General features: G+C 67.9%; 95 protein-coding genes and 3 pseudogenes (1 of these 98 only partly in view). 65 read left to right on the top strand and 33 right to left on the bottom strand.

The genetic code is table 11. The features are described 5' to 3' along the window. The first annotated feature begins 67 nt into the window (after nucleotides 1–67). The 7 genes and pseudogenes from AORI_RS83695 to AORI_RS64230 all read left to right on the top strand — a co-directional run bounded on the left by AORI_RS83695 (nucleotide 68) and on the right by AORI_RS64230 (nucleotide 4,038). Nucleotides 68–1,726 (top strand): nSTAND1 domain-containing NTPase, encoded by a 1,659-nt coding sequence (locus tag AORI_RS83695; RefSeq protein ID WP_016334987.1) that lies wholly within the window; start codon nucleotides 68–70, stop codon nucleotides 1,724–1,726. A 133-nt stretch (nucleotides 1,727–1,859) separates the two neighbouring features. Further along, nucleotides 1,860–2,432 carry a hypothetical protein gene (locus AORI_RS64250; RefSeq protein ID WP_016334986.1) on the top strand — a complete coding sequence of 191 codons (573 nt, stop codon included), beginning with the start codon at nucleotides 1,860–1,862 and terminating at the stop codon, nucleotides 2,430–2,432. A gap of 47 nt (nucleotides 2,433–2,479) precedes the next feature. Further along, a pseudogene (locus AORI_RS84390) lies at nucleotides 2,480–2,593 on the top strand (epoxide hydrolase); the annotation flags it as partial. A 109-nt stretch (nucleotides 2,594–2,702) separates the two neighbouring features. After that, nucleotides 2,703–2,903 (top strand): hypothetical protein, encoded by a 201-nt coding sequence (locus AORI_RS64245; protein WP_016334985.1) that lies wholly within the window; start codon nucleotides 2,703–2,705, stop codon nucleotides 2,901–2,903. Next, complete coding sequence (locus AORI_RS64240; RefSeq protein WP_123799000.1) at nucleotides 2,900–3,253, top strand: DUF3253 domain-containing protein; 354 nt, start codon at nucleotides 2,900–2,902, stop codon at nucleotides 3,251–3,253. The genes AORI_RS64245 and AORI_RS64240 overlap by 4 nt, the downstream gene beginning before the upstream one ends. Continuing rightward, nucleotides 3,246–3,545, top strand: a complete 300-nt coding sequence (locus tag AORI_RS64235; protein WP_016334983.1) for a hypothetical protein — start codon at nucleotides 3,246–3,248, stop codon at nucleotides 3,543–3,545. Before AORI_RS64240 ends, AORI_RS64235 begins: the two co-directional genes overlap by 8 nt. A 166-nt stretch (nucleotides 3,546–3,711) precedes the next feature. Then, nucleotides 3,712–4,038: a hypothetical protein gene (locus AORI_RS64230; RefSeq protein WP_016334982.1), complete on the top strand. Its 327-nt coding sequence runs from the start codon at nucleotides 3,712–3,714 to the stop codon at nucleotides 4,036–4,038. Between the two features lie 154 nt (nucleotides 4,039–4,192). Here AORI_RS64230 and AORI_RS64225 read toward each other — a convergent pair whose 3' ends face one another. After that, nucleotides 4,193–4,702 (bottom strand): hypothetical protein, encoded by a 510-nt coding sequence (locus tag AORI_RS64225; RefSeq protein ID WP_016334981.1) that lies wholly within the window; start codon nucleotides 4,700–4,702, stop codon nucleotides 4,193–4,195. Nucleotides 4,703–4,880: 178 nt separating this feature from the next. On the opposite strand from AORI_RS64225, the gene AORI_RS64220 reads away from it, so the two are divergent. Both AORI_RS64220 and AORI_RS64215 read left to right on the top strand, forming a co-directional pair. After that, nucleotides 4,881–7,751 carry an AfsR/SARP family transcriptional regulator gene (locus AORI_RS64220; RefSeq protein WP_016334980.1) on the top strand — a complete coding sequence of 957 codons (2,871 nt, stop codon included), beginning with the start codon at nucleotides 4,881–4,883 and terminating at the stop codon, nucleotides 7,749–7,751. A 426-nt stretch (nucleotides 7,752–8,177) separates the two neighbouring features. Next, complete coding sequence (locus AORI_RS64215) at nucleotides 8,178–9,212, top strand: hypothetical protein (protein ID WP_043848184.1); 1,035 nt, start codon at nucleotides 8,178–8,180, stop codon at nucleotides 9,210–9,212. Here the strand turns inward: AORI_RS64215 and AORI_RS64210 are convergent. After that, a complete protein-coding gene (locus AORI_RS64210) occupies nucleotides 9,149–10,489 on the bottom strand; it encodes an NsdA family TPR-like regulatory protein (RefSeq protein WP_016334979.1) in 1,341 nt (446 codons plus the stop codon). The genes AORI_RS64215 and AORI_RS64210 overlap by 64 nt on opposite strands. A 277-nt stretch (nucleotides 10,490–10,766) precedes the next feature. Between AORI_RS64210 and AORI_RS64205 the strand changes: the two genes are divergently transcribed. The 4 genes from AORI_RS64205 (at nucleotide 10,767) to AORI_RS64190 (ending at nucleotide 19,577) form a co-directional block, all read left to right on the top strand. After that, nucleotides 10,767–10,967 (top strand): DUF5988 family protein, encoded by a 201-nt coding sequence (locus AORI_RS64205; protein ID WP_016334978.1) that lies wholly within the window; start codon nucleotides 10,767–10,769, stop codon nucleotides 10,965–10,967. Nucleotides 10,968–10,997: 30 nt separating this feature from the next. Further along, nucleotides 10,998–17,963: a type I polyketide synthase gene (locus AORI_RS64200; RefSeq protein ID WP_016334977.1), complete on the top strand. Its 6,966-nt coding sequence runs from the start codon at nucleotides 10,998–11,000 to the stop codon at nucleotides 17,961–17,963. Between the two features lie 31 nt (nucleotides 17,964–17,994). After that, nucleotides 17,995–18,438, top strand: coding sequence for a lipocalin-like domain-containing protein (locus AORI_RS64195; protein ID WP_228688164.1), 444 nt, complete (start codon nucleotides 17,995–17,997; stop codon nucleotides 18,436–18,438). Between the two features lie 662 nt (nucleotides 18,439–19,100). Beyond that, nucleotides 19,101–19,577: a DUF6292 family protein gene (locus tag AORI_RS64190; RefSeq protein WP_046199818.1), complete on the top strand. Its 477-nt coding sequence runs from the start codon at nucleotides 19,101–19,103 to the stop codon at nucleotides 19,575–19,577. Here the strand turns inward: AORI_RS64190 and AORI_RS64185 are convergent. Then, entirely contained in the window at nucleotides 19,555–20,205 is a 651-nt protein-coding gene (locus AORI_RS64185) for a LiaF transmembrane domain-containing protein (RefSeq protein ID WP_016334974.1), read from the bottom strand. The two genes, AORI_RS64190 and AORI_RS64185, sit on opposite strands and share 23 nt — an antisense overlap. Then, nucleotides 20,202–20,495, bottom strand: coding sequence for a DUF4342 domain-containing protein (locus AORI_RS64180; RefSeq protein WP_016334973.1), 294 nt, complete (start codon nucleotides 20,493–20,495; stop codon nucleotides 20,202–20,204). Before AORI_RS64180 ends, AORI_RS64185 begins: the two co-directional genes overlap by 4 nt. A gap of 133 nt (nucleotides 20,496–20,628) precedes the next feature. Between AORI_RS64180 and AORI_RS64175 the strand changes: the two genes are divergently transcribed. After that, nucleotides 20,629–21,630, top strand: a complete 1,002-nt coding sequence (locus AORI_RS64175) for a zinc-binding alcohol dehydrogenase family protein (protein ID WP_043848927.1) — start codon at nucleotides 20,629–20,631, stop codon at nucleotides 21,628–21,630. Between the two features lie 12 nt (nucleotides 21,631–21,642). Here AORI_RS64175 and AORI_RS64170 read toward each other — a convergent pair whose 3' ends face one another. Together AORI_RS64170 and gap are read right to left on the bottom strand one after the other, a co-directional pair. Then, complete coding sequence (locus AORI_RS64170; RefSeq protein WP_016334971.1) at nucleotides 21,643–22,593, bottom strand: DUF3048 domain-containing protein; 951 nt, start codon at nucleotides 22,591–22,593, stop codon at nucleotides 21,643–21,645. A gap of 62 nt (nucleotides 22,594–22,655) precedes the next feature. After that, nucleotides 22,656–23,675: a type I glyceraldehyde-3-phosphate dehydrogenase gene (gene gap / locus AORI_RS64165; RefSeq protein WP_016334970.1), complete on the bottom strand. Its 1,020-nt coding sequence runs from the start codon at nucleotides 23,673–23,675 to the stop codon at nucleotides 22,656–22,658. A gap of 224 nt (nucleotides 23,676–23,899) precedes the next feature. On the opposite strand from gap, the gene AORI_RS64160 reads away from it, so the two are divergent. The 7 genes from AORI_RS64160 (at nucleotide 23,900) to AORI_RS64130 (ending at nucleotide 30,806) form a co-directional block, all read left to right on the top strand. Further along, nucleotides 23,900–24,436, top strand: a complete 537-nt coding sequence (locus AORI_RS64160; protein ID WP_016334969.1) for a flavodoxin domain-containing protein — start codon at nucleotides 23,900–23,902, stop codon at nucleotides 24,434–24,436. Next, nucleotides 24,420–25,322 carry a universal stress protein gene (locus tag AORI_RS64155; RefSeq protein ID WP_016334968.1) on the top strand — a complete coding sequence of 301 codons (903 nt, stop codon included), beginning with the start codon at nucleotides 24,420–24,422 and terminating at the stop codon, nucleotides 25,320–25,322. The genes AORI_RS64160 and AORI_RS64155 overlap by 17 nt, the downstream gene beginning before the upstream one ends. Before the next feature lie 5 nt (nucleotides 25,323–25,327). Further along, complete coding sequence (locus AORI_RS64150; RefSeq protein ID WP_016334967.1) at nucleotides 25,328–25,933, top strand: CBS domain-containing protein; 606 nt, start codon at nucleotides 25,328–25,330, stop codon at nucleotides 25,931–25,933. After that, nucleotides 25,930–26,829: a universal stress protein gene (locus AORI_RS64145; protein WP_016334966.1), complete on the top strand. Its 900-nt coding sequence runs from the start codon at nucleotides 25,930–25,932 to the stop codon at nucleotides 26,827–26,829. Before AORI_RS64150 ends, AORI_RS64145 begins: the two co-directional genes overlap by 4 nt. After that, complete coding sequence (locus tag AORI_RS64140; protein ID WP_016334965.1) at nucleotides 26,826–29,213, top strand: phosphoketolase family protein; 2,388 nt, start codon at nucleotides 26,826–26,828, stop codon at nucleotides 29,211–29,213. The genes AORI_RS64145 and AORI_RS64140 overlap by 4 nt, the downstream gene beginning before the upstream one ends. 29 nt (nucleotides 29,214–29,242) lie before the next feature. Continuing rightward, complete coding sequence (locus AORI_RS64135) at nucleotides 29,243–29,650, top strand: Hsp20/alpha crystallin family protein (RefSeq protein WP_016334964.1); 408 nt, start codon at nucleotides 29,243–29,245, stop codon at nucleotides 29,648–29,650. Nucleotides 29,651–29,723: 73 nt separating this feature from the next. Beyond that, nucleotides 29,724–30,806: an acetate/propionate family kinase gene (locus tag AORI_RS64130; RefSeq protein ID WP_016334963.1), complete on the top strand. Its 1,083-nt coding sequence runs from the start codon at nucleotides 29,724–29,726 to the stop codon at nucleotides 30,804–30,806. Between the two features lie 82 nt (nucleotides 30,807–30,888). On the opposite strand, the gene AORI_RS64125 is transcribed toward AORI_RS64130, so the two are convergent. The 3 genes from AORI_RS64125 to AORI_RS64115 form a co-directional block, all read right to left on the bottom strand. After that, the gene (locus AORI_RS64125) at nucleotides 30,889–32,637 is read right to left on the bottom strand and encodes an SdrD B-like domain-containing protein (RefSeq protein ID WP_081809699.1); all 1,749 of its coding nucleotides are present in this window, start codon (nucleotides 32,635–32,637) and stop codon (nucleotides 30,889–30,891) included. Between the two features lie 71 nt (nucleotides 32,638–32,708). Beyond that, the gene (locus AORI_RS64120; RefSeq protein ID WP_016334961.1) at nucleotides 32,709–33,185 is read right to left on the bottom strand and encodes a universal stress protein; all 477 of its coding nucleotides are present in this window, start codon (nucleotides 33,183–33,185) and stop codon (nucleotides 32,709–32,711) included. Beyond that, nucleotides 33,182–33,595: a CBS domain-containing protein gene (locus tag AORI_RS64115; RefSeq protein ID WP_228688163.1), complete on the bottom strand. Its 414-nt coding sequence runs from the start codon at nucleotides 33,593–33,595 to the stop codon at nucleotides 33,182–33,184. Before AORI_RS64115 ends, AORI_RS64120 begins: the two co-directional genes overlap by 4 nt. 145 nt (nucleotides 33,596–33,740) lie before the next feature. Here AORI_RS64115 and AORI_RS64110 point away from each other — a divergent pair, with 145 nt between their 5' ends. From AORI_RS64110 to AORI_RS64075, 8 genes are all read left to right on the top strand, one after another. Then, complete coding sequence (locus AORI_RS64110) at nucleotides 33,741–34,325, top strand: Rv1733c family protein (protein ID WP_016334959.1); 585 nt, start codon at nucleotides 33,741–33,743, stop codon at nucleotides 34,323–34,325. 396 nt (nucleotides 34,326–34,721) lie between these two features. Next, the gene (locus AORI_RS64105) at nucleotides 34,722–35,690 is read left to right on the top strand and encodes an Acg family FMN-binding oxidoreductase (protein ID WP_016334958.1); all 969 of its coding nucleotides are present in this window, start codon (nucleotides 34,722–34,724) and stop codon (nucleotides 35,688–35,690) included. Then, entirely contained in the window at nucleotides 35,687–36,481 is a 795-nt protein-coding gene (locus AORI_RS64100; protein ID WP_016334957.1) for a nitroreductase family protein, read from the top strand. Before AORI_RS64105 ends, AORI_RS64100 begins: the two co-directional genes overlap by 4 nt. Beyond that, nucleotides 36,478–36,984 carry a universal stress protein gene (locus AORI_RS64095; protein ID WP_016334956.1) on the top strand — a complete coding sequence of 169 codons (507 nt, stop codon included), beginning with the start codon at nucleotides 36,478–36,480 and terminating at the stop codon, nucleotides 36,982–36,984. The genes AORI_RS64100 and AORI_RS64095 overlap by 4 nt, the downstream gene beginning before the upstream one ends. A 25-nt stretch (nucleotides 36,985–37,009) precedes the next feature. Further along, nucleotides 37,010–37,591, top strand: a complete 582-nt coding sequence (locus AORI_RS64090) for an Rv1733c family protein (protein WP_016334955.1) — start codon at nucleotides 37,010–37,012, stop codon at nucleotides 37,589–37,591. Continuing rightward, nucleotides 37,588–37,965: a hypothetical protein gene (locus AORI_RS64085; protein ID WP_016334954.1), complete on the top strand. Its 378-nt coding sequence runs from the start codon at nucleotides 37,588–37,590 to the stop codon at nucleotides 37,963–37,965. Before AORI_RS64090 ends, AORI_RS64085 begins: the two co-directional genes overlap by 4 nt. Before the next feature lie 26 nt (nucleotides 37,966–37,991). After that, nucleotides 37,992–38,567 (top strand): CBS domain-containing protein, encoded by a 576-nt coding sequence (locus AORI_RS64080; protein WP_043848925.1) that lies wholly within the window; start codon nucleotides 37,992–37,994, stop codon nucleotides 38,565–38,567. Beyond that, a complete protein-coding gene (locus tag AORI_RS64075) occupies nucleotides 38,564–40,969 on the top strand; it encodes a bifunctional acetate--CoA ligase family protein/GNAT family N-acetyltransferase (RefSeq protein WP_016334952.1) in 2,406 nt (801 codons plus the stop codon). The genes AORI_RS64080 and AORI_RS64075 overlap by 4 nt, the downstream gene beginning before the upstream one ends. A gap of 55 nt (nucleotides 40,970–41,024) precedes the next feature. Here the strand turns inward: AORI_RS64075 and AORI_RS64070 are convergent, their stop codons facing one another. From AORI_RS64070 to AORI_RS64055, 4 genes are all read right to left on the bottom strand, one after another. Beyond that, a complete protein-coding gene (locus AORI_RS64070; RefSeq protein WP_016334951.1) occupies nucleotides 41,025–41,609 on the bottom strand; it encodes a DoxX family membrane protein in 585 nt (194 codons plus the stop codon). Nucleotides 41,610–41,652: 43 nt separating this feature from the next. Beyond that, entirely contained in the window at nucleotides 41,653–42,075 is a 423-nt protein-coding gene (locus AORI_RS64065; protein WP_046199816.1) for a hypothetical protein, read from the bottom strand. A 150-nt stretch (nucleotides 42,076–42,225) separates the two neighbouring features. Continuing rightward, nucleotides 42,226–42,891: a CBS domain-containing protein gene (locus AORI_RS64060; protein WP_016334949.1), complete on the bottom strand. Its 666-nt coding sequence runs from the start codon at nucleotides 42,889–42,891 to the stop codon at nucleotides 42,226–42,228. A gap of 17 nt (nucleotides 42,892–42,908) precedes the next feature. Next, nucleotides 42,909–43,808, bottom strand: a complete 900-nt coding sequence (locus AORI_RS64055) for a universal stress protein (protein ID WP_228688162.1) — start codon at nucleotides 43,806–43,808, stop codon at nucleotides 42,909–42,911. Between the two features lie 152 nt (nucleotides 43,809–43,960). On the opposite strand from AORI_RS64055, the pseudogene AORI_RS82980 reads away from it, so the two are divergent. The 4 genes and pseudogenes from AORI_RS82980 to AORI_RS64040 all read left to right on the top strand — a co-directional run. Further along, nucleotides 43,961–44,386, top strand: a pseudogene (locus AORI_RS82980) (lycopene cyclase family protein); the annotation flags it as partial. 67 nt (nucleotides 44,387–44,453) lie between these two features. Continuing rightward, the gene (locus AORI_RS82240; RefSeq protein ID WP_016334947.1) at nucleotides 44,454–45,188 is read left to right on the top strand and encodes a SulP family inorganic anion transporter; all 735 of its coding nucleotides are present in this window, start codon (nucleotides 44,454–44,456) and stop codon (nucleotides 45,186–45,188) included. After that, nucleotides 45,172–46,107, top strand: a complete 936-nt coding sequence (locus AORI_RS64045) for an Acg family FMN-binding oxidoreductase (protein WP_046199815.1) — start codon at nucleotides 45,172–45,174, stop codon at nucleotides 46,105–46,107. Before AORI_RS82240 ends, AORI_RS64045 begins: the two co-directional genes overlap by 17 nt. Before the next feature lie 95 nt (nucleotides 46,108–46,202). Beyond that, nucleotides 46,203–47,924, top strand: coding sequence for a sensor histidine kinase (locus AORI_RS64040; RefSeq protein ID WP_016334945.1), 1,722 nt, complete (start codon nucleotides 46,203–46,205; stop codon nucleotides 47,922–47,924). On the opposite strand, the gene AORI_RS64035 is transcribed toward AORI_RS64040, so the two are convergent. Beyond that, a complete protein-coding gene (locus AORI_RS64035) occupies nucleotides 47,921–48,583 on the bottom strand; it encodes a response regulator transcription factor (RefSeq protein ID WP_016334944.1) in 663 nt (220 codons plus the stop codon). The genes AORI_RS64040 and AORI_RS64035 overlap by 4 nt on opposite strands. Nucleotides 48,584–48,801: 218 nt before the next feature. Between AORI_RS64035 and AORI_RS64030 the strand changes: the two genes are divergently transcribed. Beyond that, a complete protein-coding gene (locus tag AORI_RS64030) occupies nucleotides 48,802–49,782 on the top strand; it encodes an Acg family FMN-binding oxidoreductase (RefSeq protein ID WP_016334943.1) in 981 nt (326 codons plus the stop codon). Nucleotides 49,783–49,805: 23 nt separating this feature from the next. Further along, nucleotides 49,806–51,179 (top strand): MBL fold metallo-hydrolase RNA specificity domain-containing protein, encoded by a 1,374-nt coding sequence (locus tag AORI_RS64025; protein WP_016334942.1) that lies wholly within the window; start codon nucleotides 49,806–49,808, stop codon nucleotides 51,177–51,179. 217 nt (nucleotides 51,180–51,396) lie between these two features. On the opposite strand, the gene AORI_RS64020 is transcribed toward AORI_RS64025, so the two are convergent. Beyond that, a complete protein-coding gene (locus tag AORI_RS64020; RefSeq protein ID WP_016334941.1) occupies nucleotides 51,397–52,551 on the bottom strand; it encodes an IS481 family transposase in 1,155 nt (384 codons plus the stop codon). 417 nt (nucleotides 52,552–52,968) lie between these two features. Between AORI_RS64020 and AORI_RS64015 the strand changes: the two genes are divergently transcribed. The 3 genes from AORI_RS64015 (at nucleotide 52,969) to AORI_RS64005 (ending at nucleotide 57,028) form a co-directional block, all read left to right on the top strand. After that, complete coding sequence (locus tag AORI_RS64015; protein WP_016334940.1) at nucleotides 52,969–53,487, top strand: GNAT family N-acetyltransferase; 519 nt, start codon at nucleotides 52,969–52,971, stop codon at nucleotides 53,485–53,487. Nucleotides 53,488–53,588: 101 nt separating this feature from the next. Further along, nucleotides 53,589–54,491 (top strand): universal stress protein, encoded by a 903-nt coding sequence (locus AORI_RS64010; protein ID WP_016334939.1) that lies wholly within the window; start codon nucleotides 53,589–53,591, stop codon nucleotides 54,489–54,491. Beyond that, complete coding sequence (locus AORI_RS64005) at nucleotides 54,488–57,028, top strand: cation-translocating P-type ATPase (RefSeq protein ID WP_081809698.1); 2,541 nt, start codon at nucleotides 54,488–54,490, stop codon at nucleotides 57,026–57,028. The genes AORI_RS64010 and AORI_RS64005 overlap by 4 nt, the downstream gene beginning before the upstream one ends. On the opposite strand, the gene AORI_RS84385 is transcribed toward AORI_RS64005, so the two are convergent. The 3 genes from AORI_RS84385 to AORI_RS63990 all read right to left on the bottom strand — a co-directional run bounded on the left by AORI_RS84385 (nucleotide 56,918) and on the right by AORI_RS63990 (nucleotide 58,913). Next, complete coding sequence (locus AORI_RS84385) at nucleotides 56,918–57,580, bottom strand: ATP-dependent metallopeptidase FtsH/Yme1/Tma family protein (protein WP_338024062.1); 663 nt, start codon at nucleotides 57,578–57,580, stop codon at nucleotides 56,918–56,920. The two genes, AORI_RS64005 and AORI_RS84385, sit on opposite strands and share 111 nt — an antisense overlap. Before the next feature lie 66 nt (nucleotides 57,581–57,646). After that, nucleotides 57,647–57,877, bottom strand: a complete 231-nt coding sequence (locus tag AORI_RS63995; RefSeq protein ID WP_016334936.1) for an SHOCT domain-containing protein — start codon at nucleotides 57,875–57,877, stop codon at nucleotides 57,647–57,649. A 16-nt stretch (nucleotides 57,878–57,893) separates the two neighbouring features. Continuing rightward, nucleotides 57,894–58,913, bottom strand: a complete 1,020-nt coding sequence (locus AORI_RS63990) for an Acg family FMN-binding oxidoreductase (RefSeq protein ID WP_016334935.1) — start codon at nucleotides 58,911–58,913, stop codon at nucleotides 57,894–57,896. A gap of 169 nt (nucleotides 58,914–59,082) precedes the next feature. On the opposite strand from AORI_RS63990, the gene AORI_RS63985 reads away from it, so the two are divergent. The 6 genes from AORI_RS63985 to AORI_RS84375 are packed head-to-tail and all read left to right on the top strand — an operon-like array spanning nucleotide 59,083 to nucleotide 64,762. After that, on the top strand, nucleotides 59,083–60,474 hold the full coding sequence (locus AORI_RS63985; protein WP_016334934.1) for a DUF4389 domain-containing protein: 1,392 nt from the start codon (nucleotides 59,083–59,085) through the stop codon (nucleotides 60,472–60,474). Next, nucleotides 60,474–60,923, top strand: a complete 450-nt coding sequence (locus AORI_RS63980; RefSeq protein ID WP_016334933.1) for a flavodoxin family protein — start codon at nucleotides 60,474–60,476, stop codon at nucleotides 60,921–60,923. The genes AORI_RS63985 and AORI_RS63980 overlap by 1 nt, the downstream gene beginning before the upstream one ends. A 46-nt stretch (nucleotides 60,924–60,969) precedes the next feature. Then, the gene (locus AORI_RS63975) at nucleotides 60,970–61,797 is read left to right on the top strand and encodes a CBS domain-containing protein (RefSeq protein WP_016334932.1); all 828 of its coding nucleotides are present in this window, start codon (nucleotides 60,970–60,972) and stop codon (nucleotides 61,795–61,797) included. Nucleotides 61,798–61,836: 39 nt separating this feature from the next. Next, entirely contained in the window at nucleotides 61,837–64,077 is a 2,241-nt protein-coding gene (ppsA, locus tag AORI_RS63970; protein ID WP_016334931.1) for a phosphoenolpyruvate synthase, read from the top strand. Beyond that, nucleotides 64,074–64,325: a CBS domain-containing protein gene (locus AORI_RS84380; RefSeq protein WP_016334930.1), complete on the top strand. Its 252-nt coding sequence runs from the start codon at nucleotides 64,074–64,076 to the stop codon at nucleotides 64,323–64,325. The genes ppsA and AORI_RS84380 overlap by 4 nt, the downstream gene beginning before the upstream one ends. Continuing rightward, nucleotides 64,325–64,762: a CBS domain-containing protein gene (locus AORI_RS84375; protein ID WP_016334929.1), complete on the top strand. Its 438-nt coding sequence runs from the start codon at nucleotides 64,325–64,327 to the stop codon at nucleotides 64,760–64,762. The genes AORI_RS84380 and AORI_RS84375 overlap by 1 nt, the downstream gene beginning before the upstream one ends. A gap of 51 nt (nucleotides 64,763–64,813) precedes the next feature. On the opposite strand, the gene AORI_RS63960 is transcribed toward AORI_RS84375, so the two are convergent. Then, a complete protein-coding gene (locus tag AORI_RS63960; RefSeq protein WP_016334928.1) occupies nucleotides 64,814–65,854 on the bottom strand; it encodes a zinc-dependent alcohol dehydrogenase family protein in 1,041 nt (346 codons plus the stop codon). 38 nt (nucleotides 65,855–65,892) lie between these two features. Here AORI_RS63960 and AORI_RS84725 point away from each other — a divergent pair, with 38 nt between their 5' ends. Beyond that, complete coding sequence (locus AORI_RS84725; protein WP_081809697.1) at nucleotides 65,893–66,183, top strand: hypothetical protein; 291 nt, start codon at nucleotides 65,893–65,895, stop codon at nucleotides 66,181–66,183. A gap of 22 nt (nucleotides 66,184–66,205) precedes the next feature. Here the strand turns inward: AORI_RS84725 and AORI_RS63955 are convergent, their stop codons facing one another. Continuing rightward, nucleotides 66,206–68,842: a cation-translocating P-type ATPase gene (locus AORI_RS63955; RefSeq protein WP_043848182.1), complete on the bottom strand. Its 2,637-nt coding sequence runs from the start codon at nucleotides 68,840–68,842 to the stop codon at nucleotides 66,206–66,208. A gap of 35 nt (nucleotides 68,843–68,877) precedes the next feature. Beyond that, a complete protein-coding gene (locus AORI_RS63950; RefSeq protein WP_043848181.1) occupies nucleotides 68,878–69,762 on the bottom strand; it encodes a universal stress protein in 885 nt (294 codons plus the stop codon). Nucleotides 69,763–70,015: 253 nt separating this feature from the next. On the opposite strand from AORI_RS63950, the gene AORI_RS63945 reads away from it, so the two are divergent. From AORI_RS63945 to AORI_RS63925, 3 genes are all read left to right on the top strand, one after another. Next, nucleotides 70,016–71,206, top strand: a complete 1,191-nt coding sequence (locus AORI_RS63945) for a globin domain-containing protein (protein WP_043848180.1) — start codon at nucleotides 70,016–70,018, stop codon at nucleotides 71,204–71,206. Between the two features lie 1,874 nt (nucleotides 71,207–73,080). After that, a complete protein-coding gene (locus AORI_RS82225; protein WP_016334922.1) occupies nucleotides 73,081–73,614 on the top strand; it encodes a hypothetical protein in 534 nt (177 codons plus the stop codon). A gap of 133 nt (nucleotides 73,615–73,747) precedes the next feature. Continuing rightward, nucleotides 73,748–75,910, top strand: coding sequence for a DUF6461 domain-containing protein (locus AORI_RS63925; RefSeq protein ID WP_016334921.1), 2,163 nt, complete (start codon nucleotides 73,748–73,750; stop codon nucleotides 75,908–75,910). Nucleotides 75,911–76,252: 342 nt separating this feature from the next. Here AORI_RS63925 and AORI_RS63920 read toward each other — a convergent pair whose 3' ends face one another. Next, nucleotides 76,253–76,867, bottom strand: coding sequence for an SMI1/KNR4 family protein (locus tag AORI_RS63920; RefSeq protein ID WP_016334920.1), 615 nt, complete (start codon nucleotides 76,865–76,867; stop codon nucleotides 76,253–76,255). Nucleotides 76,868–76,972: 105 nt separating this feature from the next. Continuing rightward, nucleotides 76,973–78,328: a hypothetical protein gene (locus tag AORI_RS82480; protein WP_016334919.1), complete on the bottom strand. Its 1,356-nt coding sequence runs from the start codon at nucleotides 78,326–78,328 to the stop codon at nucleotides 76,973–76,975. A gap of 1,417 nt (nucleotides 78,329–79,745) precedes the next feature. On the opposite strand from AORI_RS82480, the gene AORI_RS63905 reads away from it, so the two are divergent. The 3 genes from AORI_RS63905 to AORI_RS63895 are packed head-to-tail and all read left to right on the top strand — an operon-like array spanning nucleotide 79,746 to nucleotide 81,793. Beyond that, nucleotides 79,746–81,209, top strand: a complete 1,464-nt coding sequence (locus AORI_RS63905; RefSeq protein WP_016334917.1) for an alpha/beta hydrolase — start codon at nucleotides 79,746–79,748, stop codon at nucleotides 81,207–81,209. Then, the gene (locus AORI_RS84370) at nucleotides 81,206–81,400 is read left to right on the top strand and encodes a hypothetical protein (protein WP_043848178.1); all 195 of its coding nucleotides are present in this window, start codon (nucleotides 81,206–81,208) and stop codon (nucleotides 81,398–81,400) included. Before AORI_RS63905 ends, AORI_RS84370 begins: the two co-directional genes overlap by 4 nt. 27 nt (nucleotides 81,401–81,427) lie before the next feature. After that, a complete protein-coding gene (locus AORI_RS63895) occupies nucleotides 81,428–81,793 on the top strand; it encodes a VOC family protein (protein ID WP_016334916.1) in 366 nt (121 codons plus the stop codon). A gap of 25 nt (nucleotides 81,794–81,818) precedes the next feature. Here the strand turns inward: AORI_RS63895 and AORI_RS63890 are convergent, their stop codons facing one another. Then, the gene (locus AORI_RS63890) at nucleotides 81,819–82,415 is read right to left on the bottom strand and encodes a TetR family transcriptional regulator (RefSeq protein WP_016334915.1); all 597 of its coding nucleotides are present in this window, start codon (nucleotides 82,413–82,415) and stop codon (nucleotides 81,819–81,821) included. A 92-nt stretch (nucleotides 82,416–82,507) separates the two neighbouring features. Here AORI_RS63890 and AORI_RS63885 point away from each other — a divergent pair, with 92 nt between their 5' ends. Then, entirely contained in the window at nucleotides 82,508–83,443 is a 936-nt protein-coding gene (locus tag AORI_RS63885; RefSeq protein WP_016334914.1) for a zinc-binding dehydrogenase, read from the top strand. A 609-nt stretch (nucleotides 83,444–84,052) separates the two neighbouring features. After that, a complete protein-coding gene (locus AORI_RS84040; protein WP_200870927.1) occupies nucleotides 84,053–84,496 on the top strand; it encodes a hypothetical protein in 444 nt (147 codons plus the stop codon). A gap of 121 nt (nucleotides 84,497–84,617) precedes the next feature. On the opposite strand, the gene AORI_RS63875 is transcribed toward AORI_RS84040, so the two are convergent. Beyond that, nucleotides 84,618–85,205, bottom strand: coding sequence for a 3'-5' exonuclease (locus AORI_RS63875; protein ID WP_046199988.1), 588 nt, complete (start codon nucleotides 85,203–85,205; stop codon nucleotides 84,618–84,620). Nucleotides 85,206–85,377: 172 nt separating this feature from the next. Between AORI_RS63875 and AORI_RS63870 the strand changes: the two genes are divergently transcribed. From AORI_RS63870 to AORI_RS83690, 4 genes are all read left to right on the top strand, one after another. After that, on the top strand, nucleotides 85,378–85,857 hold the full coding sequence (locus AORI_RS63870; RefSeq protein ID WP_016334911.1) for a hypothetical protein: 480 nt from the start codon (nucleotides 85,378–85,380) through the stop codon (nucleotides 85,855–85,857). 189 nt (nucleotides 85,858–86,046) lie between these two features. Beyond that, complete coding sequence (locus AORI_RS63865) at nucleotides 86,047–88,815, top strand: CHAT domain-containing protein (RefSeq protein WP_016334910.1); 2,769 nt, start codon at nucleotides 86,047–86,049, stop codon at nucleotides 88,813–88,815. Between the two features lie 19 nt (nucleotides 88,816–88,834). After that, entirely contained in the window at nucleotides 88,835–89,461 is a 627-nt protein-coding gene (locus AORI_RS63860; RefSeq protein ID WP_016334909.1) for a DUF6338 family protein, read from the top strand. Then, nucleotides 89,461–89,634 (top strand): hypothetical protein, encoded by a 174-nt coding sequence (locus AORI_RS83690; RefSeq protein WP_158509136.1) that lies wholly within the window; start codon nucleotides 89,461–89,463, stop codon nucleotides 89,632–89,634. Before AORI_RS63860 ends, AORI_RS83690 begins: the two co-directional genes overlap by 1 nt. A gap of 189 nt (nucleotides 89,635–89,823) precedes the next feature. Here the strand turns inward: AORI_RS83690 and AORI_RS82475 are convergent, their stop codons facing one another. Beyond that, nucleotides 89,824–90,204 (bottom strand): hypothetical protein, encoded by a 381-nt coding sequence (locus AORI_RS82475; RefSeq protein ID WP_016334908.1) that lies wholly within the window; start codon nucleotides 90,202–90,204, stop codon nucleotides 89,824–89,826. A 155-nt stretch (nucleotides 90,205–90,359) separates the two neighbouring features. Here AORI_RS82475 and AORI_RS82470 point away from each other — a divergent pair, with 155 nt between their 5' ends. Beyond that, the gene (locus AORI_RS82470; RefSeq protein ID WP_081809695.1) at nucleotides 90,360–91,760 is read left to right on the top strand and encodes an AfsR/SARP family transcriptional regulator; all 1,401 of its coding nucleotides are present in this window, start codon (nucleotides 90,360–90,362) and stop codon (nucleotides 91,758–91,760) included. A 302-nt stretch (nucleotides 91,761–92,062) separates the two neighbouring features. On the opposite strand, the gene AORI_RS63845 is transcribed toward AORI_RS82470, so the two are convergent. From AORI_RS63845 to AORI_RS83445, 3 genes are all read right to left on the bottom strand, one after another. Then, the gene (locus AORI_RS63845; RefSeq protein ID WP_016334906.1) at nucleotides 92,063–93,907 is read right to left on the bottom strand and encodes a serine/threonine-protein kinase; all 1,845 of its coding nucleotides are present in this window, start codon (nucleotides 93,905–93,907) and stop codon (nucleotides 92,063–92,065) included. 9 nt (nucleotides 93,908–93,916) lie between these two features. Beyond that, a complete protein-coding gene (locus AORI_RS63840; protein ID WP_043848913.1) occupies nucleotides 93,917–95,773 on the bottom strand; it encodes a serine/threonine-protein kinase in 1,857 nt (618 codons plus the stop codon). 467 nt (nucleotides 95,774–96,240) lie between these two features. Then, nucleotides 96,241–96,972, bottom strand: a complete 732-nt coding sequence (locus AORI_RS83445) for a hypothetical protein (protein WP_123798493.1) — start codon at nucleotides 96,970–96,972, stop codon at nucleotides 96,241–96,243. Nucleotides 96,973–97,520: 548 nt separating this feature from the next. On the opposite strand from AORI_RS83445, the gene AORI_RS63825 reads away from it, so the two are divergent. Together AORI_RS63825 and AORI_RS63820 are read left to right on the top strand one after the other, a co-directional pair. Then, nucleotides 97,521–98,300, top strand: coding sequence for a hypothetical protein (locus tag AORI_RS63825; protein WP_228688161.1), 780 nt, complete (start codon nucleotides 97,521–97,523; stop codon nucleotides 98,298–98,300). Nucleotides 98,301–98,428: 128 nt separating this feature from the next. After that, nucleotides 98,429–98,881 (top strand): DUF488 domain-containing protein, encoded by a 453-nt coding sequence (locus tag AORI_RS63820; RefSeq protein ID WP_123798491.1) that lies wholly within the window; start codon nucleotides 98,429–98,431, stop codon nucleotides 98,879–98,881. Here AORI_RS63820 and AORI_RS63815 read toward each other — a convergent pair. Next, nucleotides 98,867–99,721, bottom strand: a complete 855-nt coding sequence (locus AORI_RS63815) for a hypothetical protein (protein WP_043848177.1) — start codon at nucleotides 99,719–99,721, stop codon at nucleotides 98,867–98,869. The two genes, AORI_RS63820 and AORI_RS63815, sit on opposite strands and share 15 nt — an antisense overlap. Nucleotides 99,722–100,250: 529 nt before the next feature. On the opposite strand from AORI_RS63815, the gene AORI_RS83435 reads away from it, so the two are divergent. Genes AORI_RS83435 through AORI_RS63795 form a run of 4 tightly spaced genes read left to right on the top strand, consistent with a single transcriptional unit; the run spans nucleotide 100,251 to nucleotide 109,085 of the window. Further along, on the top strand, nucleotides 100,251–101,438 hold the full coding sequence (locus AORI_RS83435) for a hypothetical protein (RefSeq protein WP_123798489.1): 1,188 nt from the start codon (nucleotides 100,251–100,253) through the stop codon (nucleotides 101,436–101,438). Next, nucleotides 101,435–103,384 carry a VMAP-C domain-containing protein gene (locus AORI_RS82455; RefSeq protein WP_016334898.1) on the top strand — a complete coding sequence of 650 codons (1,950 nt, stop codon included), beginning with the start codon at nucleotides 101,435–101,437 and terminating at the stop codon, nucleotides 103,382–103,384. Before AORI_RS83435 ends, AORI_RS82455 begins: the two co-directional genes overlap by 4 nt. 2 nt (nucleotides 103,385–103,386) lie before the next feature. Next, nucleotides 103,387–104,382: an AAA family ATPase gene (locus tag AORI_RS63800; RefSeq protein ID WP_200871007.1), complete on the top strand. Its 996-nt coding sequence runs from the start codon at nucleotides 103,387–103,389 to the stop codon at nucleotides 104,380–104,382. Continuing rightward, the gene (locus tag AORI_RS63795; RefSeq protein WP_016334896.1) at nucleotides 104,379–109,085 is read left to right on the top strand and encodes a caspase, EACC1-associated type; all 4,707 of its coding nucleotides are present in this window, start codon (nucleotides 104,379–104,381) and stop codon (nucleotides 109,083–109,085) included. The genes AORI_RS63800 and AORI_RS63795 overlap by 4 nt, the downstream gene beginning before the upstream one ends. Before the next feature lie 1,282 nt (nucleotides 109,086–110,367). Here AORI_RS63795 and AORI_RS63790 read toward each other — a convergent pair. Both AORI_RS63790 and AORI_RS63785 read right to left on the bottom strand, forming a co-directional pair. After that, nucleotides 110,368–111,390: pseudogene (locus tag AORI_RS63790) on the bottom strand (IS256 family transposase); the annotation flags it as partial. A 228-nt stretch (nucleotides 111,391–111,618) separates the two neighbouring features. Next, nucleotides 111,619–111,858 (bottom strand): RNA-binding protein, encoded by a 240-nt coding sequence (locus tag AORI_RS63785; RefSeq protein WP_123798487.1) that lies wholly within the window; start codon nucleotides 111,856–111,858, stop codon nucleotides 111,619–111,621. Between the two features lie 409 nt (nucleotides 111,859–112,267). On the opposite strand from AORI_RS63785, the gene AORI_RS63780 reads away from it, so the two are divergent. Next, nucleotides 112,268–113,065, top strand: a complete 798-nt coding sequence (locus tag AORI_RS63780; RefSeq protein WP_200870926.1) for a leucine-rich repeat domain-containing protein — start codon at nucleotides 112,268–112,270, stop codon at nucleotides 113,063–113,065. Nucleotides 113,066–113,271: 206 nt separating this feature from the next. Here the strand turns inward: AORI_RS63780 and AORI_RS82450 are convergent, their stop codons facing one another. Continuing rightward, a protein-coding gene (locus AORI_RS82450) for a S8 family serine peptidase (RefSeq protein ID WP_158509135.1) crosses the window boundary here: on the bottom strand, nucleotides 113,272–115,343 show its 3' portion. 262 nt of this gene lie beyond the right edge of the window; only the last 2,072 of its 2,334 coding nucleotides appear in the window; its start codon lies beyond the right edge, outside the window; its stop codon occupies nucleotides 113,272–113,274.

The following is a 115,343-nucleotide window of genomic DNA, read 5'->3' as shown; positions in this document are numbered from 1 at the left end:
AAAGCAGACACCTGGGGGGTGGCTGATGCCACGGTATGAACGTCCATTTGTTACGGACGAAGATTCGTTGTCACAGTTCGCGGGGGATCTACGACGTTTACGCGAGAACGCCGGAAGCCCGCCGTATCGCGAATTGAGCAAGCGGGCCCACTACGCGGCGAGCACCTTGTCCGACGCGGCGGGCGGCCGGAAACTGCCGACTCTGGCAGTGACCTTGGCCTATGTCCGGGCCTGTGAAGGCGACCTCGCCGAGTGGGAGGAGCGCTGGTACGCGATCACCGCGATGAACTGTGCCCCGGAGCCCGAGGAAATCGACGAAGAGATCCCCTATCCGGGTCTCGCCGCATTCGGGGCGCATCAGGCAGGCTATTTCTTCGGCCGCGAGCACCTCGTCGAAGAATTGTCGCGCCAAGTCACCGAACGGCGACTCCTCGCGGTTTCCGGCGCATCGGGATCCGGCAAGTCCTCCTTGCTGGAGGCCGGGCTGATCGCGGCTGTCCGGAGATCCGGCCGGGATCGGACGATCGTGCGGCTCACTCCCGGACCGCATCCGCTCCGGGAAAGCGCGATCCAGCTGGCCGCGGTGAGCGGCGGATCGGCGGTCCGGCTGCACGGGGAGCTGACGGCGGATCCGGCGGGACTGCATCTGCGTGTCCGTCAGCTCCTGGCGAGGCGGCACGCGGACGCGGAACTGCTGCTCGTCGTCGATCAGTTCGAAGAGGTCTTCACCCGCTGCCGGACTGTGGAGGAGCGTGACGCCTTCGTCGCGGTGCTCCTGCACGCCGTCCAGGAACCGGACAGCCGGACCCGGCTCGTGGTGGGTGTGCGTTCGGACTTCATCGGACACTGCGACAGGCACCCGGCGCTCGCCGCGGCGCTGCGCCCCGAGAACCGGGTCGACACCGGGCCGATGACCGCAGAGCAGCTGCGCTCGGCGATCATGCGCCCGGCGATCGCCACCGGACACCAGCTGGAAGGCGCGCTGGTCGCCACGATCATGGCCGAGGCGGCGGGCGGGCACGGTGTTCTCCCGCTCGTCTCCCAGGCGATGCGCCGGACCTGGCGACGCCCTCACGGCGCCACGCTCACCCTCCCGGCGTACCAGGCGTCCGGCGGGATAACGCGTGCCCTGGCCGACACGGCCGAGAAGGTCTTCGGCGAGTTCGACCAAATCGGGCAGCGGCAAGCACGGGACGTGTTCCTCCGGCTCACCACGCTGGGATTCGATGGTCACGACACCCGGCGGCGCGTCCCCGCGCACGAACTCGACCCGGCCGCCGCCCCGGTGGTCGCCCGGCTGGTCGATGCCCGGCTCGTGACCGCCGACGCCGACGGGCTGGAGTTCGCGCACGACGCGCTCATCCGCGAGTGGCCGCGGCTGCGGAACTGGCTGTCCACCGGTCGCGGCCGCCTGTACCTGCACCGGCGGCTGACCGAGGCCGCAGGCGTGTGGGAACGCGCGAACCGCGACCCGGCGCCGCTCTACCGGGGCAGCCAGCTCGACGAAGCGATCACGTTGGCCGGGTCGACGAGACTGACCCTCCGGGAACACCAGTTCCTCAACGCGAGCATCCAGGCCCGCGAAGAAGAGACGGCCCAGGCGGACCGATCCGCGTGGCGGGTCCGACGGCTGGCGGCCGCGACGGTGGTCATGAGCGGGCTGGCCGCGGCCTCGGTCGCGCTGGCCGTCCGGGAACGGAGGCAGACACTGGCGCTTTGCTGGTGATCGCGTGCCACCTGTGGTCAGCGTGGGAGCCGCGGCCGACCTGAAAGCATGCGGCACCCAGGAGCGAATCGGCACTGCGCCGCTCCGCTTGAGATCCGCCGATCAAGCGCTCGGTCTCCGGCATACTCGCGGGATGGCGGAACAGCTTTCGCTCACCGACTATCAACGGGGCCTGCGGGCAAGGATTCTGGCCGCGCCGACGGTGGCGGCGCCCCCGCCGTGGCGCCCGGCCGGCCGCCACGTGGCCGCTGTCGGCGGGTTACTCGGTGTCGGGTTCGCCGCTGATCCCGGCACTGGTCGCGACCTGCTGCTGGTGGAATCTGCGAACGGGCTCGGGCTGTTCGACACCGTCACCGGTGAGCGGCTGGCCCGCGACCCCGACCCGGATCAGCCGGAGGGCAACGACTTGACGTGCCATGGGATCGGGCCGATCGCGGGGCGTCGCGTGCCGATGGCCGGGCTGGACGGCGGCGGCCTGCACACCGGCACCACGGGGTGGTCGGTATATGTCGCCTGCCCGGACTGGCCGCACGAACGGGTGCTGTTGGCCAAGGGGAATCCGTACACCGGTGGGGCGCACGGCGAGACCTGGTGGCACATCTTCCATTCGCGTCACTCCGAACTGCGTGCGGCCGGGTTCTCCCCGTCCGGGGCGACGCTGGTCGTGGCGACCAGCAGCGACGTCAACCTCTGGACCAGGGCTTGACCCCAGGCCGGTTCTCAGGGGCGCGATCGAAAGCGTTCGGGCCCTGTTCCCCAGCGGGGCAGGCCGCCTGGATCGCCGAGAAGTTCTGGGCCTGGAGGGATCACGACGGCGACTTCGAGGACGCGGTGTCGCGGCCGAAGCTCCTCGACGAGATCTCGGTCTCGGGCGAACGGCTCAACATCAACCGCCCACGAAGACAGTTGCGTTTGGACAGCGCCGGGCAGGGGCACCAGGGTCTCACCGTAATTCGTTCTACGCGAGGAGCTCCGGGTGGCGTCGTTCAAGGTGAAACCCTCCAAACCTGTCGCCGTGTTCGGAGCGGCCGGTGGGATGGCGGTGCTGGTGTTCGTTCTGGCCAGCGGAATCGGTCGCGGGAACGGCTTCGTCTGGCTGTGGGCGGCGTTCGGCAGACGAGGCGCCACCGAAGTCGTCGAACGCGGCGCCCCGGACGGTGCGATCCTGGCGGTATGACAAGCAGGTCAGGGCCTCGACGAGAACTGGAGCGGATCCTGGAGAACGCCGGGCCGGGTGCGGTTCATGCCCGGACGGCGCTGGGTACCGGACCGGTGCCCGATCGGTTGCGGGCGGCGATCCTCGCCTTGGTCTTCGCGCGAGGCGAAGGCGGCAGCTGCTGCCCTTCCGACGCGGCGCGGGCGCTCGCGGACGAGTGGCGTCCGTTGCTGCCGCGGGCTCGGGAACTGGCGCGCGAGCTCGCGCGGGCGGGTGAGGTGCGGTTGACCCAGGGCAACCGGTCGCTCGACCCGGACGGGGAGTGGGCGGGACCCATCAGGATCCGGCCGGCCGGGGACGCGCATGGCTGAGCCGGACCGCACGCCCGACGGGCGTTTCGTCGTGATCGGCGGCCGGCGCTGGCGCGCGACCGATCCGGACATACCGGAGGAGACGGCGGCCCGGTTACGCGGCCTGCTGATGCGGGCTCGCCGGGACGTCGGCGCGGCTCGGCGAGCTGAGGATCCCGAAGCCGAGCGGGAGGCCCGGGCGCGGGTGCACATCGCCAAGGTCGCCCTGGGGGAGCGCGGAACGCCGTGGTGGGAACAGGATCGCGCGGAGCGCCGGCAGCGGTGGCAGCGCGGCCTCGACCTCTTGAGCTGAAGCGGTGGAAGCCCGTCGTCCACCTGCTCGAGAAAGACCAGGACGGCGGCCGTTCAGCCCATGGCGTGCCCGGTAGGCCGTCTCCGGTCCCCGCGGAGGTACTTCGAACCGGTCAGCCGGTTCAACAGGCCGATCCGTCCTCGGTCGGATGCCCGGCGAGACCCCAATGCCCGAGAAAGGTGTCGGCCGCGGCCCCACCCGGTGGGGCCGCACGATCGTCTACGTGCGCATCGCCCGAGGCGGTGACATGCTGGTCGCTCCGATCGCCCTTCTCGAAGCCTGGCTTCGGCTCGCGGAGCGCGGTTTCGACTTCGAGCAGATCTTCCCGCTTCCCCATTTCGAGGCGCTGGTGGACCTGATCGACGTCTCCGCCGTCTGCTCGTCCAGACCGGATCTCCGGACACGGGTGCGGAATCTGCTCGACCGGCCGGGATTCACGGAGCATTTCCTCCTGCGCAGCCCGACGTCGTCGCGGCGAACCCGGGGTGGGTGAAGTCGGCCTCGCCGCTGCCGCCGGCCGTCGGTGTGGATCCGGAACAGTAGTCGTGACCGCGGGGTACGGCGGTGGCCGCCCCGCGTCTGTTCGACGGCGAGGCGGCCACTTCTCCCTCCCTCGGTGGGCCTGAAGGCCGTCTGCGGGCCCGGGGTCAGCCGATGATGCTGCCGGGAGAGACGAACCCTCCCGAGATCGGCGGATAGTTGTCCGTCCACGTCACTCTGGCCACCATCGCGCTGTCGACCTGCCCTGTGAACCCGTCGTAGGGCACACGGTGGGAGCACGTCGCGTACGCGCCGGGCGTCACACAGGCGGCGCTGATCGGGAGGATGACTTTGCCGCCCTTGCGGATGCCGATGGTCATCGTGATGTCCCTGGCCAGCGGGGTCAGCTGGCCGGTGGCGGTGTCCCGGCAGGCAATGGCCCAGGTCACGTTGAGGTAGCCGCCGTAGATGGTGACGTCGTTGCCGTAGCCGACTTCGCAGAGGATCGCGGCCGCGGTCACCTTCCCGTTGGCGGTGGACAGTTCGACACTCGTAGCGCTGAACGCGGCACGTGCGGCGGCAGGCGCCGCGGTGGCGGTGGACGTGGTGCCGACCATGACGGCACTCACTGTCAGTGCGAACAGGAAGTAGACGATTTTCCTGAGCCTGCTGGGCATGCGTATCTCCTCGCGTTCGTCTGGAGGCCAGGACGCAGGCCAGGATGGACGCCCGTTTTCGTCCGGCGACACAACGTTCTGCGAATCGGCTGTTCAGTGGTGCCGAGCGGGGTGCCGTGGGCACTAGGCAGGAGTTCGCCACAGCGTCGTGCGGTGACCGGGCAGGGAGGGTTGTGCGGTGAGGGTTGAGCTGCGGGTGCTGGGGGAAGTGGAGGTCCTCGTCGACGGGACGTGGGTGGATCTCGGGCACGCCCGGCAGCGGTATGTGCTGGCGGTGCTCGTGCTCGAGGCCAATCAGGTGGTCTCGACCGACCAGCTGGTGGACCGGATCTGGGGAGAGCGTCCGCCCCGGCGGGCCCGGCAGCTGGTGAGCAACTACCTTTCGCGACTACGCCAGCTGCTGTCCACCAGCGGCATCGCGGGCGAAGTGGTGATCGAGCGGCGCGGTGGCGGCTACGTCCTGCTGGTCGCACCCGATTGCGTGGATGTGCACCGGTTCCGGCGCCTGGTGACCGATGCCCGTGCCACTGACGACGAGGCGCAGGCGTTGGAACTGCTGGAGCGGGCCGCGAAGGTGTGGCGGGGCGAGGCAGTGTCCGGTTTGGACACACCGTGGATCGCCACGGTGCGGCACGGGCTGGAGCGGGAACGGTTCGCCGCCGACACCGACCGCATCGACTCGGCGTTGCGGCACGGCCGGCACGCCACGCTCCTGCCCGAGTTGACCGCGCGCGCCCAAGCGCATCCGCTGGACGAACACGTGGCCGCTCAGCTCGTACTCGCTCTGTACCGCAGCGGGCGTCAAGCCGACGCCCTCGACCATTGTCAACGGCTGCGCACCCGGCTGGCCGAGGAGCTGGGCGCCGACCCCGGAGTGGCACTGGAAGGACTCCACCGGCGGATGCTGGCAGCCGATCCCGGCCTCGCCGAGCCCGGCTCCGCGGACCGGCCGACGACGGTACCGCGCCAATTGCCCGCCGCTCCCGCGTTGTTCACCGGCCGCGTCCCCGAACTGGCCGAACTGGACCGCGCCCTGGCCACCACCCGAGCCGGCGCGGCGTCGCGCCCACAACCGGACCAGGCGGCGACACGGACGATGATGATCTCGAGCATCGGCGGGGTGGGCGGGATCGGGAAGACGTGGCTGGCCCTCGCGTGGGCGCACCGCAACCTGCACCGCTTCCCGGACGGGCAGCTGTTCGTCGACCTGAGGGGGTTCAGCCCCACCGGACGCCCGGCCGACCCGGCCGACGCGGTGCGCGGATTCCTCACCGCTCTCGGCGTCCACCCCGGTGGACTCCCGGCGGACCTGGACGCGCTCGCCGCGCTGTACCGGGGCCTTGTCGCGGGGAAGCGGATGCTGGTCGTGCTCGACAACGCCGCCACCGCCGACCAGGTCGTCCCGCTGCTGCCCGGCGGGACGTCGTGCACCGTGCTGGTCACGGGCCGCACCAGGCTCTCCTCGTTGATCGACCGGTACGGTGTCCGCCACCTGACCCTGGACATCCTCACCCGGGGTGAGGCCCGCGCGCTGCTGGCCACGCGGCTGCGCGAGCAACGGGCCGACGCCACGCCCGAGGTGACCGACGAGCTGACCGACCTGTGCGGACGTCATCCGCTGGCTTTGGCGATCGCCGCCCGGCACACCGCCGCCCGGCCGCGGATCCCCCTGCTCGAGTTCGTCGCCGAACTTCGCGACCTGGGCCTGGAGATGTTCGACCACGACATCGACCCCGCCGCCAGCCTGCCCGCGGTGCTGTCCTGGTCACTGCGCTGGCTCACCGACCGGCAGCGGACGGTGTTCGCGCTGCTCGGCCCCGCTCCCGGCCCGGACATCGACCTGCCCGCCGCCGCTTGCCTGTTCGGTCTGTCGCCGACCGAGACCCGCAAGACCTTGCGAGTCCTGGAGGATCACTCGTTGCTCGACCGGCGCGCCGGCGGCCGGTATGTCATGCACGACCTGGTCCGTGCCTACGCCACCAGTCTCGCCAACGACCTGGCCGAGCCGGTACGGCGGGCCGCGCTGGACCGTGTGGTCGACTTCTACCTGCACACCGCCTGCACCGCAGACGGGCTCCTGGACCCTTATCGTCCGCCGATCCGGCTCGATCCACCTGTCGACGGCGCCCGGTTCCAGCCGCTGCCCGACCGGCAGGCCGCGTGGGCGTGGCTGGACACCCATCACCCGCACCTGCTTGCCGCCCAGCACACCGCGGTCGCTCTCCGCCACCACCACACCGTGTGGCGGATCGCCTGGGCCGTGTGCATTTTTCACCGTCGGCGGGGCCGCCATCACGACGATCTGGCCATGTGGGAGGTCGCCGCCGAGGCCGCCGACCACCTGTCCGACCCCACCGCCCGGATCCTCACCCACCGGCTCCTCGGCCACGCACATGCGGAACTGGGCCACCATGAACAGGCCTTCCTTCATCTGTACGAAGCCCTCGGACTGGCCGAACAGCACCACGAGCCGACCCAGCAGGCCCATACCCACCACGCCCTCGGATGGGCGTGGGAGCAGCGAGGGGACGACCGGAGAGCGCTGGAACACGCCGGCCACGCCCTGCGCCTCTTCCGTACCGTCGACTCACCGGTCTGGGAAGCCGTCGCGCTCAACGCGGTGGGCTGGACCACCGCCCGGCTCGGCGAGTACGACACCGCCCGCGAACACTGCCAGGCAGCCCTCGCCCTGCACCGGCTCTACCAGGATCCCGACGGCGAGGCGGACGCCCTGGACAGCCTGGGCTTCATCGACCACCGCACCGGACACCACCGGCGGGCCATCGGCTACTACCGGCAGGCGCTCGCCTTGTACCGCAGCGTCGGCAACACCACCGAAGCGGCCGACACCCTCGACAACCTCGGTCACCCCTACGCCGCTCTCGGCAACCACTCCCTTGCCCGCGCCGCCTGGCAGCGAACTCTGGAGCTGTACCGGGAACAAGGCCGCGACGCCGACGCCAAGCGGGTGCTCCGGCAACTCGACGTCCTCGCCAGAACGCCGGTCGGATCCGCGGCCACGGCCGAACGGAACAGCGAAGGCGAGTGACGAACCGGTCAGGTGAGTGAAATGTCGTCACCCGACCAGGGCTGCGGGTACGCGGGCGCGGTGTTCGCCGAAGACGCACTATTCGTCCCTGCCATCGACGGCAGACCGGCGCTGTCGCGCCACGGTCGCGGATTCGAAGGAACAACGCGGATTTTTTCGCGGTTTCGGACTGTTCATTCCGGTGATATAGCGCGCTGGGCACGATTTCATTCGTGCATTTGCGTGTGCAGGTGCACATCGGAAGAGTGGTGTTCCGGTGCGTTCGTTGTGCGCATGTCGAGCGCTTGTCATAGTCGTCTCGTTTGATGATCACCGAGGTCGCGCAAAAGGTGCGGTCCATTCATAATTTCCGGAGTCCTGATGGTTGGCAGATCCTTGGAAAGAACGTCCTTTCGTGCCGCTGGTGTCGCGACCGGTGAAGTCGTCGTGGCCGATCGGTTCGAGCATCCCGACCGGGGTGTGGTGAGTTGTCCGGCGGCGTCGCTGATCGCCGAGCTCGCCGGGGAACTCGATTTTCGAGTACGCATCGCGGACCTGCGGGCCTCGGTGGGGGAGGAATCCGTCGCGCACACGATGTCTTATCTGGACCACGACGGCAGACCGGTCGGATTGGCGCTGGCGACCGGAATCGCCGACGAGTCCGGGCGGGCGATGGCGCGGGAACTGATCGAGCGGTGGTCGTCGGTGGTCCGCACCCGGCGCGTTCTCGTCGCGGCGTCCGAACTCGACGCCGACAGCGGGGAAGCGGTGGCGTCGGTGACAGCGGGTGTGCTGGATTTCGTCCAACGAGGTGACACCGTGCTGGTGATCGGTTCACCGACGCCGGCGGAGGCGGTCGCTGCCTGTGCCGGACAGGCCGCGGTGCGGGTGGTGACACCGGGGCGGGCTTTCCCTTTGGAGGGCATCGATCCTGACCGGGTCTCGTACGTGGTGGCGCCGGAGACGCCGGTCGAGGACGCCGCCGAGGTGGTGAAAGTATTGCGGCAGTGCTTCCCCCGGTTGCGGGGGCCGCATCCGCGCGAGTTCGGCTACGCGGCTTCGGACCGGCGTGAGGCGTTGTGGTCGGTGGCCGCGGCCGCCGACGTGCTGCTGATCTGCGGTCCGAAGGGCGAGCGTGCAGGTGAGGAACTGCTCGAATGGGCACGTGCGCGAGCTTGCCCGTCATATCCGGTGGGCAGGCTCGCGGACGTGCGTGCCGACCGGCTGGCGGGCGCGGCGACCGTGGGGGTGGCCGTGGCGAGCCCCTCCGGGACGGCGATCGCGGAGGAGGTGGTGACGGCCTTGTCCGGCCTCGGGCCGCTGGCGGTCATGCACCGCCGGGTCGTCACCGAGCCATTTCGGACGTTACGGACGAGGCGGCACCAGACCGGCACGATCGCTTTTCAGGACAGGACATTTCACGCCGCCCTGGCGCGGGAGACCTCGGCGGCCTTGTGCGTCACCGAGCGCGCGGGGGGATAGGCGGCGTGTGGCCGCAGGCGGGCCCGCAGCGTGACCAGCGCGGTGTCGGCACGCTGGGAACGCAAGTGGGGATAGTCGTCGAGAAATTGGTCCCACGCCTGACAGGCGCGGTCCACCTCGCCGGCGTCGAGGTGTAGTTCGGCCAGCCGGGCCAGGGTGATCGCGCGGGCCCGGCGCTCGGACGCGGGCCGGTGGCGCAACGAGCGGGTCAGCGCGGAGACCGCGGCGGGGCGTTCGCCCAGGCAGGCGCGGACGGCCGCGTGGTGGTGTGACAGGGCGGCGGGATGGTAGGTGCCCACCGGAGACGAGGTATCGCGGGCCTGATCGAGATAGGTTTCGGCGGCCCGCAGATGGGTCACCGCGTTGCGCTGGTCGTCCGCGGCGGCTTCGGCGGCGGCGACCTGGCCGACCAGGAACGCGCGGGTGAGCGCGGGCGCGTCCCCGGGAAGCGCCCGGGCCGCCGTGGTGGCCAGGTCGACCGCCGCCGCCCGGTGTCCGAGCATCCGGGCCTGCACACTCAAGGCCCGCAACGAGATGGCGTAGTGCAGGGCGTCCCCGGCGGCGTGCGACAGGCGGCCCGCGACAAGGTAATACCGTTGCGCGGCCCCGTGCAGCTCGTCGTCGAAGCACAGGAAACCGCAGAGGTAACACAGCTGCGCCGCCGTGATGAACATGTCGGTCCGCACGGCCGGTGCCGCCTCCATGCGCAGCCACGGCGCGATCGTGGTCCGCAGATAGCGGGCGAGCGCGGGGCGGACATGCCCACCGCCGAAGGTCAGGTCCGCGGTGGAGAACAGTTCCAGCATCGCCTTGGCGGCGTCGAGTTCGGCACGTTCGACCTTGCCCGCGTTTTCGGCCGGGCGTACCGCGCCCGCGACGCTCGCCAGCTCGGCCCAGCCGGGAACGGACAAGGCCGCCAGGCTGTAGACGCATCCTGAGAGTGTGCGACGGGAGGCGGCGCCGTCGCGGCACAGGTTCGTCAGTTCGGCGGCGACGTCGGTCCGCCACCACGGCGGGGCCGTGGCGCCGCCGCCCCGCACCAGGCCCGTGGCCGCCGCCGTCACCCGGCGGCCCAGCCGGCGGGTGAACGCTTCGGCGACCAATTCCGGCACCGGCGGGCGTGGGCGGGTGCCGGACAACCAGTGCGCGACGCCGGTGCGGTCGTAACGCAGTCGCAATCCCGCTTCGGCACCCAGCCTGTTGGTGTGGTCCGCAAGCTTCTGGCCGGTCCAGCCGGACTCGGCGAGCAGGTTCCGCAGCAAGTGGTTCGGCGCCACTTGGATCTCCTTCTTCGGCGGCGTTTCGTCAAGGAACTACCCCCTCGCGCAGCGGTTGAATTGCGCCAACCGGGTGCCTGTCGTCGAACCGGGATCAGCTGCCGGGCAAGAGGATCGCGACGTTCAACAACTCCATGGGCTGCAACAACCCGGACGTCACACACACCTTGGCCGTCGAGACCGGCGCGGGCTTACTGGAAGAGGCACGGCTCGCCGTCCGTCCGAGGTCGGCACCCGAAAGTCGTTGCCGCACAACGCAGAGCAGTGAGGAGTTCTCATGACGACGATCCTGTTGGCCGGGGGACCGGCTTCGCTCGACCCGATCCGTGAACTGCCCGAGGAACACCTCCCGGAGCGGTTGTCCGTGGACCACGGCAGATGGCACGAGCATTTCGAACGCACCGACGTGCGTGATGTCGCCAAGGGCGGCATGGTCCGCGTGTTCCGCTGGATCTACCGCACCGCGATCGCCGAATAGTTTCACCGACACAAGGAGGAGTGAGCAGCTGTGGCGAATCAACCACGGCAGGACCCGATCGCCGTCGTCGGGATGGACTGCCGATTCCCCGGAGGAGTCGAATCCGTCGAGGACTATTGGACGCTCTTGGACTCCGGAAGTCATTTTTCCGCACCCCTGCCCGTGAATCGCGGCTGGGATCTGGAATGGCTGCGTGACCCCGAATCCTCGGCCACCGGTGATTTTCCGATAGCCCGAGGTGGATTTTTCGATGATGTGAGTGGTTTCGACGCCGGATTCTTCGGAATGGGCCCCCGCGAAGCGACGATGATGGATCCTCAGCAACGTCTGCTCCTGGAATCCGCTTGGCGGGCGGTCGAATCCGCGCGCATTCCGCCGCGATCGCTGCGCGGGACACCGACCGGTGTCTACGTGGGGATCAGCGACTCCAACTATCACGCGATGGGGGAACCGGAGCACCGGCCCGGCGGGGCGAACGCGGACCTGGCGACCGGGAGTTCGATCAGTGTGGCCTCCGGTCGCATCTCATACCTCCTCGATCTTCGAGGACCCGCCCTGTCGGTGGACACGGCGTGCTCGTCGAGCCTCGTGGCCGTCCACATGGCGGTCCGGGCGCTGCGCTCGGGCGAATGCGACCTCGCGATCACGTCCGGCGTCTGCGTGCTGGCGACACCTGACCTGCTGATGCGGTACGGCCGCGCGGGCGCGCTGACCGGGGACGGGCGGTGCAAGGCGTTCGCCGCGGAAGCGGACGGATTCGCGCCGTCGGAGGGGGTCGTCTCGGTCGTGCTGACCCCGCTGCGGCGGGCACTGGCGACCGGACGTCCGGTTCTGGCGGTGCTGCGCGGGAGCGCGGTCAACCACGACGGCACCGGAGAGGGACTGACCGTCCCGTCCGGCCCCGCCCAGCGATCCCTGATCGCCGAAGCGCTCGACGACGCGGCGCTGAGCCCCGGCCAGGTCGACCTTGTGGAGGCGCACGGCACGGGTACGAAGGTGGGCGATCCGATCGAGGCCCGCTCGATCCAGCTGGCCTACGGCGGTTCCCGTGACCCTGATCTGCCGGTGTGGATCGGTTCGGGCAAGTCCAACATCGGGCACACCCAGCAGGCCGCCGGGCTGGCGGGGCTGGTCAAGGTCATCCTCTCGATGACGAAGCAGCGGATGCCCGCCACGCTCCACGTCGGCAACCCGACGCCGGAAGTGGACTGGTCCGCGGGGAACGTCCGGCTACTGCGGGACGCACGGGACTGGCCGCGTGGCGACCGGGTGCGTCGCGCAGGGGTGCTGTCGTACGGCATCGGCGGAACGAACGCGCATCTGATCGTGGAGGAGCCGCCGGAACCGGCCCCGCGCCGCCTCCCCGTTTTCGAACGACCGGCGACGCCACCGCAGCTGTGGCCCCTGTCCGCGGCCTCGGAAGACGCGTTGCGCGAACAGGCCGCCATTCTCGCCCGTTGGGTCCGTGACCGCCCTGCCATCGATCCCGCCGACGTCGGGCGTTCGCTGGCGACGACCCGCACCGCGCTGCGGGAGCGGGCCGTCGTACGCGGCGAGCGCACCACCACCCTGCTGGCCGGGCTGGACGCCGTCGCCGCCTCCGGGACCGTGCCCGAATCGGCCGGCGCGCGAGCCCGCGCGAGTGACGACGACTCGCCGGTGTTCGTGTTCCCCGGCCAGGGCGCGCACTGGCCCGGCATGGGGGCCCGGCTGTGGGAGGACTCGCCGGTGTTCGCCGAGGCATTGCGGAGGTGTGCGAAGGCGCTGAGCCCCTGGATCGACTTCGATGTGGTGGACGTGCTGCGCGGAGTCGGCGGCACGTCGCTGGAAAGCTCCGAGGTGGTCCAGCCGGCGTTGTTCGCGATGTACGTGTCCCTGGCCGAGATGTGGAAGTCGCAAGGGGTTCGGCCGGTCGCCGTGATCGGGCACAGCCAGGGTGAGATCGCGGCCGCGTATGTCGCGGGTGCCTTGTCCCTCCCGGATGCGGCGCGAGTGGTCGCCGTGCGCAGCCGGGCACTCCGGACGATCACCACGCCCGGTGCCATGGCTTCGCTCGCTTTGCCCGCGCAGAGGGCCGAAACGCTGCTCGCGCGATGGGGTGGCGGAGTGGAAGTGGCGGCGGTCAACGGCCCGACCGCCACCACCGTGGGCGGCGACGCCGACGCCGTGGACGAACTGCTCCGGCACTGCGACGAGGAAGGTGTCCGGGCGCGGCGGGTGGCCGTCGACTACGCCTCGCACTGCTTCCACATGGAAGCGGTCCGCGAAGAGCTGCCCGCGAGGCTCACCGGGCTCCGGCCGCGTCCGGCCGAGGTGCCGGTGTTCTCCTCGGTGACAGGGGAGGAGATGAACGGCGACCTTATGGACCCGGACTACTGGTACCGGGGTCTCCGGCAGACCGTGCGATTCGATCAGGCCGTCCGACGCGCGATGCAGTGCGGGCACCGGCAGTTCGTGGAGGTTTCCCCGCATCCGATCCTGGTGAGCTCACTTCGGGACATCGCCACGGACGCGGGGGTCGACGCGGGCGCGGTCGCGACGTTGCGCCGCGAGGCGGGCGGCGCCGAGGACTTCGCCGACGCGGTCGCGGAGGCCTGGGTGAAGGGCGTCCGGGTGGACTGGACCCAGCGTTATCCCGACTCCGTCGAGGTCGATCTGCCGTCCTATCCGTTCCAGCGGAGCAGCTACTGGCTTCCGGAGAAGTCCCACGAGACAGACCTGGCCTCGGCCGGTTTGAGCGATGGCGGGCACCCCTGGCTGGCGGTCTCGACCGACCTGCCCGACGGGTCGACGGTGCGCTCGGGACGGCTGTCCACGGCCACCGATCCGTGGCTGGCCGACCACGCCGTGTTCGGGGGAACCCTGGTCCCCGCGACCGCCATGGTGGAACTGCTGCTGCACGGCGCCTTCGAGTCCGGCTGCGGCAGGCTGGAAGACGTCGTGTTGCACGCTCCGCTCCCGTTGACCGAGGACGGAACGGACCTCCAGGTGCACACCGGTGCGCCGGACGAACACGGACGGCGGCCGGTCAGCCTGCACTCACGCGCCCGCCATCCCGCGGCGCCGTGGGTCCGCAACGCCGTCGCCGTCGCCGCAGAGGGTGATGACACCGCGGTCGCCGACAGGGCGCACACCGACGCGGTCGTGTGGCCTCCCGAAGACGTCGAACCCGTCGACGTGGCGGAGCACTATCGCGCACTGGCACGGAAGGGGTACCAGTACGGACCGGCCTTCCGGGCGATGACGGCGGCATGGCGCACCGGAAAGCGGATTTCCCACACCGAGGCCACCCTTTCCGGGAAACAGGTGAACGACAGGGGCTTCACCCTCTACCCGCCCCTCCTGGACGCCGCTCTGCACGGCCTGGCGCTCGGCGGGACCGGCTCCGGGATCCTGCTTCCCCACACGATGGACTCGATCACGGTACGCGTGCGGGGTGCCACCACGTTGCGGACCACTCTCACCGCCGCCTCCGGCCACGTCGACGCGCACGCGACGGACTGTTCCGGCCGGACCGTGGTCGACATCGAGGGCCTGCGACTGCGCCCCAGCACCGCGCGGATGCTGCGGGCCGCTCACACCGACGGTGCCGCGCTCGCCTTCGACGTCGCCTGGCGTGCGGTCGAACCAGCCGGCGGCGATGTTCCGGAAGCGGGTCACTGGAGCGCTGTCGGCACCCGTGACGACCTGCCGGTGGCCGAGGTCCATGCCGGCATGGAGGACCTGATCGCGGCCCTTCCCCGCGGCGGACCGGCGCCCGAAGTGATCTGGCTCGACTGCCGTGGGCAGGACAGCCTCGCCGGGGAAGACCCGGACCCCGTACCGGTCCGGGAGCGGTTACGCCGCACGCTGGCCGACACCCAGGCGTTCCTGGCCGATGCCAGGCTGGCGCGATCGCTGCTGGTGCTGCTCACCCGCCGGGCCCACAGCACGTCGTTCGGCGAGCCGGTCGACGACCTCGCGGCGGCGGCCTGCGCGGGCCTGTTCCGCTCGGTCCAGAAGGAGAATCCCGGCTCGGTGCGGTTGGTCGACGTCGAGGACGGAACTCCGGACCCCGCGGTCCTCGCGGCCGCCGTGGCGACGGGCGAGCCACAGCTCGCGGTGCGCGGCGAGCACTTCCTCGTACCGCGTCTGATCCCCTCGGACCAGGAGGCGCTGGAACTGCCCGCCGGCGACACGCCGTGGCGGCTGGAAGCCTCCTCCTCGCACACGTTCGACGATCTCAAGGCCGTCAGCGCGCCGACGTTGAGCGCCGCCGCCGGAGAGGGAGCGGTCCGGGTTCGTGTCGAGGCGGCCGGGGTGAATTTCCGAGACACACTCGTCTGCCTCGGACTCCTCGACGCCGACCACATCGGCTGGGAGATCGCGGGAACGGTCGAGGAGACCGGCCCCGGCGTCACCGAACCGCGGGTGGGCGACCAGGTCATGGCTTTCACCGGCGACAGCGGCGCCTACGCCTCGATCGTCGAGGTCGACCACCGGTACGTTTTCCCGATCCCGCACGGGACGTCCCTGGCCAAGGCCGCGGGCATCACCGTCCCGTTCGTCACCGCCTATCACGCGCTGCACGATCTCGCCGGAGTGCGCGCAGGCGAAAAAGTCCTCGTCCACGCGGCCGCCGGGGGAGTGGGCACCGCGGCCGTCCAGTTGCTCCGCGCTCGTGGCGCGGACGTGTACGCCACGGCCGGCGTGGCCAAACAGGCCTTGGTCGCGGCGATGGGTGTCCTGCCCGATCACATCGCCGACTCACGGTCGGCCGAGTTCGAACCGCGGCTGAGGGATGCGACCGGTGGCACGGGTTTCGACGTCGTGGTGGGCAGTCTCGCCGGAGAGTTCGTCGACGCCTCCCTGCGCCTGCTGCGGCCGGGCGGCCGGTATGTGGAACTGGGGACGCGGGACGTCCGCGATCCCGAGGAGATCGCCGCCCGGTATCCCGGTGTCACGTACCGTGCTTTCCGTTTGATCGACCATCCGCCTCAGGTGTTCGGCCGCGCGTTCGACGCGCTCCTCCCGATGTTCGAGGACGGGACTCTCGAGCCACTGCCCACGCGACGCTGGGGCATCCGCTACGCGCGGCAGGCATTGCGACGTCTCAGCCAGGGCCGGACCACCGGCAAGGCGATCCTGACGCCGCCGGGCGAACTCGGCGCCGACGGAACCGTCCTCGTCACCGGTGGCACCGGTTCGCTCGGCGGCCTGCTGGCGGTCCACCTCGCCACCGCCCACCGTGTCCGTCATCTGCTGCTGGTCAGCCGTCGCGGTGCCGAGGCGCCCGGGACCGAGGAACTCCGGCAACGCCTGGAGGCGGCCGGTGCCTCGGTCACGTTCGCCGCCTGCGACGCGGCCGACCGCGCAGGCCTCGCTGCCGTCCTCGACCGGATTCCCGCCGAGCGTCCGCTGACCGCGGTCGTGCACACCGCCGGGATGCTGGACGACGGTCTGTTCACGGACATGACCCCGGAACGGCTGGACACCGTCCTGCGGTCCAAAGTGGACGCGGCCGTCAACCTGCACGACCTCACCCGCGACCGGGATCTGCGAGCATTCGTGCTCTACTCCAGCGTCGTCGGGGTGGCGGGAGCGGCGGGCCAGTCGACCTACGCGGCGGGGAACGCCTTCCTCGACGCATTGGCCCACCACCGGCGCCGGCTCGGGCTGCCCGCCGTCTCCATCGCCTGGGGTTACTGGCGTGAGGAGACCTCGCTGACCGCCCGTCTGGACGCCACCGACTGGGCTCGCGTGGCCCGCCAGGGGTTCGCTCCCATGGCGACCGCACAGGCCCTGCGAGGTTTCGACGCCTCGCTCGACCTCGACCAGCCCGCCGTCGTGATCACGGCACTGCGCGAACTCGACAAGGAGACGCCCGCCCTGCTGGCCGACCTGCCCCGCCGGAACCCGCGCGGTGCCACCCGCCCTGACCCCGCCGACGATCACGTCGATCTCTCCGCCAAACCGGCCGGAGAACGGCTCGACGCGATCACCGCTTTGGTGCGTACGCACGCCGCCGCGATCCTCGGTCATTCCGGCCCGGACGACGTGCGGTCCGACCAGCCCTTCCAGCAGGCCGGTTTCGACTCCTTGGCGTCTGTCGAACTTCGCACCAGGCTCAGCAACGCCCTCGGCGTCCGGCTGGCGGCCACCGCCCTGCTCGACCACCCGACGCCCGTGACGCTGGCCCGGTATGTCGACTCCGTCCTGGCAGGCGCCGGGGAATCGCGGCCCGATGACGGAACAGCGGCACGGAGCCCGTCCTTCGTCACCGATGTCCTGACGGCCTGGCGTGACGGCGACGCGGACCGGGCGCGCAGTCTCCTCGAACCGGCTGCGCGGCAACGACAGAGCGGCGGGCTCCCCGTGCCCGACTGGCGATCGCTCACCTCGGCTCCGGCTCCCCATACCGTGGTGTGCGTACCGCCCATCATCACCTCGGACGTCGCGTCACCCTACGACCGGCTGGCCGCCGGCCTCGAAGGTGTCTGTGAGGTGCGGACCGCCCGGCTGCCGGGATTCGTCGAAGGCGAACCCGTGCCCGGCAGTCTCGACGATCTGTGCGAAACCTGGGCGCGGGCACTGCCGGACGACCCGGTGTACTTGCTCGGGCATTCGTCGGGCGGCTTGCTCGCCCACCGGCTGACGGAGGTCCTGCGGCAGCGGGGGACGACAGTGCGGGGACTGGTCCTGCTCGATTCCGTCAGCCCGGCCGCGGCACCGGCCGCGGTCGTGAAGGAGGCCCACGACCGGCTGGCCCGTGCCGCTGCCGCCCTGAGCCCGGACGCGCTGACCGCCTTTCACCGCTATGAACGGCTGCTCAGCGCCTGGACCCCCGCGGCGTCGGAGGTGCCGACGCTCTTCGTCCATCCGCGCGACAGCCGGTTGCCCGAACTCTGGCCGGGCAGGCACGACACCAGCGCCGTGGACGGTACGCACCTGTCCATGATCGAGGACCACGCGCCGGAAACCGCTCGAAGCATCCGCCAATGGCTCGCCGGCCGATGACCCGGCCGCGCGACCGGAAAGAGGAGTACTCGTGAAAACCGTCGATCTCACCCAAAACCATCGCGGTCCCTCCGTGACATCAGAAGACCTCGTAGGGGCGTGGCTGCTGGACGAAGTGCGCCTCTCGCGCGGAGATCGAAGCGCGCGACCTCGCTGCCGGGGAACACTGCTCTATACGCCGAGCGGACACTTCTCGGCCACTGTCCACGTGTCCTCCCGTCGGATGCCCCGGCTCGGCAAATCGCTGGGCTACACCGGTTCGTACACGGTGGAGCGAGGAGTGATCACCCACCACACGCTGGTCGCGACCTGGCCGTTCGGCGCGGGAAGCAGGCAAACGCGGTGGGCCACGCTGATCCCTGGCGACGATTCGGCCGATGTGCTGCGGCTCAGCGGCGATCCCGGCGGTCCGGTGCAGTTCCTGCTGACCTGGCACAGAACCGCACACGCATTCGGCAAGGGGAACATCCGATAGCCACCGCCGAACAGCCTCTCGGCGAACGGGATGTCCGAAATCCGCCGGCATGCTCGCGTCCGGTCGGGCGAGGATCCGCTGATGATCGCTGAAGCGCGGGGAATCCGCATCCGTCACCGCGGGAAGAAACCCCAGGTCCATCCCACCGCCTACGTCGCCCCGACGGCCACGCTCGTCGGTGATGTCCGCGTGGGGCCGAGAGCGCGCGTGATGTACGGCGCGGTGCTCGACGCCGAGGGGGCTCGGATCGAAGTCGGGGAGGCGGCGGTGATCTGCGAGAACGCGGTGGTGCGCGGGTCCGTGGTCGCCGGCGAGCAGCAGGTGCTCGTCGGCGACCACGTTTTCGTGGGGCCGCCTTCTCGGCGAATTTCAAGACGCGATCGTCGCCCGCGAGCTCTTGGGTTCCTTGGAGGTCACGGACGGCACCCTGGCGGCGGTGCGGGCACGGGAGACGGCCAACGCCGAGCGACATGCGGCCGCGCTGCCTGCCGCTTGGCGTGACCTCCGCCGCGCCCTTCGTCCGTTATGGACCTAGGGAGTCACGAGGGACGAAAGTCCTTCATCCAAGGGCCCTATGACGCCATCGGGCGGATGCGGCGAACTCGTACGGTCGGGCTAACGGCCGGTCCGAAGTGGTCGGTGACGCGCAGACCCGACGGAGGGTGGTTTCCCTGCTGACCGGAATCGAACTCGATCATGACCTCCGGTGCGGGCTGGCCGGCTACCTGGGCGCGGTAAGCGCCGTGATGGGAGTGGGGCAAGAGTCCTGCTCGATGGATCTCGATCACCCCGCGTCAGCCTACATCGCCCTGGACCAGCGGTTACCCCGCCGGCCGGAGCGGGACACAGCCCTCCTGTGGGACGAGCGCCACGGCTGGGCCTTCGCCATGGAGACCCATTCCGGAGAGGACCTGCTGGTGCTCGCCTACCTCGGAGGCGAACTCGTGCCCTCACCGGACACGGTCGGCCGATTCGTGACCGCGATCCAATCGGCCGGTGGCGCGTCCACCACCCCTGCCCCGCCGGAGCCGAGAGCCGATCGCGACCACGTGAAGGCTCGGCTGCTGCGGTACCGGCGCGACATCTGGGCCGCGACGGCACCGCGCAGTCACTGCGTCATTTCTCCGGGGTGTTGGTGACTTCGACGCCGCCGAAGATCGCGGTCCCGTTCACGGCGAGTACCGGGGCGTCCGCCGGGAGGTCACCGGTGCTGTCGGTCTTGTCCTCGAGACCGCCCATGAACGGCAGGCCGCCGAGTGAGATCCGCCAGCCCCGCGGTACCAGGACTTTGACGCCGCCGAACAAGGCGAAGGCGTCCACGGTCGCGCCCTCGTCGATCCTGGCTTGACGAAGGTCGAGCGTCGAACCGCCGAAGATCGCCGAGACGTCGGTGTGCCGCAGGTGGCGGGACTGCTCCCTGGTGGTCGCTCCACCGAACATCACGAGCGGTGTCCTGGTGCTGTGCTCCCGGCGCAGTCCGGCGAGCACGGCGAATCCCGCCACCGCCAGCAGGGCCGGCCACCACAGGCCACCTTCCGCCAGGTCCAGGGTGCCCGCGAGGAGGATGAGCCCGATCACGGTCACGGCGGCCGGTCCGATCGACATCCGCCGCTGGGACAGCATCGCGACGATGCCGAGGCCGACCAAGGAGGCCGGCCACCACCCGCTGAGCAGGCCGCCGGTCTCGAGGGCGCCGGTCGCGTCGAGGATCCCCAACACGCCCAGGGCGACCAAGACCAGCCCGACCCAGAAGCGAACGGGTTTCACGACGGCTTCTCTTCCGACGCCGGGTCGCCGCGGCGTTCGACCGCGATGGACCAGGGGCCCGCGAGCGCGGTGATCGCGCCGGCCGCGGTCACGACCGGTGCGAAAACCGCGGCGACCAGGCCGGCGTTCACCGGGACATCGAGGATCACCCGCTCCTGGGTGTCCTTGACGACGATGCGCCGGACGTTGCCCTCGCGAACGAGCCGTTGCACCTTTTCGGTGAACACTTCGCTCGGCTTCTTCGGCGCCGCGGATTCGGGCACTTGCCGGTCTTCCTTCTGCACGGTCATGGTTTCTCTCCCTTCCGCTTCCACAGTGAGGCTTCGGCTCGCCGGGCGGCAGTGACCTTCGGTCCTTCCCCGTGGCCGAAAGGCGCACGATGCTGAACGGAGGACTTTCCGACGGAGGAGGCCGTTCGTGAAGATGCGCGCATGGCGGGTCACCCGGCCTGGGCCGATGGCTTCGGGCCCGCTTGCGTGGGCGGAGGTCCCGGTTTCGCGACCGGCCGCCGACGAGGTGCTGGTCAGGGTGCTGGTGTGCGGGGTCTGCCGCACCGATCTGCACGTCGCCGAGGGTGACCTGCCCGTCCATCGGGCGGGGGTGATTCCGGGTCACGAGGTGGTCGGCGAGGTGGTCGCCGTGGGGGACGGCGTCTCCGGCTTCGGTACGGGCGACCGGGTCGGAATCGCCTGGCTACGTCAAACCTGCGGCCGGTGCCGATACTGCCTTCGCGGCCGGGAGAACCTGTGTCCGGAGTCGCGCTACACCGGTTGGGACGAAGACGGAGGCTACGCCGAATTCGCGGTCGTGCCGGCCGCTTATGCTCTTCTTCTGCCCGAGGGGTACACCGACGAGGAGCTCGCGCCTTTGTTGTGCGCCGGGCTGATCGGTTACCACGCGCTGGAGCGGGCGCAAGTGCCCGAGGGCGGCCGGCTGGGGATCTACGGGTTCGGCGGAAGTGCCCACCTGACCGCGCAGGTGGCGATCGCCCGTGGCGCCACCGTGCACGTGATGACCCGCAGCGAGGAAGCCAGGAAGCTGGCTTTGGCTCTCGGAGCGGCCTCGGCTGTCGCGGCCGCCGAGCCGCCGCCCGAGCCACTGGACTCGGCGATCCTGTTCGCGCCTGTCGGAGAACTGGTCCCACCCGCCCTCGAGGCTCTCGATCGCGGCGGGACACTGGCGCTCGCCGGTATCCATCTCTCCGACATCCCGTCACTGAACTATCAGCGGCATCTCTTCCAGGAACGTCAGGTGCGCAGCGTCACGGCGAACACGCGCGCCGAGGCGCGGGAGTTCCTGGCGTTCGCGGGTACCCATCGCCTCGAGGTGAGCACGGTGCCGTACCCGCTGGACGGGGCGGATCGGGCACTCACGGATCTGGCGGCGGACCGGGTCAACGGCGCGGCCGTGCTGCGGGTCGGCTGACCGACGCGCCGGTCACGCTGCAACGAGCAAGATCCACAAAGGACCATCCGACACCGGAAGTGGCTGCCCGGACGCGGTCGTGAACCGGGTCGGCGCCGTTGCCGTCGCACGGCTCCAGGTGCCCGCGAACCGCTGCCCGTCCCGCCACATCGTCGCCTGCCCGGTGCCGACCGTCTGGGCGATGGGCGAGTTGGGCACCGTACCGGTCTCCCCGCGTTCGCCGAGCCGGACGGCGACCCGTTGCTCGACGATCGTCGCCGCGCCGGCCTTGCCGCCGTCCACCGAGGTGAGTGGCGAGCCGTCCAGACCGATCAGGTATCGGCCGATGTCCGGGGACCAGGTGAAGGTGAAAGCGGCCGCCGGGTAGCGGATCGCCGCGGTGGCGGCCGCCGTGCCGGATCCGGGTGCGGCGCCTGCGGCGGGAAACGCGCCTTGCGGCGCGACCTCGCCGTCGGGGACCTGTTGCGGGCGAAGGTAGAGATTGTGCGGTGACGGCCGCGAGTCGTCGCGGAAGTAGGCGTTCGGGATTTCCGTGGGCGAGGCGCTCGTCAGCGATGCCGAACGCAGCGCCGGCAGCAGTTCCGGCGCGGCGCCGGAATAGGCGAGCGAGGGGCGCCCGAATTGGGCCAGCAGGCCGAGGTCGGTGGCTCGCGCGCTCCGCACCGGTCCGATCACTCCCGGCGGGCGGCCCCGGTAGAGCGCGAGCAGCCGGGTCAGGCCACCCTCGACAGGTTCCACGTACACAAGGTCCGCGGCGCTCAGACCGGTCTGAGGGCGGGCGGCGGCCACGTTGTCGATCTTGACCGCCAGTACCGATCGGCGATCAGGCGCAACGGCTTCGCTGGACGACGGAGCCGGGTCGGTCCCGTTCGTCGGACCGGACAGTTCTCGCACGACCAGGACCACTGCCACGACGAGCACCGCTGCCCCCGCCGTCGACGCGATCCACCAGGACTTCTTCACGAGGATCGGCCCCTTTCCTTCAGCGTTCCCAGGTGGGAGCCGTATGACCTCATCGAGAACCGTCATCGCGGCGGCAGGCTGCGTGCGATGAGCTCGACCAGTTCCACCGTGCGGGTGGCGTAGCCCCATTCGTTGTCGTACCAGCCGAAGACCTTCGCCAGATGCGAGTCGGCCTTGGTCAACTGGGCGTCGAATACGCACGAAGCGGGGTCGCCGATGATGTCGCGCGACACCACGGGTGCTTCCGTGTAACGCAGGATCCCCTTGAGGGAACCGTCCGAGGCCTCGGCGAACGCGTGATTGACCTGCTCCGCGGTCACCGGGCGCTCGAGTTCGACGGTGAGGTCGGTCAGCGAGCCGTCCTCGACCGGCACGCGCACGGCGACCCCGTCGAGTTTGCCCGCCAGTTCCGGGATCACCAGTCCGATGGCCTTGGCCGCGCCGGTGCTGGTGGGCACCACGTTGACCGCCGCCGAGCGGGCACGGCGCGGGTCCTTGTGCGGACGGTCCAGCAAAGCTTGATCGCCGGTGTAGCTGTGGATGGTGGTGAGCAGGCCGCGCTGGATGCCGAAAGCGGAGTGCAGCACCTTCACCATCGGCGCGACACAGTTGGTCGTGCACGACGCATTGGAAACGATGTGGTGGTTTTCGGCGTCGTAGTCGTCTTCGTTGACGCCCAGCACGATGGTCGCGTCGACGTCCTTGCCCGGCGCGGAGATCACGACCTTCCTGGCGCCCGCCGCCAGGTGCGTGCCCGCGGCTTCACGAGTCCGGAACTTGCCGGTGGACTCGACGACCACGTCGACGCCGTACTCGCCCCACGGCAGCCGGGCGGGATCGGCCTCCGCCGTGACCTGGACGAAGTGGTCGCCGACGCGGAGAGCTTTCCCGTCCACGATCTCGACAGGTGTGCGGAGTTTGCCGTAGGTGGAGTCGTGGACCAGGAGATGCGCCAGCATCTCGGGCGAGGTGATGTCGTTGACCGCCACCACTTCGATCGGGCTTTCCGGCGACTCCAGCACGCAGCGCAGGATGTCCCGCCCGATCCTGCCGAAGCCGTTGATCCCGAGCCGTACCGTCATGATCGTCTCCCTTGTCGTCCCGCGGTGCACCGATGATCCGCTCGGCATCCGAGGGAGCCGTAGAGACGAAGGTCCTTTGCCGGCCGGGCCAATGACCGCCGTACTGACGTCGGGCCGCTTCGGCGATCGAGCCGGGACCGTGGGCCCGGCTCGCCGGGACTTCCGTCTCTCCTCCTGAACTCCTCACTGGTCGAAGCTGGGAAGTGACCAGACGGGAGAGCGAAATGAAGATCCTCGTAGCGGCGGCCAGCCGCCACGGTGGGACCTGGGAGATCGCGGAGGAGATCGGCCGCGCCCTCGCTTCGGAGATGCGCGGGCACGCCACTGTGCGTGTGTCGCGCGCCGAGGACGTCACGACGGTCGACGAGTTCGACGTCGTCCTGGTGGGCAGCGGCGTCTATCTGGGGCAGTGGATCGAGGCGGCCAGAGACGTCGTCGGCGAGCACGCCGATGCGCTCAGGACCAAGAACGTGTGGTTGTTCTCCAGCGGCCCGGTAGGGACGCCGCCGAAACCCGCGGAGGATCCGGTGGACGTCGCTCGGCTGATGACGCTCTCCGGCGCTCGCGGGCACGTCGTGTTCCCGGGCCGGATCGACCGGAGCCTGCTGCGGTTCGCCGAACGAGCGGTCGTGACGGCGCTCCGGGTCAAGGACGGTGACCACCGGGATTGGCCGGCGGTGCGGGCCTGGGCGGGCGAAGTCGCCGCCGCCCTGAAGCCTGCTCGGACGAGAGAGGTGAGTGGCCATGTCGAGCGTGGCTGAAGGCGCGGTGGCCGTCGGGATCGACGGTTCGGGGTCCGCCCGGCGGGCCGCGGTGTGGGCGGCTGGCGAGGCTGCCAAGAGGGGAAAGCGGCTCCGGCTGGTCCATGTGTACGTGGTTCCTCCGGTGCGGATGCCCGGTGTGATGCCGTCGGACGAGGTGGTCCGGTCGGCGTTCGAGGCGCAGGGGGCGCGATGGCTCGCGGAGGCCTGTGACGCGGTGGCCGAGCGCTATCCGGACCTGGTCGTCGAGACCGCTGCGCGTGAGTGGGCTCCGGTCGCGGCGCTGATCCAGGAGTCGCGGGCGGCGACCATGATCGTGCTGGGTTCTCGCGGGCTGGGTGGGTTCACCGGTCTGCTGGTCGGATCGACGGCGGTGGCGTTGGCGCAGCATGGTCATTGCCCGATCGTCGTCGCGAGAGGGAAACGCCCGGAAGACGCTCCACCGGAAGCGGGCCCCGTCGTCGTGGGCACGGACGGTTCCGAGTCGAGTGACGCCGCGTTGGCCTTCGCCTTCGACGAAGCGTCGCTCCGTGGCACGGAGCTGATCGTCGTCAGGGTGTGGAACGAGGTCACCGAGCACGAATCGGCCCTGACAGTGAATCCGGAGGCGATCGAGGCCTCGGAGCGGCGAGTGGTCGACGAACAGCTGGCGCCGTGGCTGGCCAAGTTCCCGGACCTGCACGTGGAGACGGTGATCGCCCGGGGCCGGCCGGTCCGTGCCCTGCTCGGTTTCGGCGAGCGTGCCCAGCTGCTCGTCGTCGGATCGCGGGGCCGCGGCGGGTTCCAGGGGATGTTGCTCGGCTCGACGAGCCAGGCCCTCGTCGCGCACTCGGAGTGCCCGGTGGCCGTCGTCCGGCCGGCTCTGACCGGCCGAGAAAGCGAGTGAGGGGTATGCGAGCACGGGATCTGATGTCCGCCCCGGTCGTCACGGTGACGCCCGGCACCACGGCCAAGCACGCGGCCGAGCTACTGGCGGAGAAGGGATTCACCGCCTTGCCGGTGATCGACGATGACGATCGGCTGATCGGCATCGTGACCGAGGCCGACCTCATCAGGAACCGGTTCCCGCACGACGTCCGCTCGGGCCCGGACCACGAGGCACGGCCGAGGCCGGGCCTGACCGTCGCCCAGGTGATGACGACGCCCGCCACGGGGATGAGCACCGGCGCGGACGCCGCCGATGTCGGCAGGGCCCTGCTCGACGGACGTATCCGCGCGATGCCCATTGTGGACGGTGCCAAGGTGGTCGGAATCCTCACGCGAGGCGACTTCGTGCGTGCCTTCGCCCGGTCCGACGAGGCGATCGCGGCGGACGTCCGCCATCACCTGGCGATCTACGGCGGGCCGGGCCGGTGGACGGTCGAAGCGCGCGACGGTGTCGTGCGGATCGGCGACGCCTACGACAACGACACCGATCGTCATGTGGCCAAACTGCTGGCCGAGGCGGTTCCGGGCGTCGTGGAAGCGAAAGTGACCTACCAGGAGGAAGAAGAATGAACACGACGGACCGGAAGATCGTCGTCGGGGTGGACGGGACGGAGCCGGGAAGGGCGGCCGTACGATGGGCCGCCGCCGTCGCCGAAGAACGACTGCTGAAGATGCTCATCGTGCACGCTCTGCGCGTCGACAAGCTGGCGTACGGAGCCGGGTTGGCGGGCCCCACGCCGTGGTACGACGTCCTCGCCGACGAGGGCAAGCGGGTTCTGGAGGAGGCCGTCGCGGAAGCGCACGCGGTGGCGCCCGGCGTCGAGGTGGACACGCGGATGCCGGCGGACTCGCCGGTGCCCACCCTGATCGACGCGTCGAAGTCGGCGGCGATGGTGGTCGTCGGCGGTACCGGGAAGGGCTTCTTCGGGGAGATGACGATCGGTTCGACCGCGTCGGCGGTCGTCGCTCACGCTCACTGCCCCGTGGTGGTCATGCGGGGCCGGAAGAACACCACCGCGTATCCGGCCGAGGGGCCGATCGTGGTGGGGCTCGACGGCAGCCCGTTGAGCGAGCGTGCCCTGGAGATCGGCTTCGAAGAGGCGGCGTGGCGGAAGGCAGGCCTGGTCGTGGTCCACGCGTGGCGGGACGTCACCTACGACGACGCCTACGGGATGGCGAGGCTGGTCGTGCAGTGGGAGTCGATCGAGGACGAGGAACGACGGCTGCTGGCGCAGCGTCTCGCGGGCTGGCAGGAGAAGTATCCGGACGTCAAGGTCGAGCGGGTCCTCGTGGAGGACCGGCCGCGGCACGCGCTGCTGGAGTGGAGTGCCAAGGCGCAGCTGGTGGTCGTGGGAAGCCGGGGGCGGGGCGGATTCACCGGGCAGTTGCTCGGTTCGACCAGCCAGGCGCTCGCGCATCACGCCGAGTGCCCGGTGATGGTGGTCCGGCCGGAGAAGTCGCGGTGACCGTTCTCGGCGCACCCGCCGCACCAGCGGTGCTGACTTCGGCCGAGTTGTCCCAAGTGGACGCTCAGTGGCGGGCGGCGAACTATCTCGCCGCCTGCCAGATATACCTGATGGACAATCCGCTGCTGGAAACGCCGCTGGAACCCGAGCACGTGAAGCCGCGCCTGCTCGGTCACTGGGGTACGTCCCCGGGGCTGAACTTCGTGTACGCCCACCTCAACCGGGCCATCGTGCGGCGGAGTCTGAACGCCATGTTCGTGACCGGACCCGGCCACGGCGGTCCGGCCCTGTACGCGAACACGTGGCTCGAAGGCAGCTACTCGGAGGCGTGGCCGGAGGTCTCCTACGACAAGAGCGGCCTGCGAACACTGTTCCGGCAATTCTCCTTCCCCGGTGGGGTGCCCAGTCACGTCGCGCCGCAGGTGCCGGGGTCGATTCACGAGGGTGGCGAACTCGGCTACTCCCTGGCGCACGCCTACGGGGCCGCGTTCGACAACCCGCACCTCGTCGTCGGTTGTGTCGTCGGGGACGGCGAGGCGGAAACCGGCCCGCTGGCCACCAGCTGGCATTCGGGAAAGTTCCTCAATCCCGCTCACGACGGTGCGGTGCTGCCGATCCTGCATCTGAACGGGCACAAGATCGCCAACCCGACGGTGCTCTCGCGGATCAGCGGCACCGAGCTCGACGAACTGCTGCGCGGTTACGGGTATGCCCCGCGGTACGTCGAAGGCGACGATCCTGCGGTCATGCACCAGGCGATGGCCGCGGCATTGGACGGCGCGCTGGACGAGATCGACGGGATCCAGGTGCGGGCCCGCGCCGCGACCGGGCCGGCGGGACCGGCGACCTGGCCGATGATCGTGCTGCGCAGCCCCAAAGGCTGGACCGGTCCGTCCCTTGTGGACGGTAAGCGGGTCGAGGGCAGCTGGCGCTCGCATCAGGTGCCGATCCCCGACGCACGCGGAAACCCCGAGCACAGGCGGCAACTGGAGGAATGGTTGCGCTCCTACCGGCCCGAACTGCTCTTCGACGAGGAAGGCAGGCCGACGTCCGAAGTCACCGCGCTGATCCCGCGGGGCGATCTCCGGATGGGTTCGTCGCCGCACGCCAACGGCGGCCTCGTCTTGCGGCCGCTAAGGTTGCCGGAGGTGTCGGCGCACGCCATCCCGCTCGTCAGCCCGGGCGGCGCGGTCGCCGAACCGACCCGGGTGCTCGGCCGTTGGCTGCGGGACGTGTTCGCGCTGAACCGCAAGGCGGCGAACTTCCGGTTGTTCGGCCCGGACGAGACCGCTTCCAACCGCCTCGACGCGGTGTTCGACGTGACGGGAAAGACCTGGCTGTGCGAGATCGAACCCGTCGACGAACATCTCGCCGCGGACGGCCGGGTCATGGAGATCCTTTCGGAAAACCTTTGCCAGGGCTGGCTCGAAGGCTATCTGCTGTCCGGCAGGCACGGCCTCTTCTCCTGTTACGAGGCGTTCGTGCACATCGTCGACTCGATGCTCAACCAGCACGTCAAATGGCTCAAGGTGCACCGCGGGATTCCGTGGCGGCGGCCGGTCGCGTCGCTGACCTATCTGCTGACCTCGCACGTCTGGCGGCAGGACCACAACGGCTTCTCCCACCAGGATCCGGGATTCGTCGACCATGTCGCCAACAAGAGCCCGGAAGTCGTCCGGGTCTATCTGCCGCCGGACGCGAACACCCTGCTCTGGGTCGCCGAGCACTGCCTGCGCAGCCGTGACTACGTCAACGTGATCGTGGCGGGGAAGAACGACAGCCCCATCTGGCTCGACGGTGAAGAGGCGGCCGTGCACTGTGCGCGCGGCGCCGGGATCTGGGAGTGGGCGGGCACCCATCCGGACTCCGAACCCGACGTGGTGCTCGCGTGTGCAGGCGACGCGCCGACGGTCGAGGTGCTCGCGGCGGCCAAGATCCTCCGGGAGTACCTGCCCGAACTCGCGGTCCGGGTGGTGAACGTGGTCGACCTCATGCGTCTGCAGCCCGCCGCGGAACACCCCCACGGGATGACCGATCGCGAATTCGACGCCCTGTTCACCACCGACCGGCCGGTGATCTTCGCCTATCACGGCTATCCCTGGCTGATCCACCGGCTGGCCTACCGGCGGGCGAATCATGACGACATGCACGTGCGCGGGTACATCGAGCACGGAACCACGACCACCCCGTTCGACATGCTGGTGCGCAACGACATGGACCGCTTCCAGCTCGTGACCGACGTGATCGACCGGGTGCCTGGCCTTGTCGCCCGGGCCGGCGCCGTACGGCAACGGATGACGGACGCGCGTGAAAGGCACCACAGGTGGATCGTCGAACACGGTGATGATCTTCCCGAAGTCCGTGACTGGGCTTGGGAGTCCTGACCGCACCCGACAGGAAAGGAAGTACGGATATGACAACTCTCGTACCCGGTTCGCGCCTCACCCTGCCCAGTATCGCGGCCTGGCTGGAGAATCCGTGGCCGTTCGCCGAACACAATCCGGTGCGGATCGAAGAGTCCGTCGAGGACGGCAAGTACCTCGTCCGGGCCGAGCTTCCCGGATTCGACCCGGAGAAGAACATCTCGGTCACCGCGCACGAGGGTCTGCTGACGATCACCGCCGAACGCGAGGCGAGGACCGCGGAGCACGGTCGCAGCGAGTTCTACTACGGCAAATTCAGCCGGACCGTCTCCCTGCCCTCCGGTGCGCAGACGGCAAAGGTCACCGCGACCTACAAGGACGGGATCCTCGAAGTCTCCATGCCGGTCGACGACAAGCCGGACGAGAAGCACGTCAAGATCAAGGTCGGCAAGGGCTGACCATCCCCGGCCGGGCGGGTGCGCGACCCCCAGGGCGCGCCCGCCCGGCCAACTCGTGCCCGAAGGAGTCTTCATGCGTGTGCTGACGTTGAATCCCGGCTCTTCGAGCCTGAAATCGTCCTTGGTCGTCGACGGCACTCCGGTCGGGTGGGCCGCCACGAGCTTGGACGACGCCCATGACGCCGCGCGACAGGCTCTCGACCGCTGGTCCACAGTGGACACCGTGGCCATCAGGTTCGTGCACGGAGGTTCCAGGACCGGCCCGGTCCGGCTCACCCCGGACGTCGTCGACGCGCTCGAAAAGCTCAGCCCGTTCGCGCCGCTTCACCAGCCACAGGCCGTCCGCCTCGCGCGCCAGGTGTTCCGATCGCGTCCCGGCCTGCCGGTGATCGCGTCGTTCGACACGGCCTTCCACTCCCAACTCCCCGAAGAAGCGTCGAGGTACGCGCTCCCAAGGGAGTGGACCACTCAAGGGCGCTTGCGGCGCTACGGTTTCCACGGCCTTTCGTGTCGTCACGCGGCTCGCCGGGTGACGACACTCCTCGGCGTCGAGGAGCCGCGGCTCCTGTGCTGCCACCTCGGCGCCGGTGTCTCGGTGACCGCGATCCGCGGTGACCGGAGCATCGACACGAGTATGGGTTTCACCCCGTTGGAAGGGCCGGCGATGGCGACACGGTCCGGCTCGGTGGATCCCGGGCTGGTGCTGCACGTCATGCGAACGGCGCCGATGTCGGTGGAAGCGATGGAAGACGTGCTGTATCACCGGTCCGGTCTCGCCGGGATGAGCGGAACGGATGGGGACCTTCGCGCCGTCCTGGCCCGTGAAGCGGCCGGGGACCCCGACGCGATGTCGGCTGTCGCCGTTTACCTGCACCGGATCCGCCGAGAGATCGGCGCGATGATGGCGAGCCTCGACCGGATCGACGCCGTGGTGTTCACGGGCGGGGTCACCGAACATCAGCCGGAGCTGATCGCGCGATTGTCCGCGAGGCTGGGTGTCTTCGGGATCGCTGTCGATCCCGCTCGGTGTCTCGGGGATGGTGACCGGGTGATCAGCCCGGACGGAACGCCGGTGACCGTCTTCGCCGTGGCAACAGGCGAGGACGCCGAACTGGCGCGGGACGCCGAGGCGCTTCTCTCGGTGGAGCACGTATAGGTGTGCGCCTCGAATGCGTCGGTGGCGTCGCACGGTTCGGTGCGACGCCACCGACCACACCCGAACTGGGCGGGCCCGTCCCTTACCGGAATCGCCTGCGGTGCGAGCCGAGCACGAGCGCCACGCCCGCCATCGTCGTGATCATGCCGCCCAGCGCGAGCCAGGTGACCTCCACGCCCGTCTCGGCCAAGCCGGGCTGGTGCGGGGCCGGGGGCCTGGTCGCCACCGGTACCGGACCGGGTCGGAGGACCTCACGGCCCTTGGGCGCCGGCACGGGATCCGGATCAGGCTGGGCTGGGCCGGGAACGACGAAGTAGAAGTGGCGATAGGGATTGTCACCGGGCCCGTTCTCCCCGTCGCGGACGACGAATTCCGGGTCGGAGTACACCATCTTCCACGGTCCCACGATCCCGAAGTCGTACAGATCGGCCGGCACGTTCCGGAAGGTGAAGCCGCCGTTGCCGCCGGTCACCGCTCGAGCGACGACTGCTCCGGTGACCTGGTTCCGCAGGTAGACCTTCACCCCGGGGAGCGGATCGCTGTAGGGCAGCCCGAGCTGCGGCTTCCACAGGAAGCGCCCCAGATAGCCGTCGACCCGCGGAGCCATGCCACCGGGAGTCCTCGCCGTCGCACTCACGGACGGTGGCCCGTTGACGAACGGCGGCGCGCCGATGGCACAAGTGACACGCAGGTGGCCCACGGCGGCGGCCTCGCCGGTGATCCGGACCGTCATGACGTGGACCCGCGTCGCCCCGGCCGGGACGGTCACGCCCGGCCCGTCAGGGGACAGATCGCCGGTCTTGAGCTCGCCTGACCCGGTGGCCCAGCAATTCGCGGTCGTGTTCTTGAGCACCGCCACGCCATTGTTGGCAAGCGTCACCCTTAGCTGCGCGACGTCGTTCTTCCGGTACGTCTTCCGCGTGAACGCCATCGACACGGACAGCCATTTGGCCGCCGAAGCCGTGCCTCGGATCACGACGTCGGGATCGGCGACGCCGTCCACCTCGACGTTCGGCCCCACGAAATACCACTCGGCGCTCTCGAGAATCGTCCAGTAGCGGCCCGCCGGCAGGTCCTGGAAGGCGAAACGTCCTCGGGTGTCGGTGGTCGTGGTCCGGCCGACATTCGGGGTGCCACCCGAGGTGTACACCTTGACCCCGGCCAGCGCCTCACCGGGATCCATCGTCCCGTCTCCGTCGCGGTCGCCGTAGACCGTTCCGCGGTAGCCGCCGCTGAGGTGTGTGACCGGAACGGAAGCGGTGACAGTGTTGTCCGCAGGGTTGGCGTCCACTTCGTCGCCGAGTAAGGCGGCTGTGACCGTGAGGGTGACTGGGCCGGATGTGGTGGTCACGTAGCCATCGGCGGTGCCGACCACGGTCTGTCCCGGTTCGATCGGCACACCGGGCGGAGAGAGCGGAGTCCACCAGGTGGTCGAAAGGTTGCCGGCGGAATTCACGATCACCCGGCTCGCCACCGCGGTTCCCTTGTTGGTGACCCTGGCGTGCACGGTGATCAGCTGAGTGGAGAGGTACGAGGGCTCGTCGAACCACACCGTCACACGCAAGTCGGGGAGATCAGGCGCGGCGGGCTGAGTTGACGTCGCCCGGGCGCTGGACCGGGGGCTTGACGGTGCGGCGGCCGGTTTCGCCGTGGACGGCCGGGGCGCGGTCGACGTGGTTTCCGACGGAACCGGCGCGGGAGCGGCGGCGCTCCCGGAAGCGACCGACGTGGCCGGGACCGTTTCGCCCGCGAACGCGGGCCCCGCCGATGCGGCGAGACATAGCGTGATCGACGACAGCAGGGCTGCGGTGGACCGGGATCTTCGTGACATGTCCGGATGCCTCGATTCGTCTCGGAGTCGTTTCGCCGATGCGGCCGGAGGTCGCGGGCCGCACGGATGAATCAGGAAGCGGTCGGGCTGAACCGGTGAACCGCCTGCGTCGACACCAGCACGACGGGACACGTCGCATGCCTGACACAGGCCGTGGATACACTCCCGAAGACGAGCCTGCCGACCGCGCTCTTCGTGCCCGTGCCCAGCACGAGCATGTCCGCGTCGCGCGCCGCCGCGAGCAGCTCCGACGTCGGGTTCCCTTGCCGCAGCATGGTCGTCACGTCGATGTCCGCGTGAAGCTCACGCTGGATCCGTGCGACCGCTTCGTCGAGCGAGTAGTGCTTCCTCACCGGAACCCTGCCGTGTGGCTGGAGGGCGAACGACGTGCCGGGAAGGAGCTCCTCCCTCGGCAGGACCATCAGGATCTCGACCTTGTCGCCGACTGCGGTGGCTTCGGTGATGGCCCACCGGATCGCTTCCTCGCTCTCGGCCGAGCCGTCGGCGCCCACGAGAAGGTGTCGGGTGGTGTCGGGATTCGTGTTCATGGTTGATTCCTTTGCGCGGATGGCCCGGCACGGAGAAGGTCCTGCCAGGTGATGACTCCGATCACGCGGCCGTTTTCGAGGACCGGGACGGATCGGAGCCGGCGCTCCAGCATCTTCGCCGTCAGATCGGTCAGGTCGCCATCGGGATGGGCACCGGCCGCAGGTCGCCGCATCAGCGCGCTCACTTCGGTGCGCCCGCTGAGCATGACGCCGCTGTCCGGATCGCCTTCGGAAAGGTAACGCGCCCGGAGCAGGTCCTCTTCGGCCAGCACGCCGAGCAGTTCGCCGGTGTCGCCGACGACCGGCAGCGAGGTGAATCCCTTGCCGGTCAGCACGGCGATCGCTTCGCCGATCGTGGCCGCGGGCGTCACCGCGATGACCGGGGTGGTCATGACATCACGTACTCGCATGAAGCCAGTCTCGGTTCGCCGGGTGGGTCCGGAATACGGCAGGAGGTCCCGGCCCGGCGGGACCGTCGCCTCTCTTGCCAGGCGGTGTCGCCGAGCGATGGTGGCGGCAACACGTTTCCGGCGATCCGCAGCGGAGGTCCAGGTCATGAACACGTCGTCCCGCTGGTCGCGAGCCTGGCACATGGTTCATCCAGGGAGGAATCCGCTCGCTCGCCGCGAAGATCGCGTCGAAGCGTTCACGGTGCTTCTCGCGGTCGCCCTCGTGGTCCTCGCCCTGCCGGTCGCCGCGGCGGTTGCTTCCGGGGTGTTCGCGGCCCGCGCCGAGCAGGCGGCGACCGAACAGGCCACCAGGTACCGCGCGGAAGCGACCCTTCTCGAAGACAGCGCGCCCATCGCCATCGGAGGCCGGTCGGGTGTCGTCGACGACACCTCGCCTGCCAAGGCGACGTGGGTCACTCGTGACGGGGACAGCCGAGTCGGCGAGGTCCAGGCGACGCGGGGGAGCCGAGCCGGCGCGAAGGTCCCGGTCTGGCTCGACGAGTCGGGGAACCCGGTCGCCGCGCCTCTCACCGGTCTCGACGCCCGCCTCCTCGGTGTCGGGACGGGAGTCGGCCTTTGGCTCGGCTTCATCGTGGTCGTGCTGGCCGGTTACGGCTGCGGTCGGGTGCTGCTCGACAGGGCTCGATGGGCGCGATGGCAGGAGGAATGGCGCGAGTTCGCGTCGCACTAGCGATGCCGGATGGCCGGGCTCATGGGTGGCGGTCTCTCGTGCTGGAACGGACGACACGCGTGCTGGAACGGACGACACGCGTGTTCCGTGGGACGGCACCGAGTTCCGTCCACCCAGTCACGCGTGTCGTCCCTCTGATCACGGGTGTCGTCCGTTCCAGCACGGGCAGGCCGCCACCCATGAGCCCGGCCAGCCTCACACCCTCGTATCCGACACCCCGCCCGCTTCACGGAATCAATCCGCTGGACGCCGTGAAGGGGTCCTTCACGGCACAGCGACCCGAACCGCGACTCACGACTGGCGGTGCCGAAGGTCCCGGCACACCGGGCCCACGGCCACTGCCGTCCTCGTTCGCGAGGCGAGACGCTGGGATCGTCGAAAGGCAGGTGCAGCAGGATGTTCCTCACTCGTTCGCCGGTCGTCGCGGAGGCGCTGCGTGCCGCGGTGCGCGCGCCGTCACCGCACAACTCCCAGCCGTGGATCTTCGAGCTGGCGCCGGACACGATCGACGTCGTGCTCGACGAAAGCCGGATCCTCGGCGCCTGCGACCCGGAGGCGCGTGAGGCGCGGCTGTCCTGTGGCGCGGCGTTGCTGAACCTGCGGCTCGCCATCGCCGCCGCGGGCCGGATCAGCGAAGTCGAGCTGACGCCCGAACGCGACAGGCCCGCCTTACTGGCACGGGTCACGCTTGGTCCCCACCACCGTCCCACCGCGAGCGAACGACGTCTCGCCGCCGCGATTCCCCGGCGATACAGCAATCGCCGCCCCTTCACGAACGAGCCGGTGCCACTCCGCGTACGGACCGCTGTGCGGGAGGCGGCCCGCGAGGAGGGGGCACGTCTGGTCCTGCTCGACGAGGCCGGTCTGCTGGAGGCGACCGCGGGACTCATCCGCCGCGCCGATCACGTCCAGGCCCTGGACGCGGCCTTCCAGCGAGAACTCCGGGCATGGACCCGGCGAGGCGCCGAGGACGACGGTGTTCCCGTCTACGCGGGCGGCCCTCGCTCAGCGGGCGGGCTGCTGCCTGGGCGGTACGTCAAGGAGGACGGTGCTCCCCGCGTCTTCGAGCAGGACCCGGTGGTCGCGGTGTTGACCATGCCGAACGACGCGCCGATGTCCCAGGTCCGCGCGGGGTGCGCGATGCAGAGGGTCCTGCTCACCGCCACGGACGCCGGACTGAGTGCTTCGTTCTACTCCCAGCCGATCGAGATCACCGCCGTACGCGCCGAACTGCGTGACCTGCTGGGGGACTCCGGCCATCCCCAGACCGTCTTCAGGCTCGGTTACGGCTCTCCGGGTGTGAAGACACCGCGCCGCCCGATCGAAGCGGTCGCCCGCGACAGGATCGAGGAGGAACGGCCATGACGACTTCGGTCACCGGAGTCCGACTGCATGTCTGGTCGACGGAGGAGAAGCGGATCATCGTGGCGGCCGCACGACAGGTCCCGAAGCGATGGATCGACGACGTCTGGACGCTGTCGGTCCACGAGGACTCGCTCGACTTGTACGAACGCCTCGCGAACAACCACCGGGTGCGGGACCGGGGCGGGCGTGCGCGGCTCATCGTCTGCGGGGCGGTACTGGCGAATCTCGAATGTGCGATCAGGATGCTGGGCTGGGCGCCGCTCACCGATCCGAGTTGCGACGTCCTCGCCCTGGATCGGGTCGCCAGGCTCACGGCGCGGCGGCGGGCCCGCCCTGTGGCGGCCGATTTCGCCCGTTTCGCCGCGCTGTCCGGGCGGCGGACCAAGCCGGCTCCGCCCTCGGTGTCGACGTGGGGACGAGACGTCGCCGAGGCGACCGAGGGCGGCGGCATCCGGGTCCGGGTGCTCGCGCCGTCCGATGTCCGTGATCTGCCCAAGGTGGGCAGGCAGGTCGCCAGGAAGGTGACTCCGGAAGCCTCCTGGACGGCGTTCCTCGTCACCACCGTGACCGAAAGCCGTGAACAGCTCGTCCGGTCTGGCGCGGTCGCGCAGCGATTGTTGCTCGCGGCCACCGGGTACGGCCTGGAGGGTACCGCTTTCACCGAGCCTTTCGACGCTCCCGCCATCCGCGGGGCGCTCGCCGCCATCGACGGTGTCCCCGGATTCCCGCAGATGGTCGTCGTGGTCGAAGAACGTCGGAAAACACCGGCACAGAAGGGAAGAACGTCATGACGGACAGTGCGACCGAGAACCGGATCGTCGTCGGTATGGACGGTTCGGCGGGCTCTGCCGCGGCAGTGCGCTGGGCGGCCGACCAAGCGGTCAGGCAGGGCGCCGCCTTGCAGGTGGTCACCGTGTGGGTCCACGACGAGATGCTGGACGACGCGTCGGCCGACCGGACCGTGGCGGAGGCGAGAGACGTCCACTTGAAGGCGCTGGAAGCCGCTACCGCCAAAGTCCTCGATGCCCATGAAGGGCTCGACATCACCTATGACGTCCCCCAGGGGGATCCCGGCGAAACGCTGGTCGAGCGTTCGAAAGGTGCCGCTCTCCTCGTGCTGGGCAGCCATGGCACGGGCAAGATCCGTGAACTGCTGGTCGGCTCGGTGTGCAAGACGGCACTGCGGCACGCGACCTGCCCGGTGGTGGTGATCCCGCCGCCCGCCGCGGCGCCGGAAGGCAGGCTCGGCCGGCTGCTGAATTCCGTTGCCTACGAGCCCGGTCCGATTCTCTGAGCAAAGCCGGAAACAGGAGACAGCCATGAAAGCGCGGCCCGAGTTCGTCACCGTGATCACGCGGCGAAACCCGCTCATCCGCTGGTCCGACCGGCTCGAGGCCGCGCTGATAGTCGGCGCCGTCCTGCTGGCTCTGCTGGCGATCCCGTTCGCCGCGGCCGCCGGATCCGCGGCCTACGCCGCAGGAAGGGAGCGCGCGGCGGAACAAGCGGCGAACCGTCAGGAGACGACCGCGGTGCTGATCGCCGACGCCCCGCCCGTACACGTGCGCCTCGACGGTGTGCCGCTCGACGAGAAGGTCGAGGTCGCCGCCCGTTGGACGGGGCCCGGCGGGCTGATTCGTGAAGGCGTGGTGACCGTCGATGCCGGGACGGTGACCGGGAACGAGGTGCGGATCTGGCTCGACGCGCGCGGGTATCCCGTCGAGGCGCCGGTCACCGACGCCGATGCCCTGAGCCAGGGCATCGGCGTCGGCACGGGGCTGTGGCTGGGCTGGCTCACCCTGGTCGCGATGGTCTTGCTGGCGTGCCGGGCGGCGCTTGGGCGCGGCCGTGCCGCCGAGTGGGCGCGCGAATGGGAACAGCTGGCCTGGAAGGAGAAAAGATGAGAATCCTGTTGACAGAAGCCACCTTCGACGAGTCCCGGGAGATCGCGGCCGCGTTGCGGGACCTGGGGTGCCGGGTCAGCCCGTGCCATGTCCGGTCCGGGGTGTGCCGAGCGCTCGCACCCGGCGGGACCTGTCCGCTGGACGAAGCGGACCGGCCGGATCTCGCCGTCGACGTCCGCGGTGCCGAGCCCGGTCTGACCGCACGGGAATTCGGTGTGGTGTGCGCGCTGCGGAAGCGGGTGCCGGTCGTGATGACCACGGCACGGGACACGGGTGGTCCAGTCGTCCCACCGGGTTTCGAAGACCGCGTCACGGCTTGCCCGCCGGAAGACCTCTTCGAAGCGTGCAGGGGATTCCTGCGCTCACGTGCTTGACCGAGAACGATCACAAGGAGATTTCGATGCGTGCTTCGGAGATCATGACCAGCCCGGCGGTGGCGACCACACCCGCGACGTCTCTCCGCGAGGCGGTGGCAGTGCTGACCGAGAAGGGATTCGCCGGTCTTCCGGTCGTCGACCACGAAGGCCGGGTGCTGGGGACATTCACCGAATTCGACGCGCTGAGGGGGATCCGGGCGGGCGGTGACGGGATCACGGTCGGCGCGCTGATGTCCACGCCGGTGGAGGTGATCTCGCCGTCCACCGACGTCACGGAGATCGGCAGGCGGATGCTGGCCGACCGGCTGCGTTGCCTGCCGGTCGTCGAAGAGGGTGTCCTGGTCGGTGTGGTGAGCAGACGCGATCTGCTCCGCCCGCTCGTCCGGCCCGACGACTCGATCGCCGCACAGGTGCACGGCCTGATCAGCGACTACGCCGGGTATCGTCCGAAGTGGACTGTCGAGGTCGACGGCGGTTACGTGCACATCGCCGGTGAGTTCCGGGACGAGGCCGAACGGCGGGTGCTCGACGCGCTCGCCCGGACGGTGCCGGGCGTGGTCGCCGTCGTGCTGGTCACCCGGAATCCGGCGGCGACATGACGGCCGGGGCGAGCGCTTTGCTGGCGGACGGCGACATGGTCACCGTCCGCCGCTTGCGTGCGGAGGACTTCGACGCCGTTCTGAAGCTGCATCAGCGGCTGGACGAGCACGACCGCTATCTGCGGTTCTTCACCGCCCATCCGGGGAGACTGGATCTGCTGAGCCGGTTGGCGATCGAAGGCCCGGGGATCGGGGCGTTCCGAGGGGAAGACCTCATCGGGATCGCCCATTACCGCCCGGCGTCCGCGGCCGATGCCGACCACGCGGCCGAAGTCGCACTGGTCGTCGACCGCGAGGTCCAGGCACACGGGGTCGGCACCCTGTTGCTCGAACACCTCGTGTCCTTGGCCCTGGCCCAGGGAATCCACCGCTTCGTCGCACTGGTGCTCGCGGAGAACACCCGGATGATCAAGGTGTTCTCCGACCTCGGCCTTCCGTACGTCATCGGAAGGGGAGGACCGGAGCTCGACGTCGAGATCGAGCTCGGCGAGCCTGACCGATACCTCGAGCGCGTCGAGGAGCGGGAACGGCTCGCCGACGTGGCGAGTCTTCGCACGGTGCTGGTCCCGGCCTCGGTAGCCGTCGTGGGGGCCGGCAGGCGGGACGACTCGGTGGGCAGGGCGATACTGCGGAACCTTCTCGACGCCGGCTATACCGGCGACGTATACGCCGTGAACCCGAACGCCAAGGAGATCCTCGGCGTTCCCTGTGCTCCCTCGGTGTCCTCTTTGGACCCCGCGATCGAACTGGCGGTGATCTGCGTACCCGCGGAATCCGTTCCCGACGTCGTCGAAGACTGCGGACGGGCGGGTGTGCGCTCGATCGTGCTCGTCACGGCGGGGCTGACCGGGACGCCGCTGGAACACCGCGTCCGCGAACTCGTCGCCCGGTACGGGATCCGGCTGGTCGGGCCCAACTGCTTCGGCGTGGTCAACAGTGCTCCGGCGACCCGTCTCGACACGACCTTCGCGCGCCGTGCCGCCCGGGCGGGCCGGATCGGGGTGGTGACGCAGTCCGGCGGTTTCGGGATCGCGCTGATGGACGCGCTCGCCGGGCTGGGGCTCGGACTGTCCACTTTGGTGTCCGCCGGTGACAAGTACGACGTGAGCGGCAATGATCTCCTGCGGTGGTGGCGCGGCGACGGGGAAACCGACATCGCGGTGCTGTACCTGGAGTCCTTCGGCAACCCGCGAAAGTTCAGCAGGCTTGCCAGTTCTCTCGCGAGGGAAAAGCCGGTTGTGGCCATTCGCGGGGCATCCGCCCCGGCGGCACAACGGGCGGCGGCCGCGCACACGGCCGCGCGAGCGGTCCCGGCCGCGACCAAACTGGCGTTGTTCGGCCAGGCCGGTGTCCTCGTCGTCGACACGGTGACCGAAGTCCTCGGCCTGCTCGCCGCGCTCTCGTGGCAACCGCTGCCATCGGGTCCGCGGGTGGTCGTCGTGAGCAACGCCGGGGGTGCGGCGGTTCTGGGAGCGGAGGCCTGCGTTCGCAACGGTCTGGTCCTGCCCGAGCTGAGCCGGAAGACGCACGACACGCTCCGGCGGCTGTTGCCCGAGCACGCGAGCGTGGGCAACCCGCTGGACACGAGCGCCGCGGTCACGGCCGGCACCTTCGCTTCGTGCGTCACCGAGGTCTTGGCCGACGAAGGTGTGGACGCGGTGATCGCCGCCGGCGTGCCGACCGGTGTCGGAGATCCGCTGGCCGGGCTGGTCGCGCGACCGGAGGGCAAGACCGTCCTCGCCGTGCGGCTCGGCCAGCTGGAGTCCGTCGCCCCTCACCGCGGGATTCCTTGCTACGCCGATGTCGAGGAGGCCGCGGCCGTCATGGCGAAGATGTCCGAACGAACCCGCTGGCTCGAGGCGGGGAAGGGCGGCCTGCCCCGGCTCACCGGTATCGATCTCGCGACGGCGACCCGGCTGGCCGGCGAGTACCTCTCCGCGCATCCGAGTGGTGGCTGGTTGTCCCGAAAGGACGGTGAGGATCTGCTCGGCTGCTTCGGGATCCGGGTGACCCGGCGGCGATTCGGTGATCGCGAGCTGCTGGTACGCGGCCAGTCCGACGACGTGTTCGGTCCGGTCGTCGTCCTGGGGCTCGGCGGTATCGACGGAGCCTTGCTCGACGACAGATCGACCGGCCTGGGGCCGCTCGGCACCAACGACGCCGAAGCACTCATCGACAGCCTGCGCGCGAGCAAGGCGCTGTTCGGGGGGAACAGCGCTCTCGACCGATCCGCGCTCGCCGACCTGCTCCTGCGAACCGACCGGGTCATGGAGCTGGTGCCGGAGGAGGTCGACGTCGACCTCGACCCGGTCTTCGTGTCGCCGGAAGGAGCCACCGCGGGCGCTGTCCGGGTGCTCGTCCGGCCGCGGCCATGGGCTGATCACCACCTTCGCCGGCTGTGAGAAGGACGAAGTCCCGGCACCGGGAAACGGTGCCGGGACTTCGGTTTCCGGACTGTCACCGGAGCCAAGGGTTCCTGTCCACGAAGGACAGTCGAGTCCAGCGCTCTCCGAGCCCCCAGGTGTTTCCGGCGGCGGTCGCGGCGAGCGCGATGAGCACGAGGGCGTAGATCACGTGGTACTCGATCAGAGGGTTCGTCGACATGGTCGGCTCGCCCGCGCCGTTCGTCCGGTCGAGGGGCCATTCGGCGATCCACATCAGCAGCATCATCACGGTGCCGGTGATGGCGGAGATCCGCATCCCGATCCCCAGGGTGACGGCGAGACCGATGCCGAGCAGACCGGCCATGAACAGCCAGTCCGCCCACCAGGTTCCGCCCCAAGAGCGCAGGGTTTCGGCGAACGGGCCCACGTCGACGCGGCTCAAGAAGCCCTTCGTCGGCGAGCCACCGTTGATCCAGGCGTTGCCGGAAGCGGTGGCGTAGCCGAGGCCGAAGGTCTTGTCGGCGAACGCCCACAGGAACAGCAGACCGGTGGCGACGCGGAGCACGGCGAGGCTCACCGCACCGGCCGACCGGCCGGAATGGACTTCCTGATGCTGGACGGGAACGCTGCGCCGGTGTCCGCTTTCGGTGGTGGCCATGGACTTCTCCTCTGTTGGCAGTTTCACGATCGCTTCGAGTGTGTTACGACACGGCACGCTGCTCTGGGGTCGAAAGGCCCGGGTACACGAGGCCATCGTCATGCGCCGCCGCGAGACTCGCGCGGCATGCGCGAATCAGCTGCCGGGTCGCCCGCGTCGGCGCCGCCCGTCCACAGCCCGGGCAGGAGAAGGTGACGTCCCCGGCCAGTTCGTCGACCGCGACGGAGAGCGCGAGAGAGCAAGAGCGGCACCAGCGGTGGCCGGTCACGACGATGACGTGCAGCGGCGAGGACACGCATTGGTGCAGCCAGCGGCGATGGGTCCGGCAGGTGATCCGATCGAGGGGATCCCGATCTTTCTCCTCCTCGAGGTCTTCCCGCGACAAGGTGATCGCGAGCCGCCGGTCCTTCAGATCCGCATAGCGGGCGAGGGGAGCCTGTTCCCGTTGGTTCTTCGTGGCCGACATGGGAGGGTCCTCGCTTCCGATCCGCGGGTTGTTGACCTGTACTCCCATCGTGCTCGGCTCGTCGGCGAATCAGGAGAGGCGGACGCCCCGGGTGAACCGGCCCTTCGGTCCGCCCGGATCCCGCCGAGCACGGGCCGAAGGTCCCGCCGCTCAGATGCCGAGGGAAGCGGGCCGGATGACGTCGTCGTCCCAGACGAAGTCGAGCCGGTTCCGGACGTCGACCACTCCGGGGACCTCGCTCGACAGGGCGCCCGCGCGTTCGACGGCGCCGCGGTTGTCCAGCCTGCCGAGGAGCGTCACCACACCGTCGGCGACCGTGACGGACGCCTGTCCTGGCGTCACCCACAGGGTGCCGGCGAGGATGTCGTGTTCGATCTCGCCACGGATCTCTTCGTCGGGACGCCGGAACGAGGACAGCAGGTCTCGGCGCGACACGACACCGACCAGCTTCGCGTCCTCGACGACGAACAGCCGTCGCACATGCTTCCTGGCCAGGAGGATCGCCGCGGCGGCGAGGGAGGCGCCTGCTGCGATCGTCACCACGGGTGCGGTCATCAGGTCCCTGGCGAGTAAGGCTTGCGCTTTGCGTGACTCGTCTTTGGCGTGATGTCCGGCGAAGAAGGCAGGGCGGGGATCCCGAAACCGCGCCAGGAGGTCAGCCTCGGACACCACGCCGATCGGCGCTCCGGAGTCGTCGACGACGGGGACCGCGCTGATCCGCTGCCTCGCCATCAGCGCGGCGAGGTGTTTGTAGCCGGTGTCCGGCGTGACCGCGATCGGATCGGTGGTCATGACTTCGGAAACGGTGCTGCACATGGATCGCTCCTTCGTGGTCAGGAATCCGCGGTGCGGGAGATCAGCACCGGGCAGGCGGCGTGGTGGATCAGGCTGTGTCCGGTCGAGCCGAGCAGGAGACCGCGGAACCCGCCGCGGCCCCGGCTGCCGACCACGACCAGTTGGGCTTTGACGCTCCAGCGCAGCAGTTCCTGGCGGGGTTCGTCGTGCACGACCACCTGGTGCACTTCGACGTCGGGATAGCTGTCGCGGAACTTCGACACCTGCTCGGTGAGCATCCGTCGAGCGGATTCGGTGAAGGCACTCCAGCCGTAGTTGCCCGCGGGATCACCGAAGGACCGGGAAGCCGAGACGTCCTCCCAGGCGTGCACCGCGACCAGGTCCGCTCCCCGGGCGCAAGCCTCGTCGAAGGCCGCGGCGATCGCGACCTCGGCGGAGGGGCTTCCGTCGACGCCGACCACGACGGGTTGTTTCCCCGCCGCGGGGAGGTCCCAGGTGCGGCCGCGTACCGACACGACGGGACAGTGTGCGTGCCCGGCGAGGGCGGTCGTCACCGATCCGCCGAACAGGGCGGTGAAGCGGCTGTGCTCGGTGGAACCGAGAACGACCAGACGAGCGGTTTCAGAAGCCTCTATCAGCGCCGGGGCGGGGGAGTCGTCCGAGAGGTGTGTCGTGACGACGGGGCCGTATGTGTGGCCCACGGTGTCCGCTGTTTCGCGGAGAATCGTTTCTCCGCGGTTCTTGACCTTGCGCAGTAGCTCATCGGACGGCGGCACACTACCCAGGTAGTAGTCCGGAATTCCCAGCGCGTGCCAGAGTTCGAGGGAGGTTTCGTGGCGGTCGGCGGCCTGCATGCCCCAGGTGGCGGCGGCACGGGCGCCGGCGGATCCGTCGGCACCGACCACGATCGGCCCGGTCAGCCGGAAGGTTCGGTTCATCATCGGCTCTTTCCGCTCAGCTACGTCCCTACGGGGCCAAAGCTAAGCGGGCGGACGTGTGCGGTCCGGTGCCGTTGGTCCCGGATTCCGGGGACCTCGGGTGCGCCTCAGGTCACTGGTGCGTGTGCGCGTGGAGCCGCTTCACTCGATCGATGACGATCCTCATCGCCGGCGGAGGGCTCAGCGGCCTCAGCCTCGTGGCACATCTGGTGGCACGGCCGGAATCCCCGGGACCGATCGTCGTCGTGGACGACGGTGGCCGTCAGCTCGCGACCGCGGGTTGGGCCTACTGGTCCGCTGAGCCGGGACTCCTCGACGAGGCGGTGTCGCGAACGTTCGATCGGTTCCGCGTGCACGCGGCCGGACGTGGCCGGATCGTCGGCCTCGGCCGGTACGAATACCGCTTCGTCCGTGGTGACGATCTGGCGGCGGCGGTCGGCAAGGCCGCGGCTCGACGTGGTGATGTCGTCTTCCGCCGCGGGCGGATCACCGAGATCCGGCAGGCGGGCCAGGGGGCGGAAGCCCTTGTGGACGGCGAATCCCTCCGGACTGATTGGGTGTTCGACAGTGTTCTCCGGCCTGGCCCGGCACGGGTGGACGGCTGGCTGATCTTCCGTGGTTGGCACGTGCGTACTGGCATCCGCGATGGGCGCCCGGACCCAGCTGTACTCCCTGACCGCGCTCGCGACGGTCGTGCTGACGGTACTTTTCGCGGGACCGTTGCTGGCAGGTTTTCCCAAGGCGGCGTTGGCGGCGATCGTCGTCTACGCGGCGTTGAAGCTGGTCGATCCCCGGGAATTCCGGCGCATCGCGAAGTTCCGCCGCAGCGAGTTCTTCTTGGCGGTGTCGACCTTGCTCGCCGTCGTCGCACTGGGCGTCCTCTACGGCGTGCTGGCCGCCGTCGGCCTGTCCATTTTGGATCTTCTGCGCCGGCTGGCGCGGCCGCACGGTGCCGTGCTCGGTTTCGTGCCGGGAGTGCCCGGGATGCACGATGTCGGCGACTATCCCGACGCGACGACCGAGCCGGGCCTGGTGATCTACCGGTACGACGCACCCTTGTGTTTCGCCAACGCGGACGACTTCCGGCGGCGAGCCCTCGCCGCCCTGGACGGGGAAAAGCGGGTCGAGTGGTTCGTCCTCAACGCGGAGGCCAACGTCGAACTCGACATCACGGCGGCGGATGCCTTGCGCGGGATCTGTGACGAGCTGCGTCACCGCGGGATCACGTTCGCGCTCGCCAGAGTGAAACAGGAGCTACGCGAAGATCTGGAAGCCGCAGACCTACTCGGGCTGATCGGTTCCGGGTCGCTGTACCCGACGCTGCCCAGTGTCGTCGAAGCGTTCCGTGAGAGGGGGAAGGCGCATGCCGAACCAGGATGAGCGCATGTGGTCCGGCAGCGAGGTCGAGATCCTGGCACGAGCCGTCATCCGTGCGCCGTCGGTGCACAACATCCAGCCATGGTCGCTGGACCTGCCCGGTATGCGCGCCGAGCTGAGCGAACGGACCGATCTCTCCTTGCCCGAGCACGACCCGACCGGTCGCGACCGGCTCATCTCCTGTGGAGCGGCCTTGGAGAACCTGGTACTGGCTGTCCGGGTACTGGGGTGGGCCACCGACGTGGAGATGCCTCCGGGGCCGGGACCGCTGGTCGCCGTCGTGACCACCTCGGGCCGTGAGCCGCCGTCCGACCGCGAGCTGCACGCGTACGCCGCCATCTCGCGGAGGCGGAGCCACCGCCGCCCGTTCGCCGCGATCCCGGTCGCGTCGTCGATCCTCGGACCGGTCATCGGGCAGCTGCCGCCCGGAGTCGGCTGCCGGGTCCTGGGCGCCGGTGACAAGGATTTCCTCGCGGCACTGCTCGAGCGGGCTGCTCGAACGATTCAGCGCGACGACGGCGTCCAGCGGGAGCTCGAGGAATGGACAGGGGACTGGCGGTCCGACGGTATCGGTGACGGCCTGCTCCGGCCTGGCTACGACAAGGCGGGCCTTCCGTGGGCGGGATTGGTCCGCCGGGCCAGTCTGGTCCCCGACGTCCGGACCCTTGCGCGCAGGCTGGACGCGGAGAGCATCTTGCTCTTCTGTGCGAAGGATGACGATCGCGCCGGCCACCTCGCCACGGGAGTGGCCATGCAACGCTCTTGGCTCGCGGCCATCGACGGAGGCCTGGCCGCGTCGGTGCTGACCCAGCTGCTGCACGAGGAACACGTCCGGGAGCGGATGACCGCGGAACTGAACCTACCGGGACACCCTCAGCTCATCATGCGGCTCGGCTATCCGGACGGTCATCGTCCGTCCTGACGGCCGCGTGACTTGGCAGAGGCGGCCGGTGGTGAAACGCTGGAGTCGTTCGGGCGGCGGAGACCCGCCACCGTGCCGACCTGAGGAGTGACCGAATGCCGCCGGAGCGAGGTTCGGCCGACGAGACGCCACCGAGCGCGGCGGTCTTGACCGGACTACGGCTCGACGAACTGCTGCACGAGGTCCAAGAGCGGCTGTCCGAGATCGTCAAGACCCGGGATCGGCTTCAAGGCCTGCTCGACGCGGTTCTGGCCGTGGCCACCGGGCTGGAACTCGACTCGACCCTGCAGAGAATCGTGCAGGCGGCGGTCGAACTGGTCGACGCCCGGTACGGCGCACTCGGCGTGCTCGGTGACGAAGACGGGCTTTCGGAGTTCGTCTACGAAGGCATCGACGCGGAAACCCGGTCCCATATGGGCCACTTGCCCGAAGGCCGGGGCCTGCTCGGACTGCTCATCGCGGAGCCGCGTCCGGTCCGGGTACCGGATCTGTCTCAGCACCCGGCCTCGGTCGGGTTCCCGGCGAACCATCCGCCGATGCACAGCTTCCTGGGTGTCCCGGTCCGCGTCCGGGACGAGGTCTTCGGCAATCTGTACATGACGGAGAAGCGGGGCGCCGCCGAATTCACCGCCGATGACGAGGTCGTCCTGCAAGCACTCGCCGCGGCCGCCGGGGTCGCGATCGACAACGCCCGGCTGTTCGAACGGTCACGGACCAGGGAACGCTGGCTCGAAGCGGTCGCGGAGGTCAACGGGGAACTCCTCGGAGGAGCTTCGGTCACCGACACGCTGAACCTGATCGCCGCCAGGGTTCGCGAACTCTCCGCCGCCGATCAGGTGCTGATTCTCCTCGCCACCGAAGTCGGGCAACCGTTGACGGTGGGCGTCTTCGCGGGGGAACGGACGACCGCTCTGGAGGGTACGTCGCTGGCGGGCGGGCATCCGGCCATCGACCAGGTGCTCGATTCCGGTCAGCCCAGTCTCGTCCCGGACCTGGGTACGGTCTCCTCCGGTCAGGCCGAGCCCGCTTTCGAGGGTCTCGGACCGGCCGCCGTGATCCCGTTGAACAGCACTTCCGGTGTCGGCGGGGCCCTCATCGCGGGGAGGGACAAGGGCTCCGCCCAGTACAAGGCTGATCAGCTCCCCATGCTGTCGTCGTTCGCCGGCCAGGCCGCGGTCGCGTTGGAGTTCGGCGAGAAACAGCGAAATCAGCGGCTGCTGGACGTCCTCGCCGACCGGGACCGGATCGCCCAGGACCTGCACGACCACGTCATCCAGCGGATGTTCGCGACCGGTATGAGCTTGCAGAGCATCGTGCCGCGGGTACCCGACACGTTCGCGCGGGACAGGGTGACGCAGGCGGTGGAGCAACTGGATCGCACGGTCCGCGAGATCAGGACGTCCATCTTCGACCTGCACACCTCGGGCTCGGACGCCTCGAAGAGCCTGCGCCGCCGGCTGCTGGACGCCGTCACGGAGTTGACGACCGAGAGCACGCTCACCCCTTCGGTCCGGATCGCCGGGGCCGTCGACACGCTCGTGCCGCAGACACTGCACGAACATGCCGAGGCAGTGGTCCGCGAGGCGCTGAGCAACGCCGTCCGGCATTCCGGCGCCGACGAGATCACGATCAGTGTGGAGGCCGACCGTGAGCTGACCATCGAGGTCGCCGACAACGGCATCGGTATCCCGCACGAGGGCAGGCGAAGTGGTCTGTCGAACCTCGCCGACCGAGCGGAGAGATGTGGCGGCGAAGCCGAGTTCGGCGACCGTGACGGTGGTGGCGCGCGGGTGCTTTGGCGTGTTCCGCTGACCTAGCCGTCACCGAATACCGGGGGCGCCGCGGTCTTCTTGAGTTCCGTCGCGAGGACCGCGGCCTGCGTCCGGCGCTGGATGCCGAGCTTGGCCAGGATCCGGGAGACATAGTTCTTCACGGTCTTTTCCGCGAGGAACATCCGCTCACCGATCTCGCGGTTGGTCAGGCCCTCGCCGATCAGGTCGAACACGGTTCGTTCCTGCTCGGACAGGGCGGCGGTCGGATCGTTCTGGTCGCGCTCACGCCGGATGCGGTTCATCAGCGCGGCGGTGGTCCGGCTGTCGAGCAGTGAGCCGCCACCCGCGATGGTGCGGATGGCCGACACGAGGTCGTTGCCGAGTACCTGTTTGAGGACGAATCCCGACGCGCCGGCCATGATGGCGGTGAAGAGTGCCTCGTCGTCGGCGTACGAGGTGAGCATCAGGCACCGTAGCTCCCGCTCGGTGGACAGCAGCTCCCGGCAGAGCTCGATGCCGGTCCCGTCGGGGAGCCGCACGTCGAGCACGGCGATGTCCGCCTCGCTTTGGGGGACGCGCGCGAGTGCTTCGGCGACGGACGCGGCCTCGCCGGCGATTTCGATGTCGGGTTCGTTCCCGAGCAGATCCGCCAGCCCCCGCCGGACGATCTCGTGGTCATCCACGAGGAACACCTTGATCGCCATGTCGTCCCTCCTGCGGGGTCCCGGCTTCTCGACCGACGGTACCTGTGTAGTTCGGCCGATACAGCCACCTAGACGTCCCAACGAACCGGGACCTTGGACCCTAGTGGGACCCGCGCCGGGTATTTGGTCCCGGTGATCGATGCCCTCGGTACCTGCTCGGTCCTCGCGGGACAGGTGCACCGTGGAACTCGAGCGAATGACGACTGAGGACGGAGCACATGGCGAACGGGTGGACGAGGGCCGAGACCGAGGTACTGGCGAGGACGTTGCTGCGGGCGCCCTCCGTGCACAACATCCAGCCGTGGCGACTGGAGCTCGACGGCGGCCGTCTTCTCCTGCGTGAGCGCCGTGACGTGGCCCTGCCCGAACACGACACCCGTGGCCGGGACCGGCTCATCTCGTGCGGTGCCGCCCTCGCCAATGTGGAGCTCGCGGTCCGGGTTCTCGGCTACGACCTGACGACGCGGATGTTCCCGGAGGACGGCGAGCCGGACCTCGTCGCCGCGATCGAGACCACGGGGCGTTCGGCGCCGTCCGATGTCGACCTGCACCGGTACTCGGCGATCGCCCGGCGAGGGAGCTATCGTCACCCCTTCTCCGGCAGGCGTGTCTCCCGGGAGAAGATCGGCGACCTGATCGCCGCCGCGACCGAGAGCGGGGTCGAAGCCAGGCTGATTTACGACGAGCTGGAACTCTCCCGGGTCGCGGATCTGCTCGAATTCGCCGCCGAGGCGTATCAGCACGATTTGGCATATCAGCGCGAACTGGCCTTATGGACCATCCACGACGAGCAATATCACCGCCATGGCGTCGGACTGGCCGCGAGTACGCTACCCACCGGATCGCTTCCCTGGGCGGGGCTGGTCCGTCCAGGAACGGCTCTTCCGGATCGCCGAGTTCTCCAGCGTCGCCTCGCCGGCGAGACCTTGCTCGTCTTCCTCACCGTCGACGACAGCCGATACGACCACCTGCACGCGGGACACGCGCTACAGGACACCTGGCTCGAAGCGGTCGACGACGGTCTGGCCGGTTCTGTCCTGACCCAGCCGTTGCACCTGCCCGAAGTCCGTTCCGCGTTGGCGGAGGATCTGGAACTTCCCGGGTTTCCGCAGGCCGTCATGCGCTTCGGCTATCCCACCGGACTGGTACCGCCGAGCCCGAGCCGCGCGGTCGACGAAATCCTCGGAACGGGATTCTGAGCTCCGACGAGAAAGGTGGCATCGTGACCATCGCGCTGACCTTCCATGGCGGAGCCGGAACCGTCACCGGCAGCAAGTACCTGCTGGAAACACCCGGATCCCGCGTCCTGGTCGACTGCGGCCTCTTCCAGGGGCTCAGCGACCTGCGCCGCCGGAACTGGGCACCGCTGCCGCGTGCCTTGACCGACGTCGACGCCGTGGTGATCACTCATGCCCACCTGGACCACTGCGGGTACCTGCCGGTCCTGGTGCGATCCGGCTGGCGCGGTCCGGTGTACGCGACGCCGGGCACCGCGGCGCTCGTGCCGATCGTGCTGGAGGACAGCGCCCACCTCATGACCGAGGAAGCCGCGCACGCCAACAAGTACGGCTGGTCCAAGCACCGGCCGGCCTTACCCCTGTACGACGCGGGCGACGCGCGGAAGGCGATCGGACTGCTCGAAGAACTCGACTACGGCGCCGAGACGACGGTGGGCAAGGACATGACGCTGCGTTTCGGGCAAGCCGGCCACATCCTCGGCTCCGCCTGGGCACAGTTGCGGTCCGACGGGCGCGACGTCGTCTTCAGCGGCGACCTCGGCCGTCCGGCGCACAGTCTCCTGCGTCCGCCTTCACCGCGGCCTCCCTGCGACGCGCTGGTGCTCGAATCGACCTACGGCTCGCGCGTCCACCACGACACCGATGCCATGGACCGACTCGGCGAAACCATCCGGCGAACGGCCAGGCGCGGCGGCAGTGTGCTCATCCCGGCGTTCGCCGTCGACCGGACCGAAGTGGTGCTGGCCGCACTCGCGAAACTGATGCGGTCGCGCACCATCCCCGAGCTGCCGGTGTACGTGGACAGCCCGATGGCCTTGGCGGCGCTGAGGGTGTACCGCGAGGCGTTCCGCGACCACTGGCCGGAGATCCGGCCCGAACTGGCCGGGCACGATCCGCTGACCCCGCCTTCGTTGACCGAGCTCCGGACCGTGGAGGAATCCATGCGGGTCAACGCGCCGAGGATGCCTTCGATCATCATCTCCGCGTCGGGGATGGCGAGCGGTGGCCGGGTACTGCATCACCTGGAACACATGCTGCCCGATCACCGCCACACCGTGCTGATAGTCGGCTACGCCGCCCCAGGAACCCGCGCGCGCAGCCTCGCGAACGGAGCGAGGCAGATCAAGATCCACGGCCGGTACACCACGGTCCGCGCGGACGTGGCCCAGCTCGACGCCTTCAGCGCCCATGCCGACGCGGACGAGCTGGTGCGGTGGGCCAGCGCGGGAGCGGCGCCGAAGACCACCTATCTCGTGCACGGCGAGCCCGAGGCGTCGGCGGCGGTCGCCGAACGGCTTCGTGCCGAGCATGACTGGCAGGCCGTCGTTCCCCGTGATCGGGAGCGGGTGCTGATCTGACGGCTACAGGGAGGCTCTCGGCACTGCCGACAGGCGCCGGGTGGTCGTGAGTGAACGCCGCGCCGTCGAGTCAAGGCAGAGAGTGTCCACAACGGTCACTTTCGGGGCAGCAACGCGCCTGCTTTGTGCCTATAAGTCCAGTTTTGCGCGGGGTCGTGAGTGGCAAAGAGGGTTAGAACGACCTGTCATGTTTCAGGACTTCGTGAACAGATGTGTTTCAGGACTTCGTGAACAGTTTTGGTTTGGTCAGTGGTTGGTAGCGTACTGATCTGTCGAGTGTGAGCTGGCGGGCGACTGTGTCGCCGATCGTGATGGTGACGCGGTCGCCTTGCCAGAACACTGTGGCGGTGTGGCCTGCCCAGCGGCGGCCGAGGACGATGGAGCAGCCGGAGAAGGCGATGACGCCGGTGGCTGAGACCGGGCGCTGGGTGACGCCGCTGGGCTGGTGGCCGGTGCTGGCAGGGGCGGCTTTGCTGCGGGCGTCGTAGCGTTGCTGCGGGGTTTGGCCGTTGAGGCTCTGGTGGCGTCGCCGGGTGTTGTAGATCTTCCGGTAATCGTCGAGAAGGTGTTGCAGGGCAACGAGGTCTTCGGCCGGAGGCCGGGCGGCGAGCCATTTCTGCAGGGTTTGGTGGACGCGTTCGTTCTTGCCGCAGGTTTGCGGGTGATAGACCGAGGAGGCGATCGCGGTGACGCCCTCTCCGGCGAGGTGGCGTTCCAGCTCGACCATGCGGCCGCGGTGTTTGCCGGAGAAGGACAAACCGTTGTCGGACAGCACCTTCACCGGAACCCCGTGGCCGGCGAACGCCTGTTGCAACGCAGCCCAGGCGTCGGTGCCGTTCTCACTTGCCGCGGCGTAGGTGCCGACGTCGAGGCGGGAGTGGTCATCGAGGATCTGGATGATGCACACCTTCTGCCCATCGGCCAGGTAGTACTCCATGCCATCGATCTGCCAGCAGCCGTTGGGGTCGGCGTATTCGAACCGGCGCCTCGTGCGGGGCCTCTTCCGTGGCTCCGGGGTGATCTGGCCGTGATCACGCAGGATCCGGTAGACCGCCGACCGTGACGGCAACGGCTCGAACCCGGCGTCCTCCAGCCGCCAATGGATCGAGATCGGCCCGTTGTCCCAGCCCTCGTCCTCGAGTTCCTTACGGGCCCGCAGCACCGCCTCGGCCACCTCCGGCCCGAACGCGGCCGGACGGTGGCGCGGGGCGGTGCTGCGGCGGACGAACCCGTCCACACCCTCCGCGCGGACCCGCGTGACGTACTTGTGGAACACACCCCGGGAGATGCCACGTTCACGGCAGAACCCCGAAATGTTGATCTTCTCGCCCGCGGCGACCCGAGCGACCGCGGCGACGAACTCAGGATCCATCGAAAACCCTGTACTGCCCATCGCCGCATGATCACCACAAACACCCTGGTCACCACACCGACAGGCCGGTCACCTGTTCACGATGTCCTGAAACATCAACTGTTCACGATGTCCTGAACTCAGACAGACGGTTAGAACGACCATTGCCACTCACGACCCCCCCGGGCAAAGTACCCGAAGGGACACCATCGCCTGCTTGATGTCCCTTGTGGACGGTCGGGAACACGCTGGCTCCCCAGCGGCTCGATCACGCCACCTCAAGGCCGCCCTTGAGACATCCAACGTCCCCAAGGTGGCCTTCAGGACACCCCGCCGGGCAAGACACGACGGCCGGCCGGAAGAAGAGGGACGTTGGTCCCGTCGGCACGACCTCTTCGGCCGTATCGCCGCACAAGCCCGCGTTCCTACGCTGAGCCGATGGACGGACAGCCGGTGCGCCTGCGCGATGGCCGGACCGTCTTCGTGACCCGGGTGAGCCCGGCCGACGCCGAAGAACTCGGTGAGGCGCTCGTCGAAGCGGATCGGGACACGCTGTACCGCCGGTTCTGCGGGCCGCCTCCGAAGGTGACACCGCGCTTGCTGGCACACCTGACCGAGCTCGATTTCGACCGCCGCTACGCGCTCGTCGCGCGTGACGAGGCCGGGAAGGGCGTGGCGATCGCGCGGTACGAGGCGACGATCCAGCCAGGGGTCGCGGAGATCGCGGTCGCGGTGAAGCCTGGTTGGCGCCGGGCAGGGCTGGCGACGGCTTTGGTCACGAAGCTGGCGGAAGCGGCGTCGCGGCACGGGTTCAGCGAGTTCGCCGCCACCTACCTCGCCGACAACCGCGCCGTCGCCGACCTGCTCGACTCGGCGGGGGCGCGACGAGTGATCACCGACGGCCTCGCGGACGCGGCGGTGCGGCTGCCTTCCCAAACGTCCACAGTGGACTTATAGGTCGAAGGTCCCGTCACCCGGTTACGAATGCCGCTGCCTTCTTCTCATGTCGGTTCCTAACGTCCAAGGCAGTTGCCGAAATCAGGATGGGGTGAACCGCTATGCCGGAGAATTCCGGACATCGGGTCGTCGTCGGTATCGACGGCTCGGAGTCCGCTGTCAGGGCCGTCCGCTGGGCGGCGGATCAGGCGCGCCGCCGCCACGCGGAACTCGCGCTGGTACACGCGATCGACGACGAGTCGCTGAATCATCCGAGGCCGATGCCGACCCGGGAGAACCTCGCGGAAATGATCAGGATGCGCGGACATCGCCTCCTGCGGCAGGCCCGTGATGCCGCCAGGGAGATCGCCCCGGATCTCCACGTCTCCCTCCTGTTGCGGCACGAGCGCCCGGTGCAAGCGCTGAAGGACGCCGCCGAGAACGCGGACCTGCTCGTGCTGGGGACCGAGGGGCTGCGTCCCCTGGGCCGGGTACTGGTCGGATCGGTGTCCATCGCGCTGGCAGCACGAGCGGCGTGCCCCGTCGCGCTGATCCGCCCGCACGTCGCGGAAGCCGAAGCGCCGCAGGACGGACCGGTCGTCGTCGGCGTCGACGGGACAAGGACCAGCGAAGCCGCCCTCGCACTCGCCTTCGAGGAAGCGTCCTGGCGGCAGACCGAATTGGTCGCCTTGCATTGCTGGGACGACGCATTCCTTTCGGCGGTCTTCGAGGAGACGCACTGGAGCCTGGAGCGGGCCGAGATCGAGGAGAGCGCGAACGAGGTCCTCGCCGAACGGCTGGCGGGCTGGCGGGAGAAGTACCCCGACGTGCGTGTGCACCGGGAGGTGGTGCGAGGTCGTCCCGCCGACAAACTGCTCGAGCACGCCGACCGGGCGCAACTGCTGGTCGTGGGCAGCCGCGGCCGCGGCGGCGTCGCCGGGATGCTCCTCGGTTCGACCAGCCAAGCGGTGATGTCCTACGCGCTGTGCCCGGTGATCGTGGCCCGCGAGGCAGCGGGCCGGTGACCGGCTCCGCCATGGTCCGGGGAGCGGCGGGTCTCACAGCGGACGAAGCGGCGGCCGCGCTTCGCCGGGACGGACCGAATACCCTCCCCGCCGCGAAACAGCGGAATCCGTTGCTGACGCTGGCGGGGCAGATGGTCCATTTCTTCGCGTTGATGCTGTGGGCGGCGGCGGGGCTGGCGTTGCTCGCCGGGATGCCTGCGCTGTCGATCGCGATCGTCGTGGTCGTGGTGCTCAACGGTGCGTTCTCGTTCGCCCAGGAGTACCGCGCGGACCGTGCCGCGGAGCGGTTGCGGGATCTGCTGCCGGTGCGCGCGACGGTGCGCCGGGACGGGCGTGCGGTCGTCGTGGACGCGGCGGACCTGGTCGTGGGCGACGTGGTCCTGCTCGAAGCAGGGGACCGGGTGTGCGCAGACGGGGAACTCACCGAATGCGGCCTGCTCTCGGTGGACGAGTCGATGCTGACCGGCGAAAGCAGACCCGTGCGGCCGGAGATCGGCGGATCCGTTTTCGCCGGGACGTATGTCACCGAAGGACACGGCGTCGCGATCGTGACGGCCACCGGCGCCCGCTCCCGCCTCGCCGGAATCTCGGCGGTGACCGCGAGCGCGGTGCGGCCGAGGAGTCCGTTGGCCACGCAGTTGCACCGCGTGGTGCGGATCGTGGCCCTGATGGCGGTCGCGGTCGGCTGCGTGTTCTTCGCCGCCGCCCTCGGTCTCGGCCGCGCGGGAACGGAGAGCTTCCTCCTCGCGATCGGCGTGACGGTCGCGCTCGTCCCGGAGGGGCTGCTGCCGACCGTGACGCTGTCGCTGGCGCGGGCGGCGCAGAAGATGGCAGGCCGCAACGCCCTGGTACGCCGGCTCGAATCCGTGGAGACGCTGGGGGCGACCACGTTCATCTGCACCGACAAGACGGGCACGTTGACCCGTAACGAAATGTCCGTCGTCCGGGTGTGGACGCCGTCCGGGACCGTCGAGGTCGACGGTACGGGATACCGGCCGGTCGGCGAGCTCACCGGCTCTCCGGCGGCGGTGCGGGCGGCGACGGCGCTCGCGGATTCCGCGGCACGGTGCTCTCCGGACGCACACGCCGTCGAAGAGGCGAACGGGTGGCGGCCGGTAGGCGACCCGATGGAGGTGGCGCTGCACGTCCTCGCCGCACGTGCCGGAGTCACCGCCGCTCCGCAGCCGGTCGGACGGCGGCCGTTCGATCCGCGCCGGCGCCGGTCCTCGGTCGTGGACGTCGACGGCCTCCATGTCTCGGGCGCACCGGACACCGTCCTGCCCCTGTGCGCGGAGGTTTCCGGTGCGGACGAAGCCATCGCCGCGTTCAGCAGGGCGGGTCTGCGGGTGCTCGCGGTGGCGCGCAACGCCGAACCGGCCGCACAGGAGGAGCAGGGCGGGCTGACGCTGCTCGGCCTCGTCGGGCTGGAGGACCCGCCCCGGCCCGACGTCGGCGCCGCGATCGCGTCCTGCCGTCGTGCCGGGATCCGCCTGGCGATGGTGACCGGCGACCATCCGGGGACGGCGGCGGCCATCGCCGCGGAAGTCGGGCTGCTCGGGCCGGACCGGCTCGTGCTGGAAGGCAAGGACCTGCCTGCCGACGACGAGGCGCTCGGCAGGCTGCTCGATGTCGACGGTGTGGTGGTCGCCAGGGTCGCCCCGGAGGAGAAGCTCCGGATCGCGAAGGTCCTCCAGGCTCGCGGGCACGTCGTGGCGATGACCGGAGACGGCGTCAACGACGGGCCTGCCTTGCGCACGGCCGACATCGGTGTCGCGATGGGGGCATCGGGCAGTGACGTCGCGAGGGAGGCGGCCGATCTCGTCCTCCTCGACGATCATTTCGGCACCATCGTGGCCGCCGTCGAACTCGGGCGCGCGACGTTCGTGAACATCCGGCGCTTTCTCACCTACCACCTGACCGACAACGTCGCCGAGCTCACGCCGTTCGTCGTATGGGCGCTCGCGGGCGGGCAGATCCCGCTGGCCATCACCGTTCTGCAGGTGCTGGCGCTCGACATCGGCACCGACCTGCTCCCGGCGGTCGCGCTCGGCGCGGAGCCGCCGAACCGGCGCACGATGGAGGGGCCCGCGAAGGGTGGCTCCCTGATCGACGGCAAGCTGGTGCGCCGCGCCTTCGGAGTGCTCGGCCCGGCCGAGGCGCTGGCGTCCATGGCGGCGTTCCTGGTGGTGCTGCTGGGTGGCGGATGGTGGTTCGGCGAGGTGCCCGACACCGCGCTGCTCGCGACCGCGTCCGGTACCGCCTTCACCGCGATCGTGCTCGGCCAGCTCGCGAACGCCTTCGCCTGCCGGAGTGAGTCGCGCTGGGTCGGCAGGATCGGCTTGCGGGGAAATCCCTTGCTGTGGTTCGCGATCGTCTTCGAGCTCGCGATGCTGGCCGCGTTCCTGCTCATGCCGCCGCTGCCCGGGCTACTCGGTGGTACCACGCCGAGCCCGCTCGGCTGGGTGCTGGCCTTCGCCACCGTCCCGGTCGTCCTGCTCGCCGACACCGTCCACAAGGCGGTTCGTGCCAGGTCGTGACCGGCGTGCGATCCTCGCCAAGGCCGAGAGCTCGTTTTCGATGGCCTTGGCGAGGAAACCGGCGTCCGGCGCACTCGCGAAGTCCAGGGTGATCCCGAAGTTGAGCTTGTCGCGATAGGAGAAGGCGGCCACGCCGGTCCGCAGCCGCAAGGCGACCGGGACGTGCTGAAACCCCGGCTCTGGCGAGGACCGTTGCAGTCCTTTGCCCATCCAAATGAAGAAACCCACCAGGAGAAGCAAGGGGAGCAGGCTGCCGACGAAAGAGAGCACGCCCGACGTGCCCCCTGGCGCGCCGGTGACCTGGACACCCTTCTCCTTCAGCTTCGGCGACAACTGGTCGTCGTCGAGCGCGACGGGAAGCTGCGAGGTGAACGCGGTCTCCTCGCGGAGGTTCCCCTTGATCGCCCCTTCATCGTCGAACGTGACCTTCTCCACCTGTCCTTCGTCTACTTTGGACAGAAGCTCCGTGTAGCCGAAGGTGGCGGTCTCGGCGGTCAGCAGATGAGGGAGGAAGAACAAGTGCAGCATCACCAGGAAAGCCGCGGGAACCAGCCAGCGGCGCCAACCTGAGGGTTCAGGCGGGCTCGCCGGCGGTATCGGGTCGGAGGGCGGGCCCGGTCACCCGCGAAGCACGGCACGCCGTGTCTCGAACTCGTCCTTGTCGATCTCCCCGCGCGCGAACCGTTCGTTCAGGATCTTGATCGCGTCGTCGTGCCCGGTCGAAGTCTTGGTGGTGCGGCGCAACACGATCACCGAGACGGTGATGAGGCCGCCGACCAGGATGAGCACGGTGATCAGCATGAGCAGCATGCTGACCCAGCCGCCGTTGGAGTAGTGCCAGTAAGGCATGGTCGTTCCTTTCGGTTCAGTGGCTCCGGTAGCGCACTTCGCGGAGCACCGGCGTCCCGAGCGGTGCGAGGACCTCGTCGAGGTTCCGGCGCGGGGTCGCGGGCAGGGGATCGGCGTTGACCGGTGCCCAGCCGGTCCGCAGCACCATCTGCGGGAAGGTGCCGCCGGTGACCAGGTCCCGCACCTTCGTCCTGGTGTCCGCGACTTCCAGCGGTTCGGTGAGCGGAGAGGTCGCCAAGCCCAGGCTGGTCGCCGCGAGCAGCACCGCGCTGGTGGCCTCGCCCGCGCGGAGGCGCGACATGGCATCGTCCGAAGCCGTGCTCAACACGAGGAGCGCGGTCTCGTCCGCTTCGCCGGCCGCTCCTTCGGGCTGTCCGAGCAGGGGGTCGGCGAACGCACGCGCGGGCAGGGCGCCGGGGGTGTCGTCCTGTGCGGGTGCGTTCGCCGACGGGACGCCGTCGGGAGCGGTGTGCCTGCCGCTCCAGGCGGCGAGTTCGGTGCGGTACGCCGGGTCCGCCGCATGGACCTCGGCGGCTTCGGAGATGGCACGCGCGAGGTGGTAGCGGGCGGCGTCGAGAGCGGGGCGAAGGACGGTGCCTTCGTCCGCCGCGTGCCGGGCGAGGGTTTCGAGGTGCCCGGTCGGGACGGTCCAGGAGCTGTGCCTGCGCCGGTCGGTCCGGCGCCGGGGAATGGCGGCGGCGAGCGTGATGTCCTCCTGGGTGGGCTCGTGCCGGTGCAGCTCGACGGACGCCAGGTGGTCCGGCTCCGCCGGATTGGGCAACCGGTGCACCTCCGCCCGCCAGCCCAAGGCCGCGAAGCCGACCCGGAGGTGGTGCAGCGCCGCGCCACAACCGAGCAACAGGTCCCGGCCGTCGGGATCGGTCCCGGCCAGCTGCCGGGCCCGGTCGGCGTAGAGGTGAACGGTGCGATCTCCGACGCGCCATTGCCAGGGCTGGGAGTTGTGCACCGACGGTGCGCGGCATGCCAGGGCCACCGCGGTTTCGACCGTGTAGTCGTCGGGAAGGCCGTGGTCCATCGGAAACCTGCCTCTGCTCAAGGGAGTGAAGTGCCGTGTTTCAGGCTTCTCCGGACACGGCGGGCCGTGGAGGGCCGGAGGGCCCGGTTCGCCGGGCCGTTCGTTTCTGTTCTCCCGTGCGGTCGCGCGGGATCGTCGAACGGGTCCGCTCCCCGCAAGGAGGCGTCCCATGAGTTCCCCTGTCCGCGTCGAGGCTTCGCTCGATCCTGATCTGTCCCGCTGGCTGTGGCTGGTGAAATGGCTGCTCGCGATCCCGCACTATCTCGTGCTCGCGGTACTGTGGCTGGCGTTCATCCCGCTGACAGCGGTGGCGTTCTTCGCCATCCTGTTCACCGGGCGGTATCCGCGGGCGATCTTCGAGTTCAACGTCGGGGTTCTCCGGTGGGCGTGGCGTGTGCACTACTACGCCTACGCCGCGCTGGGCACGGATCGCTATCCGCCGTTCACCCTGGCCGACGTCCCCGGCTATCCCGCCCGGCTCGAAATCGATTACCCGGAGCGGCTTTCCCGCGGCCTCGTCCTCGTGAAGTGGTGGCTGCTCGCGATCCCGCACTACCTCGTCGTCGGTCTCTTCGCCGGAGGCGGGCTTTGGTTGTGGTACGGCTCCGACGAGGGCTTCCAGTGGGGAGCGGGCGGGCTCATCGGGATCCTGGTGCTCATCGCGGGCGTCATCCTGCTGGTGCGGGGTGAATACCCGAAGCCGATCTTCGACTTCGTGATCGGAATGGACCGGTGGGTCATCCGGGTGGGCGCCTACGCCGCCCTCATGACCGACGAGTACCCGCCCTTCCGCCTGGATTCGGGCGGTACCGAACCCGGCTCGCCGCTCGAAGGCCCCTCCGAACCGGTACGGCAGCGTCCGGGTACGGCGGGGTGGACGACCGGTCGTGTCGTGTCGGTCGTGATCGGAGTGGCCCTCGCCGTCCTGTCGACCGGTCTGATCAGCGGAGGTGCCGCGTCCCTGTGGCTGGACCGGGTCGACCGCGACGACGACGGATACCTGACGGTCTCGAGTACCTACAGCACCGACACCGCCGCCTTGGCGAGCGAACGGTTCACATTCGTCGCCACCGCCGCCGGCGAGGTCCCCGTTACCCGTGCGCTCGGCGACATCCGCGTACGGGTGACCGCTCTCGGCCTGAAGGACGTTTTCGTCGGTGTCGCGCCGTCCCCGGCGGCGGAACGCTATCTGAGCGGGACCGACCACGCGACGGTCACCGATCTCGCTTCGGGCGAGCTGGCCGTACACCGTTCTCCGGAGTCGCCGGTGCTCCCGTGGGAAGTGGGAATCTGGACGGCTTCGGCGGTCGGCCCGGGCACGCAGACGATCACCTGGCCGGACCAGGCCGGTGACTGGACCCTCGTGGTGATGAACGCCGACGGCTCGGCGGGGGTGGATGTCCGCGCGGAGGCGGGTGCGACCGTACCGGTACTCGGCTGGCTGTCCTGGACTCTGCTGGTATCCGGCCTGCTGCTGCTCGCCGCCGGGGTGGCGCTGGCCGCGGTCGCCGTAACCCGTGTCTCGAACGAACTTTCACCGATCAGCCAAGGAGAGTCGTGATGCAGGTACTCGTGGTCTTCGAGTCGATGTTCGGCAACACCGAGATCATCGCCAGGGCGATCGGCAAGGGCTTGGCCACCTCGTGCGAAGTCGACGTCGTCAACGTCGACGACGCCCCGGCCCAGTGGGACGGCCTCGGCCTGCTCGTCGTCGGCGGTCCCACCCATGCCCACGGCATGACCCGGCCCGGTACCCGCAAGAGCGCGCGGCAGGAGGTCGAAGGTGGCGTCCGCTCGGCGACCGGCGTCCGGGAATGGCTGAGCGCCTTGCCGACGGCATCACGCCGTGTGCCGTTCGCGGTCTTCGACACGAGGCTCCGCCGAGCCCGGTGGAGCTTCTTCGCGGACGTCGGCAAGAACGCCACGATCTTGGCCGACGATGAGCAGGAGCGCGCCGAGGCATGGGGAGCCGCGCTCGCCACGCGGCTTCTGCAGACCGCGGCCGGTTGAAGCCCCGAGGGACGACTCGCCAACTCCAAGAAGGAAGAAGCAGAACATGAACGACGTCGAAAACGCACGCGTGGCCAAGGAAGCACGGGACTCGATCGCTGCCGGGTCCGGCTCGTCTCGCTCGTCGGGTGAGTTGGCGGAGGCGGCGATGCGGAGATACTTCGCCGCGGAATCCTATCGCGCGCGGAAGCACGAGGAACGGTCCGAAGAGGACGAAGAACGTCCGATGACCGGAATGGCCGTCCGCGACGTCATGACCCGTGAGGTCCACTCGGTGCGGAAGAGTACCCCGATCGCGGAGATCGCCGGGATCCTCGTCGGCCGTGGGATCAGCGCAGTACCCGTCGTGAATGACGACCGGTATGTCATCGGCGTCGTCTCGGAGGCCGACCTGTTGCTCAAACACGTCGAGTCGGTCACCGCGTCGCGGCCGAGGGTACCGGGTATCCGATCCAAATCGGACGGACGAGCCGCGGAAGACGTGATGAGCGCCCCCGCTGTGGTCGTCGAAGCCGGTCGGCCGGTCGTGGAGGCGGCCCGGTTGATGGTGGGGCACCGGGTCAAGCGGCTGCCGGTGGTCGACCGCTACGGCAAGCTGACCGGCATCGTCAGCCGGGCCGACCTCGTGCACGCGTTCGTTCGGACGGACGCGGAGATCCGGGATGAAGTCCTCCGGGACATCTCGGAACTGACCCGTCGCCCGTCGCAGGGTGAGGTGCGGGCGGAGGTGGAAAACGGGACCGTGACCCTGCGCGGTGAGGTCGAGCGACGAAGTCAGGCTGTCCTGCTGGCGGCGTTGGTGCGTCGGATCGCCGGTGTCGTCAAGGTAGTCGATCACGTCCGGTTCGGATGGGACGACGAGGCGAACCGGTGAACAGGGATTCCGTAAAGGTCAACCTCCGGAGGGAAAGCGATGAGCTACGTACGCGACTTGTCGACGGTCAGCCTCGCCGACGCCGAATCGGCGGGCGGCAAAGGCGCGAATCTCGGCGAGCTGATCAGCGCGGGGTTTTCCGTCCCACCGGGGTTCGTCGTGCTCCGCGAGGCATACCTGGCCTCGCTCGACGAAGCAGGAGTGCGCGCTGAGATCGCGGCGTTGCACGAGAAGGCGCTCGCGTCGGCGGATGCGCCGGAGCAGCTGTCGGGGTTGTGCGACGAGCTTCGTGCCTTGGTCCACCGGGCGGGGATGACGGCCGGCGTTCTGACGGACGTGATCGAGGCCTACCACGGGATCGGGCAGTCGACGCCGATCGCGGTCCGGTCCTCGGCGACGGGGGAGGACGGCGCGGAAGCCTCGTTCGCCGGGATGAACGCCAGTTTCACCAACGTGTGGGGGGACAACGCCGTCCGGGAGCGGATCGTCGACTGCTGGGCGTCGTTGTTCTCGCCACGGGTGATCGGGTACCGCGCCGGGCGTGGTTTCACCGGGGAGCCCGCCATCGCTGTGGTCGTGCAGAAGATGATCGCCGCCGATCGCTCCGGAGTCATCTTCACCGCGGACCCCCGTTCCGGGGATCGTGACCGCCTGGTCGTCGAGGCGGTCTTCGGCCAGGGCGAAGCGATCGTCTCCGGGGCGGTCGAACCGGATACCTACCTGGTCGCCAAAGAAGGCCTGCGACTGGTCTCGGCCAGGGTCGGCAGTAAATCCCACAAGATCATCGCCGAGGTCGGTGGCGGAGACGTCAAGGTCGCGCTTCCCTCGCAGGCGGTGGGCCGCCGCGTCCTCGACGACGCGGCGGTGCTCGAACTGGCGCGGCTCGCGACCAGGATCGAAGACCACTACGGTACGCCTCAGGACATCGAGTTCGCCTTGGCGGGCAAGGAGATCTGGGTCGTCCAGTCCCGCCCGGTCACCACCCTTCCGCCGGATCGCGAGCAGGCTCCGGACGTCCTCGTCACGGGGCTGGCCGCGTCGCCCGGCGTCGGCGGCGGGACGGTCAGGGTGCTGCGCGATCCGGCCGAAGGCGGGCAGCTCCGGGACGGCGAGGTGCTGGTCGCGCCGATGACCAATCCCGACTGGGTGCCCGCCATCCGGCGGGCCTCGGCGCTGGTGACCGACGGCGGCGGGATGACCTGCCACGCCGCCGTCGTGGCGCGGGAGCTACGGGTTCCCTGCGTCGTCGGCACCGGCGACGCGACCCGGGTACTCGCGGGGCGCGGGCCCGTCACCGTCGACGGAACCACCGGCGAAGTGCGGTCCGGGTACACCAGGCCCTCGGCACACGCCGAACCGATCGTCCCGCCCGCCGCGGCCGAGACGATCGGAACCAGGCTCTACGTCAACCTCGCCATGCCCGAACACGCGGAAGAGGTCGCCGCGCGACAGGTCGACGGGGTCGGTCTGCTCCGGGCGGAGTTCCTGCTGACCGAAGCGCTCGGCGGCCGTCATCCCCGTGACCTCATCGCCAAGGGCGAAGAAGAGTCCTTTGTGGACTCGATGGCCGAGTCGCTGCTGCGGATCACCCGCCCCTTCGGCACTCGTCCGGTCGTTTACCGGACGACCGACCTGCGCAGCAACGAGTTCCGCGGTCTCGCCGGGGGAGAGGCCTACGAAGCCGTCGAGAGCAATCCGATGATCGGCTATCGCGGCTGCTTCCGCTACGTCCGGGAACCGGACCTGTTCGACCTCGAACTGCGCACGCTCGCCCGTGTCCGCGAACAGACGCCGAACCTGCACGTCATGATCCCGTTCGTCCGCACGAAATGGGAGCTGGAGGCCTGTCTCGACCTGATCGACGCGAGCCCGCTCGGACGGCAGCGCGGCCTGCATCGCTGGATCATGGCGGAGGTCCCGTCCGTGGTGCACTGGCTTCCCGAGTACGCCGGGATGGGCATCGACGGCGTGTCCATCGGCAGCAACGACCTCACCCAGCTGGTCCTCGGCGTGGACAGGGACTCGGCGGTCTGCGCGGAGTTGTTCGACGAAGCCGACCCCGCCGTGCTCGACACCATCGGGCGCATCGTCGGCGCGGCGCGGACCGCCGGGATCACCTCGTCGCTGTGCGGGCAAGCCCCCTCGGTGAAGCCGGGCTTCGCGGAACATCTCGTGCGGTTCGGCATCACGTCGATCTCCGTCAACCCCGACGCGGTCGACGCGTCCCGGCGCGCCATCGCGGCCGCGGAACGCCGGATCCTGCTGGACGGTGCCCGGTGAACGCGATCGAGATCCGCGGCCTGCGGAAGAGTTTCGGCCGCACCGAGGCGCCCGATACCCCGTTCAAGGCGATCACCGTCCTTCTTTCGTGCTGGGGAGTGAGCGGTGTGCCCGTCGTGGACGCCGACGGCACGGTGGTCGGCGTCGTGTCCCAGCGTGATCTGCTGGAACGCGAGATCCGGCACCGCCTGCTGCGGTTCCGCCCCGGTTACGGCGCAAGGTGCGGGGAAGCCGCGCCGACGAGCTGATGACCAAGCCCGCGATCACGGTGCCACAGGACGCAGGTGTCGACGAAGCGATCCGGCTGATGGAGGACCACGGGGTGCACCGGCTGCCGGTTCTCGACGACGCGAAACTGGTGGGCATCGTCGGGAGATCCGACCTGCTGCGCGGCTTTCTCCGGTCGGACTCGGGATTGCGCGAAGAGGTCCGTGACGAGGTCATCAAACGCGCGATGGCGATCGATCCCGACACCCTGTCGGTCGCCGTGCACAACGGCGTCGTGACAGTGAGCGGCCAGGTGGAACGCACCGGCATGATCCCGGTGATCGTGGCGCTCATCCGGCGGCTCGACGGTGTGGTGGACGTCCGCGAACATCTCACCGCCGAACTGGACGACAGCCACCTGCCGATCGAGGAACCGGTGAACACCGGCGTCATCGAGGCGTTCCAGCGTCACTCCTGAGCCGACACGGCCCGCTTTCGTCCTTTGTGGACGAGAGCGGGCCGGCGTGTGTCAGTTGCGGAAGAGGGCGACCTTGAGGGCGTCGCTCTCCTGAGGCCGGGCGAAGACGTCATAGGCCTCGTCCATCTCGTCGAGCCCGAACCGGTGCGTGATGAACCGGGTCGTGTCGAGCCTGCCGGCGGCGAGCATCCGCAGCAGCATCGAGGTGCTCGAGGTGTCGACCAGGCCCGTGGTGATGGTGATGTCGCGGATCCAGAGGTCCTCCAGATGCAACGTCGCGGGCGCGCCGTGGACACCGACGTTCGCGACGTGCCCGCCGGGACGGACCAGCTTCGTGCACAGTTCGAAGGTCTCCGGCACGCCGACCGCTTCGATCGCGACGTCCGCGCCGAGGCCGCCGGTCAGCTCGGCGATGGCCGCGGCCGGGTTCTCGCCGGGCTGGAGGAGTACGTCCGCGCCGAAGGTCTTGGCGGCGGCGAGCCTGCTGGGTTCCTTGTCGATCACCACGATGGAACTCGGCCCGAACAGCTGCGCCGTGGTGATCGCGGCGAGCCCGATCGGTCCCGCCCCGACGATCGCGACACAGTCGCCGGGCTGGACCTTCCCGTTGCGGGCACCGACTTCATAGGAGGTCGGCATGATGTCGGCCAGCATCAAGGCGGCCTCGTCCGCGACGCCTTTCGGCAGTGGATAGGTGGACGTCTCGGCGAACGGAACGCGCACGAACTCCGCCTGCACGCCGTCGATCCGGTGGCCCAGGACCCAGCCGCCACCGCCGAGACACTGCCCGTAGACGGCTTTCCGGCAGTATTCGCATCGTCCGCACGCGGTGATACAGGAGACGAGTACCCGATCGCCCGGCTTCAGGGTCGTCACCGCCTGGCCGACCTCCATGATCGTGCCGACCGCCTCGTGCCCGAGGATCCGGCCGTGCTCCACCGCCGGGACGTCGCCTTTGAGGATGTGCAGATCGGTGCCGCAGATGGTGACCGCGTCGACCCGGACGATCGCGTCGGTCGCCGCGGTGAGCTCCGGCTGAGGCCGGTCGGTCCAAGCCCGTCGCCCCGGCCCGTCGAAAACCAGCGCCTTCATGTTCTCTCCTTGTTCGCGGAAGGGCTATCGGTTCGAGCGTGTCGCGATGCGGCCGCTCGACACAGAGCCCAAAGCCCCTGCGGGGCGCGACATACGACCGCATCGCCGTCGCGACGGGGTGCCTAGCGTCGAGCGAGTCGATATCCGGACCTGGTCGGCTGAAGGATTTCTTCAATCGGACCCTGGTGCTGGTCTCCGGCGGAGCGAGGCTGGGCGACGAAGCCATGTTTGAGAAGGCGCGGGAGTCGATGGACGCCGGCGCCACCGGACTGATCTTCGGCCGCAACGTCTGGCAGCGAGAATATGACCAAGTACCGCGGAGAGAGTGAGTGATCGCGGCCCGGTCAGGATCTATGACCGCCGGCGTGCCACCGCCTTGCGTAGTTCTTCGGCGCACAGGACGGAAGACGCGATCGCGGTGGCGACGAGCCAGTCGAGGGCGGTCAAGGCGGTCGTGCCGAACAGGGATTGCGCGGCGGGCAGGTACACGGCGCAGATCTGGAGGGCGAGCACCGCACCCAGTGCGGCCCAGAGCCGCCCGTTACGGAAAAGGAGCCTGCCGAACGCCGAGGCGCGTTCGTCGCGGACGTTGAGAATGTTGAACAGCTGGAACACCACGAAGGTGACGAAGGCCAGGGTGTGCGCCACTTCGATGCCGCGGTCCAGGCCGTGGGAGAACGCAAAGAGGGTGCCGGCCACCATCACGAGTCCGGACGACACGATCCGCGTCAGGCGTCCAGCGCTGAGGATCTGCGCTCCCGGGCGTCGTGGTGGCTCGTCCATGACGGATCGCCGTGGTGGTTCCAGGCCGAGCGCCAGTGCCGGGGGACCGTCGGCGATCACGTTGACCCACAACAACATCAGCGGTGTCAGAACGCTGGTTCCGGTACTGAACAGCAGGGAACCCGCCACCATGGTGAGGATCGCGGCGACGTTGGTGCCCACCTGGAAGCGGACGAACTTGACGATGTTGTCGTAGATCGTGCGGCCGGCGCGGACCGCCCGGACGATGGTCGCGAAATTGTCATCGGTGAGGATCATCGCGGCGGCTTCCTTGGACACGTCCGAGCCGGTGATCCCCATGGCCACACCGATGTGGGCGGCTTTGAGCGCCGGTGCGTCGTTCACGCCGTCACCGGTCATGGCGACGACGTCGCCTCGCCGCTTGAGCATGTCGACGATGCGGATCTTGTGCTCCGGTGCCACTCGCGCGAACACGCCGGTGGTGGTCGCGGCCTGTTCGAGGGCACGGTCGTCGAGCCGGTCGATGTCCGGCCCCGACATGCCGTCGCCCTCGATGCCGACCGCGCGGGCGATGGAGGTCGCGGTGGCCAGGTGATCACCGGTGATCATCTTGACGTCGATGCCGGCGGTGTGGCATTCGGCGACCGCGGCGCGGGCTTCCGGTCGTGGTGGGTCGAGCAGTCCGATCAGCCCGATCAGGACCAGCCGCCGCGGCAGCGCGGGCACCTCCGTGTCGCCGTGGGCGACGGCCAGTACGCGCTGACCTCGGCCGGCGAGGTGATCGAGTTCCGCCAGTACCCTCCGGCGTTCGTCGTCGTCGAGCGGGACGTCACCGTGTTCCCGGCGCACATGGGTGGCCAGGTGGAGCAGGACGTCCGCCGCTCCCTTCACGTGCGCACGGAGCGCTCGCCCGTGCTGGTGAAACGTCGCCATGTACTTCAGGGCGGAGTCGAAGGGGATCTCGGAGACGCGGGGAGTGGCGCCGCGCAGCGCCATGACGTCCAATCCCGCTTTGCCCGCCAGGGTCACCAGCGCGCCCTCGGTCGGATCGCCGACCAGAGCGGCGTCTTGGACGACGGCGTCGTTGCACAGCACCGCGGTGGTCAGCAGCTCACCGAGGTCGGGGAGTTCACCACCGTCTTCGGCGGCGATCGCGCCTTCGAAGCCGTAGCCTTCACCCGATACCAGGTAGCGGCGACCGGCGTACCACAGCGAACGCGCGGTCATCTGGTTCAACGTGAGAGTGCCGGTCTTGTCGGTACAGATGACCGTCGTCGCGCCGAGGGTCTCCACCGCGGGGAGCCGTTTGACGATCGCGCGCTGACGGGCCATGCGCCGCATTCCCAGCGCCAGTGTCACCGTGACGACCGCGGGCAGCCCCTCCGGGATGGCGGCCACGCCGAGCGCGACGGCCAGTGTGATCACCTCGCCGATACCGCCGCCCGCCGCGAATTGCAGTATCGCCACGAGCAGGACCGCGACACCGGCGAGATAAGCCAAGCGGACGCCGAGCTTGTCCAGCTGCCGCTGCAACGGTGTCCGTGTCGAATCGGTGCGTTCCAGCAGCCCGGCGACCTTGCCGATCTCCGTGCGCATACCGGTGCCCGTGACCAGCAGCTCGCCACGGCCCCTGGTGACGATGCTCGTCATATGGACCATGGACGTCCGATCGGGTAGCGCCACTTCGCTTTGCCGTGGCTCCACGGATTTGGGCACCGGGGTGGATTCGCCGGTCAACCCGGATTCGTCGGCTTCCAGGTTCACCGTCGACAGCACCCGGCCGTCCGCGGGCACGCGGTCACCGGCTTCCACCAGGACGACGTCCCCCGGCACGAGTTCGGCCGCGGGCACCTCGGTCACCCTGCCGTCGCGGCGGACCCGGGCAGACGGGCTGAGCAGGCTCTTCAGCGCGGCGACCGCTCGATCCGCCCGTCGTTCCTGCACGAAACCCAGGACGCCGTTCAAGCCGAGGACCAGCCCGATGACGAGCGCTTCCCGATACGACCGCTCCACCACGCCCGCCAACGCGGCCGCCACCACGAGCACGAGGTTCAGCGGGCTGGCCACCTGTGCCACGAGCACCCGCCACCACGGCCTCGACGCTGCCTCGGCGAGCCGATTGGGCCCGGTCATCTCGAGCCGGTCGCTCGCATCCGAGGAATCCAGGCCACGTCCCGGATCGACGTCGAGGCGGGACGCCAGTTCCGCGGTCTCCACGGACCAGGGATTGGAGACTTCCGGCATCTGCCGGGTCGCGCATCCGTTCGCCGGTGCGGTTTTCACTGCCGGGTGGGCGGGACGACGGCCACCGGAGAGGCGGAGTGGTGGATCAACGCCTGGCTGGTGGAGCCCAGAAGCAGTCCGCGGAAGCCGCCGCGGCCTCGGGAACCGACAACGACGAGCTGGGCGTCCTGCGAGAGTTCGAGGAGCGTGTGCGCGGGCCGGTCGCGAACGACGACACCCTGTACGGGAACGTCGGGATACCTGCTTCGGTAGGCGTCGAGTTGCTGGTCCACCAGCCGCGTCTCCACTGAATGGATGCTCTCCCAGTCCAGAGCGGCGACGAACTTCCAGGCGGTGTCCACGGCGAAGTCCGACCACGCGCGCACGGCGACCAGCCGCGTACCGCGCGCCGCGGCGGCGTCGAAGGCGAAAGCCAAAGCCGCATCACTCGTCGGCGAACCGTCCACACCGACGACGACCGGCGCGTCCTGTGGCCGGTCCGTTCCCCGGACGACGACGACCGGGCAATGCCCGTGCGTCGCCACCGCGACCGCGATCGAGCCGACCAGCAGCCCGGTGAACCCGCCAAGGCCGCGAGAGCCAAGCACGATCAACTCCGCCGAGGCCGAGCGCCCGATGAGGTACTCGGCCGCGGCTCCGCCGCGCAGCTCGGTGGTCACGTCGACCCCGGGGGCGGCTTCCCTGGCCGCCTCCAAGGCCGCCGCGAGTATTTCCCGCCCTTGTTCGGTCAGCGCGTCGGCGTACGGCCTCGGCAGCTCCACCCCGGGTGGCACCTGTACCGGGATGAGCATGCAGGCATGCGTGATCGACAACGGCACCTTCCGCCTCGCCGCTTCGGTCGCGGCCCAGCGCGCCGCGTGGAGGGCCGAAGAAGAGCCGTCCACACCCACCACAACCGGTCGCACGTCTGGTGCGGTCATCGTGTCCTCGAATCGGGAGTAGTCCCCGCCCCCATCGGGCGGTGCTGATCACGTCACTCAGCCTGCCGTTCCCCACGTTCCGGCCCCAGTGCCATCGGCCGAGTTCCGTAGGGACCAAGGTCCCCGGCCGAGTACGTCGAAGATCCCTAGGTGCCGCACCATGTTCCCGGCAGGATCGGGAAAAGAGAGACCGGTCGTGGCCGCATCGGCGCCTTGCGAGGCCTGGTCCGATTCCCCGAATAAGGAGAATTCCTTGCTGTCCCCAGCATCCGCCGCGGAGGTTCGCGCCACCTTGCCCGTCGTGCGCGCGCACGCCGTGGAAATCACCGGTGAGTTCTACTCGTCGATGTTCGCCGCGCATCCGGAACTGCTCGACCTGTTCAACCAGGGCAACCAGGCCGACGGTCGTCAGAAGCTCGCACTGGCGTCGGCCGTCGCCGGCTTCGCCGAGCACCTGCTCGACGGCGACGGCGCCGCGCCGTTCGAACGCGTCGCCGAACGGATCGCGCACAAGCACGTGTCGCTGGGCATCCGGGCCGAGCAGTACCCCCTTGTCGGCCACTATTTGCTCACCGCCGTCGGCACGGTCCTCGGTGCCGCGGTCACCCCCGAAGTCTCCGCGGCGTGGCACGAGGTCTACTGGCTGCTCGCCTGCTGGCTGATCGCGGCCGAGGCCCGTCTCTATGAACGCGGCGATCTCGATCCTGCCGACCTTTGGCGACGCTGGCGCGTGGCCAAACGCGTCGACGAGGCCGTCGACGCGGTGTCGTTCACCCTGGTGCCGGATGACGGCGCCGCCGTACCGGACTTCCTTCCCGGCCAATACGTTTCGGTCGCGATCGACCTGCCCGACGGCCGTCGCCAGCCGCGCCAGTACTCACTGTCGCAGGGCCCTGGAAGGGGTTCATTGCGGATCACCGTCCGCCGGGTTCGCGGCCACGACGGCGCCCCGGACGGCGCGGTGTCCAATCACCTGCACGACCGTGTGGCCGAAGACGAGACCCTGCTGGTCGGGCCGCCCGCGGGCGAGACGACCCTCGACACCGGCGACGGACCGGTGCTCCTGGTCAGCGCCGGGATCGGGATCACCCCGATGGCCGCCATGCTGGATCACCTCGCCCGTACCCAGCCGACCCGGCGGATCATCCTCGCCCACGCCGACCGCTCGCCCGCCCAGCACGCGCTCCGGCCCGAATGCGCCCAGACCGCGACGGGTCTGGGCGAGGTCGAGGAGTTGTATTGGTACGAGCACGACCACGACGACCGCTCGCAGTCCGGCCTCATGGACGTCGACGCGCTACCGCTTCCTTCAGGCACCACCGCCTACCTGTGCGGCCCCTTGCCGTTCATGCACGGGATCCGCGCCGGGCTGATCCGGCGCGGCCTGGCCGCCGAACGTGTTCACTACGAGGTGTTCGGCCCCGGAATGCTCGACCAGGGCTGATCCCGTGTGGAGTACCGAAGGCCCTTTCCTGCACGCCATCGACCACGGAACCTTCAAGCCCCCGAAGTGGCTGACATGCCGAGCGGGACAGGCTCGCCAGTTTCTCGACGGTTCACGGGCGGTCGTGGTGTCGGCGGCCCAGGCTCGAAGGACTTGGATGAACGGTGGCAGCGACTTGAGAAGCTGATCGCCGAGGGCGGCGTCGAAAGTGAATGCCCCGTCAGCCGGCTCGCTCCTGCGCCGGGTGCAACCGACGCGGCGCCTGGTACGCGGATGGCGTGCAGGGACATGCGGCTTCGAAGGCCATCGCCTTTTTACGACTGAAGCCCCGCCCCTCCGAGGAGGAGCAGGGCTTCTGACCTGCGAAAACAGATGGTGCGCGATACTGGGATTGAACCAGTGACCTCTTCCGTGTCAGGGAAGATCGAACTAGCTCCTGACCAGGCGTTTCCTCTGTTTTCGCAGGTCTCCGGTCTCTCGTTCCTCCTCGTTGGAGCGGCTTCAAACGCGTTGCGGCGCGTTCCGGTCGCCTGAATATCGCCAGTTGATCACGACTTGCTGGCTACGAGGAGTTACTTCGTGTCTGCCAAAGCTGTTGGATTCCCAGTTGAGCGTGACGCTGTTCTGCAACTGGTCACGGTCATCGTCGGTGTCATCGTCGGGTTGACGTTCTTGTTCGGGTTCGGCAACGTCCTGGCGTTCGGTCTCCGGTTGGGTCGCTCCGTTGGTCGCTCCTGCCGTCGACCTGTCGGTCCTGGCGTTGCTGATCGCGATCTGTCAGCTGTCGCTGTGTGGCGCACCTGCCGAGGTGATCCGACCTGCGCAACGGCTACTGCTGGTCTCGAGCGTCATCACGTTGGCCATGAACGTGGCCGAGCCGCTCGTCGCGGGGGAGATCGGCCGGGCGCTGTTTGATGCGGTCGGCCCGCAACTCCTGATCGGCTGGGCCGACGTCGGCCCAGTACTACTCCGGGAGCTCGCCTCCACGACTTCGCCCGAAGAGGAAACGGCCGCTCTGTCGGCGTCGCCGGCTCCATGCGCACGAGCGGCTCCTGAAGTCCCTGCGGATACGCGGCCTGAGCTGGTCAACTCGATGACGACCTCGTTGAGCGAGCCATCGAGGTGGACCGCCGTCATCGCGAGGAGCATCAACGCCCGATCTCGGCGGAGGGCCTTATGCGGCTCTTCGGCCTGGGGGCAGAACGTTCACGTTTGTTGATGCGTACCGTCCGTGCGCGATGGGAAGCCGATTACTCACTGCGTGGTGTCGTTGAAGGAGCACGCGATCGATGAGTAGTACCTCGTGGACCTCAGCCGACAGAACGGGGGTCGGCCTGGGGCTGCGGGCGCCCGTATGGCGTGCCGGCCGGCCGATCTTATTGGCCGGGGGCAGGCCCTGATGTGCGCCCGCCCGCTTCGCTGGACCCCCAGGCCTCTGGGTCGATTCCCACGCTACGGCGTCTGAATGAAACTGACTTCGGTTCGATCTGTGCTTCCTGCTTGCACTTTGCCGGATAGTCATTAGCGACAGTTGTTGCAAACGCCATTCTGGAGATCGGTCTTAGGGGATTGCGCGAAACATTCTTTACAGGTTTCAGTCAGTGACTGACGCCGCTGGCAGTCGCAGCGTCCGCATCTTGGGCAGAACTCGTAGAAGCAACGACCGTCAATCCTACGAAACAGACGGTGGAGCTAGTGGAGGTGGCCTCCTTGCCCGACGCGGACGAGGACTGGACAAGGTATGTCCGGCACTATCTGCCTACGAAGTACTCCGGACCGCTGATGAGAAAGTTGGAAAAGCGATACTGGACACGCGAAGTTGCTGCAAACAAGCCGCTAGTCTTCGCGATCCAAGACTTCACCAACCGCTGTCGATGACGTATAGCCACGGCGCGCTGCCCATCTACCTCTATGGTCGGTTCGTCGAGTCCGCACCTGGCGACGACGGGGGACTGGCGACGCGGTCAGTCCAGATTAGCGAGCACCGTTGGGGCGAGAAGAGCGTGCCATCGAACTTCTTTTCCCAGCCCGGAGCCGAGAACGTCAGCGCCGTGCTATTCAATTCCAGCGGCACAATCTCCAAATTCAACCGCATGGGTGTCAACGCCGGGTTCGGCGATGACGCTACCATTCTCATCCGCACCGGCCGCTGCTGGAATCCAGGCCCGAACTCCTCCGAGGCCCTGCGCTTCGCGCACGTCGTCAGACCGGACCAGCTCGAGACGTGGATGGAAGGCATGGACGTGTTCCACAACCCCCAGGCCTTGCACCCCCTCGACCCCGCTCTGCTGCCTGAAGCGGCCCATCATCGTCTCCGTCCGGATGGGCTGATAGACCAGATCTCCCGGCTGGAAGCCGATCACGTCAACTACATCGATCATCGAACTCCACACCGACCAATAGCGTGACGAGCGCTGCAGGGCATCCCGGATGGCCGAGAGCTTGCGCGTGTTGTGGCGGATCGGGCCGTGGGTGGATGTGGGAAGAGTCTGTCGGTGGCATTCGTTACTGTGCGCGCGTAGTCGAGCGTCGGGGGTTGAGATGGAGGAATACAGGGAAGTTCCGCCGGGACTGGCGGACGCACTCGTGCCGGTGGTCGCGGATCTGGTCCCGATGCTGCGCGGTCGGATCCCGCGCGGTCCTGCGGCGGCGCTCGGCAGGCTGGGCGCGCCGGATGCGAAGCCGGACGTCTTCGGTCTCGTGGTGGGACCGCTGGTTATGGGACATGGCGAATCCGCGGCGTTGAGCAGGCTGCGTTCGCTCGGTGAACCTGTCTCCGAGCGGTTGCTCGGCGCGCTGGAATTGACGGTGGACGCGTTGACCGTCCCCATTCCGTACGAGGTCGAGGCAGCGGTGCCGGGGCCGGACGAGACGCCGCATGCCTTCGGGTTCGGGATGATCGGCGGGCCTTGCGCCGAGACCGTCACCGCGGTGCGCCTGCTCGATCAGCTGCGGCCTGGGCTTTCGGCACTGATCGTGGCGCTGGTCGAGGAACTGGCCGGGCACGAGGCATTGGTCCCGCTGCTTGAGCCCCCGCCGGAGCTCACCGGTGAAGAGGAATTGGCGGGGGCGCACGGAGCGGCCCATCTCGCGCTGGCAGTCGCGGCCGCCGCGCCGGTGCTGCGGAGGGCAGGAGCTCCGCTCCTCGCGGGGACGCCCGCAGCCGTCGTTGGTGCGGCGCTGGGCGCTGTTTCGGCTTTGTTGAGCGAAAGTCCGATGCCGTCGGCGTACGCGGCCGCGCTGCTGGAGAAACGCCGCGCCGAGTACGTTCTGCCGGTGTCGGCGTCGGGTTCGGCCTCGGTGCGGGGGCATCGGTTCACCCTGGCCGAGCACAGTGTCCTCGGCGAGCCCGACTTCAGCGGGAATGGCCTGGCCGTCGCCGTCCCCGGCGGGATCGCCGTCCGGACCGGGCTGGGGGAGGGCCAGGTGCCGGTGTCGACGCGGATCCTCGAAAGAGCGCCGGACGAAGTGGAACTCGACTGGTGGGACGAGGTCGTCGAGTTCTCCTGGCGGGCGGAACGGGGCGACGCCACCTTGAGCGGAAGTGACTCGCGGCGGCACGTGAGAACACCGCCGTGGCCGGGCGATTTCCGTGTGCGGGTGCACGCGATCGGCCGAGACGGCGAGGAGCGCGAGCGCTACGAACTCATGCTGTGGCAGGCGCCGCCGGGTGAGGACATCGTGTACAAACGCGATGACCGGCGCGGTTACGTCGTCCGCGGTGAACCCGTGCCCGACATCGAGACTCCCCCGGAGGCCGCCTATCGGTGGATCCGCCAGAGCATGCTCGGTGAGGCGGCGACAGTCACGGTGGTCGGGGGCGGCTCACCCGCTGGGGTGCTCCGCGCCTTCGGTGCGGACCCGGCCGAACCGGAGTCCGCGCAGGAGTTGGCGGCGGCGTTCGACCTTGATCCCTGGGTGGCCGTGCTTCCGGTCGAAGGCGGGGTGCTTGCCGTCGAGTTCAACGGTTTCCAAGGTTCGTACCGGCCGGTGCTGGAGCCGTTGTCACGGGAAGGTCGCACGGGCAGCCTGTTCTGGAATATCAACGCCGTGACCCGGCTGTCCTTCGCCGAGAACGGGGACGTGCTCGCGTCGTCCGAACTCGGATACCCGGAGGAGATCGCCGACCCTGAGGTGAACCGGGCGTTGGCCGGCCTGGACTTCGGCGGCTATCGCGACAGACTGGAAAAGGGTCTGCTCGCCATCGAGCGGTACACCGGATACCGGCTGCGGAAGGAAGATCTCGAGCGGATGGTCGAGGAGGACGTCGCCTATCGCATCCTGCCACATCTGCCCGAGCTGTATCCCGAGGCACGTGACGCCGACGGTTCGCGCGCGTTCCCCGGTCATGGTCCTCTTGGGGCGGACACCGATCGGCTGGCCTTCGTACCCGAGGAAAAGTTGCGGGAGCTGGCTTGGCGGGCGGCGTCGGCCGTGGTCGAGCACGCCGGCGTCACCGGAGACCCGGTGATCGCGGAGGTGCTCACGGAGCGCCGGCTGAGCCTGGAGGCGGAACTCGCGGCCAGGCGATCGCAGCTGCAGGCGTATCGGGAGCACTCCTGGCTATGGCAGGCGCTGCACAACGCGACCAATCCGGATCCGCTAGCCGCCGCGATCGGTGCGCTGTCCGCGGCACGATACGCGGCCGGACCGGGCGGTGAGGACCTGCTGGAGCACGCGCGCCGAGTAGCTCGCCAGCGGTAGCAGCTGGCACTCGTAATTCAGTCCTCGACGAGCAGAGGACACAAGTACCGGTGCGTGCGGTGAGGAAACCTTGGGCCAAGCGTCCGTTTGACCTCGCCGTGGAATCCAGTGCCAGCCGGATCGACTGAGCGAAGCCGCCACCGTGACACAAGCGGGATGCCCTCCGGCGGGTGGCCTACCGTCGCAGGGGCCTACCAGCCTCCTGGACCCGGCCACGACGACTGGAACGGTTCCGCCAGTGATCGGGCTGCTCCCGGCCGCGTGGCATATCTGTGAACCCGATCGCGGCCCGCTGGGGATCCTGGGGATCCTGGGGATCCTGGGGACGCTGGCTGGACGTCTCTAGGGCCAGTGGAGCATGCCCTCGGTGGTGACCGTCGGGTGTTTCTCGCCGTAGGGGAGTTCGGTTCCGTGGGCGTAGGAGTCGAGTCGTTCGGCGATCTCGGTGAGCATGTCGGTCACGCTGCCCCAGTGGGTCGCGCTGAAGCCGTCACCGGGTGCCATGATCATGATCATGCCGTGGTCGTCGCCGTTGCGCAGGTCAACGCAGAGGGCGGCTCCGGTGCCGTCGGTGCTGATGGGGACCAGTGCTGAGCAGAAGGGACCGCCGTCGTCGCCTGCTTGGTTCTGGTGTGTTTGGTCTGAGCCGCAGCATGTCGGGTCTGTGGCGGTCGACTCGGAGAGTCGTTGGTATTCCTCGCGGGCGCGGGTCGGGGAGAGGGGGACGAACCGGTTCGGCACCAGAGTCCCGGCTTGTTGGTCGTGGCGGTCGTCGACGCCGTCCGTGAGGGACCACCAGCCGAGGAGATCCGTTGGAAGGGGCAGTCCGACGACGCGCTCGAGACCGCGGATCTCCTCCGCGGGACCCGCTGGGCGGATCGCCCGCGAGGTTGCGGGGGCATGTTCCTGGAGCAAGGTCGTTATCTGCTGCCATAGCTGGTTGACGGGTGCAGTCACAAATGCCCACCTTCTCGTCGTCGTGCATCCGAATGCGGTGCGGGCGGGGTGCGTCTGGCCGCACCGGGACGCACCCCGCCTGGTCAGTCAGGCGACCGTGGCAGTCTAGGGGGTGATGGGAACCCAGAAACGTTCTTGGTCGTTCGGGTCCAATTCCTGATTCCACGGTGGGATGAGGCGATCTACGTCGAGAATCCGGTGGGTTTGGTAGAAGGAGTTCAGCCGGTTGCCGGCCTCCTGATTGTGTGCCCGGTTCACGAGCCGTACGGCGAACTCGTCCCGGTACTTGTCCGGGTCGAAAACGCCTCCCGGGTCACGCCAGCCGGCGGCTCCTTCGTAGGTGGTGGCGTAGGAGTACTCGTCGCAGTCGACGTCCGGGCCTTCCTCGGGGAGCGCTGGGGGCATGTTCGGCCGCGTGTAGCACACGTCGCGTGCCGTGGCGCGGTTTCGGTCGCGGATGATGTCGTGGCCTTTCGCCACGGCCACGCGGTGCAGGGAGTCGGCATGCAATGGACTGCCGCCGAGCAGTCGCTTGCCCGCTTTGGGGGGCCAGGAGGCTCCGGGGTTGGCGCGTGCCTCGTCGACGAACACTGCGTGGCGTGCGACCTTGGGGTCGCTCTTCGAATAGGCGATGCCTGGCACGGCACGGTCGAAGATGCTGCCTTGTTTGTCCCACAGGTAGTACGCGCTGTCGAAACGCAGTCCGCCCTCGTAGGTCTTCTTGGTCGGGTCGGTGTTCACGCCGGGGAAGTCGAAGTCGTACTCGAAGTGGAACACGCCCTGGGCGAGCTGTTCGCCGTACTGCACGCTGGGGCTCTGTCCTTCGGAGAAGAGCTCGTAGTGGGCCTGGGGGTCGAGGCCCCATCCGATGAAGCTCTTGTCGTGACGCTCCAGGGCACTGTTCGGGTAGCAGGCCCGATCGTTGTCGATGCCGATGTCGACCCGGTATTCGCCGGCGCATTTGACGGCGATCTCCATCTCACTGCGCGGGTCGAGAAAGATCCCGTTGGGTTCGAGAACCTGGGCGGTGAAGCGGAAGTCGGCGAAGCGCCGCGTGGGATTGCCGGGGTATGGGCCGATCTTGCCGTACCCGATGATCGTGTTCTGGATGGTAGCTGTGCTGGTCAGGCCGGTCGTGACATCGTAGTACGAGATCGGGAACAGGAACTTCTGGCAGTACGAGAACCTGTTCTTGATCCAGCCGATCGGCCTGGCGGCGTCGTCGTTCGCACGGCAGTCGGGGTACTCGATGTACTGGTAGGGATTCTCGGGCTTGGCGCCACGATCGAATTGGGCACTGTCCACGCCGTAACCGGGATCCTCGGTCGCCGCTGTCCGCCGGGTTGATCTGTCGACGTTCTCGGGATCGGGTCTCAACCCGAGAGCATCCAAGTTGCCATCTCGCTTGAGAACCTCGGTCACCTTGGCCGGGTTGTTCACCAGATCCGGATCGGTGATCATGTATGTCAGAAGCCTGGATTGTTCCCCTGGCTCCTGAGTTGCGGTAGAAGCGTACGCTGGTGCCGAACCGGCAAGCAGCGCCACAACAGCCGTCGTGGCAAGCGCCACGCGCCGCCATCCATGCGTTCTCATCAAGCTCCCCTCACAGTGGAATTCGGATAGGTGGACGCGCAAATGGGCAGCATCCAACGCTAAGGTTCGCCTGAAGATGAATACGGCCCAACAGGCGTGCGCGAAAACGACCAACTTAAATGTTCGTGACAACGACCCTGCCGCAGCGGAAACGGTGGTATCGAGCGCGACTCGTGTGCCGCTTAACGATAATCGCTATAGCGGAACGAATATAATCAGGAAACCCGATCCCGCTTGCTGCTGGGTGGCGTGTAAGCGGTCCCGATGGTCTAGTAGTTCGAAACTTTTCGAGGATTTCGCGTCCAAGTTCGAGGTAGTGAACCCCTGGTCGTGGTCCTGGATCGCATCGACGTGCTGTCGATCTTGACGTGAGCTTCTCGTGCAAGCATCGAAACGGAAAATATCTCGCCCAGTTCCCCCTAGGTTGAGAGTCAACGACACCTGTCTACCAATCAGAAAGTCTCGCTGTCAATCCTCTGTAATCGCAGCAAAATCAGACGCCGATGCCGGCTGCGGATTCCGTCAGCCTGAAACCATCGTGGACAGAAATCTGCACTTCAACAGCGCTCATTGCCGCAGTGGTGTCCTAGGCATCCTGAATATCCTTCCTCTGGTCAGTCGGCGGGGCCGGCGGTGTGACATGCGGTCCACTGGCGCGTTCGATCCGTCGACCGTCCGCCGCTCTCACCCGTACGTCGATCGCACGGCGCCGGACTCGACAACAGGTCCGAGATTTCCTCCCCGCAGATGGCCGACTCGCCGGCCGCATGAAGCAGGGCGACCTGCCCAGGGCTGTGACCCGATCATCGGGCGGACTGTCCCAAGGCCACGGCCACGTCCGCTCATGCCGATGAGCGGCGACCGACTCACCAGAGGACTGCTCGACTTGGAACCGTCATGTGCGTTCGAGGTCGGAACTCGGGTAGGGCGCCGTTCAGGGGCCATTCGTTGAGTGTCGCGGTGGCTGCTGTCGTGGGACTTACCGGCAGTTGGCGAGCTTGCCGATCATCTTCACTGGCTTCTTGACCGACTTGCGCCCAAGGCCGACACGGCCATCGCGGACGCCGATCAGCGGCGCAGCGAGGCTCTCGCGGATCTGGAGAACCAGCAGAAGGCCCCCTCGGCGCGAGCGGGCGCCCAACGACAAGGACGCTCTCAAGACCGCCAACGCCGAGTCCTTTTGGTCGACCAAAGGCGATGAAGGAACCATTCGCGCGCTCGATGTGCGTTCACCGCCTGGTGGACAGGATGGGGATTCGCCAACAGATCGGAAGAGGGGTCTCGGATGAGGAAGACGTGGTCCATCGCGCTCGCGATCGCCATCCTGGCGGCGGGCGCCGCGGCGGCGGCACCGGCCGGGGCGGCACCGGAGGCGTCGCGGGAGACAGTGAAGTGGGGGCCGTGTCCGGCCGACGCCGCGGCACCCGGCCTGGAATGTTCGACGATCAAGGTCCCACTCGATTACGACGACCCTGGCGGCAAGCGGATCGACATCGCGATCTCCCGGCTGGCCAGCAAGAACCCGGGCCAGCGTCGCGGCGTGCTGCTCACGAATCCGGGTGGTCCGTCGGCGGGGTTGAAGTTCCCCGCCGACCTGAGGACGGCGAAGATGCCGCAGGCCGTCCTCGACAGCTACGACCTGATCGGGTTCGACCCGCGTGGGATGGCGCACAGCACGCCGGTGACCTGTGACCTGACGCCCGAGCAGAGCGCGGTGGGCAACGTCCCGCCGTATGCGCGCGACGCCGCCGACGTGGCGAAGCGGGCCGAGCAGTCGAAGGCCATCGCCCGGCATTGCGCCACCTCGAAGTCGGCGTGGATGCTGCCGCACGTCAGCACGGCGAACACCGCGCGGGACATGGACAGCATCCGGGCCGCGCTGGGAGAGAAGAAGATCTCCTTCGCCGGGTACTCGTGGGGCACCCACCTCGGCGCCGTGTACACGACGCTGTACCCGCAGCGCAGCGACCGGATCATGCTCGACAGCAACGTGGGCCCGGACGGCTGGGACTACGCGAACGACCGGCTGTACGCCCAGGGCTTCGACGACCGTTTCCCGGACTTCGCCAAGTTCGCCGCGGCCGGCTCGGCGACCTACGGGCTGGGCAGCACGCCCGAGCAGATCACCGCGAAGTACTTCGACCTCGCCGCGCGGCTGGACAAGGCGCCCGTGCGGGACATCGACGGCCCGACGTTCCGGATGCTGACGTACGGCTTCCTTTTCAGTGACGCGGGAATGCCGCTCGTGGCCAAGATCTGGCAGGCGCTCGACAAGGACCAGCCGCTCCCTCCGCTGGGCCCCGGTGAAGTGCCCGGCGTGGAGAACCTGGTTTCCGGCCGCTATTACATGATCTGCAACGACTCCCGTTGGCCTGGCTCGGTGGGCACCTATCAGCGCACCGTCGCGATCGACCGGCTCCGGCATCCGATGTTCGGCGCCGCCGGGGCCAACGTCCAGCCGTGCGCGTTCTGGTCCGCGCCCGCCGATCCGCCGGTGCGCGTCGGTGACCGGGGCCCGTCCACGGTGCTGATGCTGCAGAACCAGCGTGACGCGGCGACCCCGCTGGCGGGTGCCGAGAAGCTGCGGCGCGCGTTCGGCGACCGGGCCCGCATGGTCACCGTCGACGCGGGCGGGCACGGCGTCTATCCCTACGTCGGCAACAAATGCGCCGACACGGCGGCGACCACGTTCCTGCTGACGGGTCAGCGCCCGAAGCACGATCTGGCGTGCGCGGCCGAACCACGATGAAACACCGGGGACGCCGGGGGCTCGGCGCCCCCGGCGTCCCCGTCGCCGCTGAGATCGCCGAGGTCGTGGCGCTGGCCGGGCTCAACATCGCACAGCTGAAGACCCGCCTCGCCTCGATCCAGCGTAAGATCGCCGCGCGTAACCGCACGGAAATCGCCGTGTGGGCCTGGGAATCCGGCCTCGTGCGCTGAGCGGGGGAGGACCGCTACGGTCGCCGTATGAGCGAAAACGCGAAGGCCGCTCCGGCCAGGATCGGGAACGTGCTGCACCCGGTGCCGGACGTCGACGCCGCCGTGCGGTTCTACTCCGCGGCCCTTGGCCTGGAGACGAAATTCGTGGACGGAGACCGCTACGCGGCCCTCGACGCGGGTGGCACCACGCTGGCCCTCGCCGGTCCCGCCGAGGACGTCACCGGCGGCGTGCCCGCGGCGTCGTTCAAGGTCCCCGATGTGGGCGCGGTGGTGGCGGCGATCGTGGAACGTGGCGGATCCGTGGTCCGGCAGCCGGAGCGCGGCCCGCACGAGGTCCGGGCCGTGGCCCGCGACCCCTGGGGCAACACCGTCGTGCTCTACGGACCGCGATGACCGCGGGCTGATCAGCGGCTCGATTTCAGGCGCGCAGCAGCAAGCTGTCGTTCATGGCGGAGAACGCGCGCCGCACGTGGCCCGGCAGCTCGCCGGAAGTGCAGTCGGGCAGCCATTCGTCCAGCGCGCACCGCCAGGTGGCCACGCAGAATTCGATGAGCATGCGCAGTTCGAGGTCGCGCGGATCGCCGAGCCGGTGCGCGACCTCGGTCTGGATCTCCGCGCAGTGCCGCAGCGAATGGCCGTTCAGCGAGGCCGACTGGTCGATCAACCTGAGCGTCGCGGGGAAGCGCTCGTACCAGTCGTCGTCCATGCGGGCCAACGTGGTCAGCAGCGCGTCCCGGAAAACGTCCACAAGGGACCCGGACTTCCCGGTTTCGTCCAGTGTGACCAGGAAATCGCTCCAGAGCTGCTTGACGGCGGTGAGGGCGACGTCCTCCTTCGAGCGGTAGTTGCGGAAGAAGGTCCGCCTCGACACCTCCACCGCTTCGAGTAGCGCGTCGAGCGGGGTGGCGTCGAAACCGTGTTCGCCGAACAGGACGATGGCCGTCTCCGCCAGGGCTTGGCGAGTGCGCAGCTTCTTGCGCTCGCGCAGTGTCGAGGGCTCCCCGGGGGTCGTCATGGACCGGAGTCTAGCCGACCCGCCTTGGGCGAGCATATGCTTCAATGGAGCAAACGCCACACTGTGGCACTTTGACCGGAGGAGAATGGACCGTGCGCGCACTAGTCGTGGACCACGCTGCGAAAGCCCATCTGTCCCAGGCCGACGTGCCCGATCCGGAACCCGCGCCCGGTGAAGCGCTGGTCCGGGTGGAGGCGGTTTCCCTCAACTACGGCGAGGTCAAGGGCGCGATCGATCCGTCCACTCCGGACGGATCCCTGATCGGCTGGGACGCGGCGGGCGTCGTGATCGAGCCGGCGGCCGACGGTTCCGGTCCCGCGGCCGGGACCAGGGTGGTCACGCTCGGCGAGATCGCGGGATGGGCGGAGCTGCGGGCGGTCCCGGCCAAGCGGCTCGGTGTCGTGCCGGACGGCGCCGACCTCGGCGCGGTGAGCACCGTCCCGGTCGCCGGGCTGACCGCGTTGCAGGTGTTGCGCCGCATGGGGCAGCTGCTCGGCCGCCGGGTGATGATCACCGGTGCCTCCGGCGGTGTCGGCCGTTACGCGATCCAGCTCGCGGCCCGCGCGGGCGCCGAGGTCGTCGCGATCAGCGGGAATCCCGCGCTGGAGGACGGCCTGCGGGCGCTGGGAGCGCACGAGGTCCACGCCGATCCCGCCCACGTGGAGCGTCCGGTGGCCGCGGTGCTGGAGAACGTCGGGGGACAGCAGCTCGTGGACGCGTTCGCCGCCGTCGAGGCGGGCGGGACGGTGGTGAGCGTCGGCCGGTCGTCCGGAGCGGATGCGGTCTTCCCCGCCGCCGCGTTGACACCGACCGACGGACGGCACGACCGGTCGATCCGCACCTACTTCCTGCTCGCCGACCCGGCCGAAGACTTCTCCGCGGACCTGACCTGGCTCGCCGCCGAGATCGCCGCGGGCCGCCTCGACCCCGGGATCAGCATGCGGGCGCCGTGGACCTCCTACGGCGAGGCGGTCACGGCCCTGCTCGAACGGCGCCTGCACGGCAAAGCGGTGCTGGACATCGGCTGAGTGGGCTGCTGCTCATCGATCCCGGCGTGCAGGCACCACGAAATCGTGGTGCCTGCGACCCGACGGCAGCTGGCCACTGTTGTGGGACCCCGAGAAGTACACGGTTCACCGCTGCTGTCCTCGATCGCGGTCAGGAGAGGTGAGAGCAGATCCTGCTCGACGAGGTGCTCGCCTCGAATGTCTCCCGCTGACCTGTGCGGCTGTCGCGGGAGGTATTCGCGGCACGCTCCGCGCGTGCTGACTGGAATCATGCAGGCATGTCCGAGTTTCCGACCGCGTTGACGAAGCTGTGGCCACTGGCCCCGGCCGGTGCCACAGACTGGTTACAGGCGGTGTGCGGCGACGGCCTGACCGGGTTCATGCCACCGGCGATGCCTGACGCGGCGTGGGTGCTCAACGCCATGTACGAGCACGAACGAGGACCGATGGAGACAACTCACGAGTACCACCAGGCGCGCCTCGCGGATGGAAGCGTCCAGCCCCACATCATCGGCGGCGTCGACCTCGACGCGGTCAGCGTGACCACGGGAGGTGGGCCGGGCCGAGCACCCCGGTTCCGGGTGGCGGCGCTTACGCTGGGCGGAGCTTGCCCGGCGTACCGGCGACCCTGTGGTTCCCGACGGATTGCTGCCCTCGTACCGATGCTTTCCCTCAATCAGGAAGAAGGGCAGTTGGCCGCTCGGTATCGTTCCGCCCACCGAGGGAAGCCTGGACCGCGAGACCTGGACGCGGCTGCTCGAGATCCTCACCGAACATAGTCCCGCGGGTCCGGTCACCCGCTGCCTGGCCTATTACAGCCCGCTGACGCTCGGGGCCAGCGACTTCGAGAATCCCCATGTGCGCGTGGGGAAGCTCGGTGACGCCGCGATCTTGTACGACGATCCTGAGACCGACTTCAGTCCGTCCAACCTGTGGGCTGAGGATCGCTCCTGGTGCCTGTGTACCGACTATGATTTGTGCGCCACCAAGGTCGCCGGCTCGCAGGTGCTGGTCGAAGCGTTGCTGAGCGACTTTGAGATCGAAGCGATACGGCTACCTTGGACAACCACCTGAACGTCCGGACGCGAAGGGCGCCGTACAACGTCGGTCAGGAAAGTTGCGGCTTTCCAAGGGATGTCCGGAAACCGGGGCAATATCAGCCTGTCCGTCACAGCGGGGCAGGCTCACAGCCTGCTCAGGTGATTGTGGCCGTGACCGGCCATGCCCCACGGCCCACAAGATCGAGGACGAGTGCGGCGATGTTCCACGCGTCGTCCTCGCCGCGGTGATGGCGTCCCTCCAGTGGCAGTCCGGCGATCTGCAGAGCGCGATCCATGCCGGGTTTCTTGCGCAGCCCGTAGACCGCGGCGAACACGGCCTTGGCGTTGGTGTGGGTGCGCTCAGCCGGATAGCCGAACGGGTAGGCCACCCCGTCAGCTTGACTCTGCCGCGCGAATTGCCGACGGTCGTACTCGCCCCAACTCGCCCAGGGCCGCTCCCCAGCCTCGTACTCCTCGACGAGGATCCGGCATGCCTCGCCGAAGGAGACGCCCCGCTCAACCTCAGCTTGCGTCAGTCCGGTCAGTTCAGTGCAGAAGTCGCTCACCGTCGACCGGACAGGGCGGATCAAGACACGATGCCGGGACACACGGCGTCCCGCCGACACATCCACGACAGTGAGACCAATCTCGATGATCTCGTTCACCGAGCCGGCCGGCGGCTGCCCCTCCCAACAGGTGGCTTCCACATCAATGACGTTCAGCAGGGCGGATTCATGGTGCATGGGGCCGACGGTAGGGATGCTCGGCCTGTCCTGGCACTTCAATTTCCGCGTGTCCGCGTTGTCACCGCCAGCACCGAACGTCAGGGAACTCACCGCACTGTCCACGGCCCGCTACCTCGGACTCGCCAACCCACTTTGCCGGACGCCTCGCCGGCCAGACGACAATGTGGACATGGGGTATAGCCTGCAAGCGGTCATCGCGAGCGACAACGTCCTACGTGACTTGGCCGACACCGTCGAGGAGGCGCACATCGTGCCCCTCGGCCAGCACCTGGCGCTGCTGCCGGTGACCGACGCGTACGTCGACGCGGTCACTGTCCCCGGCGCGCCGAAACTCGACGGATTCTGGAAAGTACCTCGTGGCTTCGGCAGTGCCTTGGTCGCGTGTTCGGTGAAGGGCCCCGTGGCGTATGTCGAGGCCGAGTACTTCGGCGGCACCGGGACCCAGATCGCCCAGGTGTGGAACGACGGGGAAGTGGTCCTCGGACCTCTGCCAATGGCGGAGAAGGAACCCATCCCCGCCATTGGCAGCCCGATCTCCCAAGCGCTCCGGCAACTCGGAGCCGTCAAGGGCGATCACGTCGACGAGTTCGACACGATCGGCCTCGGCCGTCACCGAGACACCGACGACTGGCTTCCGGACACGGACTGAACGCGACACGCTGTTGAAAACAAGGATGCTCGTGCCACTCTGTGCTGCGGCGCTGAGCGAGTGATCACCGGCTTGGCGTGGGCTACGGCGTCGCGGCCACGCGATCGGGGTCTTTCCTTGAGTGCGAGAGATGCGAGAGGCTCGTGACGGAGGGCTGGGCTCCAGTGCTGCGGAGTGGGGGGCGGGACAATGCGTCGAGCGTTTCGAGCCGGCTACGTCAATACCCGAACCGCAGTCGAATACCAGAAATTCGAGAACACCGGCCGGCTGGAAGACTTGCGGAAGATGATCGCCCACGGCGAGGAAATGGTGAGTGCCTTTTCGCCGGACGACGAGGATGTCACTGTCGCGCGGCATAACCTCGCCACCGCCTATTTGACGCTTTTTGAGCAGACCGGTGACTCCGCCGCCCTGGATACCGCGATCCAGTACGAGGAGTCGGCCATTGCCTCCACGTCTATCAGTTACGGTGGCCGTGGAAGCATGCTGACGAACCTGAGTGGCGCCTACCTGCGCCGTTTCGAATTCGAGAGCCTGGATGTCGATCTGGCGTCTGCTGTGGAATGGAGCGAGCAGGCTGTCGCGGCCTCCCGGAAACTCAAGCCGACCCGTGCACGGTCCCGGCAACTCCTGGCCATGACACTGTCGAATCTCGCGCTCACCTACCTGGCACGATTCGAGCGATACGGCACGGTCGCCGACGTGCGGGCCGCGATCGAGCGCGCCGAGGAGGCCCTGGAGATCCACCCCGCCAAAAACCCTGCCGATCTGGCGGAAATTCTGACCAACCTCTGCAACGGTCAACTGCGACTTTACCTGGTCTACGGCACCTCGTCCGACCTTCAACGAGCCATCGAATGGGGCGAACAGGCGAAATGGACGACGCCGTCGGATCACCCCGAACTCGGCGGTACCCTGTCCAACCTTTCTCTCGCCTATCTCTGGCGGTACGACCGTCACGGTGATCCTGCGGACCTCGAGATCTCGATCGAACACGGTGAGCGCGCAGCGAGCATGTTCCCCGCCGAGATGCCGGCCAGGGGCGCCGCGTTGTCGAATCTCGGTACCGCCTACCTGAGCCGCTTCGAACGAACCGGAAACCTGAGCGATCTGGACGCCAGTATCGATTGGGCGCGGCAAGCGGTCTCCGTCACCGCCTCAGACGACCGTGACCTGGGCAATCGGCTGACGACCGTCGCCATCGCCTGCCAGCAGCGCTTCGAACGGAATCATGGGCACGCCGACCTGCATACCGCCGTCGAGTCGGCAGAACGAGCCTTGGCCGCGACCCCGATCGAGAGCCCCGAGAGCGCCCGACGGCTGGGCATCCTGGCCGGCGCCTATCTGGCCGGCATGCGGGCAGGCTTCGAGCCGCCGGATCGGTCGGACGTCGTGCGGCTCGTCGAGCGGTTCTTCAAGGCCGCCGATTCACCACCGGCGCACCGTGCGTATGGCGCCTATTCCTTGGGTTTGCTGCTCGGTGAACTCGATATGCGGCAGCCGGCGAGAAAGGTGCTGCGCGAGGCGATACAGGCTTTGCCCGCCGTCGCACTTCGTGAGCTGACCTGGGGTGATCAGGAATACCTCCTGGGCCGTTTCTCCGGCCTGGTCGCCGAGTGTGTCTCGGCGGAGCTCGGCGAAGGGGATGTCGTCGGAGCGGTCGAATACGCTGAACTCGGCCGCAGCGTTCTCTTGTCGGCTCAACTGGACACTCGTACCGACCTCACCGACATCGAGGACGCGTCGCCCTCGCTCGCGTCCCGGTTCCGCGAACTCGGCGCTGAGCTCGGCCACCTCGCACCGGCGGCTCGTCGCTCGGACGTCGCCTCCATCGGTCCGCGGCGGCGCGCGCTGAGCGCGGAATGGGACGAGGTCGTCCGGCGGATCCGCCAGGTGGAGGGATTCGAACATTTCCTGGCGCGCGCCCGGTTGACCGATCTTCGGCACGCGGTGAACGACGGCACGGCGGCGCTCGTCAACGCAGGAAACCTTCGCGGCGACGCCGTTCTCGTGCGGGCAGGCGCCACCGAATCGGTCCGGCTACGCGAGCTGAAGCTTTCTGATGTGAACCACTACGCGGAGTCGCTCGCGGAGGCGACCGGACGGGGAGCGCGAAGAACCGATCCGGACCTGCGGCGGCTGCTGACCGAGATTTTGGAATGGCTCTGGGTGTCGGTGACCGAACCGGTCCTGGACGCGCTTGGTGACGGCGGAGCTCGCCGGGTGTGGTGGATGCCGACGGGGCGCCTCGGTCTTTTGCCTCTGCACGCCGCCGGGCTACCCGGAGGACCCTCGGTGCTGGATCATGTCGTCTCCTCGTACACCCCGACCCTTCGTGCCCTTCTGCGCAGCCGGCGTCAGCAGCCGGCTGACCTACGAAGGCAGCTCAGTGTCGCGCTCGAACACACGCCGGGCCAACGCGAGCTCCCCGGTGCCGTCGCGGAGGCTTCGCATCTGTCCGAAGGTGATTTCCCGTCGGGTTTGCTGGTGGACAGCGCCGCGACGACAGACGCCGTGCTTTCCGCCCTTCGAACGACCACGTGGGCACATTTCGCCTGCCATGCGTTCAACGACCCGGCCACACCCTCACAGAGCGGATTGGCCCTGCACGACGGGCTCCTCCGCGTCTCCGCCATCGGCGCTCTGCGACTTGAAAGGGCCGAACTGGCGTACCTCTCCGCCTGTTCCACGGCGAAAACGGGCTGGGACCACACCGACGAGGCGATCCACCTCGCGTCGGTGTTCCAGCTCGCCGGGTATCGTCACGTGGTGGGCGTTCTCTGGCCGTTCGAGGACGGTTCGGCTCAGGTCGCCGCTCGCCTCTTCTATGACCAGCTGGCGGATACGCCTCAGGCGGACCAAGCTCCTTTCGCGCTGCACCAAGTCTGCCGAACCCTCCGCTCGGAGTTCCCGGACCGGCCCGACCTCTGGGCCGGTCTGGTGCACAGCGGTCCGTGACATCGAGGAGAAATGCCGCATGGGGCAGACGCCTTCCACCATCATCCAGATAGCGTTGCTCATCCTTTTCGTCCTCCCCGGGATCGTGTACCAATTCCTCCGGGAGCGGTGGCGTGGACCGGTTCCCGGCGAACGTGAGATAGGGGAACGGGTCCTCCGCGCGGTCACGGCGTCCGTCGTTCTCGACCTCCTCTACGTCATCGCGCTGGGTCCGCAGCTGATCCGGCTCTACGGCACGAACGGCGACGGCCTGGCCAAGAACGCGCGGCTCGCGGGAGCGGCGGCGCTGGTCTTGTTGTTCGTGATCCCCGCGGCGGCCGCCGCATTGACTTCCTGGCTTCGACGTCGTCGGCTGCGCAGCCGCTACCGGACCACGCCGACCGCTTGGGACCACGCGTTCCGCGACCGCAAACCGTCCTTCGTCCGCGTCCGGTTGAGCGATGGGACCTGGGTCGGCGGATGGTACGGGACCCAGTCCTTCGCCAGTTCCTATCCGAATCCCCGAGAGCTCTACCTCCAGTCCGCCTGGCGTATGCGAACTGACGGTGGTTTCGTGGAACGCGTCGATCACACCGACGGCCTCTATCTTCGCGCCGACAGCGTGGAAGTGCTGGAAATACTCGAATCACCCGATCAGGAGCGCTGATGCCCGAGCTCACTCCCGAGGAACGGGACCTGCTTGCCGGCTCGACCGGCCGACGCGGATACGCGCCGACCGGGCCGGACGTCGAACCCGAACACGCGCCACCCGGCGCGGCAGGCCCGTCCATGCCGCCGGACGAGCCAAGCACACCGGAAACCGACGATCACGAGAGCTGATCGGCTTCGCGGCGACAAAGCGCGTGCCGCGCGTCGGTGCCGGCGCCGGACAGGACCTCGGCGAGATCGGCGGTGCTGAGCCTCGGTGGCCTTGGTGGAGGCGGAGGTCTTAGGGCGAACGACAGCCCGACCGGGATGTCGGCTCCGCACGGGCTGTCCTTTCGCCTGGTGGTGGTCGAGTCTGGGGCGTCAGCAGCGCACGGCCGAGCCGTTGCCCTTCAGGTTGTTGTCCCAGACCCAGCCGGCGATGTTCTCGCCGACTACTCGGACCCACGTCCAGGTGTTGCCGTGGTCGTTGGTCGTGTAGCAGTGGTAGTGCAGTCGAGTGCTGTCATCGATGTAGCCGTCGATCCGGCAGTCGGCGTACGGCCCGGCCGAGCGGACGGGAACGCTGCCCTTGGACGGGTAGCCGTTGTTGAAAGGGTCCTTCGCCGAGTGCGCGTGCTGCCGGCATGCCGCGGCGGCCGGCACCTCTTTCCCGGCTGGCTCGGCGACCGCGACCGGCGGGTTCACCCAGGTCAGGACGGCGGCGACGGTACCCAGTGCGGCGAATATCCTGCTCGATTCCATGTTTCTCCTCCTCATGGGTGGGTCGATCGACCCGCCCGCGAGCTTCTCCTGCCGCAAGCCAAGAACCAGTTGCGCGTTCGTGGAATGGCCTGGTCCGGCGCTTGTCGCCCGAACAGGCGCCTGAAGTCGTCGCCCGCACGCGGTAATCAGGTGAGGTGAGTGTCGAACGGGAGACAGTGACGCTGGGTGTCCTGGGGGACGTCGAAGTATGGGTGAACGGCGAGCGCGTCGACATAGGGCACAGCCGACAGCGCGGCGTTCTGGGCGTCCTGCTGGTCGATGCCAACCAAGCTGTCTCTGCCGATCGCCTCATCGACCGGGTCTGGGGTGAGCAGCCGCCCCACGCTGCTCGCTCGGCGCTGCGCACCTACCTGTCACACTTGCGGCGGGCGCTCGCGCCGACCGGGGTGACGATCACCCGCCGCGGCAACGGGTACGTCCTGTCCAGCGCAGCCGACACCGTCGACCTGCACCGCTTCCGAGAGCTGCTCAGGTCGGCACGCGGACAATCGGAGCCGCGCCGCGCTCTCGCGCTCGCCGAGGACGCTCTGGCGCTGTGGCGTGGGGAACCGCTGGCAGAGCTGGATACCCCGTGGGCGCAATCACTGCGGCGAACACTGCACCAGGAACGCTTCGTTGCCCAGCTCGACCGCGCCGACTGGGCGTTGCAGGATGGTCGGCACACGGACCTACTGGGTGACCTGACCGCGCTGGCCGCCGACCACCCGCTGGACGAACGCCTCACAGGCCTTCTCATGCTCGCCTCGTACCGCAGCGGCCGCCAGGCCGCGGCGCTACGCCACTACGACAGGCTGCGACGGCAACTGGCTGAGGAACTTGGCGCCGACCCCAGCCCACCTGTCCGTGAGCTGCACGAACGGATCCTCCGCGCGGACGCCGGGTTGCTTCCGCCGCCCGCAACCGCGCCGATGCCGAGCCGATACGCCACATCGACGACGAGAAGGAATGCCTCGCCGACACCGCAGAAGGGCCGTGTTCCGGCCTGGCTCGCGGTCCTGGCATGCGCAGCCGGGGCGAGCATGCTGATCGCCGCGGATTCCCCGCCCGATCGGGTGTCTACCGCACTTCACGCGGCCGTCTCGCCAGAAACGCTGCCTCCTGCCGGTGGCTACCGGATCAAGCTCGCGCACTCCACGCTGTGCCTGTCCGAGGACCCGACCGATGACAGCGGCCGGGTCTACCAGCGCGACTGTGCCCGCGCCATGCCGACGATGGCGCTGCGCCTGGTCCGCGACGATGTCTATCGGATACTGACTCACCATCCACGGTTCGGCGGCGGCTGCATGGGCGTGCCGAAGGCATCAGTCGAGGCCGGCGCGGCGGTGTACGACGGCTTCTGCGACACCGGAGCCGCCGAGGACTTCCAGCTGGTCCCTAGTGAGAGCACATCGACGGGCTTCCGACTTCGGGCGGTGCATAGCAACCTCTGTCTGGGTGTGCTCGACGTGTCGATGGCCGACTGGGCACCAGTGTTCCAACTGCCGTGCGACTCGTCCGGGGCCGGCCAGACCTTCACCTTCGAACCCCGCACCTGACAGCGCTGGCTCGCCTCGAGCATGCCGTCGCGGAGGCGCACAGGCACATCTTGGCCGTGGAGCGGCCACGGCGCCAGGTCACCTTCCACGCCGAAGCGGCCCGGCGCGCGCATGTCCTTGCCCGGCACGGGCAGGCGGCGCCGCTGCATGGCCCCGCGCTGTGGCCCGGTCAGCGATCCGGAAGTCCGCGACGAGGGTTGCTGGTCGGAGGTGACGTGGCCGCCGTTCTCGCGCCTCACTATTCGAGGAGAGGAGCATCAACCGGCCCGGCACGCCACGTTTGGGCGAGGGGTGCGAGGCCGCTAGCGCTTCGGAAGCCGGTTCAGCACGGAGGCGGCGACGGCGCGTACCCGCTCGCAGGCCCGTTCGCCGCTGTATCCCTGCAGCCACACGGAAATGTACTCGGCGTCACCGTCCGGGAGGGTGCGGTGCGGCCAGGAGAGCTGACAGGAGGACTCGGAGGCATCGGTTACGTAACCGGTGACTCCGTTGCCGAGATCGACGGGGTCACCGTTGTCGGCGTCGATGTAAAGGCTCCGCTGGAGTCTCACGTCGAGCCGTTCGTCTTTCCGCTGCCACCGGCAGTTCCGCAGGCCCGCGGTGACCGCCCGGACGTCGGTCATGGTTTGGGCGACCACGGTGGCGTCGGGGAGAGCGCAAGGGTCGAGGGGGAGTACACCGGCCGCGTCGTCCTGACGATCGACTTCGTGGGTGCGCAGGCGGGCGAGCACGACGGTGAGCGCGCTGTCCGCGACCGCACATTTGTCGCCCACGTTCGTGTCGTTGTAGAGCATCACGTAAAGCGCCGGCTCGTCGGTGATCGGAATCAGCGAGTGGCATCCCCCGCTGAAGGAGGCGCGCAACAGCGGTAGTCCTTCGGCGGTGCGGTTCGTCGTGCCGATGCCGCCGTTGACCACGGGTTCTCCGAGCCGGAGATCGAAATAGAGGCCCTTAGGTCCCTTGTAGGTGCACCTGTCCGGTGACATCGGGTTCGAGTCCGGCTCCAGCGAGCCGAGGTCCTCGGAGTACCGGCCGTCGAGCACCTTGCACGTGTCGACACGGCGGAGCCGGTCCAGGGTCAGCGCCTCGGCCACCGGCATGGCCGCGATGCCAGGATCCGGTGGTGAGGTGATCGCCTGGATGACGACGATCAGGGTGCCGATCAGGGCCGCGACCACCACCAGCGCCACGGTGATGGGCAATCCCGGCCGGCGCTTCTTGACCGGCAAAGGTCTCGGGGGTGGCTGCCACGCGGGAATCGGCAACGAGAGCACCGAGCGCACTTCCGCTTCTTGATGCCGGATGCGGGCGTGTACGGCCTCGGGCCAGGGTTCGGTGTCCGACGGAACAGGACCGAGGAAGTCCTGTAGCTGTCCGGGGGTGGGCCGCCGGGCCGGGTCCTTGGCGAGGCACGGTTCGGCGATGCGCCGGATTTCTGTTGGCACGGTGGAAAGATCGGGTTCTGTGTGGACCACGTCGTAGAGCGTCTGTGGTGCCGACGCGCCGCTGAAGGGGCCACGTCCGGTGGCTGCCATGACCAGGATGGAGCCGAGGGAGAACATGTCGGTGGCCGGGGTGATCGGGCCGCCTCCGGCTTGTTCGGGCGACATGAACGCGGGCGAGCCGATGATGGCACCCGTGTGGGTGAGGTTCTGCGCTTCTTCGGCGGCGCGGGCGATGCCGAAGTCGATGACGCGGAGCCCGTCGCTGGAGAGGATGACGTTGCTGGGCTTGAGATCGCGATGGATCAGTCCGGCACGGTGAATGTCCGTGAGTGCGGCGGCGAGTCCGGAGGCGAGGCGGCGAACGGCTTCCACGGGGAGCGGGCCGGTCGCGTCCACGGCCGTGCGCAGATCGGGTCCGGTGACGAAGATCGAGGCGAGCCAAGGGGATTCGGCTTCGTGGTCGGCGTCCATGACGGCGGCGGTGTAGGCGCCGGAGACCAGGCGTGAGGCGGCGATTTCACGGCGGAAACGTTCCCGGAAGCCGGGGTCGTGGGCGAATTCGGCGTGGATCTGTTTGACGGCCACGAGCCGGCCGTCGGGGGCGAGTCCGAGTACGACCCTGCCCATGCCTCCTTCGCCGAGTTCGGCGATGATCCGGTGGGGACCGACCTGCCGGGATTCACCGGCACGCAAGGGTTTCACAGACTGGTCCTAGGGTTTCGGCAACCAGGTGAGCAGCGCACTGACGACCTCCTCGGCCTTGGCGCACGCCTGTTGCATGGTCTTTCGGCTTCCACGCTCGTACGTCACTTTGACGTTCTCACCGAGGCGCTCGCTCATCGGCCGGTGCTGCCAGGTCAGGACACAGGCCGGAGACCCCTGCGATGGACGCTCGTCGCGGTACACCGTCCTACCGCCGACCTCTACCGGCACGACGCCACCGGCGGCGGCCTGCTCCGGTCCGTGTGGCGGATACCCCTGCTCCACGGTCAGCCGGAATATGTCGTCGCCGTGGTAGACGCACTGGTGCAGATCCTCGAGGACGGTGGCCCGCACGGGGCCGATCAGCCGGACGACCCTTTCGGGCGGGAGCAGCGTGCAGGGGTCCAGCCCGATCAGCGACTGGGGGGCCATATCGCGTCCGTGACCACCCGCGCGGATTCGCCGCACCGCCTCGCCGAGTCCGGCCTTCACCACGGTGCACTTCTCGTCCGAGGAGAGTGCACCGCGGATCTCGGTGAGGAGCACGACGCTCTGGAGACCGGCGACCGGTACGGCGGCCGCGCACGAGTCGCCGAAGGTGCTGGTGTACAACGGCAGCCCTTCCAGCTCCCCGGCCGGGACCCCCTCGAGCAACCTGGGGCCGATACCGAGGTTCAGGGCACCGTACAGGCAGTCCAGTCCTCGCCCCGGCGAAGACGCTGTCAGCGCACCGAGCACGGGCGCCTCCCAGCCCGCCAGCACCTTGCACAGGTCGACCCGGCGCAGGTTGTCCGGACCGAGCGGATCCGGGTTGACCGGCGTGGTCACCGCCGCTCCGGATGGCGGCGCCGACGCGGCCGCGGGTGCCGGCCCGGGCCGTTGCGGCAGGTTCACCGCCACGACGACGGAGGCGACCACCAGCACCGCCGCGGCCGCGGCCAAGGTGGTGTAGAGCCCGCGTCGGGAGCGCCTCGGCGCGGGCGGGTTCAGCAGTTCCCGCATCTCGGCCTGCTGCGTGTCGATCAGCTGGGGCACCGGCGGTGGCCACGGGGCAGCCGCCGGCGCGATGGGGCCGAGCTGACGCAGTACCCAAGCGCTGTCCGGCCGGTCGCCGGGACTCTTCGCCAGACAGGGTTCGACGATCCGGCGCAGGTCCTCCGGCACCCGGCTCAGATCGGGCCGGGTGTGCACGACGTTGTAGAGGGTGTGCGGAGTGGACGATCCGGTGAACGGGCCCTGCCCGGTCGCGGCCATCACCAGCAGGGACCCGAAGGAGAAAAGGTCGCTCGCGGGGCCGATCTCCTGTCCGCGTGCCTGCTCCGGCGACATGAACCCGGGCGAGCCGATGATCGCTCCGGTATGGGTGAGTTCGGAGTCGCCCTCGATGGCACGGGCGATGCCGAAGTCGATCACCCGCGGACCGTCTCCGGTGAGAATGACGTTACCGGGCTTGAGATCGCGGTGGACCAGCCCGGCACGGTGGATCTCTCCGAGCGCCAGCGCCAGCCCTGCGGCCAGGTACCCCAGCGAGGACTGCGGCAACGGCCCACCGGCCGCCACCGCCTCCGAGAGCGAGGGACCCGGTACGAACATCGACGCCAGCCAGGGCGTCGGCGCGTCGGGATCGGCGTCCATCACCGCGGCGGTGAAGGCGCCGGATACCATTCTCGAAGCAGCGACCTCTCGGCGGAATCGCTCACGAAAACCGGGATCGTGGGCGAAGCCCGGATGCACCTGCTTGACGGCGACGAGCCGCCCGTCGGGCGAACGGCCCAGTAGTACCCGGCCCATTCCGCCCTGGCCGAGCACGGCGAACACCCGGTGCCGACCCACCTCGGTGGGTTCCCCAGCGTTCAGAGATCTCACGACGCCCCCTTGATAGAGAGCGATGATACAAAGGGCGACGTGCTCATCGGCGACAACCATGGAAAGGCACTGTGCGTTCGTCTCGGTATTCACCTCAACGGGTTTGAGCGTCCTGTATAGGGTGCGGAGCCAGACCGCGCGCAACTCGAGTACTCGTCGCGGAGGATCTAGTCGTTGCCGAAGGTGACGTGGTCGTCCACCCCGCACGCCCAAGGCACGATCAGGGAGATGGCCCCGTCTCCATCCGTTCCGCTGAACGTCAATCTGTCCACGCGAAAGAGTGAAAGCTCGTCAGGCCATGTGCGGCTGCGGCGGCATCTTTGGCCGAGTGACGTGACCTGGGGGCGTCGTCTGAGGCGCTGCATCGCACTGTTCTGGTCGTAGACGTGGAGCAATTCAGCGGCCGGAAGAATCCAGAACAGAGGAATGCGCGCAACGCCGTCACCGGGGCGAGTTCGATGAACGACTCAGACGTCGCGATGCTGTCGGCGATCAGGCCAGACGGATCTGTGGTTTCGACTACGCTGACCGCTCGACCGATTACGCTCATTAATTGATCGTGGGCGTAGATCGGGTGCCGGGGCGGAAAGCGCGTGAGCGCTACTTGTACAAGGTCTGGACGTTCGTAAAGTGGTGACGTCGTCTGTGGTGGTCTTGTGAGGATTGAACCGGAAGACGACGTTGTCCGCGCCCCCGGCGCGCATCGTGAAGGTCGAGGTCATCGTGACCGATCCGCCCGCAACGAGCTGCTCCGGTAGGTCGGTGGAGCTGCCCTTCTGGACGGCCGAGTTCGTCGCCTTGGCGTGGTTGGCGCCGTACAACAACTCCGTGCGGACGTTGCTCTTCGTCGACGGGAAGAGGAACGGCGCGTTGCCGGTATTCGTGATCTCGGTAGCTATCGTTACCAGGACGTTCTCGGTCGGACCGGAGTCATAGGCGTTCGTATCCGCGGTCTCCGACTTCGCGGAGATGATTCGGACCTTCAAGCCGTTGGGCAGGCTGGCGGTATCGGTCGCCGGGGTTTCCGGGTTGGGGGTCTTGCCCGCACAGAACTCCGTGTGAGTACTGGCGAAATTCGGGTCAGCGCACTTCGCGGGGTCGAGGCCGGCAGCGTCCGGCGCGGCAGAGCCGTCGCACGCGGCCAGTGCGAGGGCACCCGCCACCACGAAGAGGCCGACCGAGAGTCTTTTGTCGGGCACAGCGGCCCACTGTACGTCACATGGGACGTTTCGAGAATCATGCCTGATCCATGACGGAAGCAAGGAATGGCGCCGGGTTGGTCAGCCGTCGCCTCTGTCGTCGACGACGAATGAAGGGCATCGCGAGGGTCTGCGACCATGTGATGCGCCCTCGGAATCCTGCAAGCGTTCGAGACCCGGTGGATCGGGTCTCTGGTCGCGCTCACGGCGAATGAGCGGACCAAGCTGGGGGAGTGGTCCCGCACCTGCATCCCACGTTTGGTGACATGCGGCTATCGCCTTTTTACGACTGAAGCCCCGCCCCTCCGAGGAGGAGCAGGGCTTCTGACCTGCGAAAACAGATGGTGCGCGATACTGGGATTGAACCAGTGACCTCTTCCGTGTCAGGGAAGATCGAACCAGCTCCTGACCAGGCGTTTCTCTTGTTTTCGCAGCTTTGCGGTCTCTCATTCCTCCTCGTTGGGGCGGCTTCGAACGCGTTGCGGCGCGTTCTGGTCGCCTGAATATCGCCAGTTGATCTTGAGATGCTGGTTACGAGGAGTTACTTCGTGTCTGCCAAAGCTATTGGTTTTCCGATTGAGCGTGATGCCGTCCTTCAGCTAGTCACGGTCATCGTCGGCGTGATCGTGGGACTGACGTTCCTGTTCGGGTTCGGCAACGTCCTGGCCTTCGGTCTTCGGCTAGGCGTATCCGGGTGGGTGGCTCCGCTGGTCGCGCCTGCCGTAGACCTGTCGGTACTGGCGCTGCTGATCGCGATCCGGCAGTTGTCGCTGCGCGGGGCCTCGGCGGAGGTGATTCGGCCGGCGCGGCGACTGCTGCTGGTCTCGAGCGTCGTCACGTTGGCCCTGAATGTGGCCGAGCCGCTCGTCGCGGGGGAGATCGGTCGAGCTCTGTTCGACGCGGTCGGCCCACTCCTGCTGATCGGATGGGCTGACGTCGGCCCAACGCTACTTCGAGAGCTCGCGCGCACGGCGCCGTCTGTCGAGCAACCTGCTGTGTCAGCACCGTCGTCGAGCGCACCCGCGTCGACTGCTCCCGACGCTTCCTCGGATGCACGGACTCAGCTGATCGACTCATCCCCGCAGCCAACGAAGCGGTCAAGCTTGTCCAGGATCGACGACGACCTCGTGGCGAAAGCCATCGAGGTGGACCGTCGTCATCGCGAGGAGCGCCAACGCCCGATCTCGGCGGAAGGCCTGATGCGACACTTCGGTCTGGGAGCGGAGCGCTCACGCCTGCTGATGCGCACGGTTCGTGCGCGTTGGGAGACCGAGCACGCTGTTCCTGGCAATGATCGCGACGATGCCACCCGTGGTCGAGCGGCTTGACCAGATGAATGCGGCAAACGAAAGCCGATCGCGCTACTGCTGACGCGGACGCTCGACCTAGGGCCTACGCGGCAATGGGAGTGGGGTGGGGTCGCCCCCGCCGTATGTGCCATGACAGGGTTGTGAGCATGACCAGCAGCGCGACCCGGCTTCGTGACGGCGCTATCGGTGTCGGGTACGAGGGGCAGGAGATCTCCGAGTTCATCGACGGGCTTGTGCGGCGTGGTGTGACGCGTCTGGTCGATGTCCGGTTGACGCCGATCTCGCGTAAGAGGGGGTTCAGCAAGACGGCGTTACGTGCCGCACTGGCTGAGGCCGGGATCGAGTATGACCATCGACGGGAACTGGGGAACGTCAAGACGAATCGTGCCGGCTTCGCTGGTGACGAGACCGAGCTCAAGCAGGCGAAGGATCGCTACATCGAGCTGCTGGAGAACGCCGAGGCGCAAGCCAGCCTAGACGAACTGGCTCGCCTTGCGGCCGGTGAGCGTGTTGCCGTGCTGTGCTTCGAGGCAGATCAGCGCCGGTGTCACCGTGACGTCGTGCTGGGTGAGATCGCCGGACGGCTACCTCTTAATTGATCGCGGTGGCCAGTAGACGCCGAGGACGCTGAATGTCCGGGGATGCGCCGCGAGGTTGCCGACGTAGAAGGCGACGTCGCGATCAGGGCTACAGACTTCGTGCAGAAACCGTTGCTCGAGCCGTTGCGCGGCCTCCTCGTCGTTCATGCCGCGGAGACGCAGGAGCTGGAACGCGACGAACTCCCAGTCGATGAATCCCTGCTTGTGGCCGCTGCAGTCGGACTCTTCGCACTCGTAGTGGTAGGTGCCGGCGAACCGTGGCGCATGCAGCGGCGTCCGGTCTTCGTTGCCGAATAGATCGAGCTGGCCGACGTAGGTGTCGATCTTGGCTTGCTGCGCCTTCGACCAGCCCTGATGCGGGACAATCCGTAGCCCAGTGATCCTTTTCGGGCGGATGAGAGCCAACGACTGCGTGTTCATGGTGGCGCCGCGGACGAGGCGACACATAGTGGTCTGGCTGCTGATCGCCGGATCGATCCACGGGCGGCGGTGCGACCATTTGGTCAGGTGTTTTCCGACCTTCAGGGTTGGCATGCGCGGTCGCCAGCTCTCCTGCCTGCTGTCCTGCCTGGCCGGTACCGCCTCGACCGACACGACGTCATACTTCGCAAAACTCGCGTCGGGGCCGAGTTCGCGAAAGTTGATCGGGTAGAGGCGGATCCAGCCTTGACGGTTCGGGTCGAGACTCAGTCCGGCTACACAGACTGTTTCGCCGTACTTTTCGGAAGGGTTGGGTGCAGCCTTCACTGTGACCAGGACCTGCAGCGTTACCGCCTGATCGCCCGCCGGTTTGGCGGTCGGGGTGTCCGGTGGCTGGCCGAACATCGGTAGCTGTGTCATCGGACCTCCCCGATCCGTCCACCTGAGCTATCCAACGTAACTCCGATAGTGGTCACTGCGTGAACGTCCAAAGGAGTGATCTAAGAGCTGCCTGCAGTCTTCGGCGTTGTCTCAGCACACATAGCGGTAAGCACAAGGACGTCGGCGCAGCATTTGGTTCGGCCAATGGCAGAGAAGCGTTGGATCTCACGAGCGTTGTGACGCCGGCGTTGAACGTGGCCGAGCCTCTGATCGCTGGTGAGAATCGGCAAGGGCGTTGTTCGATGAGGTCGGGGCCGGTACTGCCTATCGGGTGGTGTGAGGTTGGGCCGGGCCTGCTACACGCGCTCGCTGATCTCCGGGAGGGTGCAGAACCGTGCTGCCGATGCATCCTCGAACGCCGCGCGGGCGATCTCATCGGAGGCGTCGCTGTGCGTGACCGTGGCTGGACCTGCCCGCGGCTTAAGGCACCACTTGGACCGCGTCGGAGAGGTAACAGCAGACCCTCCATCGGACGACTACCTGTCTGTCGTAGCCGACAACCCCGGAGATGTACTTGAAAACGATTGTGTTCGTGCACGGCACAGGTGTACGGGACCGCGCGTACTGGAACACGTTCTGCCATGTGTCCGCTGGCGTGACCTCGATCCGACCAGATTGGCGAGTGGTGCCCTGCTACTGGGGCGAGAAGCACGGCGCAAGGTTGCACGCGAACGGTGTCACGATACCGATCACGTCCGATCGCGGATTCACGGTTTCCGAGGACGACTCAGAAACCGCACTATGGTGGATGCTTGACAATGATCCGCTATTTGAACTACGCGCGTTCGCGATACAGGCCGCCAAGGCAGCCGACATGCCTCCGTCCGCTGATGTTGCTGGCGAATGGGTTGCTGAAGCGGCGCGCGAACTGCCTGACGAAAGGCTGGCCCTTCTCCTCGACGACGCAGGGCTGGCGGCCGTGTTCGAAGACGCGGTCAGTGAAGTGTTGGCCGATGAGGCATGCCAGCGAGCCTTTGCACGTGAACACGAAGTCGGCGCTGCTCTGACCAGCGCCTTGGCCAGGGCGTTCGTCGCTCAATGTCTGCACGAGGCTGACCGACGCTGGGAGCAGGACTTTCCGCTGGAGGGCGACACCCGTGACGAACTGGTCGCGGCCATCGTCTCAGCTCTGGGCGGCATGGACCGTGGCTTCGGTAATGTCGCCTTCGAGTTGCTGATGCGTGGGGGCGGGAGCCGGGTGGTTGATCGTCGACGTGCCGCGTGGTCGGAGGCGGCGGCGCCGATGGCTGGTGACGTGCTGCTCTACCTCACCCGAGGTTCCGGACTGCGAGATTTCATCGCAGACCGGATCGCCGCCATCGACACGCCTGTGGTGGTGTTGGCCCACAGTCTCGGTGGCATCGCGGCACTGGAACTGCTGATCGAGCGCTCGCTGTCGAACGTCGAGCAACTCGTGACAGTCGGTTCCCAGGCACCACTGCTGTACGAATTAAACGCACTTCCGACGTTGCCATACGGCAGGCCGTTGCCGACCAGTGTCCCCGACTGGGTGAACATCTACGACCCGCGCGATTTGCTGGCGTACGTCGGCTCAGGTGTATTCCCCGATCCGGAGCGCGTCCGGGTGCGCGATCTCGCGGTGAACAATCGCGCCCCGTTCCCGCGAGTGCATAGCTCATACTTCGCGAAGAAGAACAAGCGGTTCTACGGTCTGCTGAACCAGGTTCTGCCGTGATCGTAGTCCCGGAAAGAACCATCGCGATCGTCGTTGGCATCGAGGAGTACGCCGCCGGTGCGCACTGGCGGCTCGATGGCCCAGTACCGGATGCGTGCCGCTTCACCGGGTGGTTGCTCTCATGTGGCGTGCCACCCGCGAACATTACGCTGCTCACTGCGCCGCTGGATGACAACAAGCATTGGGTCGAGGAACAACGAGCGGAAGGCGTCGACATCGTGGACGCTCGGGCCAATACTATTCGCAATCGCTTGATCACCGAGCTGCCTGGTCAGTGCAGCGACCTGCTGCTGATTCACTGGGGTGGACACGGTGTGGTTGACGACCGGAACGAACGCAGGCTGATCTACAACGACGCCGCGGCGAACGACCGACGCAACATGAACATCACCGGGCTGCTGGCACTCCTGCGGACCTCCCCCTACCGCGGCCATCCACACCAACGGATCGTCATCGACTCCTGCCTCACGTTCGCCCGCACCGTGGGCTGGCAGACCGGCTTGCCCGACGAGCGTTTTCAGCACAACGATCCCTTGCTGGCCGTGGACCAGCTGACCTTGTTCGCCGCGAGCGACGGTGAGCGTGCCAAGAACGACAACGTTCTGCAGACCGGTTTGTTCTCACAAACCGTCCTGGACAGTCTCAGTGAAGTCCCAGGCGAATGGCCCCCGGACTTCACCAAGGTGCGACACGATGTAGACAGCAAGTTCCAAGAACTGCGTGCCGACCGCAGGACCCGGCAGGTACCCAGCCATATCTGGTTCCGTCGGGGCAGTGACGACGAGACGCTCATCTTCACCACCGAGTTCAGCTCTCCACGAGCCGACGCGGGCGCTCTTGGAATGGCCTTACTCGAACCGGGCGAGTACAACGAACTACGCAAAATCCTGCGGGTGGGCGCCCCGCCTGACTTGCGCGGTTTGTACCGCGAAGCAACGCGCTCCGTCGAGCTTTCCCCACCGCAGAACCTCGACGACGTGAGGTCGATCGTCGACACGTTGCGAAAGCCGATCAACCCTAGGCCACTGTTCGAGTTCCTGGTCCGCTTCGCGGCCGCGACCGACGACGAAGCGACAAACGACGAACTCTGGAAGTGGATCAACGACGTTGGGCCGCGGTACCTCGACGTCGATCAGCTACGCGACCTCGACGGCCAGCTGCGCCGGACCTTCTTGTTGGTGAAGCTCGAACCGGACCTGATCGACTCCGGACACCGGACCACCGTGTGGCAGTACATCGGCGACGACGGCAAGCAAGTGGTCACCTCGCCGGAGGCGTGGCAGCTCAGAGACGTGGCGGACGCGCTCAGCGACCTGCTGGTCGACTTTGACCCGGTGGGAACAGTCGACCCACCAGTCGTGGAGTTCATGGTCCCCACCGAGATGATGGACGAGACAGTCGAGAACCTGCCGGTCCGGTTGACCCATGACGAGGCCCCGCTTGGAGCCGCATGTCCTGTGGTGGTGCGCCCGCTGGAGCGTTTTGAGAATACGGTTTGGTGTGCGGCGCACGCCGCGGTGTGGCCGAAGGTGGCGAGCTACCACGCCTACGACGAGCAGGCGATCCATTGGATCGAACAGGAGCCCGGCAACACGGCGTTCGATCCGAGCAACCTGCACGGTCAAGTGTGTGCGGCATTGGCTTACACCTACCAAGGTCCATCTCGCAAGGAGGTGCTCCACTACCTGTTCGAAGCCGGGGTACCCATCGCCCTCTGGCACCGCGCCGGACGCTTGACCGGTCGTGACTTGCTCCACCAAGTGTTGCGTGGACAACCCTTGCTGGAGCTGCCCGACGTTGTCCACGGGCAGCGCTACAGTTGCCGTCGCACAGCCCGCACTGACCACCCGGGCCGCGATCTGGTCCTGCTTTGGGACGATCCGACCCGCGTGCCAGATCGCCCTGACTGGCATGTTCCAGCAGTCGTCGAAGGAGTCGCGCCGTGACTATGTGGCCGATCTACAAAGGAGCGGTAGAGCCCCATGACGACATCGACGAGCTGCCCGATCCACCGAACTGGCGCAAGTTCGATGGTGCACCAGTGCTGCCGGTGCCCGGCGGAGCGGGTGATCCAACGTCGTCACGCCGTCTGGGATCAGCGGAGCACCGCCGAAAGCCTTCTGAGCGAGAGGTCCAGATGGTGAACGCAGCCCTGTGCCTACGGCGCCCGCTGCTAGTCACCGGCCGGCCCGGCACTGGCAAGTCCACACTGGCCTATCTAATCGCCGAGGAACTCAAGCTCGGTCCTGTACTGCGGTGGCCGATCACCAGCCGGACCACCCTAAAGGATGGGCTGTACCGATACGACCCCATCGGCAGGCTCCGCGACGAGAACCTCCGCAAGGCCCGCAAGCAAAGCGCAACCAGCGATCGAGACATCGGCAAGCATCTGCGCCTTGGACCGCTGGGGACGGCGCTGCTTCCATTCGCACGACCCCGAGTACTGCTGATCGATGAGATCGACAAGAGTGATGTCGACTTGCCCAACGACCTGCTTAATGTCTTCGAGGAGGGAGAGTTCGAGATCGAAGAGCTGTCCCGATTATCTCAGGACGACGAGCACGTGCCGGTGCGCACCGACGACGACGGTGAGTCCGTGGACATCCGGCGCGGGCGTGTGAGGTGTCGTGCGTTCCCCTTCGTGGTGCTGACCAGCAACGGTGAACGCGACTTCCCCACGGCGTTCCTCCGACGTTGTCTACGCCTCGACCTGGAGCCGCCGGAGCCCGACCAGATCGACGCCATCATCGCGGCGCATCTCGGCCCCGAAGCCACTGCGGTCGCCCGCCAGCACATCGAGGACTTCCTTGCCAAGCGCGACCAGGCTGAACTCACCACCGACCAACTGCTCAACGCCGTGTACATCGCGATGTCCGGCAATGATGTCGAGTCAATGGACAACGTCGTCCAAGCCCTGTTGAAGCCGTTGAGCGGTACGGGATGATCGAGGACCTCTCGGCCAGGCTCGCCGCAGCCGGTCTGGAGCCGACACTCTACGAACTGCGGGACGCCCTATGGCTCTCGCAACACCTCACCACGCTCGAACGGCGGACCACCCGCAGTGACGCGCCAGTGTCCACAGATTTCCCGGAAGACGACTCACCAATTCTCCCCGAGCCGGTTTCTGGCAACGCCACCACGGCCCACAGCACGACAAAGGACACGTACGCCGAGATGTACGCCACCGGCTCGGAGACCAGCAGCGGTCTGCGCGGCGTGGCGGTGCGCAGCCCGGCGGTGCTCGCCCTGCCTGGGCAATTGGAGTTGGTACGAGCGCTACGCCCGTTCGGACGACGTGTACCGAGCCGCCGGTCGTTCGACGTGGATGAAGACGCCACGGCTGCTCGAGTTGCCGAGGAGGGGTTGTGGGCCCCAGTGTTAAGGCCTGCCCAGGAGCGTTGGCTCAGCCTCACTATCATCGCCGACACCGCGCCGTCCATGGTGGTCTGGCAGCGAACGGTCGCCGAGCTGCGCGACCTTTGCACGTGGCTCGGAGGTTTCCGCCGGGTCCGGGTGCGGACGTTCGACAGCGCAACACCCGGGCGGTTGACGGACCCACTCCACGACCTGGACCCGGTCCGACAGATCGTCGTGGTTCTTACGGACGCAGTCGGGCCAGCGTGGCACGACGGACGGGCGATTTCCCTTCTGCGCACCTGGGGCGGCATGGTCCCCACCGCGGTCGTTACGGTCCTGCCGCAACGCATGTGGTCCGGCACTGGGCTTCACGCTGGCGCAGTCCAGGTAATGGTGCCGCGGTTAGCTGCTCCCAACTCCGAGTGGCGGTCCGGAGTGTCGGACGAGGTCCCAGTTCCGGTGTTCGAGTTGTCGCCCCGGTGGCTGGCTCTTTGGGCGCGCCTGACCACTGGTTCCGCTGAATCAGTGAGGATTGCCCAGCTAGCGGCCTCAAGGATCGACTCGGGCGCGGCAGTAGCCCCGCCCGTCGCCACCAGCCTCGTGCGCCGGTTCCGCTCTATGGCGTCGCCTGAGGCATTCCGGTTGGCGACGTACCTCTCGGCGACGTGGCTGACGCTGCCGGTCATGCGCTTGGTCCAGCGTGTGATGCTGCCCAAATCCACGATCGCACATCTGGCTGAGGTGTTTCTCGGCGGTTTGCTGCAGCAGAGTGAGCAGGAGCGCGACCCTGAAGCGGTCGAGTACGACTTCGTGCCGGAGGTGCGGGCAGAACTTAATGGCTATCTGTTGCGCGACGAGGCACTGACCGTGCTGCGGGAGACCAGCGCGTTCGTCTCCGAGCGCCTTGGGCAACCGTTCGACTTCGCTGCCATGCTGGCTGATCCGGAGGGTGTCGAACTACCCGTGGTGAGGGGTGATAGCAGCTCGCCGATGGCGCACATTGCTGCCAGCGTTCTCGCCCGGTTGGGTGGACGTTATCGCGCTCTGGCCGATCGGCTGATGGCGGTCCGCACGGCATCGGCGATGCCCGAACAGCCAGCGCCGGCAATTGCCATAGTCGAGCGCCCTAGCCCGGTCACCCAGACCCGGTATACGACAAACGACTTATGGATCAGCCCTGTCGGTGAACAAGTCTTCCGGGTCGGCCTCACCGCTGCCAGCACTCCTGCGTTCGGTGGGCTGGCGAACTACGAGGGGTCGTCAACGTTCGCCCAAGCAGAGATCGTCTGCTACGTGCAAACGGCCTTCGAGAAACGGCATATTAGCCTGCCGGTGGGCGGCGCACTGCGCTCGGTCAACAGCGCGGCACAGCAGCAGGAGCACATCCCGGCCGGCGAACCGGAGGGGTGGATTCTGGAGTTCGAGGCACAACGGCCGGAGTTCTTCAATGAATTGCTGAACGGTGACGCTTACGAAGCGCACCTGGCGGAGAGGCACGCTCGAGCGCGAGCCAAGTTCACCCAGGAGCTAAGTCAACTGAGGACCGTAGCCGGACATCCTTCGTTGAAGGAGATCGCGCGACGTGCCCACTATTCACCCGCACACATTGGCCGGGTGTTCTCTGGCAAGTTGACCCCTTCGTGGGCTCTGGTGAAGAACGTCGTGACAGCATGCGCGGCTCTCATTACACCGGCGGCCGACGGAACCCAGATAATCGACTTGGGACGGTGGCGGGAACTGCACCTCGAACTCTGCAAAGCGGTCGGCCGCGCTCCGGAAGAGGAGCCGTCGCTGCAGCGGTTCCTGGTTTTCCTGGGCATCAACTACAACAACAGCACGTCGGCGAAGGAGCGTCCATTCGGCACCATTTCCCCAGAGCAGCTGTCTGCCATCGCCGAAGCGGCATTCCGCGACGTAGGCACGTCCTGGGATGAGGTGATCGCCGAACGCTCGGGCAACGGGGCGATGATCGTCCTACCAGACGACTTCGACGGGATGGCGTCGAGCGAGGCGCTGCCGCAGGCATTGGTCGCTGCACTGCGCGGGTACAACGCCCAGCAAACGTACAACGCTCGGATCAAGCTGCGCATGGTGCTACACGCAGCGCATACCGACCCCCGCAGCATGGATCTCGCTCGGACCGCGGGACGTCGCATCCTGGACGCGCGCGAGACCGCGTCGGCCATGTCCACCGCTGCAACGATCTTGGTTGTGTCAATCTCGGAAGAGTTCCGGCGTGCTGCAGCACGACGCGGCGGAGACGTTGACCTGGGCAGATATCAAAAAATGGACGTCGAGGCTGGGCATTCCGCGAAAACGGTGTGGATTCGCAGTTTCGAGGAAATGACGCTTCCCAACACCGCAACATCGCGGCGTGTTTTGGTCGTGTGTTGCAACCTGGAAAGCTATCGACGGGCCAACAGCAAGATCCAGCGCGAGATGCAGGATCTGTTGGTACGCAGCCTGAACCGGGCGAGTCAAGCGGTTGGTCTTGATCGGTCAACGTGGCAACGTCATGCCATGGGCGATGGAGAGATGGCTGTGTTGCCGCAGGACACGCCGGAACACGTCGTGGTCGACCGGTACGTGCGAGCGCTGGACGCCGAACTGACGTCGGTTAACGCCAACCGACCGCCTCACATGCGGCTGCGAATGAGGATGGCCATTCATTTCGGCGACCTCGCGAAGGGCGCCAGCGGTGACTCCGGTCAGGGCGTGGTGTTCGCCACCAGGCTGGTGGACTCCCCGGTAGCCAGGGCCGCGCTGGAGCAGACGAACGCATCTCTGGTCGTCTTGCTGTCTGACCAGGTGCACGAGGCGATAGTGCAGACTGGCCGTGCGACGGTGCGCCCCGACGACTTCCGTGGAGTCGAAGTCGAAGTGCAGGCGAAGTCCTTCGTCGCTCGTGGCTGGCTATGGATCCCAAGCGGTGACGCGCATTCCGTGCGATTAGAGGATGAGGGAGTACCAGCCTCCGAGGTGATCCTGCGCAACGCACCCCGAGTGTTCATCACCTACTCTCACGACTCCATAGAACACCGGGACTCGGTCAGGCAGTTCGCAGACCTGCTGCTACTGAACGGGGTCGACGTGGGCCTGGACCAATGGGTCCAAGACGGTCGGCAGGACTGGACAAAGTGGACGATTGAGCAGGTCGCGAAAGCTGACTTCATCCTGGTCATCGCCTCCCCCGCTTACCACGAAGCCATAGACACCACGAACCGGTCAGGCCACCTTGTGGGTGTGGAAGTCGATGCAAGAATCATTCTCGAGACCGTTCACCGCGATAGGGGTGGCCGTGACCAACGAATTCTGCCAGTGGTGCTGCCGGGCGGCTCTGCCAACGACATACCGCAGTTCCTCAGGTCCCATACGAGCAGGCGTTATCATGTAGCCGAGATCACCTCCGAGGGCGTGGAAGACCTACTCAGGGTGATGTTCAGTCAACCTTCGAGCACACCAGCGCCGCAGGAACGGGTTTCCGCATCCCAGGTAGAGTCGGTCTCTGTGATAAGGGCCGAGGCCCCGGTCTCACATCCGACAGAGGAACGTTCACCGCTACTCCCGGTTCTGGAGACATCATGGGCAGTGCTGGCCGGTGTCGCCAGATATCAATCATTCCCTGCTCTGTCGCAAGTAACGAATGGGGTCAATGAGCTGCTACGACTGTGGACAAGCGGCCCTGTACCAACGTTCCGGCAGGACCGCATTTCGGTATTGGCCGACCCTACCCATGAAACCCTGCTCAGCGAGGTCGCCGAGGTCGTGGGCCGAGTAGGAGACACGTTGCTGCTGTACTTCGCTGGCCACAGTCTGTTGTCATCTCGGCGTGGCGATCTGCTGCTGGCGACTTCCGACACACGGCCGGACGCGGAGAGCACGGCAGTGCCGTACAACTCAATCCGCGAGATGCTGTTAGACAGCCGGGTGAAACGGTCGGCTGTCATCCTGGACTGCTGCTTCGCAGGCCGCGCGCTGGAGAGCATGAGGCGCTTCTCTGATCCCGGTAAGGGGTCCAGCCACTTCGTCCTGGCAACAGGCAGCACAGACGCCAGTGCGTTCGCCTCAGCGGATCGCACATACCCCGTGTTCACCGACGCGCTGGTGGACATCCTCGACAACGGTGTCCCGGGTGAGAGCGCGTATCTGACCATGGACCAGGTCTATTTCGGTGTCCGCAGGCGGGCGCTAGAGCAGGGATTCTCCACCCCTGAGTTTGCGGGTAACTTCGGGCCACCTTTGGCGCTCGCCCGAAATTGGAGGTACCGATGGCAATCGGACGACCGGTGAGCATGCAAGCAACCCGCTCCTTGCGGACCACCGCCTGAAGCAGTCTCGATCGAAACTGCAGCGACCTCAACGGCACGGTCCGTTCCTGGGCGGCGCCGTACTCCTGTGTGCCTAGGAGCCATGGACCATGGTGAACTCTGGTGATTTCGGTTCGTACGAAGCAACACGCGTGAACTGTCTGCAGAACCGGTGGTCGCCGGGGTGGCGGACGCGATGGCTGCGGCATCGTGCAGCGCGGTGCGCAGCCAGGTACGACGGTCAGCGTCGTCCAGTTTGTCGATGGATGACGTAGCGGTCCGGGTCGAGACCCCGCCGCAAGGCGAGCGCCTGCTCGACATGGTCACGACGTGGGGTAGTCGGCGCTGTCGAGATCGGCGATGGTCCAGGCGAGCCCGCACGGCCAGATTGCCGCGGCAGGTCAGTGTGGGTGCCGGAAACGTTGTGATGGGTGCCGACCAGCTGGTTCGTGGTGTGTGGGCGGGTGGTTGATGGGTGACGGTGCCGTGGTTCATGATCACCTGCTGTGATTATGAGGCTTCTGTATTTGCTGGTGACGCGGGTGTTCGGTTGGCTGGTGCTGTGCTCGCGGTGCTTCGGCGTCAGGTGGCGCGGCCGCGTTTGACCTGGGCTGATCGTGCGGTGTTGACGGCGTTGGTGCGGCTCGTGCCGGGCTGGCCGTCGGTTGCGGTTGATAGTGTCGCCGCGCACGATCCTGCGGTGGCATGCGGCGCTGGTGCGACGTCGGTGGACCTACGGGGGTCGAGGGGGTCGGCCGGCTGTTGCTGTGGTGATCCGCCGGTTGGTGGTGGAGATGGCGAGGGGCAATCCGTCGTGGGGTTACCGGCGAATTCACGGCGAACTGGTGGGGCTGGGATACACGATTGCGTCCTCGACAGTGTGGAAGAGTCTCAAGGATGGGGAGTGGACCCGATACCGCGCCGATCGGGACCGACGTGGAAGCAGTTCCTCATCTCCCAGGCCAAAGGTATTCTGGCGATGGACTTTCTTCACGTGGATACGGTGTTGCTGCGCCGGTTGTACGTGTTGCCGGTGGACCTCGGCGACCGAGTGGGCAGTTTGCGGTTTCTGAGCCGTGACCGTGACGCGAAGTTCACGGCCGCGTTCGATGCGGCGTTGGCGCCGGTCGGTATCGACGTCCTGCGGAGCCCTGTTCGAGCTCCTCGGGCGAACGCGATCGCCGAGCGGTGGGTAAGCAGTGTGCGTCGCGAGTGGGCCCTGTCATGATTTCCGTGTAAGCCGCGGATGATTGTGTGGTTATTTTTGTCGTGTAGACAACTCGGCGTAGCTCGGCTGGATAGTCCAGGAATGGGGTGAATTCGTTCCATGCGTGCTGCCAGACTTGGACTGCGGCGGGGTATTGGGTGCCGAATTCTTTGTCGAAGTTCTTGAGTGCGATCTCGGCGGCCTCGAGCGTGGGTGCGGTGTAGATGGATCGCATTCCGGCGGCGACTTTCTTGCGGTCACCGTAGGAGACGAACCGCATCGCGTTTCTGATCACGTGGACCACGCACGTTTGGACCACGGTGTCGGGAAAGACGCCGCGGATCGCGTCAGGCAGTCCGGTCAGCCCGTCGCAGCAGGCGATCAGGATGTCCCGCAGGCCCCGGTTGCGCAGGTCGGTGACGACCTTGGCCCAGAACTTCGCGGCTTCGCTGTCGGCGATCCACAAGCCGAGGGCATGCTTGCGACCTTCGACGTCCACGCCGACGGCCAGGTGGGCGACCTTCGTGGTCACCACGCCCTTGTCCTTGATCCGCAGGCGGATGCCGTCGACGTAGAGAATCGGGTAGACCTCGTCCAGTGGACGCGTCTGCCACAGTGCGATCTCGTCGGCGACCACCTCGGTGACGTTGGAAATCAGTTCCCGTGAGGCATTCACGCCATAAACTTCATGAAGGTGTGATTCAATATCGCGGGTCGTCATTCCACGGGAATACAGCGACAGGATCACCTCGTCGACATTCCCCAGGCGACGCGCTCGTTTCGGCACGATCGCCGGTTCGAGCGAACCGTTCCGATCGCGGGGCACCGCCAGCTCGACCGGCCCGTTGGTCGTGGACACCGTTTTCGTCGACCGGCCGTTCCGAGAGTTCCCGCTGCCGTTTCCGGCGGGATCTCCTTTCTCATATCCCAGATGGTGGGTCATTTCGGTATCCAGCGCGCGTTCGAGCACTGCTTTCGTCATCTGATTCAGCAATTCCTGCACGCCCAAAGAACCGCCGCTCGCGTGCGCTTCTTTGACCAGCGCGTCCAACACCTCCGGCGTAAGCGCTCCGGCAAGCACTTCAGCCGACGACGAGCCGGCCGGGCGGGATGTGTTCTCCGTCACAGAAAGGGCCTTCCTGGATCGCCAACGACGATCCGATCTTGGTCCATCCGCGGCTTACGCGGTTGTCATGACACGGCCTCGCTTCTACGCCGGCGCCGCGGCCAACGGGGTCACCGGTGAGCTGGCCGACATTTCATATTCTCATCGGGCACCTCATTTTTGAAGCGGAGATGGGACCGGTGTCTACTTAAGGACGTGGAAGTCCGGGTGGGCGTTCCACGCTGCCATCGCCGACGAGTCAAGGTAGACGTAGTCGTTGACGCGGATGCAACGGCCCGCAGTCTCCAACTGGCCGAGCAAGCTCGCTGAAGGTGGAGCCTGGAACTCGACGAACACCCAGCCCTGGGTTCGTTCCGCAATACGCTGCGCCAGTTTGCCCAACACAGGTCGGCCAGCGAGGTCGCTGACGAAGATGTGCAACATGATGTCGCAGCGCATCGTCCTGCCGTCTGCCCGCTCAAGGAGTCGGAGTTCGGCCGGGTCCGTCTCACTGTCCGGTGCGTTGAGCGAGTAGCCGTAAGGCAGCCCGTCGGAGGAATCTCAGAACTCCGGGTGGAGGAAACTTTGGTTCCAGCCTTCGACGGTCATCTCCGCCACCACGACCGGCTCGACACGCTCGGCGGTGTACGGGCTCAAGACACACAACACAGTTCCACCCACAGAGAGGAGCAGACCACGTCAAGCCTGCCGCCGCGATCATGATTCCACGAACATCCCCTCCCACCACGAAGCGCGTTCGTTGGACTGCCCGCCCATGCCAATGACAGGAGGTTCCGCACTACGGGTCGTAGTGGTGGCAACTGTTCCCCGCCATCGTCGATACGCTTCACAGGTGTCGACAGACGAGAACGCGCCGCAGTTGTTCCCCAATCGGTTCGCCGACGCCGTCGGAGCCCCGCAAGATGGAGCCGATCGGGATCACTGCCGGTGCGTCGGCTATTCGAAGACGACTCGACCGGTGACCGTCTCGTTCCATAAGGACACACAAGACCAAGCGGCAGAGGGCTGGCAGCACGTCCTGGCGCTGATCGACGAGGCTGCCGAGGATGGTCGGACGGAGTTCGCGCCATTCAGGGGGATGAGCGCCGCCGAACGGCGGCAGATCATCACGTTGCCGTCCACGATCGCGAAGCTGACTGCGGTCACGCGCCTGGTCCTGTACGGAACGAACCTGGTCCGCCTGCCACCCGAGATCGGAGCGATGACCAGCCTTGAGGTGTTCGAACCCTATACATCGCACCGGCTGCACTGGTACCCGTATGAACTCACCAGGTGTGCAAGAGTCATCGACAGCACGGTGAGCACCCGTGTCCTCTACGGCAACGCCAAGTTCCGGCCACCGTTTCCGGCGTTGCGGCCGGTAACCCACGCCGACCAGGCAGACTTCGCCGAGCTCGATCCGGGCGTGTGGGGCACCACGGTCGTACGGACATGCAGCGTCTGCGACAGGCTGATCGATCGAGAACTGCATCAGGTGTGGGTTTCCCGCCGGGTCGGTACCGACGTGCTGCCGCTGCTGGTGAACGCGTGCTCCGCGAACTGCGTGGCGACGCTGCCGACATCGGCGCAAGGCTACGTTCCGACACCTCATACCGGCGGCCCGAACATCGTCCAGCCCGCTGGCCGCTAAGGACGAACCAGAGGGCCCGAGGCGAACCCAGCTGAACTCATGCTCGAGCCGGTCCTCCGGTTGAGTCCTCGGGCGAGGCCTTTATGGACTCGCCAGCCGCACCCGCCCGCGGCGGCACAGGACCGTCGCGTGGCCAACGTCCGCTCATGCCGCCTAGCGATCGCGTATGACAGATACCCAACCACTTCGATGTATCGCGTAGATTCTCACTGGCTGAGAAGCGCCACATTGAACGTTCCGCCGGCGGCGATCGCCTGGACTTTGGGCAGTCCTGCTGGGACAGTGGCTTGGCCGGAGTAGTCAGCACCCCAGGCCGCGACGGTGCCGTCCCGCCGCAATGCCAGGTCGTGATCTACGCCTGATGAGATGGCGACGACGTCCATAAGTCCGGCGGGCACATAGATCGGCTCGACGCGGAATTCCGTGCCCAGTTGGTAGGCGTAAGAGCCCCAGGCCACCACGGTACCGTCACGGCGCAGTGCGAGGCTTCGGTACTGGCCAGCCGAGATGGCGACGACGTCGTTAAGTCCGGGGGGTACCTCGGACTCACCGTACAGGTTGGCACCCCATCCGACGACGGTGCCATCGGCCCGCAGAGCCAGGCTGTGTACACCTCCGGCAGCCACCGCGGTCACGTTCCCGAGATCGTCAGGAACGGTGGATTCTCCGTAGAAGTTGGAACCCCACGCGATTACCGTTCCTTCCTGGGTGAGCGCAAGCGTATGCCGACTAGACGCACCGGTCGCTATGGACACTACGCCGGCCAGTCCGGAAGGTAAGGTCGTTTCTCCGTATGGGCTCGCGCCCCAAGCGACGACCGTGCCGTCACGTTTGAGCGCGACACTGTGTACGTCGGCAGCCGCGACGCCGACTACGTCTGTGAGCCCGGCAGGAATACTACGCTCACCGTAGAAGTTGGCGCCCCACCCCACGACGGTGCCTTCCGGCTCGATCGCCAATGAATGGTGCAGACCCGCTGCGATCGCGGATGCCTTCAACCCGGCAGGTACTGCGGTTTGGCCGAAGTTGTCACTGCCCCAAGCGGTGACGTTCAGTCCAGTCGGCGGCGTACCAACCTGATCGACTACGTTGTAGGCGTCCAAAAAACCCGCACCTGAAGCACGTGGCTCTGCGCCCGGCATCGGCCTTGCGGTGGTGATCAACAATGTTCGGATATCAGCGGCGCTCTTGTGAGGGTTGCGGCTGAGCGCGAGCGCGGCGATGGCGGCTGCATGTGGTGCTGCGGCTGACGTTCCGCTGAACCGGAAATGACCGGCCTTCTCTTCGCCGAAAAAGCTGGTCTCGACGTTGTCGGCCGCTGTGGACTCGGGAAGGTGCTGTGTGCTGGCTGGCAACGCGTCGGCCGGGTGACCGTCGCTGCGGGCCGGCGCCCAGTAGTGCGTCGACGGTCCCCGACTGCTGAAGTCTTCCAGGGACGTCCCATCCGGGCTGGCGGCGACGTTGAACGTGTCAGGGCCGACGGCACCTAGTGTCGTGACGCCCACTGTGTCGCCGGAGCGAGATGTATCCCACTCCGTAGGCCTCGCTCCGTGCGTAAACCAGCAGAAGCGAAGGCGTGGAGTGTCGGCACCGTCCTTGCGGCGAATGACGACGTCGATGTCGCCAGTCTTGTCCGTCCCCAGCGACTCATACGGCGTGATCTTATTTTCGTTGACGCTTTCCGCGATCTTGCGGCCACCGCGTAGTAAATACAGATCGAAGTTGGTGCGAACACTGTTCCACGGCTCGTTCCACTGAAGCGCTAGCCAGCCCGCATGCGACACGGCGAAGGTGCTGGTCGGATCTGTCCCGCTACTTGGATCAAAGTCGTGACAGGTGCCGGAAGGCACGCCCTTCGGGCAAGGTGTCGGCCGGAAAACTGATTCGTAGCCGTTCACATCTTGCTGGCCGCGGAGTGTGTTGTAGTTGCCGGCGGCGGAGAAGTTGACCGTGCCGCGGTATGCGTTCATACGGGCGGCTTGATCTCGAGGACCCTCTTGGAACCAGGGCTCCTCCCAGAAAGAGATGTCGTCCACGGTGACACGTGCACCCTGCGAGGCCATCTCGAGCATGCTGTCCGCGGTTTCGAACATTGTTTGCGCGGTGCTGAACATCAGGCCGGAACCTGGGGCGACGTCATGAACGATCTCGGCCATGGCTCGGCCCTCGTCGGAGCGCGACCAACCGTCTGCAGGACTTTCGTGCAGCACCCGCACGTCGGTTCTGCGGCCGCACGGATTGCCCGCTCCGGGGAGCTCTCCAGCCGCCACGCCGGCCG

Origin of the sequence: Amycolatopsis keratiniphila, assembly GCF_000400635.2 — a bacterium.
GTDB classification, from domain to species: Bacteria; Actinomycetota; Actinomycetes; order Mycobacteriales; family Pseudonocardiaceae; genus Amycolatopsis; species Amycolatopsis keratiniphila.
This window is presented reverse-complemented; position numbering and strand designations above follow the sequence as displayed.

Coding starts and splice junctions, on each gene's coding strand:
- AORI_RS64250 (WP_016334986.1), top strand. CDS start 1,860: ATGGCGGAACAGCTTTCGCTCACCGACTATCAACGGGGCCTGCGGGCA.
- AORI_RS64240 (WP_123799000.1), top strand. CDS start 2,900: ATGACAAGCAGGTCAGGGCCTCGACGAGAACTGGAGCGGATCCTGGAG.
- AORI_RS64235 (WP_016334983.1), top strand. CDS start 3,246: ATGGCTGAGCCGGACCGCACGCCCGACGGGCGTTTCGTCGTGATCGGC.
- AORI_RS64230 (WP_016334982.1), top strand. CDS start 3,712: ATGCCCGAGAAAGGTGTCGGCCGCGGCCCCACCCGGTGGGGCCGCACG.
- AORI_RS64225 (WP_016334981.1), bottom strand. CDS start 4,702: ATGCCCAGCAGGCTCAGGAAAATCGTCTACTTCCTGTTCGCACTGACA.
- AORI_RS64205 (WP_016334978.1), top strand. CDS start 10,767: ATGACGACGATCCTGTTGGCCGGGGGACCGGCTTCGCTCGACCCGATC.
- AORI_RS64180 (WP_016334973.1), bottom strand. CDS start 20,495: ATGACCGTGCAGAAGGAAGACCGGCAAGTGCCCGAATCCGCGGCGCCG.
- AORI_RS64175 (WP_043848927.1), top strand. CDS start 20,629: ATGCGCGCATGGCGGGTCACCCGGCCTGGGCCGATGGCTTCGGGCCCG.
- gap (WP_016334970.1), bottom strand. CDS start 23,675: ATGACGGTACGGCTCGGGATCAACGGCTTCGGCAGGATCGGGCGGGAC.
- AORI_RS64160 (WP_016334969.1), top strand. CDS start 23,900: ATGAAGATCCTCGTAGCGGCGGCCAGCCGCCACGGTGGGACCTGGGAG.
- AORI_RS64155 (WP_016334968.1), top strand. CDS start 24,420: ATGTCGAGCGTGGCTGAAGGCGCGGTGGCCGTCGGGATCGACGGTTCG.
- AORI_RS64150 (WP_016334967.1), top strand. CDS start 25,328: ATGCGAGCACGGGATCTGATGTCCGCCCCGGTCGTCACGGTGACGCCC.
- AORI_RS64145 (WP_016334966.1), top strand. CDS start 25,930: ATGAACACGACGGACCGGAAGATCGTCGTCGGGGTGGACGGGACGGAG.
- AORI_RS64135 (WP_016334964.1), top strand. CDS start 29,243: ATGACAACTCTCGTACCCGGTTCGCGCCTCACCCTGCCCAGTATCGCG.
- AORI_RS64130 (WP_016334963.1), top strand. CDS start 29,724: ATGCGTGTGCTGACGTTGAATCCCGGCTCTTCGAGCCTGAAATCGTCC.
- AORI_RS64125 (WP_081809699.1), bottom strand. CDS start 32,637: ATGTCACGAAGATCCCGGTCCACCGCAGCCCTGCTGTCGTCGATCACG.
- AORI_RS64120 (WP_016334961.1), bottom strand. CDS start 33,185: ATGAACACGAATCCCGACACCACCCGACACCTTCTCGTGGGCGCCGAC.
- AORI_RS64115 (WP_228688163.1), bottom strand. CDS start 33,595: ATGCGAGTACGTGATGTCATGACCACCCCGGTCATCGCGGTGACGCCC.
- AORI_RS64110 (WP_016334959.1), top strand. CDS start 33,741: ATGAACACGTCGTCCCGCTGGTCGCGAGCCTGGCACATGGTTCATCCA.
- AORI_RS64105 (WP_016334958.1), top strand. CDS start 34,722: ATGTTCCTCACTCGTTCGCCGGTCGTCGCGGAGGCGCTGCGTGCCGCG.
- AORI_RS64100 (WP_016334957.1), top strand. CDS start 35,687: ATGACGACTTCGGTCACCGGAGTCCGACTGCATGTCTGGTCGACGGAG.
- AORI_RS64095 (WP_016334956.1), top strand. CDS start 36,478: ATGACGGACAGTGCGACCGAGAACCGGATCGTCGTCGGTATGGACGGT.
- AORI_RS64090 (WP_016334955.1), top strand. CDS start 37,010: ATGAAAGCGCGGCCCGAGTTCGTCACCGTGATCACGCGGCGAAACCCG.
- AORI_RS64085 (WP_016334954.1), top strand. CDS start 37,588: ATGAGAATCCTGTTGACAGAAGCCACCTTCGACGAGTCCCGGGAGATC.
- AORI_RS64080 (WP_043848925.1), top strand. CDS start 37,992: ATGCGTGCTTCGGAGATCATGACCAGCCCGGCGGTGGCGACCACACCC.
- AORI_RS64075 (WP_016334952.1), top strand. CDS start 38,564: ATGACGGCCGGGGCGAGCGCTTTGCTGGCGGACGGCGACATGGTCACC.
- AORI_RS64070 (WP_016334951.1), bottom strand. CDS start 41,609: ATGGCCACCACCGAAAGCGGACACCGGCGCAGCGTTCCCGTCCAGCAT.
- AORI_RS64065 (WP_046199816.1), bottom strand. CDS start 42,075: ATGTCGGCCACGAAGAACCAACGGGAACAGGCTCCCCTCGCCCGCTAT.
- AORI_RS64060 (WP_016334949.1), bottom strand. CDS start 42,891: ATGTGCAGCACCGTTTCCGAAGTCATGACCACCGATCCGATCGCGGTC.
- AORI_RS64055 (WP_228688162.1), bottom strand. CDS start 43,808: ATGAACCGAACCTTCCGGCTGACCGGGCCGATCGTGGTCGGTGCCGAC.
- AORI_RS82240 (WP_016334947.1), top strand. CDS start 44,454: ATGGGCGCCCGGACCCAGCTGTACTCCCTGACCGCGCTCGCGACGGTC.
- AORI_RS64045 (WP_046199815.1), top strand. CDS start 45,172: ATGCCGAACCAGGATGAGCGCATGTGGTCCGGCAGCGAGGTCGAGATC.
- AORI_RS64040 (WP_016334945.1), top strand. CDS start 46,203: ATGCCGCCGGAGCGAGGTTCGGCCGACGAGACGCCACCGAGCGCGGCG.
- AORI_RS64035 (WP_016334944.1), bottom strand. CDS start 48,583: ATGGCGATCAAGGTGTTCCTCGTGGATGACCACGAGATCGTCCGGCGG.
- AORI_RS64030 (WP_016334943.1), top strand. CDS start 48,802: ATGGCGAACGGGTGGACGAGGGCCGAGACCGAGGTACTGGCGAGGACG.
- AORI_RS64020 (WP_016334941.1), bottom strand. CDS start 52,551: ATGGATCCTGAGTTCGTCGCCGCGGTCGCTCGGGTCGCCGCGGGCGAG.
- AORI_RS64015 (WP_016334940.1), top strand. CDS start 52,969: ATGGACGGACAGCCGGTGCGCCTGCGCGATGGCCGGACCGTCTTCGTG.
- AORI_RS64010 (WP_016334939.1), top strand. CDS start 53,589: ATGCCGGAGAATTCCGGACATCGGGTCGTCGTCGGTATCGACGGCTCG.
- AORI_RS63995 (WP_016334936.1), bottom strand. CDS start 57,877: ATGCCTTACTGGCACTACTCCAACGGCGGCTGGGTCAGCATGCTGCTC.
- AORI_RS63990 (WP_016334935.1), bottom strand. CDS start 58,913: ATGGACCACGGCCTTCCCGACGACTACACGGTCGAAACCGCGGTGGCC.
- AORI_RS63985 (WP_016334934.1), top strand. CDS start 59,083: ATGAGTTCCCCTGTCCGCGTCGAGGCTTCGCTCGATCCTGATCTGTCC.
- AORI_RS63980 (WP_016334933.1), top strand. CDS start 60,474: ATGCAGGTACTCGTGGTCTTCGAGTCGATGTTCGGCAACACCGAGATC.
- AORI_RS63975 (WP_016334932.1), top strand. CDS start 60,970: ATGAACGACGTCGAAAACGCACGCGTGGCCAAGGAAGCACGGGACTCG.
- ppsA (WP_016334931.1), top strand. CDS start 61,837: ATGAGCTACGTACGCGACTTGTCGACGGTCAGCCTCGCCGACGCCGAA.
- AORI_RS84375 (WP_016334929.1), top strand. CDS start 64,325: ATGACCAAGCCCGCGATCACGGTGCCACAGGACGCAGGTGTCGACGAA.
- AORI_RS63960 (WP_016334928.1), bottom strand. CDS start 65,854: ATGAAGGCGCTGGTTTTCGACGGGCCGGGGCGACGGGCTTGGACCGAC.
- AORI_RS63955 (WP_043848182.1), bottom strand. CDS start 68,842: ATGCCGGAAGTCTCCAATCCCTGGTCCGTGGAGACCGCGGAACTGGCG.
- AORI_RS63950 (WP_043848181.1), bottom strand. CDS start 69,762: ATGACCGCACCAGACGTGCGACCGGTTGTGGTGGGTGTGGACGGCTCT.
- AORI_RS82225 (WP_016334922.1), top strand. CDS start 73,081: ATGACGTATAGCCACGGCGCGCTGCCCATCTACCTCTATGGTCGGTTC.
- AORI_RS63925 (WP_016334921.1), top strand. CDS start 73,748: ATGGAGGAATACAGGGAAGTTCCGCCGGGACTGGCGGACGCACTCGTG.
- AORI_RS82480 (WP_016334919.1), bottom strand. CDS start 78,328: ATGATCACCGATCCGGATCTGGTGAACAACCCGGCCAAGGTGACCGAG.
- AORI_RS63905 (WP_016334917.1), top strand. CDS start 79,746: ATGAGGAAGACGTGGTCCATCGCGCTCGCGATCGCCATCCTGGCGGCG.
- AORI_RS84370 (WP_043848178.1), top strand. CDS start 81,206: ATGAAACACCGGGGACGCCGGGGGCTCGGCGCCCCCGGCGTCCCCGTC.
- AORI_RS63895 (WP_016334916.1), top strand. CDS start 81,428: ATGAGCGAAAACGCGAAGGCCGCTCCGGCCAGGATCGGGAACGTGCTG.
- AORI_RS63890 (WP_016334915.1), bottom strand. CDS start 82,415: ATGACGACCCCCGGGGAGCCCTCGACACTGCGCGAGCGCAAGAAGCTG.
- AORI_RS63875 (WP_046199988.1), bottom strand. CDS start 85,205: ATGCACCATGAATCCGCCCTGCTGAACGTCATTGATGTGGAAGCCACC.
- AORI_RS63870 (WP_016334911.1), top strand. CDS start 85,378: ATGGGGTATAGCCTGCAAGCGGTCATCGCGAGCGACAACGTCCTACGT.
- AORI_RS63865 (WP_016334910.1), top strand. CDS start 86,047: ATGCGTCGAGCGTTTCGAGCCGGCTACGTCAATACCCGAACCGCAGTC.
- AORI_RS63860 (WP_016334909.1), top strand. CDS start 88,835: ATGGGGCAGACGCCTTCCACCATCATCCAGATAGCGTTGCTCATCCTT.
- AORI_RS83690 (WP_158509136.1), top strand. CDS start 89,461: ATGCCCGAGCTCACTCCCGAGGAACGGGACCTGCTTGCCGGCTCGACC.
- AORI_RS82475 (WP_016334908.1), bottom strand. CDS start 90,204: ATGGAATCGAGCAGGATATTCGCCGCACTGGGTACCGTCGCCGCCGTC.
- AORI_RS63820 (WP_123798491.1), top strand. CDS start 98,429: ATGACCAGCAGCGCGACCCGGCTTCGTGACGGCGCTATCGGTGTCGGG.
- AORI_RS63815 (WP_043848177.1), bottom strand. CDS start 99,721: ATGACACAGCTACCGATGTTCGGCCAGCCACCGGACACCCCGACCGCC.
- AORI_RS83435 (WP_123798489.1), top strand. CDS start 100,251: ATGTACTTGAAAACGATTGTGTTCGTGCACGGCACAGGTGTACGGGAC.
- AORI_RS63800 (WP_200871007.1), top strand. CDS start 103,387: ATGTGGCCGATCTACAAAGGAGCGGTAGAGCCCCATGACGACATCGAC.
- AORI_RS63795 (WP_016334896.1), top strand. CDS start 104,379: ATGATCGAGGACCTCTCGGCCAGGCTCGCCGCAGCCGGTCTGGAGCCG.
- AORI_RS63785 (WP_123798487.1), bottom strand. CDS start 111,858: ATGTTGCACATCTTCGTCAGCGACCTCGCTGGCCGACCTGTGTTGGGC.